Raw genomic sequence first — 111,917 nt, 5'->3', positions numbered from 1 at the left:
GCTGGCCGACAGCTTGCGCACCGCGTTGGACCTGGCCGACGGCATCGCCATTCTGGAAACCGCGCCCAAGGAGGGCGATCCGGAGCGGATCACCTTCAGCGAGAATTTCGCTTGCCCGGTCAGCGGCTTCACCATTCCCGAGATCGAGCCGCGGCTGTTCTCCTTCAACGCGCCCTTCGGGGCCTGCCCGCATTGCGACGGGCTGGGGGTGGAGCTGTTCTTTGACGAGCGGCTGGTGGTGCCGGATCAGAGCCTGAAGGTCTATGACGGCGCGCTGGCGCCCTGGCGCAAGGGCAAGTCGCCCTATTTCCTGCAGACCATCGAGGCGATCGCGCGGCACTACCAGTTCGACAAGAACACCGTCTGGAAGGACCTGCCGGAGAAGGTGCAGAAAGTGTTCCTCTATGGCTCCGGCGAGGAGGAGATCCAGTTCCGCTATGACGAGGGCGGGCGCGTCTACCAGGTGGAGCGCACGTTTGAGGGCGTCATCCCCAACATGGAGCGGCGCTACCGCGAGACCGACTCCAACTGGATCCGCGAGGAGTTCGAGCGCTACCAGAACAACCGGCACTGCCACCACTGCGAGGGCTACCGGCTGCGCGACGAGGCGCTGGCGGTAAAGATTGCCGGGGTGCATGTGGGGCAGGTGGTGCAGCTGTCGATCCGCGAGGCGCTGGCCTGGATCGAGGATGTGCCGAACCACCTGAGCCAGCAGAAGCAGGAAATCGCCCGCGCCATCGTCAAGGAGATCCGCGAGCGGCTGGGCTTCCTGAACAACGTCGGGCTGGAATACCTGACTTTGTCGCGCTCCTCCGGCACCCTGTCCGGCGGCGAGAGCCAGCGCATCCGTCTGGCGAGCCAGATCGGCTCCGGCCTGACCGGCGTTCTCTATGTGCTCGACGAGCCGTCCATCGGGCTGCACCAGCGCGACAACGACCGGCTGATCGGGACGCTGAAGAACCTGCGCGACCAGGGCAACACGGTGATTGTGGTGGAGCATGACGAGGACATGATCCGGCAGGCGGATTATGTGTTCGACATCGGCCCCGGCGCCGGGGTGCATGGCGGCGAGGTGGTCAGCCACGGCACGCCGCAGCAGATCGCCTCCGATGCGGGGTCTATCACCGGCCAGTATCTGGCGGGCACGCGGGAGATCGCGATCCCCGGGCAGCGGCGCAAGGGCAACAAGAAGAAGATCAAGGTGGTCAAGGCCACCGGCAACAACCTGAAAGAGGTGACGGCCGAGTTCCCACTGGGCAAATTCGTCTGCGTGACCGGTGTGTCGGGCGGCGGCAAGTCGACGCTGACCATCGAGACGCTTTTCAAGACCGCCTCCATGCGCCTGAACGGTGCGCGCCAGACCCCGGCCCCCTGCGAGAGCATCAAGGGGCTGGAGCATCTGGACAAGGTGATCGACATCGACCAGCGCCCGATCGGGCGCACGCCGCGCAGTAACCCTGCGACCTATACCGGCGCCTTCACCCCGATCCGGGACTGGTTTGCCGGCCTGCCGGAGGCGAAGGCGCGGGGGTACAAGCCCGGGCGCTTCTCCTTCAACGTCAAGGGCGGGCGCTGCGAGGCCTGCCAGGGCGACGGCGTGATCAAGATCGAGATGCACTTCCTGCCCGACGTCTATGTCACCTGCGAGACCTGCAAAGGCGCGCGTTACAACCGCGAGACGCTGGAGATCAAGTTCAAGGGCAAGAGCATTGCCGATGTGCTGGATATGACGGTGGAGGATGCGCAGGGCTTCTTCCAGGCGGTGCCGGCGATCCGCGACAAGATGGACGCGCTGATGCGGGTGGGCCTTGGGTATATCAAGGTGGGCCAGCAGGCGACAACGCTGTCGGGCGGCGAGGCGCAGCGGGTGAAGCTGTCGAGGGAGCTGTCGAAACGCTCCACCGGGCGGACGCTGTATATCCTGGACGAGCCGACCACGGGGCTGCATTTCGAGGATGTGAAGAAGCTCCTGGAGGTGCTGCACGAGCTGGTGGAGCAGGGCAATTCCGTGGTGGTGATCGAGCACAATCTGGATGTGATCAAGACTGCTGACTGGATCATCGACATTGGCCCCGAGGGCGGCGACGGCGGCGGCGAGATCGTGGCGGCCGGCACCCCGGAGGCGGTGGCCGATGAGCCGCGCAGCCATACCGGGCGCTATCTGAAGGACATTCTGGCGGCGCGGAAGGTGGCGGCGGAATAGCGGTCAGCGCCAGGCAGGAGGGGCGCTGCCCCTCTTGGCCTTCGGCCAATTCACCCCGGAGTATTTTTGCAAAGGTGAACAGGGGGCGGACGTGCCCCCTTTTCTTATGCGCTTTGCGCGGCGGCGGGGCGCGCCAGCAGCAGCGGCGCCAGGAACAGCAGCAGGAAGGGCGTGTTCAGCACCGCGTTGAACCAGGCGCCGGCGGCAAGGGAGCCGAGGCTGTCGGACACGTACCAGGCCAGCAGCGCCGGGATCAGCAGGCGGCGGCCGAGGGCAGGGCCGGTGCTGTAGATATGCTGTGTCACCAGATAGATCAGCACGCTGAAGCCGCACATCAGGCCGCCGCTGATCGCGGTCATCAGCGCGGCCGGGCCGGGCTGCAGCCGCTGCCCGCCGTCCAGCGGCAGAAAGGCCAGATCCAGAAAGAAGCCGAGGCCGTGTGCAAGCGGCGTTGCCAGCGCCAGCACCATGGCCAGCCCGAAGGCGGCGGAGAGCACCGCGGCGGTTTTGAGCCAGCGGACTGAAGCGGAGTGGGTCATCGGGGTCTCCTTGTTTTGTACCGGATTCAGACTGCAGCCCGATGGGGAGTGAAAACAATTACCTTGGAGGTAGGTGTTTTCGGCAGGGCCTGCGGTAGAGTGGGGCCAGGCGGGAGGCAGCGGTGATGGCAGGGTTTGGCGGGGCATTGAAGAAATGGCGGCAGATCCGGCGGCTGAGCCAGATGGAGCTGGCGCTGAGCGCCGGGGTGTCGCCGCGGCACCTGTCGTTTCTTGAGACCGGACGCGCCCAGCCCAGCCGCGGCATGGTGCTGCGGCTGAGCGAGGAATTGCAGGTGCCGCCGGCGGCCCGCAACCAGCTGCTGACCGCGGCGGGGCTGGCGCCCGCCTATGTGCGGCGGGATCTGAACGATGAGGAGCTGGCGCCATTGCGCCAGGCCGCAAAGCGGATGCTGGAGCGGCATGAGCCGTATCCCGCCATGCTGATTGACCGGCACTGGCATCTGCTGGACATGAACCGCGCCGCGGCGCTGATGCTGGGCAATACGGGCATCACCCCGGGCAGCAGCCTGATCGAGGCGCTGCTGGGCAATGCGGCGCTGAGGGCGGCGCTGGACAATCTGGAGGAGGTCGAGCGCCACAGCCTGGCGCGGCTGCGGACAGAGCTGGCCGGTTTCGGCGCCGACCCGGTTCTGGAACAGGCGATCGCGCGGCTGCAGCGCAGTGCGGCAGAGCCCGGGGGCGCGGACGGCGGCGTCCTGCCCGCGGTGATCCCGGCGCGGTACCGTATGGGCGGGCAGGTGCTGTCGTTCTTTTCCACCATCACCCAGTTCGGCGGCACCGGCGATCTGGCGATGTCGGACCTGCGTATCGAGATGCTGTTCCCCGCCGATGAGGCCACCCGCGGCTGGCTGGAGTCGATGGCCGGGCCCGGCGGTGCGGACAGCGCCGGCGGTTAGTTGTCCAGCACTGCCTCGGCGCCGATCAGGCGCAGCACCTTATGGGTTTCGCGGTTGACCTGATAGACATAGCCGCCAGCCTCGACATAGCTGCCGTAGGGGTCGGGCGCCCAGCCGCCCGGGTTTCCGATCCAGCTGTAATCATCCAGAATGTGATCGCCGCGGCGGTAGAACTTCTTGGCCTGGGACGGCGGCACGCAATGCGCGGCCTGTTTGGTCAGCCCGAGCGGGCAGCGGAAGGCGGCCTGCTCCGGCTTGTCGTGGCCATTGCCGGCCGCCAGCGGAATGGCCAGCGCGCAGGCAGCGGCAAGAACGGTGAAGGGAACAATGTGACGGCGTACCATTTAAAGCGGATCCTCATTTCGCTGCCCACCACATAACCGCCCCTGCGGCAATTCCAAGAGCGCACGGAAAGGGGTGGCGGCAGGCTGCCGGTTGCCGCTTACGCGGCGGCAATAACCCGCGCTTCGAAGCCGCGCAGCGACAGCCGCGCGGCGGTGCCGAAGCCGCGGCCGCTTTTTGCGCACAGTTCAGGGAACAACTCGCGGATTTCCGCCTGCGTTTCCGCGTCAAAGCCGGCCGCGGTTTCCGGACCGGGCTGATAGCTTTCGCTGAGGGCGCCGTTGGCCCAGAGAATCTGATGGCTGCCGAACAGCAGGTGGAAATAGTCCGCCTGTTCCAGCTCCAGCGCCGGGCGGATGGTGGTTCCGTTGACCAGGTCCTTGGCCTTGACCAGGACTTCGGGTTCGCCAAACAGCAGCTCGGCCAGCGGGCCGGAGACGACCATGCGGTGCTGGGGCGAGACATAGAGGTCGCAGCTGTTGCCAAAACTGCCTGCGGCGAAGCGGATCGGGGCGGTGCGGGCCGTGCAGGCGGTGCGGCGGCTGCCGGTCCATTGCAGCACCTGCGGGCCGTTGTCCAAGGTCAGGACCTCCATGCCGGGGCGCAGATCCTCGACCGGAACCTCGCCGCCGGGCACCCGGATCAGGGTGCCGCGCAGAAAGCAGGGGACGGTCTGTTTGATCTCCACCAGGCCAGTGTCGGAATTGCCCTCGCCGTTGTCCGCGGTGTAGTTGAAATGGACGGTTTCCAGGTCGCCGTCGGCGACCACGGTAAGGGTGCCATCGGCGTTCAGGGTGATCTGCTGGCCTGTGGCCAGTGTGACGGTATCGCCCGCAGAGACCGCGTGGTCGTTGATATGGGTGATGCTCAGCGTGCCGCCGGCGGCGGTGCTGTCGTTTTCCAGGACATCTATGACCCTGGTCTTGCCGATGGCGATGTCTTCCTGATCGTCTTCGGCAACAATCGCGGTCTGCACCGAACCGCCCGCAATCAGCAGGTTGGTATCATAGGCGACGTCGGAGGTGTCCGCGACACCGATTTTCAGGGTGTTGACCTCACCCGCGTTCACCGGCGCGACAAATGTCAGGGTGATGGTGAAGCCGTCCATCTCCGTATTGAAGCCGTCGCCGGTGTTGTCGACGTAGATGTTCTCGCTGCCGTCGTTGATATTGCCGATCGAGGCGGTGCCGTCGCCGATGGAGACCTTCGCCTCGACCCCGTTCACCCAGACGCCGATCACGTCGTTGTACTGTGAGTTCACGAACTCCGGGTACTCCTCGGAGGAGAGCACGAAGTCTATGGTCAGCGTGTCGCCGTCGGGGATGAATTCGACCTCGAGAATGGAAGCGTCAAAGGTCTGGGTGCCCGCCAGCGCGTTGAAATCTGCATCCCCGTCCACACCGGCGGTGTTGGTGGTGGTATCGGTCCGCTGGTTGGTGTTGGTGCTGCCGTCGCTGTTGGTGAAGTCGCGGGCGTAGCCGGTTGACAGGATCACGCCGGAATCCGCAGGCGCCACCCCCGGCGTGGTGGTATCCGCGCCGGAATAGATGCCCGAGGACAGCGCATCGCCGCTGTAGGCGGCGCTGGTCACCGTGACGCCGTCGCCGAAAATTTCCTCTGCCATCTGCAAAGCGCTGGCGGTAGTGTCGATGCTCAGTTCCGTTGCGGTTGCCATGACGTCCAGTCTGCCTCCGGCTGTGCTGGGTTTTTACGGTCGCTTACCGGAATGATGGAGAAGTTGGACAGAACTGTGGCGCGGCGGCGTCTAAATCCGGATGTTTTATAAACCTCTAGGCACCTGTGCGGAGCGCAGAAAAGCTGCAGGCCGGCCCTGTGCGGAGGGCCGGCCTGGAACCGTGATGGTTGTGCAAGGGGCGGGAGACGGCGCGCGGGCGTCAGCCTTCGCGGCCGCGCTTTTCGAACCGGGGCAGCATGGCGGAGAAGTCCATGCCCTTGCCGCCTTCTTCCTCGACGAACTTCTTGTAGAGCGCCATTGCCAGCTCGCCCATCGGGGTGTCTGCATCGGCGCTGGCGGCGGCCTGCTGGCTGAGGCCCAGATCCTTGAGCATCAGCTCCGCCGCGAAGCCGGGCCGGTAGTTGTTGTCGGCGGGCGACTGCGGGCCGACACCGGGGGCCGGGCAATAGGCGTTCATGCTCCAGCTGTAGCCGGAGGAGGTGGAAACCACATCGAACATCTTCTGCCGGTCCAGACCCAGCTTGTCGGCCAGGGCAAACGCCTCGCAGGTGGCGATCATGGTGACGCCGAGGATCATGTTGTTGCAGATTTTCGCAGCCTGGCCTGCGCCGGCCTCGCCGCAATGCACGGCCTTCTGGCCCATGATGTCGAACAGCGGCTCGGCCTTGGCGAAGGCTTCGGCGCTGCCGCCGGCCATGAAGGTGAGCGTGCCGCCCGCAGCGCCGCCGATGCCGCCGGAGACCGGCGCGTCCACGAACATCAGGCCCGCATCCGCAGCCTGAGCGGCAACCGCGCGGGCGGAGTCCACGTCGACGGTGGAGCAGTCGATCAGGGTCGCGCCCTTGGCCATCGCCGGGATCACCTCAGCCGCAACAAGGCGCAGGATGGCGCCGTTGGGCAGCATGGTGATCACCGCATCGGCACCCGCTGCGGCCTCGGGGCCGGAAGCCGCCATGGTCACGCCCTCGATGCTGACATCGGCCATGTCAAAGCCGGTCACCTGGTGGCCCGCCTTGGCCAGGTTTGCGGCCATCGGGCCGCCCATGTTGCCAAGTCCGATAAATCCGATCTTCATGCGAGTTCCTCCTCAAATGTCAGCGCATCCGCGCCGAGCGGCGCCAGCATGTCCTCAACCGCCGAGGCGGGAACCGGCTGGCCGGCGTATTGCCACTGCGGATTGCGGTCCTTGTCAATGATCTGGGCGCGGATGCCTTCCAGGAAATCGCCCTTTTCCATGGCGCGGAAGGTATAGCGGTATTCCAGGTCCAGCGCGCGGCGGATGGCGGGTCCATCGGCGCGCAGGCGGCGCAGCATCTCCAGCGTGCAGGCCATCGACAGCGGAGAATTGCGGTTCAGCGCTTTCAGCGCAGCGGCGGCAAAGCCGCTGCCGTCCGCCTCAAGGCTTTGCCGGATGTCTTCCAGGCTGTCCTTGCCAAAATGCTTCGCGGCATCCTCGCGGACCCCGCGCAGGGTGCCTTCCGGGGCGGGTTGGGCGGCGTCCTCGACCAGTTTGGCACTCCCGGTCTCTTCCAGCCCGGCAACCAGCGCGGGCCAGCCGTCCTGCGGAATGAAATAGTCGGCAAAGCCTGCGAGGATCGCGTCCTCCGCGCCCATCCGCGCTGCCGTCATGCCGAGGTATTCGCCCAAGTGATCCGGGGCCAGGGCCAGCATCAGCGAGCCGCCCACATCCGGCACCAGGCCGATGCCCACCTCCGGCATGGCGATCTGGCTGCTTTCGCCGACCACCCGGTGGGTGCCGTGGCAGCCGATCCCGACGCCGCCGCCCATGGTGAAGCCCTGCATGAAGCTGATCACCGGCTTCTTGTACTCAAAAATCCGCGCGTTCAGCCGGTACTCATCCCGCCAGAAGGTGCGGCCATAGGAGTAGTCGCCCTTGGTGCCGGTGTCATAAAGCTCGGCAATGTCGCCGCCGGCGCAGAAGGCCTTGTCGCCCTCGGCGTCGATCACCACCAGCTTGACGGCATCATCGTCAGCCCAGGCGCGCATAGCGGCGTCGATCGCCATGCACATCTCGTAGCTCATCGCGTTGAGCGCCTTGGGGCGGGTGAAGGTGATGCGGCCGGCCTGGCCGGATTTGCGGATATGGATATCACTCATCGGGCGTGCTCCGTCACTATGTCTTGCCGCGGGCAGTGTGCTGATTGCAGGTTACTCTGCAATCAGCTGGCGCGCGACGATCAGGCGCATGATCTCGTTGGTGCCTTCAAGGATCTGGTGGACCCGCAGGTCGCGCACGATCTTCTCGACGCCATAGTCTGCCAGATAGCCGTAACCGCCATGCAGCTGCAGGCAGCCGTTGGCCACGTCAAAGGCGGTGTCGGTGACCATCAGCTTGGCCATGGCGCAGAATTTGGTGGCGTCATGGGCGCCGGTGTCCAGCTTCCACGCCGCTTGGCGCAGGAAGGTGCGGGCGGCCTGCAGGCGGGTTTCATATTCCGCCAGCCGGAACTGCAGCGCCTGGAACTGGTTGATGGATTTGCCGAAGGCCTTGCGCTCGGACATGTACTGCACGGTCTGGTCCAGCGCCGCCTGGGCACCGCCCAAAGCACCCGCCGAAATGTTCAGACGCCCGCCGTCGAGGCCCGCCATCGCGTAGGAGAAGCCCTTGCCTTCCTCGCCGATCAGGTGGTCCGCGGGGATCGCGCAATCGTCGAACTGCACCTGCGAGGTGGGCTGCGCCTTCCAGCCCATCTTGTCCTCCAGCGCGCCGAAGGAGAGGCCGGGGTTGCCGTCTTCGACCACCACGGTGGAGATCCCCTTGGGTCCATCCTCACCGGTGCGGCACATCACGACGTAGGCGTCGGAATAGGAGCCGCCGGAGATGAACGCCTTGGTGCCGTTGAGCGAATAGCCGTCATTGGTGCGCTCGGCGCGGGTCTTCAGCGCCGCCGCGTCGGAGCCGGAGCCGGGTTCGGTCAGGCAGTAGGAGAAGATTTTCTCCATCGAGCAGAGGCTGGGCAGCCATTTCTGCTTGGTTTCTTCCGAGCCGAACTTGTCGATCATGCCGCCGCACATGTTGTGGATCGACAGGAAGGAGCCGACAGCAGGGTCGGCCATGGCCAGGGCTTCGAACACCAGGGTGGCGTCGAGGCGGGACAGGCCGGAGCCGCCGTATTCCTCGGAGACATAGAGCCCGCCAAAGCCCAGTTCGGCCAGCTGCGGCCACAGGGATTTGGGGATGGTGCCGTCTTTTTCCCACTGGCGGGAGTGCGGCGCGATGTTTTCCTGGCCGAAGGCTTGGGCCATGTCGAAGATGGCCTGCTGTTCCTCTGTGAGTGCGAAATCCATATTCAGCTCCTCCCGTGGCGCAATGAATTGAACAGTTGTTTATTTAATAGCGCCCGGCGGACGCTGAGGCAAGCTGCGCAAATGCAAAGCCGCCGTGCAGCAATGCCGCAGGGATGGGCGGGCGCAGTGATGGCCTGGTCAGGAGAAAATTAACAAACTTCGGCGAAACTCTGTCGCAAACAGATCAAGGCAGGTGAACCCTGCAAAGGCATTCCAAAAAGGAGTACACGCGTGTCGAATTCTCAGGCGCAGCATTTTCTGGCATCCTCGGGACGCGATACCCCGGACCGCGTAAAACAGGAATTTGCCGGCGCGCTCAGCACCAATGCCCGCGCCGATTTTGCGCTGTCTATGCGGCACGGAATGGTCAGGCAAGCCAGCGGCACACCGCAGGCCCAGGCTGTCGCCTTGTACGAAAAAGCCCGTAAACTGGCGCTGAAACGTCAGTTCAGCGACGCTGAATATCTACTGCGCGAGGCTCTGAAGCTGGATGATAAAAACCGGCTGATCTATGCCGCGCTCGGCGAAGTTCTGGAAATGATGAACCGGCCTGACAAGGCAATCCTGGCCCATGTGGATGCGCTGCGGCTGGACCCCTCCAACTCCAAATGCCTGTCTTACATCGGCAGTTACCTGATGCGGCTGAACCAGGACGAGGAGGCGATCAACTATTTTGACGCCGCGGTGAAATTCGATCCGAACAACGCGACCGCGCTTGCCCGGCTGATCTACCTGCGCCGGCGGATCTGCGACTGGACCGATCTGGGTAACCGGGAAAAAAGGCTTCAGGTGTTCCGCAAGACGGATGTCGGCATCGACCCGTTTGCCTTTCTGTCGATGGCGGATGATCCGGGCTTGCAGATGAAGTTCTCGGTCAAGGCTGCGGAACTGGGCATGGCTGAGACCAGCAAAACCAATTTTGATCGTCCGCGGGCGGACGGGCGGAAGATCAGGCTGGGGTATTTCTCAAACGACTTCTTCGACCACGCCACCATGTACCTGATCGGGCGGCAATTGGAATTGCATGACCGCGACCGGTTTGAAATCTACATCTACGACTATGGCGAGGTGAACGACCAGGAAGGCCGCCTGCGGGCCGAAAACGCCGCGGATGTTTACAAGCAGGTCTCGGGCCTGGAAAACGACGAAATCGCTGCGGTCGCGCGCGAGGACGGACTGGACATTGCTGTCGACCTGAAAGGCTACACCAAGGGCAACCGGGTGAATATCTTCAACAACCGGCTGGCGCCGGTGCATGTGACCTATCTGGGCTATCCGGGAACGACCGGGGTGGATCAAATGGACTACATGATCGCCGATCCGGTCACGATCCCCGAAAAGCTGCGCAAATACTACACTGAAAAAATCCTCTACATGCCGGACTGCTATCAGCCGAATGATGATCAGCGCGCGGCCGCGGATACTGTTCCCTCCAGGGCAGAGGCCGGGCTGCCGGAGGAGGCTTTTGTTTTCTGTTCCTTCAACAACCCCTACAAGGTGTCGCCGGATGAATTCGACATCTGGATGAAACTGCTGCAGCGGGTGCCGGACAGCGTTCTGTGGTTCTACGCGACAAATGATAAGGCCCGGCAAAACATTCTGGGGGAGGCCAAGAAACGCGGCATCGGGCCGGACCGCATCGTGTTCGCGGACTTTGCCGGGCAAAAAGAGCATCTGGCCCGCTTGCAGCTGGCAGACGTGTTTCTGGATGCCTTTGCCGTGAATGCCCATACCACGGCCAGCGACGCGCTGTGGGCAGGGGTGCCGGTTGTCACCAAGACCGGCAAGCAGTTTGCCGCGCGGGTGGCCACCAGCCTGGTGCATTGCGCCGGGGTCCCTGAACTCGCCGTCGCCACACCGCAGCAGTACCAGGCGCTGGCATTGAAACTGGCGCGGGATAAGAACTATCTGGCGGAAGTTAAGGCGCGGGTGAAAGAGGGGATCGAGACCGGCCCGCTCTATGACACAAAGAAGTTCACCCGCAATTTTGAGGCGCTTCTGGAAAAGACACTTGAGCGCTTCAATGCCGGGCTGAAGCCGGATCACATCAGCCTGAAATGAGGCTGCCAGCAGTTGCAAGAAGGGCGCGGGATTTCCCGCGCCCGTTTCATTTGCAGACCGCTGATCAGCGCTGAGGGATCACAGCAGCCGGACCTGGGTGCCGACCTGCACCATCTCGTACAGCTCTTCAACGTGCTGGTTATAAAGACCGATGCAGCCGGAGGAGCTTTGGCGGCCGATCTTGCGGGTGTCGTGGGTGCCGTGGACCAGATAGGCAGGCCAGTCCAGATACATCGCCCGGGTGCCCAGCGGATTGCCCGGGACGCCGCCTTCGATGCGGGCCGGCAGTGTCGGGTCGCGCTCGCGCATCGACTGGGTCGGAGTCCAGCTGGGGTTTTCCGCCTTGCGCACAATCTGGGAATAGCCGCGCCGTGTCAGCTCTTCGGTCATCGGCACGGACGAGGGGAACAGCCGGTAGGTTTCACCGTCCGGGCCCCAGTAATGCAGCGCCCGGGAGCTGATGTCGGCCAGCAGGCAGCCCTTGCCCAGCTGGTCGAAATGGTCCTGCCAGTTCTGCTGCGAGAAGGCGGAGACATTGCGCTGCACCGGGATCTCATCGCGGATGGCCGGCTCGTCCTGCGGGAAGGCGTCCGTCGACTGCGCGCGCAGGATGGCGGGGGTAGCCAGGGTCGCGCCCAGGCCCATCAGGGTGGCGCGGCGGGTAATACGGAGTTTTGTCATTGTTTCCTCTACCGTGCTGCTCAAAAACTCTGCGCAAGATAAGCACCGGCTCAGGAATTTCCAGAGGCGCCAAGGCGCTGCGGCAGCGCCTCACGGCTTTGTGTAGACCCGGGCGGCAATTTTCTGCCGCCCGGACCGGATCAGGGTATCAGGCGTAAAGCCGGCGCGCCTGGGCAAAGGACAGCAGCCGGCAGCTGTCTTCGTCCCACAGGTGCAGCCGCGCGTTGGCGAGGCTTTCGCGGATGGTCATGCGGTTGCCCTCGGCCAGCTCCGCGTGGTCGCGCAGCACCTCGGTCAGGCGGTAGAACGGGATGCGGCTGTAGAGATGGTGGACATGGTGAATGCCGATATTTGCGCTGAGCCATTGCAGCACCGGCGGCAGCACGTAGTGCGAGCTGCCGTGCAGGGCGGCGTCGTGCAGCTGCCAGTCCTCTTCCCGGGTCCACTGGGTGGTTTCGAACTGGTGCTGCACATAAAACAGCCACAGGCCGGCGGTGGCGGCGATCAGGGTGGCGGGCAGGAAGATCAGCAACAGCGGCATCAGGCCGCCGAAGTACCAGATCAGCCCGAGCGCGGCGAGGATTGCCGCGTTGGTGCCCATGGCGCTGATCCAGTAGCGGGCCTGGCCGGTCAGCCCGTAGGGGATGCGGTTTTGCAGGAAGAACAGGTATCCGGGGCCGATGCCGAACAGGGTCACCGGGTGGCGGTAAAGCCGGTAGACCAGCCGCTCCCAGCGGCTGGCGGCGCGGTATTCGGCCACCGTCATGGTGTGGATGTCGCCCATGCCGCGCTTGCCCAGGTTGCCGTGGGTGCTGTGGTGGATCGAATGGGTGCGGCGCCAGACGTCGTAGGGCGTCAGCGTCAGCACCCCGATGATCCGGCCGACCCAGTCGCTAACATGACGGTTGGTGAAGAAAGAGCCGTGGCCGCAGTCGTGCTGGATGGTGAACAGGCGCAGCAGGAAGGCGGCGATGCAGACGGACAGCGCGAGGGTCAGCCAGTAGCTGATCGAGAGCGACCACCAGGCCAGCGCCCAAAGCACCACGAAGGGCACGAGGGTGATGGCCAGTTCAAAGGCGCTGCGCGCCGGATTGGGTTCGCGGTATTGGGCCAGGATTTTGACCCAGTCGCGGGCGGTTCTTGCAGCCGCCTGCGGCTGGTTCGGGTCGGGTGTCTTGCTCATGCGCCTGCCGTCTGTTTGTCCGTTGGTGACCGGATAGACGAGTTACGCCGCGGAACAAGGAAAAAACGGCCCTGCGCCCCTCATTTCCGTCAGTTTATTGACGCCAGTGCCCGAACATCCCCAGTCAAAGGCCCCGCACGGCGGTCCTGAGCGGCGGGGCGGTGCTTTGGCCGCACCGCGGGACAGTTTGGACGCCGAGCCATAGGCCGTCAATGGGCCTGCTGGCAATCCTGCAGCGCGCAAAACGAAAGGCCCCGGAGTATCCGGGGCCTTTTTTGATTTTAAAGCAGTGGGTTAGTCCATCGCTTTGAAGTTGAACTCGCCGCCTTCCTTGATGCCCGAGGGCCAGCGGGAGGTCACGGTCTTGGTGCGGGTGTAGAATTTGAAGCTGTCCGGGCCGTGCTGGTTCAGGTCACCGAACATCGACTTCTTCCAGCCGCCGAAGGTGTGGTAGGCCAGCGGCACCGGGATCGGCACGTTGATGCCCACCATGCCGATGTTCACACGGGATGCGAAGTCGCGCGCGGTGTCGCCGTCGCGGGTGAAGATCGCGGTGCCGTTGCCGTACTCGTGGTCCATCGCCAGCTTCAATGCTTCCTCGTAAGTGCCTGCGCGCACAGTGGAAAGCACCGGTCCGAAGATTTCCTGCTTGTAAATGTCCATGTCGGGGGTGACGTGGTCGAACAGGTGGGCGCCGACAAAGAAGCCGTCCTCGTAGCCCTGCAGTTTGAAGTCGCGGTTGTCGACCACCAGCGTGGCGCCCTGGTCAACACCGGACTGGATCAGACCCAGGATGCGCTCCTTGGCGGCCGCGGTCACAACCGGGCCCAGATCGACGTCGTCGCCTGCGGTGTAGGGGCCGACTTTCAGCTTTTCGATCCGCGGGATCAGCTTTTCGATCAGCTTGTCGGCGGTTTCCTCACCAACCGGAACCGCAACCGAGATCGCCATGCAGCGTTCGCCTGCCGCGCCGAAGCCTGCGCCGACCAGCGCGTCAGCGGCCTGGTCCAGATCGGCGTCAGGCATCACGATCATGTGGTTCTTGGCGCCGCCGAAGCACTGGGCGCGCTTGCCGTTGGCGGTGGCGCGGGAATAGATGTACTGCGCGATGGGGGTGGAGCCCACGAAGGACACGCCCTGAATGATTTCGCTGTCCAGAATGGTGTCAACCGCCTCGCGGTCGCCGTTCACCACCTGGAACACGCCTTCGGGCAGGCCTGCCTCGACGAACAGCTCCGCCAGCATCAGCGGCACGGAGGGGTCGCGCTCGGACGGCTTCAGCACCACCGCGTTGCCGCAGGCCAGGGCCGGGCCGACGTGCCACAGCGGCATCATGGCGGGGAAGTTGAACGGCATGATCGAGCCGACAACGCCCAGCGGCTGGCGCATGGAGTACATGTCGATGCCGGGGCCTGCGCTGTCGGTGAATTCACCTTTCAGCATCTGCGGCGCGCCGACGCAGTATTCGATCACTTCCAGGCCGCGCTGCAGGTCGCCCTTGGCGTCCGGGATGGTCTTGCCGTGCTCGCGGGAGAGCGCCTCGGCCAGCTTGTCCATGTCGCGGTTCATCAGGCCAACCATCGCCATCATCACGCGGGCGCGCTTCTGCGGGTTGGTGGCGCCCCATGCGGGCTGTGCCGCGGCGGCTTTTTCGATGGCGTCGGTGGTCTCAGACGCGCTGGCCATCGGGCATTTGTACTGCACTTCGCCGGTTGCCGGGTTGAAAACATCGTCAAAGCGGCCCGAGGTGCCGGAGACGATCTTGCCGTTGATAAAGTGGCCGAGTTCTTTCATCGGATCCTCCTCTGTTCATGTTGCCTTCATTGTAGGCTTGCAAAAAACATCGGAAAAGGGGAAAGATTTCAAAGAGGCTTTGCAGTAACGCAAAAGGTTAACAGGGCGTTAGCAGGAACACGGAGGAACCGGGCCGATGGATCCCCAGTGGGATGATATGAAAGTATTTTTGGCAGTGGCACGGGAGGCGAGCCTGTCCGGTGCCGGCCGGGTCCTGAAGATGGACCCGGCGACAGTCGGCCGCAGGGTCGCCCGGTTCGAGGCGGCGCTGGAGACGCCGCTGTTCGTGAAATCGCCGCAGGGCTATGCGCTGAGCGCGGCCGGCGACCGGCTGCTGATCCATGCGGAAGCGGCGGAACAGGCGATGCGGGCGGGCACAGAGGCGCTGACCGGCCCCAATGATACCCTGTCCGGCCAGATCCGCATCGGCGCGCCGGATGGTGCTGCCAACTACATCCTGCCGCAGGTCTGCGCGCAGATTTCCGAAGACAATCCGGATCTGGACATTCAGATCGTGGCGCTGCCGCGGGTGATCAACCTCAGCCGCCGCGAGGCGGATATGGCGGTCACGGTCAGCGCGCCGACGGCGGGCAAGCTGCTGGTGCAGAAAATCTGCGACTACCAGCTGCACCTGGTGGCCTCGCGCCACTATCTGAAGGACCACCCGCCGGTCACCAGGCTGGAGGATCTGAGGGGCCACAAGATGATCGGCTATATCCCCGACATGATCTTCGACAAGGAGCTCGACTATCTGAACGATATCGGGGTTGAGCGGGTGGCGCTGGCCTCCAACTCGGTTTCGGTCCAGATCAAGATGGCGGCGCAGGGCACGGCGATCTGCGTGGCGCATGATTTCAGCCTGCCGGCCCACCGGATGCTGCGCAAAATCCTGACCGACAAGGTGAGCCTGACGCGCAGTTTCCACCTGGTGCGCCATCAGGGCGACCAGCGCAGCGAGCGGCTGAACCGCTTTGCCCAGGCGCTGTCCAAGGGCATCCGCGACGAGGTGGCCCGGCTGGAATCCTTGACTTAAAGCTGCGTTGCGGCACAGTTATTTATAACGCGCCATATTTTAGGAGGTCTGCAGCGTGCTCGTTCAGGTCATTTTGAAGTCCAAGGCCACCACTGGTGTGGTCACCGTCAAACCGGATGCCAGCGTATCGGATGCCGCCCGGCTGCTGGCAGAAAACAAGTTCGGCTCTGTGGTCGTGTCGGCGGACGGGGTGACGCCCGATGGCATCCTGTCGGAGCGCGATATCGTCCGCGAATTGTCGAAGGAAGGCGCCGCTTGCCTGGACAAGCCGGTCAGCGGCTATATGACGCGCGAGCTGGTGACTTGCACCACTCAGTCCAACGTGGGCGAGCTGCTGAAGCAGATGACTGAGGGGCGGTTCCGCCACATGCCGGTGGTCGAGGACGGGAAACTTGTGGGAATCGTGACCCTTGGCGATGCGGTCAAGGCGCAGCTGGCGCAGGTGGCGATGGAGAAGGACGCGCTGCAAGACATGATCATGGGGCACTGAGCCGCAGGCGGGTTTCCTGAGGCCGAGCCGCAAGCGGGGCATCCGTATTTCTGCCCCCTTGCATTGCCAGCCGCAAATGTGTTTGCGTGCGCAGAAATTCTGACAAGGCAGGAGGCCGCCCATGCGTGTGGGTCTGTATCCCGGCACCTTCGACCCGATCACCATCGGGCACACCGACATCATCCGCCGCGCCAGCGCGCTGGTCGACAAGCTGGTGATCGGCGTCGCCATCAACCGCGACAAGGGGCCGCTGTTCCCGCTGGAGGAGCGGGTGGCGATGATCGAGGCGGAATGCGCCAAGCTGAGCGAGGAGACCGGCACCGAGATTGTCGCGCATCCGTTCGAGAACCTGCTGATCAACTGCGCCCGCGACGTCGGCGCCCAGATCATCGTGCGCGGCCTGCGGGCGGTCGCCGATTTCGAGTATGAGTTCCAGATGGTCGGTATGAACCGGGTGCTCGACAGTTCGATCGAGACGGTGTTCCTGATGGCGGAGGCCCGGCATCAAGCGGTTGCTTCCAAGCTGGTCAAGGAAATCGCCCGGCTGGACGGGGACGTGTCGAAGTTCGTCAGCCCGCTGGTCAAGGAAAAGCTGCTGGAGCGTTTGGGCAAGACCGCCTGATCGCGTTCACAGTATCGGACACAGGCAAAGCCGGGCTGACGCCCGGCTTTGTGCTTTCGGCGGCGCGCTGCGCGCGCGGGCAGGGGCTGGCGCCCCTGCCAGGCTGAAAAAGAGGGGGGTAGCGCACGCCGAAGCGGCGGCAGCAGCGGGCGGATCAGCGCCAGAATGCGACCCAGTCGATCAGCGCAAACAGCTTCTTGCCGAGAAAGATCATGTGCCGGTCGCCGAAAAGGACAATGTCAATCACGGCGGCGGCAATCAGGAACAGGCCCAGGACAAGGGCAATCCGGTTGGTCATGACAGCTCCGCCGCAAAGGAAAACGCCCGCCCAGATAACCTGAGCGGGCGTGAAGTCTCAAGGGGTTAGGCTGGGATCAGCCCAGTTTGCCCATGGCAACGGCGACGTCGGCCATGCGCACCGAGAAACCCCATTCGTTGTCGTACCAGGCCAGCACGCGCACCATGCGGTCCTCGACCACGCGGGTCTGGTCGGGCGCGAAGATCGAGCTTTCCGGCGAGTGGTTGAAGTCGACGGAGACCAGCGGCGCGGGCTCATAACCCAGCACGCCCTTCATCGGGCCTTCAGCCGCTTCCTTGACGGCGGCGTTGACCTGCTCAGCGGTCACGTCGCGGCCGGCGCGGAAGGTCAGGTCCACGGCGGAGACGTTCGGGGTCGGCACGCGGATGGCGGAGCCGTCCAGGCGGCCTTTCAGGTTCGGCAGCACTTCACCCAGCGCTTTTGCAGCGCCGGTCGAGGTCGGGATCATCGACATGGCTGCGGCGCGGGCGCGGTACAGGTCCTTGTGGCGGCGGTCGAGCGTCGGCTGGTCGCCGGTATAGGCGTGGATGGTGGTCATGATGCCGTGCTCGATGCCGAACGCCTCGTCCAGCACCTTGGCCAGCGGCGCCAGGCAGTTGGTGGTGCAGGAGCCGTTGGAGATCATGGTGTCGCCGGCTTCCAGCTGGTCATGGTTAACGCCGTAGACGATGGTCTTGTCGACGTTCTTGCCCGGTGCGGACAGCAGCACTTTCTTCGCGCCGCGCTCCAGGTGCGCCTTGGCCTTCTCGCCGTCGTTGAACTTGCCGGTGCATTCCAGAACCACGTCGCAGCCCGACCAGTCCAGCTCGTTCATGTCGTAGGTGGAGAACATCTGCATGTCGCCGCGGCCCAGGTTCATGGTGCCGTCGCCGATGGTCACTTCGCCCGGGAAACGGCCATGCACGGAATCGTATTTGATCAGGTGTGCTGCGGTTTCCAGCGGCCCGGTGGCGTTCACCTTGATCACTTCGATGTCGTCGCGGCCCGAGGCGGCGATATGCGACAGGGTGCAGCGGCCGATGCGGCCAAAACCGTTGATCCCGACTTTGATGGTCATGAGTACGTCTCCAAGCGAGCAAAAACCTTTGGCCGCCATATAGACCGGCGGCCATGTGGTCTAAAGGGGTAAAAGCGTCATTAAATGAAACTGTTAGCGCAAAATCATGATGTTGGCGGTAACGATCTGCGGCGGTGGCGTTAACGGAAATCCGCGGCTCCGGCGCGGTGGCGCTAACGCTTGTGCTGCGCCGCGGAAGCGGGCAGATTGCCTGTTAAAGCGGATAGGTTTTGAGGATTTTGGCATGAGCGGATTGCTGGCGCTTCTGGATGACGTGGCGGGGATCGCCAAGGTGGCGGCAGCCTCCGTGGATGATGTGGCGGCGGCGGCGGGCAAGGCCGGCGCCAAAACGGCGGGGGTGATCATCGACGACGCGGCGGTGACACCGAAGTACCTGCAAGGGTTTGCGCCTGCGCGCGAGCTGCCGATCATCTGGCGCATCACCCGCGGCTCCCTGTTCAACAAGCTGATCCTGCTGCTGCCGGTGGCGATGCTGCTGGCCAACTTCGCACCCTGGGCAATCACGCCGCTGCTGATGCTCGGGGGCTCCTACTTGTGTTTCGAGGGAGCGGAGAAGATCTTTCACGTGCTGTTTCCCCATGCCAGCCACGCCATTGACGAGGACATGAGCATCAAGGACCCGGGCCATCTGGAGGAGCAGAAGATCAAGGGCGCGATCAAGACAGATTTCATCCTGTCGGCGGAGATCATGACCATCGCGCTGGCCGCCATCGAGGCGCCGACGGTCTGGATGCAGGCGGCGACGCTGGCGGTGGTGGCAATCGGCGTGACGCTGGCGGTCTACGGCTCTGTCGCGCTGATCGTGAAGATGGACGACGTGGGGCTGTTCCTGGCGCAGAACGCGCTGACGTCCCCGGGCCGCGGCCTGGGGCGCGGGCTGGTCAAGTTCATGCCGGTGCTGATGAAGATCCTGTCGGTGGTCGGCACCGCGGCGATGCTGTGGGTCGGCGGCTCCATCATCATCCACGGGCTGGAGGTGCTGGGCTTTGGCTGGCTCGGCCATCTGATCCACGACTGGGCCTATGCCGTCGGCCACGCGGTGCCGGAGGCCTGGACCGGCGCTGTGGAATGGGCGGCCAAAGCAGCGATGGACGGGGTGTTCGGCCTCGCGTGGGGGCTGGTGCTGATCCCGCTGGCGACCAAGGTGATCGGGCCGGTGATTGGCAAGTTTACCCAACCCTAAAGTGGTTTCGCAGCCCTAAACCGAGTAGAAACGAAAAGATAAGACCAAAGACGGTTTGTATCCCAGCGAACAATTTCAGCACGGGAGGAAGTTGCCCTACAACCCCTTCATCCACCAGCTTTCCCAAACCAAAGAAGCTGAAAGTGTTGCTAATGGAATACCCAACCCCAGTCCAAAAGGGGGAATCCGGAGCAGATACAAGGGACGACGAAGAGCTAATAAAATATCCAAAGTAAGCAGCGCTGCCGAGACCTAAGAGGAAGCCTAACGCAGCCAACGGACGGCCAATAGAATATCCATAGTTAGAGAACCAACCATAAAGCTTAACCAAGAACCCATACCATCCTTTAGGCTCTCCCTTAGCTCTAAACTCCATCCGCGTAAAGAAATGGGCGTCTTCTGGTCGTTGCAATTCTTCCATCCGGCGACGCAATGCTGTGAAGCTGTTGCTTTCGATTTTTAGCTGAAGTGGGGTGTAAGGTTTGAAAGTCCCAAAGCGGTCAATACTGGGTGTTGGAAAACCCCAGTTTTCAGGTTGCAACGGAAAGACTGTGTCTTCGGGAAGCGCGGCGTCGTAAAATTTTGGACAGCCACCGTAGAAAATGGTGTCGTCAAATCGAACGGCTTCTTCAAACTTGGCCTTTGTGAAATCAGCGTTCTTGAGCTGGGCTTTTGAAAAACTTGCTTGCCGACAGAATCTAGCATTTCTGAATTCCACAGCGTTCCCGACCCACCCGATGTTGCCCATCTTTGCCTCATTGAAGTAGGCAAAGCGTTGGAAGTGAGCGTCCGAAAAATGCGCAGCTGTCAAAATAGATTTTTGCATCGAAAAATTCATGCAAAATTTTGACCTGCTGAAGTCAATCACGAACGGGAAAATCCTGTTGGAAAGCAGTACTGACTTCTGAAAAACCAAGTCGCGAAAAGAAATTGAGGAAAATCCATGCATAGTTTCAGGTGCAGGCAGTTCGCTGAAAGAGATGTTTGCCATGTCGAAGCGATCTTCGACATGTTTCAGCTCTTGATCAGTAAGGGGGAGAAATTCAGCGGGGTCTTTCTCAAGTGCTTTCGCCAGTTTCTCCCTGAACTCCGGCTTCAGAGTGTGCGCCATAAATCCGTTCCAGATACGGCGGTTTTTCTCTTCGAAACTTCCATCAAAACCAGTTGAATGTTCACCGTATGTCGTTGCCAGCAAGTAAAACGGATTGCGTTCAGCCGAGGTCAAACCAGTATCGAGCATGTTAGGTAATCACAATAAGGAAGCTGTTGTCGGTAAGCTAAAGTCATAATGCCAATATGAAAAGGGGCGCCGTGCTTGGCGCCCCTTAGTGTATTCTCGGTCGTTGAAGAAGTTCAGCCCAGCAGCTCTTTCACCTTGGCGACAGTGCCCTCAGCGGCGATACCGAACTTCTCGAACAGCTCGCCTGCAGGCGCAGACGCGCCGAAACGGTCCATTCCGACGAAACCGGCTTTCTTCTCCTGGCCGCGCTCGCCCAGCAGCCAGCGGTCCCAGCCGCCGGCGCGCACGGCGGCCTCGATGCCGACGCGTACCGGGCCTGCGGGCAGAACCTTGCGGCGGTAGGCTTCGTCCTGCTGCGCAAACAGCTCCATGCAGGGCATGGAGACGACGCGGGTGCCGATGCCCTCGGCCTCCAGCTTGGCCTTGGCTTCCATCGCAACGGAGACTTCGGAGCCGGTGGCGATCAGGATCACCTGGCGCTTGTTCTCGGCCTCAGCCAGCACGTAGGCGCCTTTTTCCACCATGTTGCTGAGCTTGTGCTCGGTCCGCACGGTCGGAAGGTTCTGACGGGTCAGGGCCAGAACCGAGGGGGTTTCCTTGGCGGTCAGGGCAATCTCCCAGGCCTCGGCGGTTTCCACGGTGTCGGCCGGGCGGAACACATAGGTGTTCGGGGTCGCGCGGCAGATTGCCAGGTGTTCAACCGGCTGGTGGGTCGGGCCGTCTTCGCCGACGCCGATCGAGTCGTGGGTCATCACGAACACGGTCGGGATCTTCGACAGGGCGGCCAGGCGCATCGCCGGGCGGGCATAGTCGGTGAAGCAGAAGAAGGTGCCGCCATAGGGGCGCATACCGCCGTGCAGCGCCATGCCGTTCATCGCCGCGGCCATGCCGTGCTCGCGGATGCCCCAGTAGACATAGCGGCCCTTGCGGTTGTCGGTGTCAAAGACGCCCAGGTCGCCGGTCTTGGTGTTGTTGGAGCCGGTGAGGTCGGCGGAGCCGCCCACGGTTTCCGGCATGATCGGGTTGATCACTTCCAGCACCATTTCCGACGATTTGCGGGTGGCAACCGATGGCTGGGTCTCGGAGACCTGCTTTTTCAGCGCCTTGATGGTGGCCGACAGCTTCTTGGGGGCGTCCAGCGCATAGGCGCGGTTGAAGCGGTCCTGCTTCTGCTGCGACAGCTCCGCAAAACGGGCTTCCCAGGCTTCGCGCTCGGATTTGCCGCGGGCGCCGATTTCTTCCCACTGGGACTTGATCTCTGCCGGCACCTCGAACGCGCCGCCGGTCCAGCCATAGGCGTCCTTGGCCGCCTGCAGCTGCTCGGGATCGGTCAGCGCGCCATGGCCCTTGGAGGTGTCCTGCGCGGCGTGGCCCAGGGCGATGTGGGTCTTGCAGGCGATCATCGAAGGCTTCTTGGATTTCTTGGCCGCCTCGATGGCCTCGTCGATGGCCTTGGGGTCGTGGCCGTCGATTTCCAGAACCTGCCAGCCCGACGCCTTGAAGCGCTGCACCTGGTTGGTGCGGTCGCTGAGGTCAACGGTGCCGTCGATGGTGATGTTGTTGTTGTCCCAGAAGACAATCAGCTTGCCCAGCTGGTGGCGGCCTGCAAGGCCGATGGCCTCCTGGCTGATGCCTTCCATCAGGCAGCCGTCGCCGGCAATCACATAGGTGTAGTGATCGACGACTTTCTTGCCGTAATGGGCGCGCTGCATTTCCTCTGCCATGGCAAAGCCGACGGCGTTGGAGATACCCTGGCCCAGCGGGCCGGTGGTCACTTCGACAGCGTCGACCAGGAAGTTCTCAGGGTGGCCCGCGGTGATCGCGCCCATCTGGCGGAAGTTCTTGATCTGATCCAGAGTGACCTGGCTGTCGCCGACAAGATAGAGCAGCGAATAGATCAGCATCGAACCGTGGCCCGCCGACAGGATGAACCGGTCGCGGTCCGGCCAGGACGGGTTGGATGCATCAAATTTGAGATGTTTTTCAAACAGAACGGTCGCCACATCGGCCATGCCGATGGGCATACCGGTGTGGCCGGAGTTGGCGGCGGCGACGGCGTCCAGGGCCAGCGCGCGGATGGCGGCGGCCTTGTTCCAATGCTCGGGATTGGCGGTGCGCAGGGCTGTCAGGTCCACTGGGATTGTTCCTTTGGCGTTACAGGCAATTGGTGCGCTCAATAACAGCGATGAGCCAAAGATCAAGCACGGTTGCGCGCATGTCTGCTGCCCTGCGCGAAGTTGGCGCGGCAAGTGGTTGAAAGACAAGGGGGGGTGTTTTATCCCTGATAGGGAATAACTGGCCCATGTCAGAGGCGCGTGTGCGATTCGCGCGGGCGCCGCCAGAAGAAGAGTGAACTGATGTGGACGGGTGAGGGACAGGCATGAACCAGATCGAAGAATTGCAAGGCCGCATCCAGGCCGCGCTGGAGCGCATCAGCGCAGGCACGGCCGCTCTGCAGGAGGCCCGCGCGGCGGACCAGGTGAAGGCGGCGGAAGCTGCCGCAGCAGCCGCCAAGGCTGCCGAGGAGGCGGCTGCGAATGCCGCCAACGAGGCGCTGGAGCAGGCTCTGGATGAAGAGAAAACCGCCAACGCCCAGCTGGAAGAGCGGGTGAAGGTGCTGCACGCCCGCCTGCAGGAGGCCGAAAGCAGGGCGCCTGCCGGCGGTGATGACGTCGCGGCAATGCAGGCGGAACTGCAGCTGCTGCGCAACGAGGCGGGCGACCCGGCCGAAAAAGAAGCGCTGCGGGCCGAAGTCGCGCGCTTGAAAAGCCAGATCGAGGCCGCGGCCAACACTGCTGCCAGCGACAGGGAGCGGCTGGAAGACCAGCTTGCCGAAGCCCAGGCTGCCAACGACAGCCTGAAGGCCCGGCTGGAGGAGGCAGGCGCCTCCGCGGCAGAGCCGTCCGCGGCACCGGACATGAGCGCGGAGATCGCGCGCCAGAACGAGGCCCTGCTGCGGCTGGACAGCGAACTTCAGCAGCTGCGCCAGGCCAATGAAGAACTGCGCGCCTCCAACGCGGCGCTGCGCGAGGCCAATGCCCAAAGCCTGGGCGATGCCGGGCTGATCAATGCCTCGATGGAGGCTGAGATCGAAGGCCTGCGCGCGGCCCAGGCTAGCGATCAGGCGCAGGTGAACGCGGTGCTGGCCAAGCTGGAACCGCTGCTGGCCACCGCCCGCAATCTGCCCGAAGGAGAGGAAGTCTGATGCCCGAAGTGACCATTCATATCGGCGGCCGCGGCTTTGAAGTGTCCTGCCAGGAGGGCGAGGAAAGCTATCTGCATTCCGCCGCCAAGATGCTGGACGACGAGGCGCAGGTTCTGTCCGACCAGATCGGCCGGATGCCCGAGGCGCGGATGCTCTTGATGGCGGGGCTGATGCTGGCCGACAAGACCGCCGCGGTCGAAGACCGGATCAAGGAAGTTGAGGCCGAACTGGCCGAGCGCATGCAGGAGCTGGAAGCGCTGAAAAACGCTCCGCCGCCAGAGCCCGAACGGGTTGAGGTGGCGGTGGTGCCGCCGCAAGTGACCGAAAGCCTGGCCGAACTGGCCGCCCGCACCGAGGCGCTGGCCCAGCAGGTCGAGGAACAGGCGGCAAGCTGAGGGCATTGCCCCAAGCCATTGCCAGGAAAAGGAAAAGGCGCCGCTGGGGCGCCTTTTTTTCTTGCCAGGGCTGACGAAATCAGGCGTTGGCTTCGCGGATCTTGTCGGCTGCTTCCTTGTTGAAGGAAATGCCGTTGTCCTCAAACAGGGTATCGAGCTCCGACGACAGGGCCATCTCGGTGATGATGTCGCAGCCGCCGACGAATTCGCCCTTGACGTAAAGCTGCGGGATGGTCGGCCAGTCGGAATATTCCTTGATGCCCGAACGGATCTCTTCGTCCGCCAGCACGTTCACGTCGGTGTAGTCGACGCCGATATAGTTCAGCACCGCCGCCACGCGCGAGGAGAAGCCGCACTGCGGCATTTCCTTGGTGCCTTTCATGTAAAGCACAACATCATGGGCTTTGACGGTTTCGTCGATGCGGGTTTTTGCGTCGGTCATATGTCTATTTCCTTTCGGCTGCTGCGCCGTTTGCGTTGGCCGTCATATAGGTAATTTCGAGGGTTTTGCCAATCCGCCCCGTGGGGCATGCCGGGACCGGTGCAGCGCTATTTCCGTTTGCTCTTGGGCACGAAGAAGCGCGCGTATTCCTGCGGGTCTTTGGGAACCTTCCAAGTGCGAACGGATCCGCCGCCCATGCCCGACTGATAATCGGAGCGCAGGGTGTGGTAATCCGGGTCTGTCTCGTCCTCCTCCAGCGGGCGGCGGCGCTGGGAGACGACCGCGACAAAGGCGGTCATCACCACAATGCCAATCACCAGGAAAAAGGCGAACAGGGACATGGCGCTTACTCAGGCGCCTTGGTGGTCAGCGCCAGCGCGTGCAGGTCGCCGTCGGGGCCGTCCATCTTGCCTTTCAGCGCGGCATAGACAGCGCGCTGCTGCTGGACGCGGTTCTTGCCGCGGAAGCTTTCGTCGACGACCATCGCCGACATGTGAACGCCATCGGTGCCGCCGACCTGGATCTTGGCATCCGGGAAGGCAGCGCGCAGCAGTTCTTCGATTTCGTGGGCTTGCATGGGCATCCGGGGAAGTCCTTTGTCTTGTTTGCCAAAAATGTAGGGGGGCGCCGGGGGCTGTGCAAGCAGGATTAACAGCTGTCCCGGGCAAAGGGGGCCAGGCTTTCGACAAAGTCCGGCAGGCTGGCCAGGGCCTCCTGAACGCTGTCCTCCTCGAAGTCCCAGACCGACGCGGGGTTTTCCGGGCACAGCGCCCGGGTCAGCGCCGCGCAGCGGTCCTGCAGGTCCTTGGGCAGCGGCAGCGCAGCAGCTTCCTGCAGCACCAGCAGCGCCTCGTGGATCGGGCGCAGCACCCGCAAGGCATGGGTCATATGGGGCAGCAGATCCGGGTCATCGCGCCAGGTTTCGCCGTCAAACAGGTCTTGCGTCACCCGCTGGCCGGCGCCGGCGCAGGAATAGGCGGCGCAGCCGCCAAAACCGCATTTGACCAGATCGGCGTGGATGGTGCAGCGGAAATCCGCAGCAAGGTTGGGGCAGGGCGTGTCCGCCTCCTTCAGGAGGCCGAAATCCTCATGCGCCTCAAACGGATAGGCTACGCAGCAAAGACCCGCGCAGCGGCTGCAATCCTCTGTCAGCTCAGGAAGGGTCATGGGCCGGCCCCGGTTTGAAAGGACGTGTGAAAGGACGTGTCAAAGGAAAAGGCGGGACGGCTGTGCCATCCCGCCCTGGATCATGTCTCTGCCGCCTCAGGGGGCGGCGCCGCGCCTCAGGCCACGGCAGCGGCAAAGCTGGAGCGGAAGATCTCCTTCAGCTCGGCCAGAGATGCTTCGGAGCCGCCGATCTTCACCATGTCGCCGCCGAACTTGCCGACGGTGGTGACGGTGACACCGGCCTGGCCCGCGGCCAGCATCAGCGCCTCGGCCTGGTCGAAGTTGCAGGCGATCAGATAGCGCGCCTGGTCTTCGCCGAACACGGTCGGGGTGTCGCCTGCGTCGATCTGCACGCCGACGCCGGCCTCTTCCGCCATCTCGAACGCTGCCAGCGCCAAGCCGCCGTCGCCGAGGTCGGTGCAGGCCTTGATCAGATCGCGGTTGGCGCGAATGAACTCGCCGTTGCGCTTTTCTGCTTCCAGATCCACCGCCGGGGCGTCGCCGTCTTCACGGTTGAACACTTCAGCCAGCAGCGCCGACTGGCCCAGGTGGCCGGTCGTCTCGCCCACCAGCAATGCCACATGGCCGTCGCGGGCTTCGCCGATGATCGGCTCTTCGCCCGCGGCAATCAGGCCCACGGCGCCGATGGTCGGGGTCGGCAGGATGCCCTTGCCGTCGGTTTCATTGTAGAGCGACACGTTGCCGGAGACGATCGGCATGTCGAGCGCGGCAACCGCCTCGCCGATGCCTTTGATGGCGCCGACGAACTGGCCCATGATCTCCGGTTTTTCGGGGTTGCCGAAGTTCAGGTTGTCGGTGGTCGCCAGCGGCTTGGCGCCGACCGCGGTCAGGTTGCGGTAGGCTTCGGCCACCGCCTGCTTGCCGCCCTCAAACGGGTTTGCCTTGACGTAGCGCGGGGTCACGTCGGAGGTGAACGCCAGCTTCTTGCCGGTGCCATGCACGCGGACGATGCCGGAGCCCGCGCCCGGACGGCGCTGGGTGTCGCCCATCACGGTGGTGTCGTACTGTTCATAGACCCACTGCTTGCCCGCATAGTTCGGCGAGGACAGCAGCGCCTTCAGCCCGTCGATCGGGTCGATGGCCGGCACATCCGCGTCGGTCAGCGGCGCAGGCGCAGGGGTTTCCACCCACGGGCGGTCGTATTCCGGCGCGGTGGAGGACAGCTTGGACAGCACCAGATCGGCTTTCACCTCGCCGTTGTGCATGATCAAGAAGCGGTCTTCGGCAATGGTTTCGCCGACGATGGCAAAGTCCAGATCCCACTTCTCAAACACTGCGCGCGCCTCGGCTTCCAGCTCCGGCTTCAGCACCATCAGCATCCGCTCCTGGGATTCCGACAGCATCATCTCGTAGGCGGTCATGTTCTCTTCGCGCTGCGGCACCTTTTCCAGGTCCAGGCGCACGCCCAGCTTGCCCTTGTCGCCCATTTCCACGGCAGAGCAGGTGAGGCCTGCTGCCCCCATGTCCTGGATCGAGATCACCGCGCCGGTCTGCATCAGCTCCAGCGTGGCTTCCATCAGGCGTTTTTCGGTGAAGGGGTCGCCGACCTGAACGGTGGGGCGCTTTTCCTCGATGGTGTCGTCGAATTCCGCCGACGCCATGGTGGCGCCGCCAACGCCGTCACGGCCGGTTTTGGCGCCCAGGTACACAACCGGCATGCCAACGCCGGAGGCGGCGGAGTAGAAGATCGCGTCAGTGCGCGCGAGACCTGCGGCAAATGCGTTCACCAGGCAGTTGCCGTTGTAAGCGGGGTGGAAACGGACCTCGCCGCCGACGCAGGGCACGCCAAAGCAGTTGCCGTAGCCGCCGATGCCCTCAACCACGCCGTTGACCAGCCGGCGGGTCTTGGGGTGCGATGTTTCCCCGAACGACAGCGAGTTCATCGAGGCGATGGGCCGCGCGCCCATGGTGAAGACATCCCGCAGAATGCCGCCAACCCCGGTTGCCGCGCCCTGGTAGGGTTCGATGTAAGAGGGGTGGTTGTGGCTTTCCATCTTGAAAACAACGGCATCGCCGTCGCCGATGTCCACGATGCCCGCGTTCTCGCCGGGGCCGCAGATCACCTGCGGGCCTTCGGTCGGCAGGGTGCGCAGCCATTTCTTGGAGGATTTATAAGAGCAGTGCTCGTTCCACATCGCCGAGAAGATGCCCAGCTCGGTGAAGGTCGGCTCCCGCCCGATGATTTCGAGGATCAGATCGTATTCCTCGGGCTTCAGCCCGTGATTGGCAATCAATTCAGGCGTGATGGCGGGTTCCTGCATCCGTAAACGTCCCCAATGGCTGCGATTGCGCGCCTTTTAGGGCAAGGAGGAGCGCGGGGGAAGTGGAATTAGTCGAATCCCCGGCAGATGCCCCGGGCGGCGTCCAAGCGCCGCAGCAGGCCTGCCGCCATGCCCTGCGGGCCCCGATGCCAATGCAGGTTTTTGAAAGCGGCGGAAATTACGGCGGCGGGCGGGCAAACCGCTGAAAATACAAGCATTGCGAATGCAGGCGGCTGGAGGGGCAACAATTTGCGCGCTGCTGCGCCTGCACCGGTGCTAAGCAGCACAGGCAGCCGGCGGTCTGCGCCGGACCGGCGCTGCAAAGGCCGATGGCCGGGGGGCAGGTGTTTGCAGCGCCGAAAGAGTGCTTGCACGCCAGCCGGTTGCGCAAAAAAAAGGCCGAGCACTAAGCTCGGCCGAAGTCCAACAGGGAGGTATGAAGGGGGGCGTTGCCGCCGCCTTCATGTGGATCATTTAGGGCTCCGGGCCTGCCCCTTCAAGGGGATTAAGGATAATTGCGTGTCAATGCTGCTATGCGGTTTTTGCATGGCTGGAGCGGCGGTCCCGGGACAGGCCGGCCGCGCGCGGGCCGGCCGCTGCACTGCGGCTGGAACCGCTCGTGCCGGCGGCAGACGGGCTTACAGCTTGCCCAGCGCCTTCATATGCTTGCGGTGTTCCATGATCTCGGATTGCACGAAATCGCGGAACGCGCCGACCCGCTGCGAATGGCGCAGTTCTTCCGGATAGGCGAGGTAGACCGGAACCTCGTTCTGGTCCTCGTCCGGCAGCACCTCGACAAGCTGCGGGAATTCTTCTGTCACATAGTCGGGCAGAATGCCGATGCCCAGATTGTGCAGCACCCCCTGCAGCACGCCGAAATAGTTGTTGACGGTCAGCAGAGATGCCGGATCCTCCGCCATCAGCTTCTTGCCCAGAACCGCGGCAGAGCCCACCTGGGCCGAGCGCTGGTTCTGGCAGATCAGCCGGTGCTGTGAAATGTCGGCGGATGTTTCCAGATTGCCGTGCTTCTCCAGATAGGCCGGCGTCGCATAAAGCCCCATGCGCACGGTCATCAGCCGCTTGCGCACCAGATCGGCCTGGCTCGGCTCCTTCATGCGGATGGCCACATCGGCTTCGCGCATCGGCAGGTCCAGCACCCGTTCCTCCAGCATCAGGTCGATCTTGAGGTTGGGGTACTGCTCATACAGTTTGGTCAGCCGCGGCGCCAGCCACAGGGTGCCAAAGCCCACGGTGGTGGTCACCCGCAATTCGCCGAACACTTCTTCTTCGCTGTCGCGGATACGGGCAGAGGCCGCCTCCAGCCGCGCCGACATGGACTGGGTGGCGTCAAACAGCAGCTCACCCTGTTCGGTGAGAATCAGCCCGCGCGCGTGACGGTGAAACAGAGTGGCGTTCAAACTCTCTTCCAGCGCCCGGATCTGGCGGCTGACCGCCGATTGCGACAGGTTCAGCTTGTCGCCGGCATGGGTCAGGCTGCCCGCGTCCGCCACCGCGTGAAATATTCTGAGCTTGTCCCAATCCATATCCGTTACTTTCTGTGCGCCTGGGGCCGACTATATGAAATCTTAGTTATGTATCAGTTTTCGTGACGCAAGCGAGCGAAAACGAAAAAAAGCGACTATTCAGGTCAGCAATTATGACCTATTCTGCGCGCCAGAATGTGCAAGCTAGTCCCGGTTGAGGAGGCCACGATGAGCACGCAAAAGATCTCACTCAATGATAAATACGATCTGACCAAATCGCCGGTTCTGCTGAACGGCACTCAGGCGCTGGTGCGGCTGATGCTGATGCAGAAGCACCGCGACAAGGCGGCAGGCCTCAACACGGCCGGTCTGGTCACCGGCTACCGCGGCTCGCCGCTGGGCGCGGTGGACCTGCAGATGAGCCGTGCGGAAAAGCACCTGAAGGCGGCGGATGTCACCTTTCAGTACGGTCTGAACGAGGATCTGGCGGTCACCGCGCTCTGGGGTGCGCAGCAGGCCGAGGTGCGCGGCGAGGGCAAATACGACGGCGTCTTCGGCCTGTGGTACGGCAAGGGTCCGGGCGTCGACCGCTCCGGCGACGCGCTGCGCCATGCCAACATGGCCGGCACCTCCAAGCACGGCGGCGTCCTGCTGGCGATGGGCGACGACCACACCGGCGAAAGCTCCACCGTGCTGCACCAGTCGGAATGGTCGCTCCTGGACTGCTACCTGCCGATCGTCAGCCCCGCGGGCGTGCAGGAGATCCTGGACTACGGCATCTACGGCTATGCGCTCAGCCGCTTCTCCGGCCTTTGGGTCGGCCTCAAGACCATGAAGGACACCATCGAGGTGACCTCGGTCGTTGACGCCCGCCCGGACCGGATGCAGCTGGTCGCGCCCGACTTCGAGATGCCCGCCGACGGGCTGAACATCCGCCTGGACGACGACCGCTTCCGCCAGGAAAACCGCATCATCGACTACAAGCGCTTTGCGGCAGAGGCGTTCAGCCACGCCAACAAGATGGACAAGCGCATGTGGGGCAAGCCCGGCGCCAAGATCGGCTTTGTCGCCGCCGGCAAGAACTGGCTCGACCTGGTGCACGCGCTGAAGCTGTTGAACATCGACGAAAACATGGCAGAGCGCCTCGGCATCACCACCTACAAGGTGGGTCAGACCTGGCCAATGGACATGAAGGGCTTCAACGATTGGGCCGAAGGGCTGGACCTGATTGTCGTGGTCGAGGAAAAGCGCAAGCTGATCGAGATCCAGATCAAGGAAGCGATCTTTGACAACCGCAAGGGCCGCCGCGTCTATGGCTGGTACAAGGGCGGCGCCGGCAGCATGCACCGCGACGAGCTGTTCCCGACCCGCTACGCGCTCGACCCGATCATGATTGCAGAGAAACTGGGCAGCATCCTGATCGAGGAGGGCCGCGAGACCGAGGCGATCCGCGCCGGCATGGCCGCGCTGGATGACGCCCGCCGCGCCGACAACGCCGAGGAAATCGCGACCCGTCTGCCCTATTTCTGCTCCGGCTGCCCGCACAACTCCTCCACCAAGCTGCCGGAAGGCTCCCGCGCCTATGCCGGTATCGGCTGCCACTTCATGGTGCAGTGGATGGACCGCGAAACCACCGGCTTCACCCATATGGGCGGCGAGGGCGTCAACTGGGTCGGCGAGGCGCCGTTCTCCAAGCGAAAGCACGTGTTCCAGAACCTGGGCGACGGCACCTACAACCACTCCGGCGTGCAGGCGATCCGGGCGGCATTGGCCGAAGGCACCACCATCACCTACAAGATCCTGTATAACGACGCGGTGGCGATGACCGGCGGCCAGCAGGCCGAGGGCGGGCTGACGGCGCAGCAGATCGCGCATGAGTTGAAGGCGATGGGCGTCAAGACCATTGCGGTGGTCTATGACGAGAAGGAGGACGTGGACGCCGCCCTGTTCCCGGCCGGCATGCGGATGCACGAGCGCGCCGAGATGATGAAGATCCAGCGCGAGTTCGAACAGATCGAGGGCGTGTCCGCGATCATCTACATCCAGACCTGCGCCGCCGAGAAACGCCGCCGCCGCAAGCGCGGCCAGTTCCCGGATCCGGACCAGCGTGTGTTCATCAACTCCGACGTCTGCGAAGGCTGCGGCGATTGCGGGGTGCAGTCCAACTGCGTCTCCATCGTGCCCAAGGACACCGAGCTGGGGCGCAAACGCGCCATTGATCAGTCGTCCTGCAACAAGGACTTCTCCTGCCTCAACGGCTTCTGCCCGTCCTTCGTGACGGTGGAAGGTGCCAAGATCCGCAAGGAAGCCACCGCCGCCATCGACCTGCCGCATCTGCCGAAACCGGAGCTGCCGGCAATCGACGGCACTCATAACGTGGTGATCACCGGCGTCGGCGGCACCGGCGTTGTCACCATCGGCGCAGTGCTGGCGCAGGCGGCGCAGATCGACGGCAAGGGCGCCGGCCTGATGGAAATGGCCGGCCTCGCCCAGAAGGGCGGCGCGGTGCATATCCATTGCCGGATTGCCGAGAAGCCCGAGGATATCTCAGCCATCCGCGTTGCCACCGGCGAAGCCCATGCGCTGATCGGCGGCGACCTGGTGGTAAGTGCGGGCGCCAAGACCCTGGGCCTGACCACAACCGGCCAGACCGGCGCGGTGGTGAACAGCCACGAGATCATCACCGGCGAATTCACCCGCAATACCGAGTTCGCGATCCCCACCGACCGGCTGGAGGTCGCGTTGCAGGCCCGCCTGCGCGAGCGGCTGGACCTGTTTGACGCCTCCGAACTGGCGCGCGTGACCATGGGCGACTCGATCTTCTCCAACATGATGGTGTTCGGCGGCGCCTGGCAGAAGGGGCTGGTGCCCGTCAGCCATGAAGCCATCGAACAGGCGATCGAGATGAACGGCGCCGCAGTGGAGCGCAACAAGCGCGCCTTTGACATCGGCCGCTGGGCGGTGCTGCACCCGGAAGAGGCCGCACGGCTGATCCAGCCCAAGGTGGTGCAAAAGCCCAAGACGCTGGACGAGAAAATCGCCTTCCGCGCCGATCATCTGGTCGCCTATCAGGGCAAGGGCCTGGCCAAGCGCTATGCCAGGCTCCTGGACGGCATCAGCGACCCCGCGCTGAAGGAAGCGGTGGCAAAGGGCTATCACAAGCTGTTGTCCTACAAGGACGAATACGAGGTCGCCCGCCTGCTGCTGGACAGCCGCGCCAAGGCGGAAGAGGCGTTTGAAGGCGATCTCAAGCTCTCCTACCACCTGGCCCCGCCGATGCTGGGCGGCACCGATCCGAACGGCCGCCCGCAAAAGCGCAAGTTCGGCGCCGGCATGGAGCGCGGCTTCCGCGTGCTGGCCAAGCTGAAACGCCTGCGCGGCACGCCGCTCGACATCTTCGGCTACACCGAAGAGCGCAAGATGGAGCGGGCGCTGATCAAGCAGTATGAGGCCGACATGCAGGAATGGCTGCCGAAAGCCGCGCCTGAGATCATGGAGCCGCTGCTGGCGCTGGCCGAACTGCCGCTGCAGATCCGCGGCTTCGGTCCGGTGAAGATGGCGAACGAGCAAAAGGCCGCCAAACGCCGCGAGGAGCTGCTGGCAGCCCTGCGTCAGGGCGGAACAGCGGTGAAACAGGCCGCTGAATAAGACCTGTTGAGACGGGGCAGGGCGGGGCACTCCCGCCCGCTCCGGACCATTCCCTGGATGGTCCTTCCCGGTTGGGCCCTGCGCCGCGCTGACGCGCGGCGTTTGCCGTTGTGCCCCCCGCGGGGCGGCCCGCCTGCAGAATCCTGCGGCACCGGTCGTTTTTGGCCCATTTTTCAGCATTTGCAGCGCGCGTTTCGGCGCGCTGCCGCTAGGCTCTGCCCGGATTGCATTCCCTTGCCGCAGCGGAAAGGAGCCGCCCGATGTCCCTCTCGCAGGCCTTGCAGGCCGCCCGCGATCTGCACGCAAAGCTGCCCGCCCTGCGGGAATTCGCCCCCTGGCCCGGCGATCTGGAACCGGCCGCGCTGGCCCCTGCCGCGATGGCAGCGCAGGACCAGGTGGCGGGGTTCGGCCTGCCGGGCACGGCTGACACCCAGCCCCTGATCGACGCGCTGCGCACGGCGGCGGGGCACGCGCATTGGACACAGACCTATACCGAGGCCGAGGTCGGTGCGCATTTCCTGCAGAACTACGGCTATTTCGAGCTGTTCGGCCCGACCGGCCATTTCCGCAGCACCCGGCTGCGCGGCTATATCGCCTATTGGGGCGCCGGGCTGAAATACGACTGGCACAGCCACGAGGCGGAGGAGCTGTATGTGGTGCTGGGCGGCGGCGCGCAGTTCCTGACCGAGGAGAACGAAAGCTGGCTGCAGGCGGGCGATACGCGCCTGCACGGCGGCTGGCAGCCGCACGCGATGAACACCGGCGCGGAGCCGGTCCTGACCTATGTCCTGTGGCGCGGCCAAGGGCTGGCGGGCCTGCCCCTGATGGGCGGCAAACGGACTGCCGCGGCCTGACCGGCCTGCGCAACACGGGCAGCAGGCCGCCCATGCGGCGGTCTGTCCGGGCCGCGCCTGTCATACGGCTGTTACAGCCATCTTGCACGCTGCGCTGCCGGCCTTATACCGCCGGTGACATCCAGACGGAGCCTTCCCCCAGATGCACGCGCAAAACCGCCTCGCCCGTGATATTTCCTATGCCCATTCCGCCTCCACCCGCGCAGGCCGCGCGGTGATCCGGCTGATGGAGAATACCACCGGGCGGCTGAGCCTGATCCGCCGCGCCGCAGGATATGAGCAGGAGGTGGCGGCGGGGCGCAGCTTCTGGTCGGTGATGGCAGAGCGCTACGGGCTGACGCTGGAGGTGGCGGGCGGCGCGCTCGGCAACATTCCGCAGGACAGGCCGGTGATCCTCATCGCCAACCACCCTTACGGCATTCTCGACGGGCTGATGATGGGGCATATCCTGGCGGAAACCCGCGGCGATTTCCGCATTCTGGCCAACCACGTGTTCCGCAGGGCCGAAGACCTGAACAAGGTGATCCTGCCGGTGGATTTCGCCGGAACCCGCGAGGCCGTGCAGACCAACCTGCAGACCCGCAAGGACGCGCTGGACTATCTGGGGCAGGGCGGTGCCATCGGGATCTTCCCGGGCGGCACCGTGTCCACCGCGGCGCATCCGCTGGGCCATCCGATGGACCCCGGCTGGCGCGGCTTCACCGCCCGGATGATCGCCAAATCCGACGCGGTGGTGGTGCCGCTGTTCTTCGACGGCCACACCTCCCGCCTGTTCCAGATTGCCAGCCACCTGCACGCCACCCTGCGCATGGGATTGCTGATCCAGGAGTTCCGCAAGCGGGTCGATACCCCGGTCCGGGTGGTGATCGGCGCACCCATTGGCCGCGGCACGTTGGCGCCACTGGCCAATGATACAAAAGCCCTTATGGATTTCTTGCGCAAAGCGACGTATGAGCTTTCTCCAGTACCGCTCAAATCCTATGGTTACGGGTTTGAGTTCGAAGAGAAACACCGCGCGTGAGAAAGCGAAATGGCTGTAGGCATCTTTGATTCAGGCCTGGGCGGGCTGACCGTCCTGGACGCGGCGCAAAAGCGCCTGCCGGATGTGGATTTCCTCTACTACGGCGACAACGCCCATGCGCCCTATGGCGTGCGCGATGCCGAAAACATCTATCAGCTGACCAAGGCCGCGATGGAGGACATGTGGGACAAGGGCTGCGATCTGGTGATCCTCGCCTGCAACACCGCCTCCGCCGCCGCGCTGCGCCGGATGCAGGAGGGCGGCTTGCCCCAGGGCAAGCGGGTGCTGGGTGTCTTCGTGCCGCTGATCGAGGCGCTCACCGAACGGCAGTGGGGCGACAACTCCCCCCCGCGCGAGGTGGAGGTGAAGCACGTGGCGCTGTTTGCCACCCCGGCCACCGTCGCCAGCCGCGCGTTCCAGCGGGAACTGGCGTTCCGCGCCATCGGCGTAGATGTCGAGGCGCAGGCCTGCGGCGGCGTGGTCGACGCCATTGAGGACGGCGACATGATCCTGGCCGAGGCGCTGGTGCGCTCGCATGTCGATGCGCTGAAGCGCAAGATGCCGCATCCTGAGGCCGCGATCCTCGGCTGCACCCATTACCCGCTGATGGAGCAGACCTTTCAGGCCGCACTTGGCCCTGAGGTCAAGGTGTTCAGCCAGGGCAGCCTGGTGGCAGACAGCCTTGCGGACTACCTGAAGCGCCATCCCGGAATGCTGGGCAACGGTGCGGGCGGGTTCTATACCACCGGAAACCCGGGCCGTGTCAGCGACCGCGCGACCCAGTTTCTCCGACGGGAAATCACCTTTCAGGCCGCCTGAGCCCCGACCGTCCGGAACCTTGTTCCAGGTCAAAGTGCTGAGGCGCAGTTTTTCCTATTTCTCTCCGCAGATGGCTGCGGAACCGGCATATCACATCGAAAGACGAGGTCTGACATGACCCATAAAGTGGCTATCCTTGGCGCCTCCGGTTATACCGGCGCCGAACTGGTGCGGCTGATCGCCCAGCACCCCAATATCGAGATCGCGGCGCTGTCCGCTGACCGCAAGGCCGGCATGACCATGGCCGAGGTGTTCCCGCACCTGCGCCATATGGAGCTTCCGGTGCTGTGCAAGATCGGCGAAATCGACTTTGCAAATATCGACCTGTGCTTCTGCGCGCTGCCGCATAAGACCAGCCAGGACGTGATCGCGGCCCTGCCCAAGACTCTGAAGATCGTCGACCTGTCAGCCGACTTCCGGCTGCGCGACCCTGCGGAATACGAGAAGTGGTACGGCAACCCGCACGCCGCACTGGAGCAGCAGGAAGAGGCGGTTTACGGCCTGACCGAGTTCTACCGGGAAGAAATCAGGTCCGCGCGCCTGGTGGCCGGCACAGGCTGCAACGCCGCCACCGGCCAGTTTGCCCTGCGGCCGCTGATCGAGGCGGGCGTCATCGACCTGGACGAGATCATCCTGGACCTGAAATGCGCGGTCTCCGGCGCCGGCCGGTCGCTCAAGGAAAACCTGCTGCACGCGGAGCTGAGCGAGGGCTACAATGCCTATGCCATCGGCGGCACCCACCGCCACCTGGGCGAGTTCGACCAGGAGTTCAGCAAGATCGCAGGCCGCCCGGTAAAGGTGCAGTTCACCCCGCATCTGCTGCCGGTGAACCGGGGTATCCTGGCGACCGTCTATGTGAAGGGCGACGCGCAGGCGATCCATGATACCTTTGCCAAGGCTTACGCCGATGAGCCGTTCATTGAGCTGCTGCCGTTCGGCGAGGCGCCGAGCACGCATCACGTGCGCGGCTCCAACTTCTGCCATATCGGCGTGGCGCAGGACCGGATCGGCGGCCGCGCCATCGTCTTTGCGGCACTGGATAACCTGACAAAAGGAAGCAGCGGCCAGGCCTTGCAGAACGCGAACCTGATGTTAGGTGAGAACGAGACCGAAGGCCTGATGATGGCGCCGCTGTTCCCCTGATCCGGGGCGGCGCTGGCTTGGGCCTGATATGAGGACACCATGAAGAACCTGAAGAAACAGCGCCGTATCCAGGTCATCGCGGTTGCCGCGGTGGCCCTGATCGTGGCAACCGCCCTGATCGGCTATGCCATGCGGGACGGGATCAACTACTTCCGCTCGCCCAGCCAGGTGATGGAGGAACCGCCGAAGCCGTCGGAAGTGTTCCGCATCGGCGGGCTGGTGGCGGAAGGCTCGCTGCAGCGCGGCCAGGGCGAAACCGTGCGCTTTGCGGTGACGGATGGCGGCGCGACCGTGAACGTCGCCTATACCGGCGTGCTGCCTGACCTGTTCGAGGAAAACCAGGGTATGGTCGGCACCGGGCGCTACGTGAACGGTGTCTTTGAAGCCTCTGAAATCCTGGCGAAACATGATGAAACCTATATGCCCAAGGAAGTCATGGACGCACTGAAGGAACAGGGCGTCTACCAAGAGCCCGAGAGCTGAACCCGGCGCCGCAGCCGGACCGCTCCCGCCCCAAAGACGCCTCCCTCTGGGGAGGCGTTTTGCGTTGGGCCAAGCGCCGCGCTGCGCGCGGCGCGGCAGCGCTTCGAGGGGGGTGTTGCGCTGCCTGCGCACGGTCGTGTCATCAGGTTTTAGGCCCTCTGCGGCATCCTGTTGCGGTTGCAAGTGGTGAGGTGACATGCAGAGCGTTCAGGAAATTGCAGAACAGATCGTGGCGCGCGAAGGCGGGTTTGCAAATGACCCGGATGATCCCGGCGGGGCCACCAAACACGGCGTGACCCTCGGCACCCTGCGGCGGCTGGGGCTGGACCTGACCGGCGACGGTGCCGTCGGGCTGGAGGATGTGCAGGCGCTCAGCCGGGCCCAGGCGGCGGACATCTTCATCCGCCATTATTTCGAGGCGCCGCGGATCGCCAGCCTGCCGCCCTGCCTGCAGGCGGCGGTGTTCGACATGTATGTGAACGCGGGCAGCAACGCGGTGCGCATTCTGCAGCGGCTGCTGCGCGACATGGGCTATGCGGTGGCGGTTGACGGCGCCATCGGCCCGCAGACCGCCGGCGCGGCGGCGCAGGCGGCAGAGGTCGGCGCGGAGGCCTTGCGCGATGCCTACGGCGTGGCGCGGCGCAATTATTACTTCCGCCTGGCGGACCGGCGTCCGGCCAGCCGCAAATACGCGCGCACCCGCGCGGGCGGCAAGGGGGGCTGGATCACACGGGCTGAGGAGTTCATCTCTGCCCAATACCATCTGAGCCAGCAGGCGTTTCAGCGGAGGACAGCGGCATGGGGGTGATCGCGGATGTGTTCAGTCTTATTTTTGGAAGCCGCCGCAATGCCTTGCGGGAAACTCTTGAAGTGTTTCGCGAAAACGCGGAGGCCGGCGCCACCCGCGCGCACGAGATGCAAAGCGCTGCGCTGAGCCAGCTGGCGGCGGAGTTTCAGTATGGCGGCAAAAGCCGCTTTGACCGGTTCATGGACGGGGTGAACCGTCTGCCGCGCCCCTTGCTGGCGCTGGGAACCCTTGCACTGATGGGGGCGTCTCTCAGCGATCCGGTCTGGTTTGCTGCAAGAATGCAAGGGCTGGCGCTGGTGCCGGAACCCCTATGGTGGCTGTTTGGGGTCATTGTCTCCTTTTACTTCGGCGCCCGCCATCAGGTGAAGAGCCAGGAATTTCAGCAGGCGCTGGCCGCCAGCATGGCGCGGGTGCCGCAGGTGGCGCAAAACATCGCAGCGCTGGAGCGGCTCAGGGCGGATGCGCCTGCCGCCGCCGCCACCCGCACGGATGCCGCGGCCCGGCTGGACGCCATCGCGGCGGAGGACAATCCCGCGCTGGAAGCCTGGAAAGCACGCCGCGGCTGATCACATTTTGCCCTCTGCGGCGGCATGGCGCGGCAATTGCCATTGGCGCTCCCGGCAGACAGGCGTATAGGAAATCCCATGATTACAGAGCTTGGCCACTTTGCCCTTATCCTCGCCTTCATGATCGCTATCGTGCAGGCCGTGATCCCCTTGATCGGCGCCCACAAACGCTGGCCCGGCTGGATGGCCGTGGCAGAGCCTGCGGCGCAGGCGCAGTTCCTGTTCACCGCGTTCTCCTTTGGCGCGCTGATGTGGGCCTTCATCACCTCCGACTTCTCGCTGAAGCTGGTGACGCTGAACAGCCATTCGGCCAAGCCGATGCTGTACAAGATCTCCGGCACCTGGGGGAACCACGAGGGCTCGATGCTCCTGTGGGTGCTGATCGTCAGCCTGTTCGGGGCGCTGGCCTCGGTCTTTGGCGGCGGGCTGCCGCCGACCTTGAAGGCCCGTGTGCTGTCCGTGCAGGCGGCGATCGGGGTGGCGTTTTTCGCCTTCATCCTGTTCACCTCCAACCCGTTCCTGCGCCTGTCGGTGCCGCCGTTTGACGGGCAGGACCTGAACCCGCTGCTGCAGGACCCGGGCCTGGCCTTCCATCCGCCGTTCCTCTACCTCGGCTACGTGGGTCTCAGCATGGCGTTCTCCTTTGCCGTTGCGGCCCTGATCGAAGGCCGCATCGACGCCGCCTGGGGCCGCTGGGTGCGGCCCTGGACGCTGGCGGCCTGGGTGTTCCTGACCATCGGCATCGCGCTGGGGTCCTGGTGGGCCTATTACGAGCTGGGCTGGGGCGGTTTCTGGTTCTGGGACCCGGTCGAAAACGCCTCCTTCATGCCCTGGCTGCTGGCCGCTGCGCTGCTGCATTCCGCCATCGTGGTGGAAAAGCGCGAGGCGCTGAAAAGCTGGACGATCCTGCTGGCGATCCTTGCCTTCGGCTTCTCGCTGATCGGCACCTTCATCGTGCGCTCGGGCGTGATCACCAGCGTCCATGCCTTTGCCAACGACCCGGAGCGGGGCGTGTTCATCCTGTTCATCCTCGCCTTCTTCACCGGCGGCGCGCTGACGCTGTTTGCCGCGCGCGCGCAGGCGATGGAGGCCAAGGGCGTCTTTGGCATGATCAGCCGCGAAAGCGCGCTGGTGGCCAACAATATCCTGCTGGCGGTCAGCTGCTTTGTGGTGTTCTTCGGCACCATCTGGCCGATCCTGGCGGAGATGCTGCTGGACCGGAAACTGAGCGTCGGCCCGCCGTTCTTCAATTCGGCCTTCACCCCCTTCATGGTGGTGCTGGGCCTGCTGCTGCCCGTCGGCGCGATGCTGCCGTGGAAACGCGGCCGGATCGGGCGCACCGCCTGGCAGCTGCGGTACGTGTTTGTGCTGGCGGTGTCGCTGGGCGTGCTGGCCTGGTCGATGCAGACCGGGCGCTCGGCGCTGGGACCTGTCGGGCTGTTCCTGGGCTCCTGGGTTGTGTTCGGCGCGCTGGCGGATCTGTGGATGCGCAGCGGCAAGTCCGGGCGGTTGCAGCGGATGCTGCGGCTGCCGCGGGCGGATTGGGGCAAGGCCACGGCCCATGCGGGCCTCGGCGTCACCATCTTTGCGATCGCGGGCCTGACGGCCTGGGAGCAGGAGGATATCCGCGTGGCCCGTATTGGCGAGCCGTTTGAGGTCGGCGCCTTCACGCTGGTGCTGCAGGAGGTGACCCGCGAGCAGGGGCCGAACTACTTCACCACCAAGGGCCGCGTCGAAGTGACCCGCAACGGGCGGCCCGAGGCGGTGATGTTCCCGGAGAAACGCGACTACCCGGTGGCCAAGATGCCGACCACGGAAGCCGCGATTGACTACCGGGTGGCGCGGGATCTGTATGTCGTGCTGGGCGATCAGCAGGCCGACGGCAGCTGGACCATGCGCACCTATATCAAGCCCTTTGCCAACTGGATCTGGGCGGGTTCCATCCTGATGGCGCTTGGCGGTCTTCTGAGCCTGAGCGACAGACGGTTCCGCGTGGCCGCGGGCGCGCGCAAGACACCGGCAGCGGGAGTGCCTGCGGAATGAAACCGATGCGTGTTCTGATCCTGGCCCTGGCCGCCCTGATGGCCGCGGCGCTGTTCACCCCGGCGCCTGCGCTGGCGGTGGAGCCGGACGAGATCCTGGCGGACCCGGCGCTGGAAGCGCGCGCGCGGGAGCTGTCCAAGGACCTGCGCTGCCTGGTCTGCCGCAATGAAAGCATCGACGAATCCAACGCGGAACTGGCGCGCGACCTGCGCGTGCTGCTGCGCGAGCGGCTGGTGGCGGGCGACAGCGACCGGGAGGCGATGGATTTCATCGTTGCCCGCTACGGCGAATACGTGCTGCTGCGCCCCACCGCCAGCGGGGCCAACTGGCTGCTGTGGGCTGCGGGGCCGCTGATGCTGCTGGCGGCGCTGGTGATGGCGCTGTTCTACATCCGCGGCCGCTCCCGGGCGCCAAAAACGGCAGAGGCGGGGCTGAGCGCGGAAGAGCAGGACCGGCTGCGGAAAATCCTGGAGGATTGACGCCGGGTCCGGCTTTCCGGCGGCAGGGCTTTGCGTCACCATGGCGCCAAACAGGCCCGCTGGCACAGCGCCGGCGGGACGCAAGCTGCATGAGGCAACCCTATGGACTACAAGGAAATCCTGTTCACGCTGGAGGACGGGCTGGCCGTCATCACCCTGAACCGGGCCAACAGGAAAAACGCGCTGACCAGCCGGATGCGCTCGGAAATCACCCATGCCATGCAGGCCGCGCAGGCCGAGGCGCGGGCGGTGGTCCTGACCGGCGCGGGCGATGCCTTCTGTTCCGGACAGGACCTGAGCGACGCCTCCGGCTCTGGCGATCTGGATCTGGAGCGCACGCTGCGCGACGAATACCTGCCGATGGTCGAGGCGATCTATAACTGCCCGGTGCCGGTGGTGGCCGCGGTGAACGGCGCCGCAGCCGGTGCCGGCGCCAGCCTGGCGCTGGCCGCGGATGTGGTGATCGCCAGCGAAAGCGCGTTTTTCATGCAGGCCTTCAGCAAGATCGGCCTGATGCCCGATGCCGGCGGCACCTGGTTCCTGCCGCGCCAGGTTGGCATGGCCAAGGCGATGGGCGCGGCGCTGTTTGCCGACCGCATCAGCGCGCAGCAGGCCAGCGACTGGGGCATGATCTGGGAAGCGGTGCCGGACGCGGAGTTCGACGCCCATTGGCGCGCGCGGGCCGCCTATCTGGCCCAAGGCCCCAGCAAGGCCTTTGCCGCCACCAAATCCGCCCTGCGCGAAAGCACCGGCCGCAGCCTGATGGAGCAGTTGTCGGAAGAGGCGCATCTGCAGGGCCAGTGCGGCAAGACCCGGGACTTCCTGGAAGGCGTCACCGCCTTCATGGAAAAACGCCCCGCGAAGTTCGAGGGGCGCTGAGGCGCGGCAAACACACGCGGATGCCGGAGCCTGTCTCCGGCCGCCGCTACTCGCGCTCGAGAACCCGGATGTTGTGCGGCGAAATCAGGCCGCCAGCGCCCTCGATCCGAGCAAAGACGTTTCCGTCAGCCATAAGAAGAGCATCGTCTTCATCGCCCAGTTCGTCCAGCGTGTTTTCGACTGTAATTTCAGGGGTAGGACCGGAACCGTCATAGTAATAAACGATCATGTCTTCGAGCGGGCTGTAGTCGGTCAAGACCACCGGCTCATCGCCGGGTTCGATCCAATCGCCGAGGAAGAGGGCATCCTCTCCCGCACCCAAGCTCACTGTGTCACCGTTGCCAGCATAGACATCGTCATCGCCATAGCCGGCCTGGATCACGTCCGCATCATCGTCGGTGTCCGGCGCGCTCAGGTCGCGTTCCAGCTGTATATTTTCATCGGGGTCATCATTGTCGATCCAGTCTCTGACGATTTGCAATGTGACGTCCGGATCAACTGCATTGGTTGCGACAATCAGATCGTGCCCCAAGTCGCCAATCAAGGTGTCACTGCCTTCTGCATCAATGATTATGTCGGAATCTGAACCGCCACGGAGGAAATCATTGCCCGCACCTCCCAGCAGAAGATCCTCCCCATCCTGGCCGAACAGCCTGTCGTCGCCGCCATTCCCGTCAATAATATCGAGGCCATCCTTGGCAAAAATGGTGTCGTCGCCAGATGCCCCAGCCAGGTCATCGTTGCCTTCAGTCGCGTCAGCGGTGGTGTCGCCCTTGATTTGATCATCATCATCGTCCATCGCCAAGGCCACACCGCCAATGGTCAGGCCAATCCCAAGCAAGATCAAAAGTTCCATGTCATCAATCCCGTTGCCGCCTGGCAGTGGCGTTCTGCAATTCCGCGCGCGTGGGGGCGCTCTGCCAGAACCAAGTAAACTAATGAGTTCAGTACCGGGTTGTGCAGGTTTAGTCAAATACCCGTAAATATTGAACTTTCCTGAGAAACAGTGTGCGGCCCACGGTGGAATTGTTGCCCGGCGGGACCGGAGCAGAGCCGGCCGCACACCGCCGGACACACTGCCGCCAAACGAAAAACGCCCCGCGCGATGCGGGGCGTTTGTCTTGACGTCTGAGCAGCGCTTAGCGCTTTTCGATGTCGACGTAGTCGCGCAGGGTCTCGCCCAGGTACAGCTGACGCGGGCGGCCGATCTTGTTCTGCGGATCTGCAATCATCTCTTTCCACTGCGAGATCCAGCCGACGGTGCGCGACAGCGCGAAGATCGGGGTGAACATCGAGGTCGGGAAGCCCATCGCCTCCAGAATGATACCGGAGTAGAAGTCGACGTTCGGGAACAGCTTCTTCTCGATGAAGTAGGGGTCGTTGAGCGCGGTGCGCTCAAGTTCCTTGGCGACCTGCAGCAGCGGGTTGTCCTCGACGCCCAGCAGCTCCAGAACCTCATCCGCGGATTGCTTCAGCACTTTGGCGCGCGGGTCGGTGTTCTTGTACACGCGGTGGCCAAAGCCCATCAGGCGGAACGGATCGTTCTTGTCCTTGGCGCGTTCGATGAACTCCGGGATGCGGTCAACCGAGCCGATTTCCTTGAGCATCTCCAGGCAGGCCTGGTTGGCGCCGCCGTGGGCCGGGCCCCAGAGGCAGGCGATGCCGGCCGCGATACAGGCAAACGGGTTGGCGCCGGAAGAGGACGCCAGACGCACGGTCGAGGTGGAGGCGTTCTGCTCGTGGTCGGCGTGCAGGATGAAGATCCGGTCCATCGCGCGGCTCAGGATCGGGTTCACGTGGTATTCCTCGGCCGGAACCGAGAAGCACATGTGCAGGAAGTTGGCCGCGTAATCCAGATCGTTGCGCGGGTAAACGAAGGGCTGGCCGATCGAGTACTTGTAGGCCATCGCGGCAATGGTCGGCAGCTTGGCGATCAGACGGATGGCGGCAACTTCGCGCTGCCAGGGGTCGGTCACGTCCAGCGAGTCGTGGTAGAAGGCCGACATCGCGCCGACCACGCCCACCAGGGTCGCCATCGGGTGCGCGTCGCGGCGGAAGCCGCGGAAGAAGTTGTGCATCTGCTCGTGCACCATGGTGTGACGGGTCACACGGGTCTCGAAATCCTCGAGCTGCGCGGCGGTCGGCAGCTCGCCGTAGAGCAGCAGGTAGCAGACTTCCAGGTAATGCGATTTCGACGCCAGCTGGTCGATCGGGTAGCCGCGGTGCAGCAGCTCGCCCTTGCCGCCATCAATATAGGTGATGGTGCTGTCGCAGCTGGCGGTGGAGGTGAAACCCGGGTCATAGGTGAACACACCTGCCTGCGCGTAGAGCTTGCGGATGTCGAGGACATCTGGCCCGGCCGTTGGCGAGAAAATGGGCAGCTCGTATGTTTCGCCATTCAGGCTGAGCGTGGCAGATTTCTGTGTCTCGGTCATGGATGTCCCTTCCTGTTACAGGCACGAAAGCGACCGGTCAGGCGTTTTCATGCGGGGCAGCGCCTGCGCTGAGTCGCGCAGGGTTTGTCTTATCTAAACGGGCTTACCCGGGCGTAAAGGCCAGGATCAGCCCGTCGCGTCTTTGAGCCGGGCGATGGTTTCATCGCGGCCCAGAATCAGCATCATATCGAACACCGAAGGCGTTACCGCCCGGCCCGCAAGCGCAGCCCGCAACGGGCCTGCCAGTTTGCCGAACTTGGTATCATGTGCTTCTGCAAATGCGTTCAGAAGCGCCTCCAGATCGTCACGGACCCAGCTAGCATTTTGCAGCTGCGGCGTCAATTCTTCCAGTATACCATCGGATACAGACGACAGTGCTTTTTCTGCCTTCTCGTCCCGTTCAAGAGGCCGTGTGGCGAGGATAAAATGTGCTTTTTCAAGCAGTTCCGGGAATGTGCGGGCCCGGTCCTTGAGGCAATACATCGCAGCTTCCAGCCCTTGTGACTGCGCGTCAGTCAGGGCGGGTTTCCCGGCAGCCGCCAGGTACTCGCTGATTTCCTGCCGCAGTGCAGCATCATCGCTAACGGCAATATGCTGGCCGCAGAGGTTTTCCAGCTTCTTGGTGTCAAACCGGGCGGGGCTTTTGCCGATACCGTCGAAATTAAACCACTCTTTGGCCTGGCTGTCCGTAAAAAATTCGTCATCGCCATGCGACCAGCCGAGGCGTGCCAGGTAATTGCGCATGCCGGCCGCCGGATAGCCCATCGCCTGGTATTCCTGCGCGCCCAGGGCGCCGTGGCGCTTGGAGAGTTTCTTGCCGTCCGGGCCGTGGATCAGCGGGATATGGGCCCAGACCGGCACGTCCCAGCCCATCGCCTCATAGATCATCATCTGGCGGGCGGCATTGTTCAGGTGGTCGTCGCCGCGGATCACATGGGTCACGCCCATGTCGTGGTCATCGACCACCACCGCCAGCATGTAAACCGGGGTGCCGTCGGAGCGCAGCAGGATCATGTCATCGAGCTGATCGTTGCGGATGGTCACGTCGCCCTGCACCTGATCCTTGATCACAGTGACGCCGTCCTGCGGCGCCTTGATGCGGATCACATAAGGCGCGTCCGGGTGGCTGGCCGCACCGGCGTCGCGCCAGGGCGAGCGGTAGAGGGTGGATTTGCCCTCGGCCTTCGCCTGCTCGCGGAAGGCGGCGATTTCCTCCTGGGTGGCAAAGCATTTGTAGGCCTTGCCTTCGGCCAGCAGCTGATTGGCGACCTCGGCGTGGCGGTCGGCGCGTTCGAACTGGCTGATCACCTCGCCGTCATGATCCAGGCCCAGCCACGCCATGCCCTGCAGGATGGCGGCGGTGGCTTCGGGGGTGGAGCGTTCGCGGTCGGTATCCTCGATCCGCAGCAGGAATTTGCCGCCGCGGCCGCGGGCATACAGCCAGTTGAACAGCGCGGTGCGGGCGCCGCCGATGTGCAGAAAGCCGGTGGGAGACGGCGCGAAACGGGTGACAACCGGTTGGGTCATGTGCAGGATTTACCTTTTGGAAACCATGTGAGGCGTAGTGTTTCCGCCTGTCTACCGGGCCAGAAGGCGGGGGGCAAGCATGCGGCTGAGCACAGCCATCGCAGACCTGCTGCAGGCGCAGCGGGGGCATCTGTTCCCCTGGATTCCAGTGTTTCTGGGCGCCGGGATCGGGGCCTATTTCAGTTTGAAAAGCGAACCGGGCTGGACGGTCTATGCCGGCCTTGCGGCGGCTGGGCTGCTGCTGGCCTGGGCGGCGGTGCAACTGCGGCCCTTGGCGTTCCTGTGCTGGGCACCGGCCTTTGCGGCCGCGGGCCTGTGCCTGGCGGGTGCTCGTGCCCATTGGGTTGCGGCGCCGGTTCTGGATTTTCGCTATTACGGGCCGGTGGAGGGGCGGGTGGTCTCGGTGGACCGCTCCCCGACCGATGCCTTGCGGCTGACCCTTGATCAGGTGCGGCTGGACGTTCCCGCCGCGAAAACGCCCGAACGGGTGCGGATTTCCCTGACAGGGCAGGACGCGGTGCCGCCGCCCGGCGCGCTGGTGATGACAACCGCGCATCTGCTGCCGCCACAGGGCCCGGCGGAGCCGGGCGGCTTCGACTTCCGCCGCCATGCCTGGTTCATGCAGCTGGGCGGCCTGGGGTATACCAGAGTGCCGGTGCTGCTGGCCGGCGCGCCGGGGGACAGCGTGCCGGTGGAGCGGCTGCGCCGGGAAATGGCGCAGCACCTGCAGCAGCGGATCCCGGGAGAGACCGGCGGCTTTGCCGCGGCCCTCACCGCAGGCGACCGCAGCGGTGTCGGGGAGCAGACGCTGGCGGCGCTGCGCAAGAGCAACCTGGCGCATCTGCTGGCCATCTCGGGCCTGCACATGGGGCTGCTGACCGGGTTTGTCTTTGCCGCAGTGCGGGTGCTGTTCTGCCTGGTGCCGCCGCTGGCCTTGCGCTGGCCGGTGCGGAAGCTGGCGGCGCTGGCCGCCTTGATCGCGGGGGCCGGTTATCTGTTGCTGTCAGGCGGCAATGTGGCGACGGAGCGGGCCTTTGTCATGGTTGCGGTGATGCTGGGCGCGGTGCTGCTGAACCGGCGCGCGATCACCCTGCGGGCGGTGGCGCTGGCGGCGCTGATCGTGCTGCTGCGGCGGCCCGAAAGCCTGCTGAGCCCCGGCTTCCAGATGAGCTTTGCCGCGACGGCTGCGCTGGTGGCGGTGTTTGCCGCGGTGCGGGACGGCGGGGTGCCGCTGGGGCCGCGCTGGCTGCGGCCGGTGGCTGCACTGGTGATCTCCTCCGCTGTGGCCGGCGCTGCCACGGCACCCTTTGCAGCGGCGCATTTCAACACGCTGCCGCACTACGGTCTTCTTGCAAATCTGCTGGCAGTGCCGGTTATGGGCACCGTCGTGATACCCGCCGCCGTGCTGGCGCTGTGTCTGCTGCCCGCCGGCCTGGAGGGCATCGGCCTGACGGTGATGCGGTGGGGGATGGACTGGATCCTGGCGGTGGCGCGGACGGTGTCCGGGTTTGAGGGCGCGGTGTCCCAGGTGACAGCGCCGGACAGCGCCGTGCTGCCGCTGTTTGCCTCCGGCATGGTGTTTGCGGTGATCTGGCAGGGGCGCTTGCGGCTCGCAGGGCTGCTGCCCGCGGCTGCTGCGCTGTGGATCTGGAGCGGGGCGGAGCGCCCGCCGGTGATCATCGCCAGCTCCGGCGGGCTGATCGGGGTGATGGAGGCAGAGGGGCGCGCCTTGTCCCGCGCCAAGGGGCAGGGGTTCACCGCCGGGATCTGGCTGGAGAATGACGGCGACGCAGCCACCCAGCCGGAAGCGGCGGCCCGCTGGAAGGTCCGGGACGGCGCGCTGCCGGTCTGGCACGGTGCGGGCGTGCGGCTGGTCCACGCCCCGGGGAAACGTGAGCTGCTGCAGGCAAGCAATTGTAAAGAGGGCGATATTGTCGTGTCCGCTGCGGCCGGCGCGGCGTCGGCCGGCTGTTTGGTGCTGACGCCGGGCATCCTGCGGCAGACCGGCAGCATCGCGGTGCGGCCCGATGGCCGGCTGCTGACGGCCCGCGCAGCAACCGGTATGCGCCTGTGGAGCGGATGGCAGCCGGAAGGGCCGGAGGTGCTGCGCCTGCGCCGCCTGCTGGGCGCGGCGGCGGCGTCTCAGTAAGTGCGGATCAGTCCGACCAAGCGGCCCTGGACCTGCACTTGGTCTTCGCGGTAGCGCCGGGTTTCATAGACCGGGTTTGCGGCCTCCAGCGCGATCATGCCGCCCTGACGCTGGAAATACTTCAGCGTGGCTTCCTGGCCTTCGACCAGCGCCACCACGATGTCGCCGTTGTCCGCGGTTTCGGCTTCGCGGATCACCACGATATCGCCGTCATTGATGCCGGCCTCGATCATCGAGTCGCCCTTGACCTCCAGCGCATAGTGCTGGCCGTTGGGGGAAATCATGCCGCCCGGCACCGCCACCTGGTGCGAGACCTGGCTGATCGCCTCAATCGGCACACCGGCCGCGATGCGGCCCATCACCGGCAGTTCAATCGCGGCCAGGCGCATCGGATCCGCCGCTGCGGCGGCGGCAGCGCGGGGGCTGGCCTGGCCGCCGTCGATCACCTTAGGGGCAAACCCCTGCGGTTCGGCGGTGCCGCCCAGGCTGTCGGGCAGGCGCAGGATCTCAATGGCGCGGGCGCGGTGGGCCAGGCGCCGGATGAAGCCGCGCTCCTCCAGCGCGGTGATCAGCCGGTGGATGCCGGATTTGGAGCGCAGGTCCAGCGCTTCCTTCATCTCATCGAAACTGGGCGGAACCCCGTCCCGCTGCAGGCGTTTGTGAATGAATTCCAGCAAATCCAGCTGTTTTTTCGTGAGCATCGCCGCTCCCTCCGCGCCTCGTGTAGATGTTTTCTTTTGTTCTACGCATGTTCACGTTTTGTGTCAACATGGCCGCTTGCGGTTGTGCCAGATAATGGGCGTGCCACAGGCGCGGGCCTGCCGTGAGGGTATTTTTGCAAAGAGAAGGCGGCTTCAGATCGGCAGGTATTGCACAGGCTCACCTGCGACACGGGCGCTGTCCCCGGGCGGGCGGATCAGAAGGGCGTTGGCCTCGGCCAGTACCGTCAGCAGCGAGCTGTCCTGGTCGGGATAGGCGCGGATGACCCCGTCGGCGGCGCGGGCCCGCATATAGTGCGCCCGCGGGCCGTTTGCGGCGAGCGGCTCCGCCAGCCGGGCGTTCAGCAGCTGCTGGCCCGCGTCCGGCAGGCCAAGCATCGCCCGGACCATCGGCGCCAGGAAGACGTGGCCGCAGACCATGGCGGACACCGGATTGCCGGGCAGGCCCACCATGGCCGCAGATCCCATCCGGCCCGCCATCAGCGGTTTGCCGGGGCGCATGGCAACCTTGTAGAAACTGCGCTCCATGCCCAGATCCTGGGCCACCTTGCCGACCAGATCGTGATCGCCGACAGAGGCGCCGCCGATGGTCACCACCAGATCGGCGCCCTCTGCCAGTCCAAAAGCGGTGCGCAGCGCGCTTTCGGTGTCCTGCGCGATGGGCAGGATGCGGGCGCGGGCGCCAAAGCCCTCCAGCATCGCTTTGAGCCCGAAGGTGTTGGAGGCGATGATCTGGTCCGGGCCGGGGTCCGCGCCCGGCATTACCAGCTCATCCCCGGTGGAGATCAGCGCCACCTCGGGGCGGCGCGTGACCGGAACGCTGGGAATGTTCATCGCGGCCAGCAGGGCGACATCCGCAGCACTCAGCAGCCGGGGCGCAGTGACGGTTTCGCCATCGGTAAAATCGCCGCCGCGCGGCCGGATGTTGGGGTTTGCGCCAGGGTCATCCGTGATGGTGATAAGATCGCCGGTGCGGCTTACATCTTCTTGAATTACAACGAAACTTGCGCCCTCGGGTACCGGGGCGCCGGTAAAGATGCGCACCGCCTGGCCCGCGCCGACGCGGCCGTCAAAAGCATGTCCCGCGGCGGCCTCTCCGATCACCTTGAACATCGCGTGCCTCTCGACCTCCGCCGCGTTGACGGCATAACCGTCCATGGCGGAGGCGGAAAACGGCGGCTGGTCGCGGCGGGCGTGCATGTCCCGGGCCAGAACCCGGCCCGCGGCCTCCGCCACGGGGACATCTTCGGATTCCAGATTGGAGACCAGTGTCAGAAGATGCGCGAGGGCTTGGCTGACGGGGATCATTTATGCCTCGTACCTGCCTGATTTTCCGCCATCTTTCAGCGTGACGCGAATGCCGCCGATTTGCATCGCCTTGTCCGCCGCCTTGGCCATGTCATAAACGGTCAGTGCAGCGGTGGAAACGGCGGTCAGCGCCTCCATCTCGACGCCGGTCTGGCCGGTGGTCTTGACGGTGGCCTCGATCCGGACGCCGGGCAGATCCGGGTCCAGCGTCAGCTCCACCGCGACCTTGGTCACCGGCAGCGGGTGGCAGAGCGGGATCAGGTCCGGCGTTTTCTTGGCGCCCATGATGCCGGCCAGGCGGGCCACGGCCAGAACATCTCCCTTTTTCGCGCGGCCTTCGGAAATGATTTCAAAGGTTTCCGGCGCCATGGTGATGTGGCCTTCGGCGGTGGCGATGCGCGCGGTGACCGCCTTGTCCGTGACATCGACCATATGGGCGTCGCCCTTGGTGTCGAAATGGGTGAGGCTCATGGGCTGCCTCCTTTACATCATGCCGGGCGTCAGCGGGTTGGCGAGCAGCGCGCGGGTGGCCGCGGCGACGTCGTCCTGCCGCATCAGGCTTTCGCCGATCAGGAAGGTGCGGGCGCCGTAGCGGGCCATTTCGGCCAGATCCTCAGGCGTCGACAGGCCGCTTTCGCAGACAATGGTGCGGTCGGCCGGCACCATGCGCGACAGCTGCCGGGTGGTGTCCAGCGTCGTGTCGAAGGTCTTGAGATTGCGGTTGTTGATGCCCATCAGCGGCGATTTCAGGTTGCAGGCGCGCTCCAGCTCTTCGGCGTCATGCACCTCCAAGAGCACATCCATGCCCCAGCCGAAGGCAGCGTCCTCCAGCTCCTGTGCCTGATCGTCGGAGACCGAGGCCAGGATGATCAGGATGCAGTCGGCCCCCAGCGCGCGGGCTTCGGCCACCTGGTAGGTATCATACATGAAATCCTTGCGCAGCGCGGGCAGCGCGCAGGCCGCGCGGGCCTGGGTGAGGAACGCCTTGGCGCCCTGAAAGCTGGGGGTATCGGTCAGCACCGACAAGCAGGTTGCACCGCCGGCCTCATAAGCCTTTGCCAGCTCTGCCGGTTCGAAATCCGGGCGGATCAAGCCCTTGGAGGGGCTGGCTTTCTTGATCTCCGCAATCAGCCCGTACCCTTGGCGGCTGGCCTTCATCAGGCTGTCGGCAAAGCCGCGCACCGGGGAGGCTTCGCGCGCCTCGGCCTCGACCGCCTCCAGCGGTTTGGCGGCCTTGTCCGCGGCAACTTCCTCAAGCTTGTAGGCCTTGATCCTGTCCAGCACGTTTTGGGTCATACCGCTGCCTCCGTTCCTGCGTTCCAGTCTATGCCGGCTTCACCGCGGGCGGCGAGCCAATTGTTCACTTTTGAGAAGGGCCTGGACCCAAAAAAGCCGCGCCGCGCCGACAAGGGCGAGGGATGCGCGGTTTTCAAGATCAGGTGATCGCCCGTTTTGATATGTTTTTCAAGCTTCTGGGCTGCATTACCCCAGAGAATGTACGCAGTGGGGCGCTCTGACGTCAGCGCCAGCACCTGATGCACCAGATGGTGCCAGCCGAGGTGCTTGTGGCCATTGGCGCTGCCGGCAGGGACCGACAGCGCGGTGTTTAGCAAAAGCACGCCCTGGCGGGCCCAGCCGCGCAGGTCGCCATTCGGGCGGGACACGCCAAGATCGGCTTCCAGCTCCTTGTAAATATTGGATAAGGACCGGGGCAGCGGGCGCACGCCGGGTTCCGCCGAGAAGGCCAGCCCGTGGGCATGGCCGGGCGTCGGATAGGGGTCCTGGCCGAGGATCACCACGCGGGTGTTCTCCGGCTGTGTCAGCTCCAGCGCGGCGAACCGCTGAGGCGCGGGCGGCAGGACGTCGCGCGGGTCCGCCTGCAGGGCGGCTGCGATACCGGGCCAGTGCTCCGTGAAAAAGGGCAGGCCGGCCCAGCGGCCCAGCCCGGACGGGACGCCGGTCATGCGGCTGAGGTGATGCGGGCCAGCGCCTCGACCTTGGCCTTGGCGGCGCCGCTGTCGATGGACTCGGCGGCAAGGGCCACGCCGTCCTTGAGGTCAGCGGCCTTGCCGGCCACCACCAGCGCTGCGGCCGCGTTCAGCAGCACCGCGTCGCGGTATGCCGAGGGCGTGCCTTGCAGCAGCACCCGGAACGCCATGGCGTTTTCCGCAGGCGTGCCGCCGACGATCATGTCAAAGCCGTGCACCGGCAGGCCCGCGTCCTCCGGGTGCAGCTCCACCTCGCGGATGCTGCCGTCTTCCTCCAGCGCGGAGACCCAGCTGATGCCGGTGATGGTCAGCTCGTCCGTGCCGTCAGAACCGTGCACCAGCCAGGCTCGCTCTGACCCAAGGGCCTTGAGCGTTTCGGCCATCGGGCGGATCAACTCGCGGCGGAAGGCGCCGGTCAGCTGCCGTTTGACGCCGGCCGGGTTGGTGAGCGGGCCGAGGATGTTGAAGATGGTGCGGGTGCCCAGCTCCTGCCGGGTGGGCATAACATGTGCCACCGCGGGATGGTGCATCGGCGCCATCATGAAACCGATCCCGGCCTCATTGATCGCTTTTTCAACGACTTGCGGGCCGACCATCACGTTGATGCCCATCTGGGACTGGAGGTCTGCGGTGCCGGATTTGGAGCTGAGGTTGCGGTTGCCGTGCTTGGCCACCACCACGCCCGCGCCTGCAACCACAAAGGCGGTCGCGGTGGAGATGTTCAGGGTGTTCTTGCCGTCGCCGCCGGTGCCGACGATGTCCATCGCGCCGGCGGGCGCTTTCACCGGGTTGCATTTGGCGCGCATCACGGCGGCGGCGGCGGCGTATTCGTCAACGCTTTCGCCGCGGGTGCGCATCGCCATCAGCAGGCCGCCGGTCTGGCTGGGCGTGGCCTCGCCCTCAAACAGCAGGGTAAAGGCGGTTTCCGCCTCCTCGCGCGTCAGGGCGCGTTCGGCAGCGGCCCCGATCAGCGGCTTCAGGCGGTCACTCATGCGGGCACCTTCATAACGTCCAGGAAGTTTTTCAGCAGCGCGTGGCCGTGTTCGGACGCGATGGATTCGGGGTGGAACTGGACACCGTGAATCGGCAATTCCTTGTGCTGCAGGCCCATGATGGTGCCGTCGTCCAGCTCTGCAGTGATCTCCAGGCAATCCGGCAGGCTGTCGCGCTCCACCACGAGGGAGTGATAGCGCGTCGCTTCAAAAGGTGAGGGCAAGCCTTTGAAAACGCCAGTGTTGTTGTGGTGCATCTTGCCCATCTTGCCGTGCACGATCTCATGGCAGCGCACCACCTTGCCGCCGAACGCCTGGCCGATGGTCTGATGGCCCAGGCAGACGCCCAGCAGCGGGGTGCCGGTCTCAGCCGCCGCCTCGGTCAGCGCCAGGCAGATGCCGGCCTGATCCGGATCGCACGGGCCGGGCGACAGCAGGATGCCTGCGGGCTTCATCGCCATGGCTTCCTGCACGTTGATGGCATCGTTGCGGTGCACTTCCATTTCCGCGCCAAGCTCGCCCAGATAATGCACGAGGTTGTAGGTAAAGGAATCGTAGTTGTCGATCAGCAGCAGCATCGTAGCGGGCTCTTTTAAGGGTGGCGGGCCGGGGGCGCGCCGCAGTATAGTGGTCGGAACATACATGTTCAGGGATACGGGGCAGCGTCAAGGGCAGGATAGGCGATTGCGGGAGAGGGCCGGTAACGGGCTCCCATCCCTGCAGGCCGGAACGGCGCAGCACGATCATACGGATTGAGAGGCAAAACAGGCATGCGTGGATTTCTGGGCGGCGTGAGTGTCGGGGCTTTGCTGGCCGCAGGCGGGCTGGCGATGCTGTCTTTGTCGGTGCCGCTGCCGGTCAGCGGACCGGACGGCCAGCCGGGCGAAGACCAGGCGGCCGCGGCGCCGCAGCCCGCAGAGGCGCAGCCCGCAGAGGCGCAGCCCGCAGAGGACCGTGCAGCGGTCCAGCCGGACCCGGCGGTGCATGAGCCGGGCGATGCGCCGCAGTTGCCGGATGGCGGCAGTGAAACCGCAGAGATTCCCGGCAACGGCCAGGGGCGGGATGCCGATCTGGTGGAGGCGCAGCCCGCAGGGCCGGCCGCAACCGGCAGCGGCGACGATCTGAGCGCGCTGGCCGGGGCGGATACCGCGCCAGCGGGCAAGCCTGAGGTCGGCCTTGCCGCCACATCGCTGGAGGGCAGCAGCCCGGCGCCGGCAGCCGCTCCGGGGCTGGACCAGGGCGGCCGAGAGGACCAGCCGCAGGCCGCCAAACCCTCGGCGCCGCAGGCGCCCGGCAGCGAGGCCGCCGTGATAGCGGCAACTGATCCGGCACCGGAACCGGAACCGGAACAGCCCGCGCAGGAGCCGGATGCCGCCGCCGCGCAGCCGCAGGATGCAGCGCCGCTGCCCGCGGTGCGGCACGCGCCGGATACCCAGGCCGCGGCGGCGGTGCTGGCGCCCGATATCGGCGCGGCGCCGCAGGCGACCACGCTGCCGGTGATCGGCGCGGCGCCGTCCGTTCCGGACGCCAGCGCCGGTGATGAGGCCCTGCCGTCAGAAGCCGTGCCGGCAGCCGAAGCGCCGCAGCAGGAGGCGCTGGCGCCCCGCATCGGCACGCCGGTGGTTCCGCTGACCGACCGGGACGACGCGCAGGAGATCGCGCTGGCCGCGGCGCAGCCTCTGGACAACCCGCCGTTCCAGGCCTTCTCCGAGCCGTTTCACAACCCGGAGGACCGGCCGCTGATGTCGATCGTGCTGATTGATGATGCGGGCGCTGTCGGCGCCGAGGCGCTGGCGGCGTTTCCCTATCCCTTGAGCTTTGCCATCGACCCCGGCGATCCGGATGCGGAGGCCAAGATGGCGGCGCGCCGGGCGGCCGGGTTCGAGGTGCTGATGCTGGCGGATCTGCCGCGCGCGGCCACGCCGCAGGATGCCGAGATGGCGCTGGAGGTCTGGCGCAGCAGGGTGCCCGAAGCGGTTGCGATCCTCGAGGGGGTGGAGACCGGCGTGCAGGGCAACCGGCCGCTGGCGGACCAGGTGGCGGCGATGGCGGCCTCGGCCGGCTATGGGCTGGTGACGCAGAACAGCGGCCTCAATACGGTGCAGCGGCTGGCGCTGCGCGATGGCGTGCCTGCCGGTGTGGTGTTCCGAGATTTCGACGGGGCGGGCCAGACCCCCAGGGCGATCCGCCGGTTTCTGGATCAGGCCGCGTTCCGGGCCGGCCAGGAGGGGTCGGTGATCATGCTGGGCCGGCTGCGCCCAGATACGATCTCGGCGCTGCTGATCTGGGGTCTGGAGGACCGGGCTGCCCGGGTGGCGCTGGCGCCTGTCTCGGCCAGTCTGGAAGCGCAGCTGCCGCCCAAGTGAAACGGCGCCCTGAGCGGGCGCCGTTGCCTCCGGCGGGAGTGCTTCGGGAAAGATGAAGCAGCGGCGGCGGCAGCGCTGATGTGTCAGCGGTTGCCGTTGCCGGTGAAGCGGGCCGCATCTGCCGCGGCGCGGCGGATGGCGTTCGATTTGTGGACCGTTTCCATATATTCCGCTTCCGGATCGCTGTCATACACCACGCCGCCGCCGGCCTGGATATAGAGAGTCTGATCCTTGACGATGGCGGTGCGCAGCGCGATGCACATATCCATGTCGCCGCCTGCCGAGAAATAGCCGACGCCGCCGCCGTAGATGCCGCGCTTTTCCGGCTCCAGCTCGTCGATGATCTCCATCGCGCGCACCTTGGGGGCGCCGGAGACGGTGCCTGCGGGCATCCCGGCAAAGAAGGCGTCCAGCGCGTCCTTGTCCTCTGCCAGCTCGCCCACGACGTTGGAGACGATGTGCATCACGTGGCTGTAGCGTTCGATGATGAATTTCTCAGTCGGGCGCACGGTGCCGATCCTGGATACCCGGCCGGTGTCGTTGCGCCCGAGGTCCAGCAGCATCAGGTGCTCTGCCAGCTCCTTCTTGTCGGCGAGCAGATCGGCCTCCAGCGCCTTGTCTTCCTCCGGGGTGGCGCCGCGGGGGCGGGTGCCGGCGATCGGGCGGATGGTCACCTCCTGCCCGAACACGCGGACCAGGATTTCAGGGCTAGCGCCCACCACCTGGAAGCCGCCGAAGTTGAAGTAGAACATGAAGGGCGACGGGTTGGTGCGCCTGAGCGAGCGGTAGAGCGCGAAGGGCGGCTGGCGGAACGCTTGCGTCCAGCGCTGCGCCGGCACCACCTGGAAGATGTCGCCTGCGCGGATGTAGTCCTTGGCCTTCTCCACCGCGGCCATGTAGCCCTCCTTGGTGAAGTTCGACACTGGCGGCGCAACTTCATCGGCGTCGCCGAGGTCGCGGCTTTCGGCGGGCATGGCGCGTTCCAGGTCGCGCACCGCGTCCATCACCCGTTCCGCGGCCTGGGCATAGGCTGCCTTGGCGGTCTGGCCGTCGCTGGCCCAGGCGGGCGAGACCACGGTGACCTCTCCCTTGACCCCGTCGAGCACGGCAATGACCGAGGGGCGCAGCATCAGCGCGTCGGGCAGGCCGAGCGGGTCGGGGTTCACGTCCGGCAGATGCTCCACCAGCCGGATCATGTCATAGCCGAGGTAGCCGAAGAGGCCGGCCGCGGCCTGCGGCAGATCGTCGGGCAGGTCGATTTTGCTTTCGGCAATCAGCGCCCGCAGATTGTCCAGCGGGTTGCCATCCTGGGCTGTGAAGTCATCCGCATCGAACCGGGCCGAGCGGTTCAGCGACGACTGCTCCCCGTGGCAGCGCCAAACCAGGTCCGGTTTCATGCCGATGATCGAATAGCGCCCGCGCACCTCGCCGCCGGTCACCGACTCCAGCATGAAGGCGTCCTTCTGGGCGCCGGTGAGCTTGAGCATCAGCGATACCGGCGTGTCGAGGTCGGCGGCAAGGCGGGTGTAGACGACCTGGTTTTCACCGGCCCCATAGGCCTTGGCAAAACTGTCGAAATCGGGGGTCAGGGCCATGGGTGCTTGCCTTGATTACTGGAAGTTTGCCTGCGCCGCATTCAGCGCCTGCTGGTCGACACGGGGTTCGGCGCGGGCTTGAACGTCCTGCACATAGGCCTCGAACAGCTCCTCGGCCAGGGACTGGTCGAGCTGTGCCTGCAGCGCCTGGGTGAGCAGGGTCATGTCATCGCTCTGCTCCGGCGGCAGGATGGCGTCGAGACGCACCACCACAGCAGAGTCCGCGTCCTGCACCAAGCGGAAATCGCCGGTTTCCATGGTGAAGACCTGGGCGACCAGCGGCTCCGGCACGGTGTCGATATAGGCGGTGCGGGTCAGGCCGGGTTCGGTTTTGACATCAGCGCCTTCGGCAAAGCCGCCGGCCTGTTCGGCCTGGGCCAGCACGGCCTCGCCCTGATCCTTCAGCGCCTTGGCCAGACGGTCCGCCTGCCAGGCAGCGAGAACCTTGTCCTTGGCATCGGCAAAGGGTTCCGGGCGTTCCGGCAGGACGTCATCGAGGCGCAGCGCAAACAGGCTGCCGTCCTCCAGGAAGCCGGCCTCCGGGAAGTCTTCGGCGGTAACGGCGGCAGCGGCCGTGCGGAAGGCCTCATAGGCGGCGATGCCGTCGCTGGTGTCTTCGGTCCAGTTGATCTGGGCCAGCTCCAAGCCGCTTTCGGTGGCCAGCTCCTCCAGCGTGGCGCCGCCGGCGAGCATGTCGTCGATATCCTCGGCCTGCGACTCCACCAGACGGCGGGCGCGGTCGGAGGCAAGCTCCTCGATCAGCTCCGGCTTGGCGTCCTCGAAGGTGGTGATCTGCGCCTCCAGACGGCCGTTCACGCGGTAGAGCGCCGGGCCGAGGTCGGAGGGCAGGGGGCCTGCCACATCGCCGACTTGGGTTGCAAACACCTCAGTGCCTGCGGCGCCGAGATCGCCCATGGCGACGTCACCCATGTCGGTGTCCTGCAGCGTCAGGCCGCGGGCCTCGACCAGGCTTTCAAAGGTGGCGCCGCCGGTTTCGAGCTGCGCCTTGGCGCTGGCTGCGGCGTCCTCACTGCCAAAGACCAGGCGTTCGACCAGGCGGCGTTCGGGCACCTGGTACTGATCGGCACGGTCCTCGAACAGGCGCTGGAGCTGGGCCTCGTCCACCTCGATCTCATCCAGCAGCGTGGAGGGGCGCAGGGCCGCGTAGGTGATGACCTTGGTTTCCGGCAGCATGAACTGGTCCTGATTGGCCTCGTAGAAGGCTTGCAGGTCCGCATCGGACGGCGCCTCGGCGGTCAGGGCAATATCGGCCGCATTGAGCTGCACGTAAGAGAAGCTGCGGCGCGCTCCGATGAAGCTGGTCAGTGTCTCGGTCAGGGTTGCGGGCATCTTGGTGCCGGACAGCATCGCTTTCTGCACCATGGTGCGGGCCGCCTCGCGGCGCAGGTCGTCTTCGAATTCTTTCTCGGTCAGGCCGGCATTGCGCAGGGCGAACCGGTAGGCCTCGCGGTCAAAGCCGCCGCTGACGTTCTTAAAGGCGTCAATGGCCGACAGTTCCTCGATCAGGTTGTCATCGCCGATCGACAGACCCAGCTGCCTGGATTCGTGATCCAGCGCCGCCAGGGAGATCAGCCGCCCCAGAACCATCCGGTCCATGCCAAAGGCGCTCATCTGCGCCATGGTCACCGCCTGGCCGGTTTGGGCCTGCAAGGCGCGCTGTTCACGCTGCAGTTCCCGCACATAGCTGCCGATGCTGACTTCCTCATCGCCGACCTGGGCAACGGAGGAGGAGGAGCTGGTGAAATTCACCGCGCCAAATCCGGCAAGGCCGACGATCAGCATCCCCATCAGGATCCAGACAAAGGTTTTGGATAGCTTTTTCATGCCTGCGGCCATGATGCCCTCTTTAGTGTTCTGCCGCGCAAGCGTTTGCCTGGCAGCGGGAAATGCCGCTGACTGAATACGCGGCTGCCCGCAGAGGGGCAAGACGGTTGCGGATCAAACTGCCGGATGATCAGGGGTTAAAGGCCGCAAGGCGGTCAAACAGAGTGCGGATGCCCGTCCGGTCCACATTGGCGAAGGCGATGCGGAACTGGCGGGCGCCGTCCGGGTCGCCTGCCGGCATGAACATCGAGCCGGGCAGCATCAGGACCGAGGCCTGTGCCACCAGCAGCTTGGCGATCTCCTCGGACGGCTTGTCGAAGGGATGCTCCACATAGGCAAAGTAGGCGCCGCATCCGAGCAGTTTCCAGCCTTTGGCGGCCAGCACCGGGAAGCCCTCTTCGATCGCGGCGCGGCGGTTCAGGATCTCCTGGCGTTCGCCCGCGAGCCACTCCTGCAGGTGTTCAATCCCCCAAAGCGCGCCGGCCTGGCCGAGCTGCGAGGGGCAGATTGTGACGGTGTCGAGAAACTTCTCCATTTCGAACATTCGCGCGGCAGAGGCTGCGATGGCGCCAACCCGGTGGCCGGTCAGCCGGTAGGCCTTGGAAAAGGAGTAGAGATGGATCAGCGTTTGGTCCCAGTGCGGCAGCTGAAACAGCCCGTGCGGCGCGCCCGAGCGGCTGTCGAAATCGCGGTAGGTCTCATCCACGATCAGCGCAAGGCCGCGGTCGCGGGCAAGGCGGAAGAAGGCCTGCACCAGGCCATCGGGGTATTCGGCACCGCAGGGATTGTTGGGCGTTACCAGCACGATGGCGCGGGTGCGGTCCGTGATCAGCGCCTCGGCCGCCGCGAGGTCCGGCAGCATTCCTTGGCCAACGTGCAGCGGCACCGCAGTGACGCCCGCCATATCCAGCCACATTTTATGATTGAAGTACCATGGCACCGGAAGGATCACCTCATCCCCTTCACCGCAGAGGGCGGCGATGGCGGCGGCAAAGGCCTGGTTGCAGCCGGAGGTGATGGCGACCTGCTCTGTCTGCACCTGCGCCTGGTAATGGCTGGAGATCTGCTGTGCCAGCGCCCGGCGCAGCGGCTCATTGCCCAGCACCGGGCCATAGAGGTGGGCAGAGACGTCGTTCAGCGCCGCATCGGCCAGCGCCTGCCGCAGCCCTTCGGGCGGGGCCTCGGCCGGGGCGGCCTGACTCACGTTCAGCAGCGGGCGGTCCGGCGGAAACACGGCCCCGGCCACCCAGCGGCGCGATTCGACGATGGGCGAGACAAAGGTGGCTTGGGTGCGGGGCAGGGGCATGAGCGGCTCCGGGCTGCGGCTGAGGTGACAGGCGCGCCGGACCGGGCGCCGGCCTATGTCTGGCACGGCCGCCTAGACAGCTCAAGCGCTAACGGGCAGCGCGGGCAGGGCCAAAGAAAAAGGCGCGCTGTGACGCGCGCCTTTGCAGGTTTTTCTGCCGGGGCCGGATCAGTCCTTGCCGCGGTAAGGCTCCACATACTGCAGCGCCATGTCCCACGGAAAGAAGATCCAGGTGTCCTGGCTCACCTCGGTGATGAAGGTGTCCACCATCGGGCGGCCCTTGGGCTTGGCATAGACGGTTGCGAAATGCGCCTTGGGGTACATCTCGCGGACCAGTTCCAGGGTTTTGCCGCTGTCGACCAGGTCGTCGATGATCAGCACGCCCTCGCCGTCGCCCATCAGGCTCACATCCGGGGCTTTCAGCACCTCGGCCTCACCCTGGGCCTGATGGTGATAGGAGCGCACCGAGATGGTGTCGACGGTGCGGATGTCCAGCTCGCGGCTGACGATCATGGCCGGCGCCATGCCGCCGCGGGTGATCGCCACCACGGCACGCCATGCGCCGCCGTCGGGGCCTTGCCCGTCCAGGCGCCAGGCCAGCGCGCGGCTGTCGCGGTGGATTTGATCCCAGCTGATGTGAAAGCCTTTTTCGTGCGGCAAACGGTCAGTCATATTTCTTGCTCCCCGCGAGATCGCGTCAGCTTGCCGGCGCCCGGTGTGCTGTCCGGGCCCGGTATGTGTTTTTACTTCGAAATGTCCGGTGCATCCACCGCCTTCATGCCCACCACATGATAGCCGGCATCGACGTGCAGGTTCTCGCCGGTCACGCCGGAGCTGAGGTCGGACAGCAGGTAAAGCGCCGAGTTGCCGACATCGCCGATGGTCACATTGCGGCGCAGCGGCGAGTTGTACTCGTTCCACTTCATGATGTAGCGGAAATCGCCGATGCCAGACGCAGCCAGGGTCTTGATCGGGCCGGCAGAGATCGCGTTGACGCGGATGCCGTCCTTGCCCAGATCCTCGGCCAGGTATTTCACCGAAGCCTCCAGCGCGGCCTTGGCCACACCCATCACATTATAGTGAGGCATAACCTGCTCAGCACCGTAGTAGGTCAGGGTCAGCAGCGAGCCGCCTTCGCTCATCAGCTTCTCGGCGCGTTTCGCAACCGCGGTGAAGGAAAAGACCGAGATGTCCATGGTCATCTGGAAATTGCCGCGGCTGGTGTCGACATAGCGGCCGCGCAGCTCGTTCTTGTCGGAAAAGCCGATGGCGTGAACGACGAAGTCCAGCTTGCCCCATTTGGCTTCCAGCTCGGCGAACAGGCCGTCGATCGAGGCCTCGTCCGACACATCGCACGGCAGGACGATATCGCTGCCCAGCTGTTCGGCCAGCGGGCCGACACGCTTCTTCAGCGCTTCGCCCTGATAGGAAAAGGCAAGCTCGGCGCCGGCATCGGCGCAGGCCTTGGCGATCCCCCAAGCAATGGATTTGTCGTTGGCCAGGCCCATGATGAGGCCGCGCTTACCGGCCATCAGTTGACTAGACATGCAGGTTCTCCGCCTGTGATCTCTTGAATTAGACGGTGTTTAGTATGCCGGGCGGGCCGCTTCAAGGGTTCACGCCCTTGCCGCCGGGCAGGAAGCTGCATAGGTTGCAGCTAAACCCCATGAAGAGGTGCAGAAATGTCTGACCGATCTGGAATTTTTGCAGGCGAGGATCCGTTTGCCATTGCCCGCGCCTGGCTGGCAGAGGCGGAGCAGACCGAAGCCAATGATCCCAATGCCATTGCGCTGGCCACGGTCGACAGCGCGGGGATGCCGAATACCCGGATGGTTCTGCTGAAGGACATCGAGGACGGCGCTTTTGTGTTTTACACCAACTACGAAAGCGCCAAGGCGCAGGAACTGGAACAGGCCGGCAAGGCGGCCTTTGTGATGCACTGGAAATCGCTGCGCCGCCAGATCCGCGTGCGCGGCACGATCAGCCGCGAGGACGGCCCGCAGGCAGATGAATACTACAAGTCCCGCTCGCTCAAGAGCCGACTGGGCGCCTGGGCCTCGAAGCAGTCGCAGCCGCTGGACAGCCGCGGCGCCCTGATGGCGGAAGTGGCAAAGGTGACGGCCGCCAAGGGCCCGAACCCGCCGCGGCCGCCGTTCTGGGGCGGTTACCGGCTGACGCCGGTGGAAATCGAATTCTGGGCAGATGGCGCATTCCGGCTGCATGACCGCTTCCGGTGGCGCCGTAAGGAAAGCGCCGGAGAGTGGGAAATTCTCCGACTTAACCCTTGATTGAAATGGTTATGGTTTCCCTAGGGTCAATAGCAGTTTCACGACAATTTCAAGACTTTTTAGCTTGAAATCCGAGGCCAGAATCGCGCATCAGGGCTTCATCAAAAATAATAAAACGCGGTGGGTGATTTAAGTGGCAGAAGATCTCAGCAGCTTGCAGCAGGTTCAGGGGCTGGTGAAGTGGTTCGACCCGGCTAAAGGTTACGGGTTTGTCGTATCTGACGAGGGCGGCCCGGACATTCTTCTCCACGTTAATGTGCTGCGTAATTTCGGGCAAAGCTCTGTTGCGGACGGGGCCCGGATTGAGATTGTCACGCATCAGACCGGCCGCGGCGTGCAGGCGGTTGAGGTGCTGTCCATCATGCCGCCCGAACGCGACGACACCCCGGTGCTGAGCGATTTTGCCGAGCTGGACATGGACAGCCTGCAAAGCGAGCCGCTGGAGCCGGCGCGGGTCAAGTGGTTCGACAAGGGCAAGGGCTTCGGTTTTGCCAATGTGTTCGGCCGCGGCGAGGATGTGTTCCTGCACGTAGAGGTTTTGCGCCAGTCGGGCCTTGCCGACCTGCAGCCCGGCGAAGCGCTGGCGATGCGGGTGATCGACGGCAAGCGCGGCCGCATGGCGGTTGAAGTGCTGGCCTGGGAGGCCGCGCTGATGCCCGGCAGCGCGGACTGAGATCATGGGGCGGCGTCTGGTTCCTTTGAGCTGGTGTGCCGCTGCAGCCTTGTGGGCCGCCCCCGCGCTTGCGGCGGAGTGCGCACCGGAGCGGGTTGAGCTTCGCGGCGCCTGGGGACAGACAGCCTTTCAGGTCGAGATTGCCGACAGCGAAGCCGAACGGGCGCAGGGCCTGATGTTCCGCGAGTCATTGCCGCGCGGGGCAGGGATGCTGTTTGTGTACGGTCAGCCGCAGCCGGCCGCGTTCTGGATGAAGAACACCCTGATCCCGCTCGACATCATTTTCCTGGATCAGCAGGGCCGGGTCACCTCGGTTCACAGCAACGCCGTGCCTGGCGACCTGACCCCGATCCCGGGCGGCGATGAGGTATTTGCGGTGCTGGAAATCAACGGCGGGCTGGCGCGCCGCTATGGCATTTCTGCTGGCAGTCAGATGCGGCACGAAATTTTTTCCGGCAGCGGCGCAGTTTGGCCCTGTTAGGGGTTTTCAAATCCATCCGGCGGAGATAGGAAGGCGCACGGTCCGGGGCGTGGCGCAGTCTGGTAGCGCACCTGTTTTGGGTACAGGGGGTCGTGAGTTCGAATCTCGCCGCCCCGACCATTCCACACCAAATATAGTGGCGAATCTTCGCGGGGCAGCAGCCCTGCGGGAATCGTTTCGCGTTTTTGGAGAGCAATAGAATGCCTTTGCAATCAGGAGCATTAATACCTTCTTAACCTCCTGTTAAGGCTTCTTTAATCAATTGCTGCGGAGGCGCGTCAAAATCTTAATAGTTGCGCAGACGGCTTGCCGCCGGTTGCGTGACGCCACGGTAAGGCCACCGTTAACGCTTTTTCCCGCTACCGCCTTGGGAGGTGTTGAAAAAATCCTGTCACGGCCCGGTATTCAAAGCCGGCGTGTTTCGCCCGGAAGCCGGCAAGTCACTTGCCTGACACTAGAAAATCCGGGTCTTGGCCAGCAGGCCGGAAGGTGCGGAAATGAAGCTGGCCTGTGGATGAATCGAAGCGGTTTGAGCGACCCGGCAAACCGCGGAAAGCGTCAACAGCAAAGATCCTTTCCAAGACGTAAATTTAGCGTTGACCCCTTGTGTCAGAATACGCCAAATTGTGTTCACCGGTTGCGGTGGCACTAAATCTGGTGGGTTCTAGAGCCGCAGCAACAACGCTGAAAAACAGCACTCAGTCCTGGGAAGAATGGCCGGCGAGGGCCTCAAGTGCGCCAGATGCGGCGGGCGCAGGAATGTTTGTGCGGTCTGCGGCCGGGGCTGGATGGTGCGGGGGCACCGCGACACATGAACGACGAGTGCTTGAGAAGGGGCAAAGCATGAAGATCGAACGGAAATTCACCAAACCCGGACAGGATGCCTATGCCGATCTGGCCTTTGTCTCGGCCACTTCGGAAATCCGCAACCCGGACGGGACGATTGTTTTCCGTCTCGACAACATTGAAATCCCCGCGTCCTGGAGCCAGGTGGCGAGCGATGTCATCGCCCAGAAGTATTTCCGCAAGGCCGGCGTGCCCTCCCGCCTGAAGAAGGTGCGCGAAAAGGGCGTGCCGGAATTCCTGTGGCGCTCTGTCCCCGAAGAGGGCGCGGAACTGGGCGGTGAAACCTCCTCCAAGCAGGTGTTCGACCGTCTGGCGGGCGCCTGGGCCTATTGGGGCTGGAAGGGCGGCTATTTCTCCTCCGAGGAGGATGCGCGCGCCTATTACGACGAGATGCGCTACATGCTGGCGACCCAGCGGTCTGCGCCGAACTCGCCCCAGTGGTTCAACACCGGCCTGCATTGGGCCTATGGCATCGACGGCCCTGCGCAGGGGCATCACTATGTCGATTACAAGACCGGCAAGCTGACCAAGTCGGACAGCGCCTATGAGCACCCCCAGCCGCACGCCTGCTTCATCCAGTCGGTCTCCGATGATCTGGTCAAGGACGGCGGCATCATGGACCTGTGGGTGCGTGAGGCGCGGCTGTTCAAATACGGCTCCGGCACCGGCACCAATTTCTCCCACCTGCGCGCCGAGGGCGAGCCGCTGTCAGGCGGCGGCAAATCCTCGGGCCTGATGGGCTTCCTCAAAATCGGCGACCGCGCGGCGGGCGCCATCAAATCAGGCGGCACAACCCGTCGGGCAGCAAAAATGGTGATCGTCGACGCCGATCACCCGGATATCGAAGACTTCATCCAGTGGAAGGTCATCGAGGAGCAAAAGGTCGCGTCCATCGTCGCGGGCTCCAAAATGCACGAGAAGATGCTGAACGGCCTTTTCGAGGCGATCCGCAGCTGGGACGGCGGGGAGGCGGATGCCTATGACCCTGCGGTCAACAGCGCGCTGAAGAAGGCGATCCGCGAAGCCAAGAAGGTGGCGATCCCGGAAACCTATATCAAGCGGGTGCTGGACTACGCCAAGCAGGGCCACACCGCGATCGAGTTTCCGACCTATGACACCGACTGGGATTCGGAAGCTTACAGCTCCGTTTCCGGGCAGAACTCCAACAACTCGATCCGGGTGACCAACGCCTTCCTGCACGCGGTCGAAAAGAACGCCGACTGGGAGCTGATCAACCGCACCGACGGCAAAGTTGCCAAGGTGGTGAAGGCCCGGGATCTGTGGGAAAAGGTCGGCCATGCGGCCTGGGCCTGCGCCGATCCGGGCATCCAGTTCCACGACACCGTGAACGAATGGCACACCTGCCCGGAAGACGGTGAAATCCGCGGTTCAAACCCTTGTTCGGAATACATGTTCCTGGACGACACCGCCTGTAACCTGGCATCGCTGAACCTGCTGAGCTTCCTGAAGGAAGGCCTGTTCCAGGCGGATGAATTCATGCATTCCTGCCGTCTGTGGACGCTGACGCTGGAAATCTCGGTGATGATGGCGCAGTTCCCGTCCAAGGAAATCGCGCAGCGGTCCTATGACTTCCGCACCCTTGGCCTGGGCTATGCCAACATCGGCGGGCTGCTGATGAACATGGGCTACAGCTATGACTCGGACGAGGGCAGGGCGCTGTGCGGTGCGCTGACCGCGCTGATGACAGGCGTCGCCTATGCCACCTCGGCCGAGATTGCGGCGGAACTGGGCGCCTTCCCGGGTTATGCGAAAAACGCAGATCACATGCTGCGGGTGATCCGCAATCACCGCAACGCTGCAAAGGGCAACGCCGACGGCTATGAGGCGCTGTCCGTGAAGCCAGTGCCGCTGGACATCGCGAGCTGCCCCGATGCGCTGCTGACCGATCTGGCCGCCAGTGCCTGGGATGAAGCGCTGGAGCTGGGCGAGAAGCACGGCTACCGCAACGCCCAGACCACGGTGATTGCGCCCACCGGCACCATCGGCCTGGTGATGGATTGCGATACCACCGGGATCGAGCCGGACTTTGCCCTGGTGAAGTTCAAGAAACTTGCGGGCGGCGGTTACTTCAAGATCATCAACCGCTCGGTGCCGTCCGCGCTGGAGGGGCTGGGCTACAGCTCTGCCCAGATCGAGGAGATCGTTTCCTACGCGGTGGGCCATGGTTCCATCGGCAATGCGCCTGCGATCAACCACACGTCGCTGGCCGGTCACGGCTTTGGCCCCAATGAGCTGGCCAAGGTGGACGCAGCACTGGAGGCGGCCTTTGACATCCGTTTCGTGTTCAACCAGTGGACCCTGGGCGAGGATTTCTGCACTGGCGTTCTGGGCATTCCGGGACCTAAGCTGAACGATCCGACCTTCGACCTGCTGCGCCACTTGGGCTTCACCAAGAAGGACATCGACGCGGCCAATGACCACGTCTGCGGCACCATGACCCTGGAGGGCGCGCCGCACCTGAAGGAAGAGCATTACGCGATCTTTGACTGCGCCAACCCGTGCGGCAAAAAAGGCAAGCGTTTCCTGAGTGTTGACAGCCATATCTACATGATGGCCGCGGCCCAGAGCTTTATCTCCGGTGCGATTTCCAAGACTATCAACATGCCGAACTCGGCCACCATCGAAGACTGCCAGAAAGCCTATGAGCTGAGCTGGAGCCTTGGCATCAAGGCGAACGCGCTGTACCGCGACGGCTCCAAACTGAGCCAGCCGCTGGCGGCGGCGCTGGTCGAGGATGACGACGACGCGGCCGAAGTGCTGGAGAGCGGGTCGAACCACGAAAAGGCCGCGGTGCTGGCTGAAAAGATCGTCGAGAAAGTGGTCATCAAGGAGGTGCTGAAGTCACACCGCACCAAGATGCCGCAGCGGCGCAAGGGCTATACCCAGAAGGCGGTTGTCGGCGGCCACAAGGTGTATTTGCGCACCGGCGAATACGAGGACGGCAACCTCGGCGAAATCTTCATCGACATGCACAAGGAAGGCGCAGGCTTCCGGGCGATGATGAACAACTTCGCCATCGCCGTGTCGGTCGGCCTGCAGTACGGCGTGCCGCTGGAGGAGTTCGTCGACGCCTTCACCTTCACCAAGTTCGAGCCCGCGGGCATGGTCCAGGGCAACGACTCGATCAAGAACGCGACCTCGATCCTCGACTACGTGTTCCGCGAACTGGCGGTTTCCTATCTCGACCGCACCGATCTGGCGCATGTGAAGCCCGAAGGCGCGACCTTCGACGATCTGGGCCGCGGCGAGGAAGAAGGCGTGTCGAACCTCTCGGAGCTGAGCGAAAGCGCGGCGTCCCGGTCGCTGGAAGTGCTGAAGCAGATCTCCTCGACCGGCTATCTGCGCAAGCGTCTGCCGCAGGAACTGGTTGTGCTGCAGGGCGGCCAGCTGGACGCGGGTTTGCTGGGCACCGGAACAGATCCCGTGGCAGCGCTGCAAGCGCTGATCCCGGAAACGACAGAAGCACCGGCGCAAACCACTGGCGGGATGGACGCGCGCACAAAGGCAAAAATGCAAGGCTACGAGGGCGAAGCCTGTGGCGAATGCGGCAACTACACGCTGGTGCGCAACGGCACCTGCATGAAATGCAACACCTGCGGGGGAACCTCCGGCTGCAGCTGAGGACCTCTGCCTGCGGCGCCGGCATACCCCCGGCGGCGCCGCAAAAATAACCGGAAGCAGGCCAAGCCTGTTTTACATGAAATCCGGAACGGGTGCGCCCGTTCTGAACACCGGGATGGCCCAGGTAAGAAAATACTTTCGGGCAGTCAATGAAGGAGCCTGACCGGTGATAACTGGCTTCCTCTGATCCAGGGGAAGCCATTTTCTTTGCCTGACGCAGAAGGCGGATTGACGCCGTACAGAACACTTATAATCAGAATTATGTTAATTACAGGTGTCCGACGGCTTTAGGGTGGTGAAATTCACCACCCTAAAGCCGTGTAATTTCAAGGATTTAACGGCCTGAGCAAGCCTTCCTGCGCGACGCTGGCCACCAGTTGGCCGTCCTCGGTATAAATGGCACCCCGGTTGAAACCGCGGCCATTGCCGGTGAATGGCGCGTCCATGGTGTAAAGATGCCAGTTCTCGAAATGCACCGGCGCGTGGAACCACATGGCATGGTCCAGGCTGGCGGTCATGGCGCCGGGTTTGTGAAACGTCAGCCCGTGCGGCCGCATCGAGGACCCCAGCAGACCGAAATCCGACGCATAGGCCATCAGGATGTGCTGCAGTTCCGGCCCGGCGCCTTTGGCGGCCTCCATCCTGATCCACATATGATTGACGTCACTGGTTTTTTCGGGCGCCAGCGGATCGCGCGGCGCAACCTCGCGGATTTCAAACGGCCGCGGGCGTGTGAATTCGGCCTGTTTGCCGGGATCGATCCGGAACGCATTGCGCAGCAGGATTTCATGGCGCGGCTCCAAACTCTCGGGCCCGGCAACTTCCGGCATCGGATGCTGGTGCTGCCAGCCGTCTTCCTGAGCATGGAATGACGCCGCCAGGTTCAGGATCTGCTTGCCGTTTTGCATCGCGACAACCCGGCGCGTGGTGAAGCTGCGGCCGTCGCGGGACGGATCGACCTCGTAAATGACGGGCCTGGATGGATCGCCCGGACGGATGAAATACGCATGAAGCGAGTGGCATAACCGTCCGGAAACAGAGGCATACGCCGCGGCAAGCGCCTGTGCGATCACCTGGCCGCCGTAGATGCGCGTCGGGGTTTCACCGCCGGATCCTGAGCCGCGGTAAAGGTTGGTGTCCAATGTCTCCAGATCCAGCAGATCGAGAAGCACCTTGGCGGTATCGGTCATAAGCAGCGGCTTTCTATGGTCAGGTCTTTTACGCGCTCGTCATCATACCCGGAAACGCAGTGCGTGGAAGTCACGCTGTCAGCGCGCCGTGCACAAGGGCTTTGAGCTCCGGGCGCGACGGGTACGAGCTGGACGGCGCCAGCTGGGTCAGGAAGACAACGGACAGGTCCAGTTTCCGGTCGATCCAGAAGAACGTCGAGGCAATGCCGCCCCAGCTGAAATCGCCCACCGATCCCGGGCAGCGCGCGCGGGCCGGATTCAGCACCACCGCACCGCCAAGCCCAAAGCCCATGCCCTCCATCGGCTGTTCTGCAAAGCTTTGCGGGCCCATCGAGGCAATCTCACCCGGAAGATGGTTTTGCATCATGAAATCAGTGGTTTGCGGAGAGATGATAAAGCCGTCGCCGCAGCGCCCGCGGTGCCGCAGCATCTCGGCGAATGCCATGTAGTCGTCCAGCGTTCCGACCAGGCCGCCGCCGCCGGAGTGCATGTCCGCCTGCTGAAACGGCGAGGTCTGCCAGCTGTCGGTCAGCCGCAGGGGTTCTGCGCCGGTTTCGGCAGAATTCAGCGCCATGGCATCGCCGGCCAGCGGCGTATAAAGCGAGGCGAAGCGGTTCCCTGCCCCGGCCGGCACCTGAAAACCGGTTTCGCGCATCCCGAGCGGTTCGAAAATTTCCTCAGCAAAAAACTTTCCCAGAGGCATTCCGGACACGACCTCGACAACACGGCCCAGCACATCGGTGGCCACTGAATACTCCCACCGGGTCCCGGGCTGGAAGGCCAGCGGCAGCTCCGCCAGGCGGGAAACCATCGGGGCCAATCCGCCTTGGTCTGGCTTGAACTGCAATTCCGCCGCTTCCATCGCCTCAGGCACCAGGCCGGGGTTGAAGGCGTAGCTCAGCCCGCTGGTATGGGTCAGCAGCTGGTGCAGGGTTGGCACCGGGCACGGCTCCGTCTCGCTGATCGCGGAGGCGCCCGGAACCAGGGCCTGCATGTTGCTGAATTCCGGGAGAAAATCACTGACCGGCGCATCCAGGTGGAACAGCCCGCGTTCCAGCAGGATCATCATCGCCAGCGAGGTCACCGGCTTGGTCATCGAATAAAGCCGCACCAGCGTGTCGCGGCTGAACGGCAGCTCCTCTTCGATGTTGCGCAAGCCTGCGGCGTGAAAGAAAATCTCCTCGCCGCCGCGCTTTACCAGCAGCGCACTTCCGGGATATTTCCGTTCATTCACATAGCGTTGCTGCCAGGACCTAATCCTGCTGAACCGGTCAGCCTGCATCTCTGCTCTCCCGTCTTGTGACAGTTTCCTTCAGATTCTGCGCAGCCGGTTGTGCCGCCGGGGCCGCCCGGGCACAGGCCGCGCAAGCCGGTATGCATTGGCAAGCGGAGGAATGAAACCCAATTGCCAGTCTTCCGCGCAATCCAAACCGGGATCCGGGCATTTACGCCTTCAGGTGTTTTTTCATATTCGCATCCTTTTGTGTATTCGCATTACCAAGGGAATTGTCTTAGAACTTCAAGAAGAAGGACAGCAAGGAATTACATCTGATGGCGAGTATTCTGGTGTTGAACGGACCCAATCTGAACCTGCTCGGCACCCGGCAGCCGAAGGTCTACGGTTCTGTCACGTTGGCGATGGTAGAGCAGGAATGCAAAGCGCATGGCGCGACGCTGGGCTTTGACGTTGAATGCCTGCAATCCAATCACGAGGGCGCGCTTATCGACGCTATCCACGCCGCCAAAGGCGTGCATCAGGGGATTATCCTGAATGCCGGGGCCTATACCCATACTTCCATCGCGCTGATGGACGCCTTGATTTCCGTGGAAATCCCGGCGGTTGAAGTGCATCTTTCAAACATCCACGCGCGCGAGCCGTTCCGCCACACCTCCTATATCGCGAAGGCGGCGCTGGGTCAGATCTGCGGCTTTGGCGCAAAGGGCTACCTGCTGGCGCTGGATGCCCTGGCAGCGCATCTGGATGAGGCTGCACCGTCATGAAGTTAAAGGATTATCTGAACTTCCTGTGCGGCGCCCAGAGCACCGAGGAGCTGTGGTGCGAGCATGTGAAGCAAATGGCCGCCTTCGGATTTGACCGGCTGATTTACGGGCACACCCGTTTCAGGACGGAGACCTCGCTGGGCGACCCGGAAGATTTCGTCATCCTGTCCAACCATCCGAACGAGTACCTGAACGGGTTTCTGAAAGAGGGGCTGTATTTGTCGGCGCCGATGCTCCGCTGGGCGCTGGAAAACGAAGGCGCCGGCAGCTGGCGCATTGTCGAGGACATGGCCGCCACCGGCACGCTGACGCCAGAGGCCAGAAAGGTGCATGAATTCAATCAGAAGCTGGACATGACGGCCGGCTATACGATCAGCTTTCATTCCGTGTCGAACCGGTACAAGGGCGCGATCTCGCTGGCCGCCGAACCTGGCATGAGCCAGGACGACGTCGACATGCTGTGGGCGGAGCGCGGCGAGGATATCGTGCTGATGAACAACGTGGCGCACCTGAAGATCCTCACCCTGCCCTATGCTTCGCCCAAACGCAGCCTGACCAAGCGGCAGCGCGAGGTTCTGCAATGGGTCGGCGACGGCAAGACCACGCAGGATATCGCGCTCTTGATGGGGCTTACTCCCGCCACGATTGAAAAACACCTGCGTCTTGCCCGGGAGTCGCTGGCTGTGGAGACCACGGCACAGGCTGTTCTGAAGGCCGCGCTGCACAATCAGATGTACGTCGTTGACGCCTGAGCGGGCCGCTGGACGGATCTGAGGCGCCGCAGCCAGAGTTCTGAAATCTCATGTTTTTCCGAAAGATTCCGGTCCGTTGCGCGGGCCGGTCTATTGTCTGCCGTGCCGGGGTCAGACGCCAGTTGGCAGCGAAAAGTATGGAATTCAGTACTACCGTTATAGGGTAATTCACTGCATGTTGCACGTGTTCCGTGAGTGGTGGCTTTGGCCTAGGAACTTTGGGTAACGACCCTTGCGATTTCAAGGCTCTCCTACCTGGTCGGGTATAGGCGCGTATTCTTCCGCGTCTATCCCGGATACCGGAGGGGCTCCATCCATCCCCATCAGTGGGGCCCCTCAACCTTCCCTCGCAGTACTCCCAGACGTTCAAGACCGCCTGCCCGGTCCTCGGCCCGCCTGCCCGGCCGCGTTCTGCCTGTGCCGCAGGCCGCGGCCCTGTGACGGCACAAAAAAAACCGGCGGGTGAAAGTTTCCACCCGCCGGCCGATTCACAAGTTGTCAGCGGTGCTGATCAGCCCTGAGCGGCCTTGGCCACTTCTGCTGCGAAGTCTTCTTTCTCGACCACGATGCCTTCGCCGACTTCCACACGGACAAAGCCGGTGATGGTGGCGCCGGCCTCTTTGGCAGCGGCTTCCACGGTCAGGTCCGGGTTCACCACGAATTGCTGGTTCAGCAGGGTGGATTCAGCCACGAATTTCTTCATGCGGCCTTCGATCATCTTCTCGATCACCTGCTCCGGCTTGCCGGATTCGCGGGCGATGTCGATCTGGACCTGCTTTTCCTTCTCGACGATGGAGGCGTCCAGCTCAGCTTCGGACAGTGCGGCCGGGTTCACAGCTGCGATGTGCATCGCAACCTGCTTGCCGATCGCTTCGTCGCCGCCGTTCATCGCAACCAGCACGCCGATCTTGCCCATGCCTTCGGCCGCGGCGTTGTGGACGTAGGAGACCACGGTCTCGCCTTCCAGCTTTTCCATGCGGCGCAGCGACATGTTTTCGCCGATGGTGGCGATCTTGTCGGTCAGGGTCGCCTCGACGGTCTTGCCGCCCAGGTCTGCGGCCTTCAGCGCTTCGACGTCATCCGCGTTCAGGGCTGCTTTGGCGATGCCGGCAACCATGGTCTGGAATTCGCTGTTCTTGGCAACGAAGTCGGTTTCGGAGTTCACTTCAACCGCAACGCCCTTGCCGCCTTCGACGACCACGGCCACCAGGCCTTCTGCTGCGGTGCGGCCGGATTTCTTGGCGGCTTTCGCGAGACCTTTGGTGCGCAGCCAGTCGACAGCGGCTTCCATGTCGCCGTTGTTTTCGACCAGTGCTTTCTTCGCGTCCATCATGCCTGCGCCGGTGGATTCGCGCAGTTCTTTCACCATTGCTGCAGTGATTGCCATGTTAGGCTCCCTCAATTCTAAAACGGATTTGGGGCAGGAAATACCCTGCCCCGCATGTCAATTCCGTGACAGGACGGATCAGGCTTCTGCGGCGGCTTCTTCAGCCACGGCTTCTTCTGCCGGTGCTTCTTCCAGCGCGCCCAGGTCAACGCCTGCTGCGCCCAGCTGAGCCGACATGCCGTCCAGAGCCGCACGGGCCACCAGGTCGCAGTACAGCGAGATGGCGCGCGATGCGTCGTCGTTGCCCGGGATGATGTAGTCCACGCCGTCGGGCGAGCAGTTGGTGTCGACAACAGCCACAACCGGGATGCCCAGTTTCTTGGCTTCGGCGATGGCCAGTGCTTCTTTTTTCACGTCGATGACGAACAGCAGGTCCGGCACGCCGCCCATTTCGCGGATGCCGCCCAGGGAGGCCTGCAGCTTCTCCTGGTCGCGTTCCATGCCCAGACGCTCTTTCTTGGTCAGGCCTTCGGCGCCGCCCGCCATTTTCTCGTCGATTTCCTTCAGGCGGTTGATCGACTGGGAAACGGTTTTCCAGTTGGTCAGGGTGCCGCCCAGCCAGCGGTGGTTCATGTAGTACTGAGCGGATTTCTCAGCGGCTTCGGCAACCGGGCCGGCTGCCTGGCGCTTGGTGCCGACGAACAGCACGCGGCCGCCTTTGGCGACGGTGTCACGGACAACCTGCAGCGCCTGGTCCAGCATCGGAACAGTCTGGGTGAGGTCCATGATGTGGATGCCGTTGCGCGCACCGTAGATGAACGGCGACATGCGCGGGTTCCAGCGCTGAGTCTGGTGACCGAAGTGAACGCCAGCTTCCAGCAGCTGACGCATGGTGAACTCGGGAAGAGCCATGCTATTCTTTCCTTTCCGGTTTCTATCCTCGGCGGGGGTTCAGAGCAGAAGCTCCAACCGGGGGTCCGTCAGGGATGTCTCCCCTGATCAGGCCAAACCCCGCCTGCGGGTTCGTAGCCGCGCCTATAGATCAGAAATTGTCAGCTGACAAGTGTCCGGCGGCAGAAATCGGCACCCGTCGCGATTTTTCAGCTTTGCAAAGCGTGCTGATGGCCGCTGCGCACCAAATCCTCGGCCCGGGCGGCCAGCGCCTTGCGGTCCTGGAAGTCCGCCACCTTCAGCGGCGGATGATAGATCAGCTCCACCGCGCCCTGGCGCGGGGCCGCCAGAACCTTGAGCAAGTGCGGGCCGAAATCCATATCCCCCCACCAGCCGTAAAACCGGGCGGGCGCGCCCTTGGGCGCATGATACACCACGGACACCGGCTGAACGTGCAGGCCGTCGCGCAGATGGTCATTGAAGAAAGCGGCGAAGAGCGTTGTTTTGAAAGGTAAAACGCGCAACCCGTCTGTTGACGTTCCTTCCGGGAAAAACAGCAGCTTATGCCCGGCGCGCAGGCGCTGCTCGAACAGGTCTGCCTGCTCTCTGGCTTTCTTGGGATTGCGCTCGATGAACACGGTGCCGGTGGCCCGCGCCAGCCAGCCGATGCCGGGCCATCCGGCGACCTCCGCCTTGGAGACGAAATAGATCCGCTTGCGCGCGTTCAGAGCAAAGATGTCCAGCCAGGAAGAATGGTTGGCGACAACCGGGCCGCGCTGCCGCATCAGCGAGCCGCGGGTTGTATAACGGATCCCCATCAGGCGGAACGCGTTGCGGCAGACAAACTGGGTGATGAACGGTGTGACCGGCCGCTGGAGCCCGAACAGCGGCCGCTCGATCAGCCGCACGGTTAGCAGCAGCAGCAGCCCGCCGAACACCAGCAGCGCCAGCGGCACCCCGCGCAGCAGCACCAGGCACCAGCCCAGGGCGGTGATGCGGACCGGGTCCGGGGCTTCCTCGCTCTGCCAGCTGATGCTCATGCGCGGCCCCGGCCCCCGGCATAGATCTTGCGCTGGCGCTCGTTCATCCGGGCGGTGTCCAGGATCAGGCAGACATCGGTGGTGTTGAACGCATGGTCGATACAGGCGCCCTCGCCGACAAATCCGCCGAGCCGCAGGTAGGCTTTGATCAGAGCGGGCGTCTCCAGCATCGCGCGTTTGCGGTCAAGATCATCTTTTTCCACCAAGTCCATGGGTTGAAAGGATTTCGAGCGCACGCGCAGCTCCGGCGGGGCGAGGTGGCCGTGGTGCAGCATGGACAGCGGATTTGCCAGCTGCTGCGGATCGGTTCCGTGAAAACTGGCAACCCCGAACAGAACTTCTATCCCGTGCGCCTCTACATAATCCGCCAGCCCGGACCAGAGGTGAAACATCGCCATTCCGCCCCGGTAATCAGGGTGCAGGCAGGACCGCCCCAGCTCCAGCAGGCGGCGGCCGGAGGATTTCAGAACGCTCAGATCATATTCATCTTCGGAATAGAACTGCCCGGCCTTTGCCGCCTGATCGTCCCGCAGCAGCCGGTAGACGCCGGCGACCGTGCCCGTGGTGGTATCGGTGACCAGCATATGGTCAAAGAACGGGTCGAACCGGTCCTGTTCCAGCCCGGCTGCGTGATCCACCATCGCACCGCCGCCGCCCAGTTCGCGCACGAACACCTCATACCGCAGGGCCTGGGCGGCGCGCAGCTCTGCCTCTGTGCCGGCGATTTTGACGGAAAACTCCGGGGCGCGGTGTTGCATTCGCTTTCCTTGCATGTTTCAGGCTTGAGCGCAGCCTGCCCTTGGGGCAAAGAGTGCGCGGCATTTAAGGCTAATTCGAGGGAGTTCGTTAACCCTTCATCAACCGTTATGGCTCAAAGACGGGGATAAGGGAGACGCGCGCTCCGTCAATCACGAGCTTTCCTTGATCGGGAAAATTCACGGTGATCTTGCCGCCCGCGTTCGACTGCACCTGACCGACGCCCCATTCAGGGTGATCCGGGTGCCGGACGAACATTCCGGGGGCTAAAATTGCGTTGAGGTCATTCATTTGCGGGTGGCCCAGTTCGGAGGAAGTATAAGTTATGGGTGTAGATAACGCCAATCTGGCGGCATTGGTAGGGTCCCGGATCTGCCATGATCTGATCAGCCCGGTCGGCGCCATCAATAACGGTCTGGAACTGCTGGGCATGGCCGGCAGCATGTCGGGCCCGGAGCTGGAGCTGATCTCCGACAGCGTTGCGAACGCCAATGCGCGCATCCGCTTCTTCCGCGTCGCCTTTGGCGCGGCCGGCGATCAGCAGATGGCGCGGGCCGAAATCGTTTCGCTGCTGGAGGACATCAGCAAGGGCGGGCGCATCAAGTACCAGTGGTCGCCGCTGGAGGGCTGCACCCGCAGCGAGGCCCGCCTTTCCCTGCTGGCGGCGCTGTGCCTTGAAACGGCGCTGCCCTATGGCGGCACGGTCAAGGTCTTCTGCGCCGACGGCAAATGGACGGTGATGGGCGAAGGCAGCAAGCTGAATGTGGATGATGAGCTGTGGGCGCGGGTCAGCGGCGGCACTTCCAACGCCGAAATCACGCCGGCACTGGTGCAGTTCGCGCTGCTGCCCGAAGCGGCCAAAGAGGCGAACCGCACTGTCCGGCTGGAGCAGAACCTGGAAAAGATCACGCTGCAGTTCTGACTGAGCGGCACCTGCACAAAGAAACGCCGGGCACTGCGCCCGGCGTTTTGCGTTTTCAGCGGTGTCAGGCGCGGGTGGTGCCGTTGCCGCGCACCAGGTATTTGAAACTGGTAAGCTGCGCCGCACCCACCGGACCGCGGGCGTGCATCTTGCCGGTGGCAATGCCGATCTCTGCCCCCATGCCAAACTCGCCGCCGTCGGCAAACTGGGTCGAGGCATTGTGCATCAGGATGGCGCTGTCCAGCTCGGCAAAGAACTTCTGAACTGCGGCCTCATCCTCGGTGATGATGCAATCTGTGTGCTGGGAGTGATGGGTGCGGATGTGCTGGATTGCGTCATCAATGCCCGCGACCTGCTTGGCCGCGATGATGGAATCCAGATACTCCTTGCCCCAGTCCTCGGCCGTTGCGGCGGTCATCCCGTCCGGTCCGGGCAGCCCTTTTTCGGCGCGGATTTCAACGCCTGCAGCGGCCAACGCTTCCAAAACCGCCTTGCCCAGCGTCGGCGCAATGTCCTGATGGATCAGCAGGCACTCGGCAGCGCCACAGATGCCGGTGCGGCGGGTCTTGGCGTTCAGCACCACGTCCAGCGCTTTCTGCGGGTCGGCGGCTTTGTCGAGGTAAATGTGCACGATGCCTTCGAGGTGGGCAAAGACCGGCACCCGGGCCTCGCGCTGGACCAGCCCGACCAGCCCCTTGCCGCCGCGGGGCACGATGACATCGACGTAGTCTGTCATGGTGAGCAGCTCCTGCACCGCCGCGCGGTCGCGGGTCGGCACCAGCTGCACGGCGTCCTCGGGCAGGCCTGCGGATTTCAGGCCCTCTGCCAGGCAGGCATGGATGGCCTGAGACGAGTGGAAGCTTTCGGAGCCGCCGCGCAGGATGACCGCATTGCCAGATTTCAGGCAGAGCGCGCCGGCATCGGCCGTCACATTGGGGCGGCTTTCATAGATCACGCCGATCACCCCCAGCGGGGTGCGCACACGCTGGATTTTCAGACCGGTGGGCTGCTCCCACTCTTCCATCACCTCGCCCACCGGGTCGCGCTGGCCGGCCACCGCACGCAGGCCGTCGACGATGCCCTGGATCCGCGCCTCGTCCAGCATCAGCCGGTCCATCATCGCGTCCGTCAGGCCCTTGGCGCGGCCGAATTCCAGATCCTTGGCATTTGCCGCGATGATCTCCGCCCGGCGGCTCCAGACCGCGTCTGCAGCGGCGGTCAGGGCCGCCTCTTTGCGATCAGCGCTGGTTGTCGCCAGTATTTGCGCCGCTTGCTTTGCACGTTTGCCAAGCTCCGCCATCACGGCGGGAATATTCTCGTTATCTTTCATGTGTCTCGCGCCTTTTGCCGGTCCCTGTCTGGCACTTCCGTGCTTTCCGGCTGGAATACCCTATCAGGTTGTCTGATCAAAGCGCCATATCATCGCGGTGTATCAGCGCAGCGCGGGCGGGATAGCCCAGCGTGGCCTCGATATCATGCGAGCGGCGCCCCTGGATGGCACGGGCCTCTTCGGCGGTGTAGCGCGACAGCCCCTGCCCCAGTTTGCGCCCGTCTGGGCCGAGGATGGCCAGCGGATCGCCGCGGCCAAAGTCGCCCTCCACATGACGGACGCCTGCGGGCAGCAGGCTGTTGCCGGACATCAGCGCGCGGGCGGCGCCCTCGTCGATGGTCAGAACGCCGCGCGTCTTCATCGCGCTGATCCAGCGTTTGCGCGCAGTTTGCGGATCGCCCTGCCCGGTGAACCAGGTGCAAGCTGCGCCATCTTCAAGGTTTTTCAAGGGGTTCAGAGGTGAACCTTCGGTGATCGCCATTTCACATCCCGCCGCTGTCGCCATTTTCGCAGCCAGCAGTTTTGTGATCATCCCGCCCTTGGACAGGCCAGAGACACCATCGCCCGCCATCGCCTCGATCTCGGGCGTTATCTGGTCGATCCGGTCATAGCGCCGGGCATCCGGATCCAGCGCCGGGTTGGCGCTGTAAAAGCCGTCAACATCGGACAGCAGGATCAGGCAGTCGGCCCCGACCGTCACCGCCACCTGCGCGGCCAGGCGATCATTGTCGCCATAGCGGATTTCGTCGGTTGCGATGGTGTCGTTTTCGTTGACGATCGGCACCGCGCCCATGCTCAGCAGAGTTTCCAGCGTCGCGCGGGAGTTCAGGTAGCGGCGGCGGTTCTCGCTGTCTTCGAGCGTTACCAGCACCTGCGCCGTGGTGATCCGGTGCGGCGCCAGCGCCTCCTCATAGGCGCGGGCCAGGCGGATCTGCCCGACGGCGGCGGCGGCCTGGGACTGTTCCAGCGGCAGATCGGCGCGGGGCAGCCCCAGCACGCCCCGGCCCAGGGCGATGGAGCCGGAGGACACCAGCACCACATCGGTGCCGCGGGATTTCAGCCAGGCGACATCATTGGCCAGCGAATGCAGCCAGCCGGCCCGCAGCTCGCCGGTGCCCCGGTCGACCAGCAGCGCCGAGCCGATCTTGACGACGATCCGTTTTGCCGAGGTCAGGGCTGCCAAGGCTGTTCCTCCTCAGCCGGTTTCATCCGCACGCGGTCATCGTCGATTTCGGCCCGCACGGCGCGCAGCACCTCGTTCAGGCCTTCGCGGCTGACGCCGGACATCATCATCACCGGCCCGCCCACAGCTGCCTCCAGCGCGGCACGTTTCTCCTCCCGCTCCTCGGGGTCGAGCGCGTCGACCTTGTTCAGCGCGGTGATGCGGGGTTTGGTGGCAAGCTCGCCGCCATAGGCCTCAAGCTCGCCGATGATGGTTTCGTAGTCTTCGACCACCGTTTCCGACGTGCCATCGACCAAATGCAGCAGCACCGCACAGCGTTCGACATGGCCCAGGAAGCGGTCGCCAATGCCGCGGCCCTCATGCGCGCCTTCGATAAGGCCGGGGATGTCCGCCACCACGAATTCGGTGTTGTCGATGCCAACCACACCCAGGTTCGGGTGCAGGGTGGTAAAGGGGTAGTCGGCGATCTTGGGGCGCGCGTTCGAGGTTGCCGCCAGGAAGGTGGATTTGCCCGCGTTCGGCAGGCCCAGAAGACCCGCATCGGCAATCAGCTTGAGCCGCAGCCAGATGGTGCGGTCTACGCCCTCCTGCCCCGGGTTGGCGCGGCGCGGCGCCTGGTTGGTGGAAGATTTGAAATGCAGGTTGCCAAAGCCGCCGTTGCCGCCCTTGGCCAGCAGCACCCGCTGGCCCGGTTCGGTCAGGTCGGCCAGCACGGTTTCCTGATCCTCGTCAAGGATTTCGGTCCCCACTGGAACCCGCAGGATGATGTCGTCGCCGTCCTTGCCGGTGCGCTGGCGGCCCATGCCGGACTGGCCGTTCTTGGCAAAGAAATGCTGCTGATAGCGGAAGTCGATCAGGGTGTTCAGCCCCTCGGTGACCTCGGCCCAGACCGAGCCGCCCTTGCCGCCGTCGCCGCCGTCGGGGCCGCCGAATTCGATGTACTTCTCACGCCGGAAGCTGACGCAGCCGTTCCCGCCGGCGCCCGAGCGGATGTAGACTTTTGCCAGATCGAGGAATTTCATGACAGCTCCTTAATGCGGCAGGATCTTGCGGCCTGCCCGCGCAGTACAAGTGTCCCGCCAAGGCGCGGAGCTTTGACGGGAATGTTTCGTTTGCCTTACCGCAAAGCGCGCGCCGCGCCAATCACAGTTTTCGGCTGTAGGTCCAGGTTGGAACAGTGGCGTCACGCGCGACCGAGAAGCTTTCGGCGTCGCCCAGATAGTCAAAACCGCAATGGATCAGCACCCGCGCAGAGGCCGGGTTGTCCTGGAACACGCAGGCAAACATCGCGGCGTTGTTTTGCGGATTTGCATCCACCAGCGCCTTGAGCGCCGCAGAGGCCAGCCCGGTATTCCAAAACGGCGGTGCGGTCCAGTACGACACTTCAGACTGGTTGCGGTCCATCCGTTTCAGGCCGATCACGCCCTTCAGCTCGGCATCGCCATCGGCGGTGCCGTCAATCACCCAGACATCCTCGTCGCGCTCGTCCGACATGGCGCGCGCCACGAACGCCTCTGCCGCGCCGGGCGGCAGCGGGTGCGGGATCGACCGGGTCATGCGGGCAACGCGCTCGTCGCTGACGTAATGCTCAATCAGCCCGGCATCAGATTTCCGCACCGGGCGCAGAATGAAGCGTTCGGTTTCAATGACCTGCTGGCACACGATTTGATCCAGATTCATGGATGTGCTCCTCCTCTGCCGTGTTTTTCCGGGCGGACAAGGCCCTCATTATTGTGGCGGCCAAAATCAGATGTGCACGCCCTGCCCTTGCGGCAAGGCACGCGCTGTTCAAATTGCGCAAAACTTCCCGTTGGCCGGGCGTGAACACCCGGGAGCGGCGGCGCTGCGCTGGTCGGCTTGGCCTGTGCTGGGAAAATCATCATACACTCGCATACTCAAAAACAGAAAGAGGGACCGGCTTTATAGCCGATCCCCCTAAAGATTTCTTTACCCTTCGGGTCGGCTTACTCAGCGGCCTCCGCCACTGGGAGAACCGATACAAAGGTACGGCCTTTCAGGCCTTTGCGGAAGCTTACAGCACCGTCAGCAGTGGCAAACAGAGTGTGGTCTTTGCCCATGCCCACGCCTTCGCCGGCCCAGAATTTGGTGCCGCGCTGACGCACGATGATGTTGCCTGCGATGGCCGCCTGGCCACCGAAGAGTTTCACGCCAAGGCGGCGACCAGCAGAGTCGCGGCCGTTACGGGAGGAACCGCCAGCTTTTTTATGTGCCATTCTCTCTCTCCTTAGCCTTTGGCCAGCTCTTTGGCCTGCTCAACCCACTCGGGCTTCACTTTGACCGCTTCGATACCAGCAATGTCGTCTTCGGACAAGGCTGCGATCTGGGCAAAGCTGGTGAAGCCTGCTTCTGCCAGTTTCTTGGCAGCTGCGGGGCCGACGCCGGTCAGCTGGGTGAGGTCGTCCGAGGCAGAAGCGTCAGCAGCCGGGGCAGCTTTGGCAGCCGCTTTCGGAGCGGATTTGGTTGCACCCGATGCCAGGATCTCGGTGATCCGGACCAGGGTCAGTTTCTGACGGTGGCCTTTGGTGCGCTTGGAGGAGTGCTTCCGGCGGCGCTTCACAAAGTTGATCAGCTTTTCGCCTTTGATCTGGTCGATCACTTCTGCCTTCACGGCAGCACCGTCCACCAGCGGAGCGCCCACAACGGGTGCGTCGCCGCCAAGCATCAGAATTTCGTCGAACTGGATGGTATCGCCAGCATCTGCAGCAAGCTTTTCAACACGGAGCACGTCGCCCGCCTGAACCTTGTACTGCTTGCCGCCAGTCTTGAGGACCGCAAACATGTGCGTCTTTCCTTTTCTTACCGCGTCCTACGGCCCCCTTGCGGGCGTTCCGGCTGATGCCGCCTCGAACAGCGCGCCCCTGTGCAGGGCGGATTACAAGTAAATCCCGGCACACGGATTCCGGGCCGGGATGCGGGCTTATGGTTCGGAATGCCGGGGCTGTCAACCGTTTTTCCACAGGCGCCATCAACGGTTGGCCGGGTCAGATATCCTGCCCCGGTGTCAGCTCGGCCATGCGGTGCGCCAGCTCCTCAAAGCGGTTGGCGGTGATTTCATACTGCACCGCATTCAACAGCTCGTAAACCCGCTGCATCGGCGCCTCCTCCAGCGCCTCGACATAGGCCTCGACCTCGGCGTCGGTGAATTCCTGATAGGTATAGGCAGAGGCCGCCAGGCTGGAGGCCTGCAGGCTGAGGCGCAGGTCGCCTTCCTGCTCCTTCATCAGCGCCCGCAGGCCGTCGGCGTCCAGCTCCAGCTCAATCACGCCCGCGGCGGCAGCGGCCATCAGAAAGCGGAACTGGATCTGCTGCAGCGCCCGCACGCCGGTGCCCGCCGCATCGATGGCCGATCCCATCCGCTGGTACATTGCGACGCGCTCGCTGCCTTCCTGGACCAAACCGGAAATAATCCGGTTGCCGGCTTGCTGCTTCACCTCGTCATCTTCCACCAGGTGAGAGGCGTTTTCCGCCCGCACCAGCCGCTTGCCCAGATCGCTGGCATAAAAGGCTGAGGCGTGATCCAGCGCCTCGTCATCCAGCGTGTTCTCGAGAATCTCCACGGCAAGCCCGCGCATTTCGCGGGTGTCGAACACGTCCTGCGACAACTCTGTCCACTGGCTGCCGAAGGCGCCGGTATCGAAGCCCAGCATTTCCGGCGCGCTGGAGGCGGACAGCGCAATGCTGTCGAGCGCCACATCAAATCCGGTCACTTCCAGAAATGCCTCCACCCGTTCGCGGTCGGCGGCCCGGGCCGCAAGCGGCAGGGCGGCGATGGCGAAACACAGCGCGGCAAGGAAACGCACAAGCACAGCGGGGGTTGGGGCGATCATCTGCATAGGGCAAATCTAGGCAAAAACCTTTGGCTGGCAACGGACTTCCGGCTTTTTTTCACAAAGGCGCATTTCGCCCCTTGCGCCAGTGCGGAATCAACATTAAACCGCGCCTCACCCCCCGCGGAGAGGTGCCGGAGTGGTCGAACGGGGCGGTCTCGAAAACCGTTGTGGGTGCAAGCCCACCCAGGGTTCGAATCCCTGTCTCTCCGCCATTTTCCCTTACAGACCGCTTCCCAGATAAGACGAACGGCGCACGTCAAGATGACGAGACGCCTTTGGGTTTGGCCGGTTGGCTGTGCTTTTCTCTGTCCGAACGGCCTGCAGCCATCCATCCAAAGAGCGTTCTGCAAAGCTCTGATGCAAAACAGAAAAAGGCCGGACAACTCTGCCCGGCCTCTTGCGTTTCAAGCTGCGCGGATCAGGCGCGGCGGCGGCGTCCGCCGGCGCGGCCGCCACGGCCGCGGCCTTCTTCGCCTTCGGCGGCCGGCGGCTTGTTGAACTTGATCCACTCACCGCCGTGCGGGTCGTTGTTGGTCAGGAAGTTGGCCGCGCGGATGGCTTCCATTTCCTTACCGGCGCGCGGCTTGGTGGAGCCCAGGCCGAACATGGTGACAAAGGTCTCATCGTCCATGCCTTCCGGCAGGATGATGCCGGCGGCTTCGACCATGGCCTTCTTCTCGGCGATGGCCTTTTGGGTCACCGGCAGCGCCACCGGGTTCATGATTGCGGAGGTCATGCCCGCGCCCATTGCCATCGGCAGGAAGGCGTTGTTGATGCCGTGGCGGTTCGGCAGGCCAAAGGAGATGTTGGAGGCGCCGCAGGTGGTGTTCACGCCCAGCTCCTCGCGCAGGCGGCGGACCAAGGCAAACACTTGCAGGCCGGCAGTCGCCATTGCGCCGACCGGCATCACCAGCGGGTCCACCACGATGTCATGCGCCGGGATGCCGAAATCGGCGGCGCGCTGAACAATCTTCTTGGCGACGGCAAAGCGCACATCGGGGTCTTCCGAAATGCCGGTGTCGTCGTTGGAGATCGCCACAACCGGAACATTGTACTTTTTGACCAGCGGCAGGATCTGCTCCAGACGCTCTTCTTCGCCAGTGACGGAGTTCAGCAGCGGACGGCCTTCACAGACTTCCAGGCCGGCTTCCAGCGCGCCCGGAACCGAAGAGTCGATGCAAAGCGGCACATCAACCAGGCCCTGAACCAGCTCGATGATTTTCTTCATCAGCGGCGGTTCGGTCTCGTTCGGGTTCGGGTTGGAGTTGTAGACCACACCCGCATTGATATCGAGAACGGTTGCGCCGGCCAGAACCTGTGCCACGGCGTCCTTCTCGACGGTGGAGAAATCGCCGGCTTCCAGCTCGGCCGCCAGTTTCTTGCGGCCGGTCGGGTTGATGCGCTCCCCGATCACGCAGAACGGCTCATCAAAGCCCAGGATCGCGGTTTTGGTTTTTGATTCTACGACTGTACGGGTCATTGTTGATCCTTAGGAGTTGACCGGCTTCGCCGAGGCGCCGCCGTTGTTGATGGCCCAGGTGGCATTGGTCTTGATGCCGCCCAGCGGGAAGAAATGGACGTTGGTGATGTTGAAGTCCGGGTTCTCGGCCTTGTAGGCGGCCAGTTCGGCCACAACATCGGTCGGCTCGTAGGGCAGCAGCAGCTTGGACACGTCCATCGCGCGTTTCTGCAGCACCTTCAGCGACGGGCCCACGCCGCACGCGATGGCGAATTTGATCAGCGTCTGCAGCTTGGCCGGGCCGGCGATACCGATGTGGATCGGCAGGTCGATGCCCGCAGCCTTGAGGCCGTTTGCCCATTGGATGATCGGCTTTGCTTCAAACGCGAACTGGGTGGCCAGCGCCATCTTGGCGTCGGTGCGCTCAGAGAATTTCTGTTTCCACTGAAGCGCTTCAAAGACGTTCTTGGTCGAGCCATCCGGGTCGATGTCCTTGTTGCCTTCCGGGTGGCCGGCAACGTGCAGGCTGGTGAAGCCCGCCTTGTCGAACAGGCCGGTTTCCAGCAGCTGCATGGAGCTGTGGAAGTCGCCGTGCGGCTTGGCCACGCCGCCCGCCAGCATCAGCGCCTGCTTGACGTCTGCCTCGCCCCGGTAACGGGCGATCCAGTCGGCCAGAGTGGCCTCGTCCTTGATGATCCGCGCCGGGAAGTGCGGCATCACCGGGAAGCCTTCGGCGTTCAGGCGCTTGGCGGTGGCGACCATATCCTCAATCGGGGTGCCTTCGATGTGCGCGATGTAGACACGGGTGCCGGCCGGCAGCAGGTCGCGGAAGTTCTCGACCTTCTCCGCGGTGCGCGGCATGACTTCGATCGAGTAGTCCTGCAGGAAGGCTTCGACCTGCGGGTTGACGGTCTGGGCGGCGCCAGTGTCACGTTTCTTAAAGTTCAGCAAAGCCATCACGGCCTCCCAAGAGTGGTCTGCGGGTCAAGCCCATCCGTCATTTGCAATCAGCGCCTTCAGGCGGTCCTGATCATACTCAGCTTCCAGGCGTTGGGCCTCGGCTTCGGCAACATCGGCTGCCTCACCCTCGACAGAAAACGGGGCTGCCTTGCGCCACTCGGCAAGATAGGCGTCCGCGTCCTTGGCGTTCACCTTCATGGCCGCGCGGTCGATGGCCTGCTCGAACCGTTCTTCGAGCTGGCGCTTGGCGCCGCGGCGGCCTTTGCCAACGATGACCTGCGCAGGAATATCGCGCCAGTAAACGATCGTAACGTCGGGCATGCCCTGATTTCCTCCTAGCCTGGATAGACCACGTTCTAGAGCGGCGGCGCTCGGCAAGTTGGTCGAATTTCGACAACACGATGGGATTGAGCGACGTTTTGCTGTTGCGACCCTAGCTTTGTGAACCGTCGAATGCCACAGCGGCTTACCGCCAAAATATTCATATGGATTATGAGGCACCCGCTAGGCAGCGGAAATTGCTCCGCTTCTGGCGGCTGGAGCTTGCGCCGCCGCAGCTGCGCACCTATTGTCACAGTTAACACGATAATCGGAGGGCGTGAATCATGGCGCCCAGGCGCTCGAAAGGTGCGGGCGCGTTTCCCCAAGCGGTTGAAACCCCTGCACCGGCCCGTCCCGATCCAGATGCGCTTTATGCTGCGCTGGATTTGGGTACAAATAGCTGCCGTATGCTGATTGCCCAGCCCAAGGGCAGCGGAATACATGTGGTGGACAGTTTCTCCAAGTCGGTGCAACTGGGCGCCGGGCTGGAGCGGACCGGACGGCTGTCGCGGTCCTCGATGGCGCGCACTATCCAGGCGCTGCGGATCTGTCAGCAAAAGCTCAAGCGCAACAGGGTCCGGCGGATGCGGCTGGTTGCGACCGAGGCCTGCCGCCGGGCCAAGAACGCCCGCGACTTCATCCGCCAGGTCAAGCGCGAGACCGGGCTGACGCTGGAAATCATCCAGCCGGAGGAAGAGGCACGTCTGGCGGTCATCTCCTGCGCACCGCTCGTTTCCACCAAGACCGAACAGCTGCTGGTGGTCGATATCGGCGGCGGCTCGACTGAACTGGTGTGGATCGACATCTCCTCCGTCCCGCGGCGCGACCGGCCGTCGGCGATCATGCGGCTGCACAACGGTTTTCAGCTGAGCGAAAGCCCCTTCCCCGCCGCCAAGGTGGTGGATTGGATTTCCGTCCCGCTGGGCGTCGCCACTTTGCGCGATCAGTTCAACGATGTGGAAGATGACGCAGCCCGCTTTGCACTGATGAGCTGGTTCTTTGAGGAGAACCTGGCAGATTTCGCCCCCTACAAGAATGAGCAGGTGCGCGAGGGGTTTCAGATCGTCGGCACCTCCGGCACCGTGACCACGGTGGCCGCGTCGCACTTGGGGCTTAAGCGCTACGACCGCACCAAGGTGGACGGGCTGCGGATGACCAGCGATCAGATTGACAAGGTGATCCGGGGTTATCTGGACCTTGGGCCCCAGGGCCGCCGCCGCGACCCCCGCATCGGCGAGGACCGGCAGGCGCTGATCATGTCCGGATCCGCAATCCTGCAGGCGCTGCTGCGCTGCTGGCCGACGGACCGGCTGTCGGTTGCGGACCGCGGTCTGCGCGAAGGCCTGCTCTACGCGCAGATGAGCGCGGATGGCGTTCTGGAGGACGGGCCCTACTGACAGATCAGCAGCATCCGGAAGGTTCCATGCATGTATACGGTCATTGCCATAGCCTACCGGCTAAGCACCGTCTCAGTAACGGTTTCTGCATTGGAGGCTGCGGGGTTCAAGGTATTTTGCCCCTGGATCAACACCATGGCGCTGCTGCCCCATTACAGCCTGGCATTCGGCGGGGTTCCGGTCAGTGTTCCGGCCGAAGATTCAGCGGAGGCCTCTGAGTTTCTCAGCGCAATTCAGAGCGGGCATCTAAGCCCCTTGGCAGCCGGTGACTGCGAAGCTGATCCTCCGCCCGCCCCGGCAGAGAAGAACAGCCTTTGGAACAAGGCTGCCAACCTTTTAGGATATGTGCTGTTCGGCATATCCGCTCCTTGGCCGGACCTTGCGCTATCCGGGGAAAAAGCATCGCCTTGATCCGGCGGGTGCAAGAGGTTATCTGCAGCGCTTACTTCGGAGAAAACGCTCATGGCAAAGACCCCCACTGGTAAAAACACATCCGGCCGCGGCCAGCGGGATCTGAAGGTCAAGGTGAAGACCGCCCGCGGCCGCAAGCTCAGCTCGACCCGCTGGCTGCAGCGCCAGTTGAACGATCCCTATGTGAAACGCGCCCAGGCCGAAGGCTACCGCGGCCGCGCAGCCTATAAGATCATGGAGCTGGACGACAAATTCCGGTTCCTGGTAAATGGCGCCCGTGTTGTCGACCTGGGCTGCGCGCCGGGCGGCTGGGCGCAGGTTGCGGTGAAGCGCATCAATGCGCTGGGGGAAAAACCGGGCAAGGCCGTGGGCCGCATCATCGGTGTGGATCTGCAGGAGGTGGAGCCGCTGGCCGGGGCCGAGTTCCATCAGCTTGATTTCATGGATGAGGGCGCCGACGACCAGGTTAAGGAATGGCTGGGCGGCAAGGCGGATGTGGTGATGTCGGACATGGCGGCGGCCAGTTCAGGACACAAGCAGACCGACCATTTGCGGATTATCTCGCTGTGTGAAACGGCGGCCTATTTCGCCTTTGACGTTCTGGAAGAGGGCGGCACCTTTGTGGCCAAGGTTCTGGCAGGCGGCGCCGAGGGAGAGCTTCAGAAGCTGCTGAAGCAGAAGTTCACCAAGGTGATGAACATGAAGCCGCCCTCCTCGCGGTCGGACAGCTCCGAGAAATTCGTTGTCGCCATGGGGTTCCGCGGCTAAGCAGCCTCAGACCGGGCGGTTGTGCGGGGTCGTCAGCGACCGGCTGGCCAGAGTGCGCAGCAGGATTGCCTCATCGCCGTCGTCATCGGTCAGCCGGGACACCCGCAGCTTGCGGCTGACATGGCTGGCCATTTCACGCTGGCGCATCAGTTCGAACAGACGCATGTGGCGCAGTTTGTTTTGCAGTTTTGTCATGATGCCCCCTTCTGGTTCTGCTGCTTTCCTGCAGGTTTAGACAGGGATTAGGCCGCAACCGGGGCTCAATTGTGGCAAAGCCTGCCTTATTGTTGCAAATGCGGAAACAGTTGCGCGAAAGCCGCAGCCGTCATGTCCGGCCCATGCTGTCGGCCATGTCGCTTAAGGCGCCGTTGAATTCCGCGCCAAGGATCAGGATTGCGGAATTCAGATAGAGGAAGATCATCGCCGCCATCGCCCCCGCAAGCCCGGCATATGTGGCGGAATACCGGGCGAATGAGCCGACGTAGACAGCAAACCCGCTGGCGCAGGCCAGCCACAGGAGCAGGGTCAGCACCGCCCCCGGCAAAATCCGCCGGAACCGGTGGATCCGGCCCGGCAGCAGGATGTGAAAGGCCAGAACCGCGCCAATGGGGAGCGCCAGCGCCAGCAGGCCGCTCAGCCCCTGCTCCCAGCCCTGCGGGACGCTGGCGAACGGCAGCAGCTTGGTGATGTGGCGCACGTAAAGCGGCAGAAACACCTCGAAAAAGGCGACAGCCAGAATGCCCGCCCCGCCCATGATGACCAGCCCGATGCACAGGGCGCGGGCGCGCCAGAACGGCCGGGTGTCGGTATCGTGGTAGGCCTGCACCATCGCCACCCGCACCGCATCGACCCCGTTGGAGGCAAAATACAGCGCGAACAGGCCGCCCAGGGTCACGAGCTGGGTGTTCGACGTCTGCAGCACCGACTTCAGCTCAGTCAGAATCGGCCGCGCCACGGCGTCGGGCCAGACGCTGAACACCTGCTCGGTCATCAGGTCCATTTCCACCTCTTGCGACAGCAGGCTGGCCACGGTGCCGGCCAGCGCAACCGTGAACAGAACAAACGGGAACAGCGCCAGCATCATCGACATCGCGATGTGGCTGCTCATGACCCAGCCGTTCTTCCGGTTGAACCGGCGGGCGGCGGTCAGAAGCGCTGCGGGCCAGCGGCTCAGAGGGGGCAGGATCGGCATGCAGGCAAGGTTCCACAGCCGCCCGCAAATATCCAGTATCAATGGCCCTTTATGCGGTTTTAGCGTTGCGTGTAGCATAACCGCCTATGGTGTGCGGGCGATGCGCATATTAGGTAAGTGCAAAGGTGTAAATTCGAGGCCGCGGAATGTTCTGGTTTATTGTCAGCACGGGCGCGATCGCCGCAACCTGGACGGCGGCCGGACTGGCTGCGCTCAGCGCGGCCCGCACGGCCCGCACGCCCCAGGGGGCAATCGGGTGGGTTGTGTTCCTGCTGTCCGCCCCGGTCATCGCCCTGCCCGCTTACGTGATCTTCGGGCATCACAGGTTCAGAGGCTACTGGAAGGCCCGCCGCCGAGCGGAACAGGCGGTGATTGCCACCCGCAATTATACCAGTGCCCACTCCGAGGACGCGCAGGAACTGCCGGTCAACACCAGCCCGTTTGAAGCGATTGCCGGCACGAACGTGTGCCGCGGCAATGGCATGACGCTGCTGATTGACGGCGAAGAAACCTTCAATGCCATCTTTGAGGCAATTGAAAACGCACGGGAATACATCCTTGTGCAATACTACATCCTGCATGCCGACGATCTGGGCCTGGCGCTGCAAAAGCGTCTGATCGCTGCGGCGCAGCGCGGCGTGACCATCTGGCTGATGACCGACAGCATCGGCAGCCGCAAGCTGCCGCGCGCCTACACCAGCGCGCTGGAGGATGCCGGTGTGAACCTCATCGACCCGGCGGTTCAGCGCGGCCCCTGGCACCGGCTCAGGATCAACTTCCGCAACCACCGGAAAACCGTCGTCGTGGATGGCCGCATCGGGTTTACCGGCGGCCTGAACGTCGGGGATGAGTATATGGGGCTGGACCCCGCCGCCGGCCCGTGGCGCGACACCCATGTGCGGCTGACCGGCCCGGTGGTTCAGCAGCTTCAGCTCTCGTTTGCCGAGGACTGGCACTGGCGCACCCAGGAACCGGTTCTGGACCTGCTGAACTGGGAAGCCGAAGCTTCGCCGCAGGACCGCCCGGCGCTGATTGCCGCCACCGGGCCTGGCGACACCACCGGCAACGGCTCGATGCTGTACTTCTCAGCCATTTCCGCCGCGCAGGAAAGGGTGTGGCTGGCCTCGCCCTATTTTGTGCCGGATCAGGATGTGTTTGCCGTTCTGAAACACGCGGCGCTGCGCGGGCTTGATGTGCGGATCCTGCTGCCGGACTACGCCGACCACGTGCTGCCCTGGCTGGCGGCCTTTGCCTATTTCGATGAGCTGCGGGAGGCTGGCGTCCGCATCCTGCGCTATCAGGGCGGCTTTATGCATCAGAAATGTTTCGTCATTGATGACACGATCTCCGCCGTCGGCACCGCCAACCTCGACAACCGCTCGTTCCGGCTGAACTTTGAGACGATGGCGCTGTTTTTCGACCGCGCCTCTGCCGGGGAAATTGCAGAGATGCTGCGGCAGGATTTTCAGCGTTCGACGGAGCTCAGCCTGCCGCTGGACCAGCAAAAGCTGAGTATCCGGCTGCTGGCCCCGGTGGCCCGGCTGCTGGCGCCGGTGCTTTAATCCTTGCCGTCATATGACTGACCGTTCAGGGAAAACAGGCGTCCCATGGCGCTGACCAGGAAGGCGGTGCTGATGCCGAACCCGAACAGGCCGGTCACGGCCGCGAAAGCGGCAAAGATCCGCAGCGGCGGCCCCAGCACCACATCGCCGTAACCTAGCGTGGTATAGGTCGCGAGCGAGAAGTAGACGGAGGTGTTCCAGTCCCCGATCGCACCAACCAGAACAAAGGCCGAGGACCAGATCCAGACCTGCGCGGTATGGCCGCCGAGAATGATGAAAATGGCGGCCACCAGCATCAGGCCGATCTGCCAGCGCCGGTAGGGTTTGGAAAACCGGGCCGAAAGCTTGTTCAGCACCGACGCGCACCAGACAAGAACCAGAATTTCCAAAATCAGGCAAAAGCTCAGATAGATCGAGCCCCACAGCAACTGGTTCCACAGTGTCATTCCGGCCCTCGTGTTCGCCGCCGCTCTGGCCATTGCTGGCCGCTCAATTGGTTTTAGTTCTTAAACACTTCGTGCAAGGACCGCCAGCCGCGGGATCCCGTCCCTGTCTTTGTGCCGCACTGGACTTCCTCCGGCCAGCGGTATTGAGTGCAGTTGCAGGAAAAGACGGCCTAACGCCGGAGGTGCCGCAGGATGGTTCTGAAAGTCCGCAACGTGACCAAGGCTTATCCCGGCCAGACCGCGGAAGACGCGGTGCTGCGCGGCGTCTCGCTCGATCTGGCCGCGGGCACCAGCCTGGCGCTGACCGGGGACAGCGGCTCCGGCAAAAGCACCCTTTTGCATCTGGCGGGGGCGCTGGACCATTTCGACAGCGGTGAAATTGAAATCGGAACCACCCGGCTTTCCCGGCTGGGCGACGGCCAGCGCGCGGCGCTGCGCAGGCACGAGGTTTCCCTGGTTTTTCAGCAGTTCAATTTGATTCCTTCCCTGACGGTCCGGCAAAACATCTCGCTGCACGCGCGGCTTGGCGGCCGCTGGGACGCGGTGTGGGGCCAGCAGCTGGCAGACCGGCTTGGGCTGTCCGGGATGCTTGAGCGCTATCCGGAGCAGCTTTCAGGCGGCCAGCAGCAGCGGGTTGCGATCGGGCGCGCCCTTGCGTTGCGTCCAAAGCTGCTGCTGGCCGATGAGCCGACCGGAAATCTGGATGAAACCGCCAGCGCGGCTGTGATGGAACTGATGCTGGAACTGGTGCGGGAAAGCGGTGCTGCGCTGTTTCTGGTGACCCATTCTGCGGCGATTGCGCAGATGCTGGACCGCCAGCTGCACTTGAAGCACGGCAAGGCCGCATGACCCGCGCCGCGCTGGCAGCTATCCTGTCCCACTGGCGGCGCCACCCGCTGCAACTTGCAACACTGATTATCGGGCTGGCGCTGGCAACCGGCTTGTGGTCGGCGGTTCAGGCGATCAACGGCGAGGCGCGGGCCAGCTATGCCCGCGCGGCAGAGCAGCTCGGCACCTCCGGGGCGGACCGGCTGGTGCCCGGCAGCGGAAGCATTGAGCTGGCCCGCTATGCCGCCCTGCGGCGGGCGGGCTGGGCGCTGGCGCCGGTTCTGGAAGGTTCTGTCAGGTTCGGGCGGCAAAGCTTTGATATCATGGGGATCGACCTGCTTGGTCATCCGCTGGTGGCCGATCTGGCAAACACCGCGGAACAAGACGGCGCGGCACCGCTGGACGCGCTGCTGCCGCCGGGCCGGATTTTCGCGCATCCGGACACCGCGGCGGAGCTAGCTGCCGCGCAGAAGCAGCACCCGGTAACCCGGACCAGCGCCTTGCCCCGCGGTGTGCTGGTGGCAGACCTGAGCCTCGCCAGCCGCCTGCTGAGGCAGCCCGGCACGCTGAGTTACCTGCTTGTCCTGCCCGGCCAGGCCCCGGGCCTGACACCGCTGGCGGAGCTGGCCCCGGAGCTGACGCGTGTGGCGGCCAAAAGCGCAGCAGCAGATACGGCGCGGCTGACGGACAGTTTCCACCTGAACCTCACAGCCTTTGGCCTGCTGTCCTTTGCCGTCGGGCTGTTCATCGTTCAGGGCGCCATCACGCTCAGCCTGGAGCAGCGCCGGGGATTGATCCGAACCCTGCGCGGTCTGGGCGTGCCGATGCAGGTGCTGGCCGGCCTGTTTGCCGCGGAACTGGCGTCGGTGGCTGTGATCGCCGGCGCAGCGGGGCTGGCAGGCGGCTATATCGTTGCCGCGGCGCTTTTGCCGGATGTCAGCGCCACGCTTGCCGGGCTGTACGGGGCGCCGGTCGATGGCAGCCTTTCGCTGCGTCCGGGCTGGGTTCTGTCCGGACTGGCAATGGCGCTTGGCGGCACCTTTCTGGCTGGTGCAAAAGCGCTTTTTGCGCTGTGGCGGATGCCGCTGCTGGCGGCCCCTGCGACGCGCGCCCGCGGGCAGCAGGCCGGCCGGTCGCATCTGCTGTCTGCTGCGGCCGGCACCGCCTGCATCCTGGCGGGAGCTGCTGTTATTTCTATTTTCCAAGGACTTGTCGCCGGTTTTGTCTTCCTTGGCGGGCTGATGCTGGGCGCGGCGTTGCTGCTGCCGCTGCTGATTGCCACGGGCCTGCGGCTGGGGGCGCGGCTGGCCCGGCGTCCCTATGCGGAATGGCTGTGGGCCGACACCCGCGCTCAGTTGCCGGGCATGTCGCTCGCCCTGATGGCGCTGCTGCTCGCGCTCGCCACGAATATCGGCGTTGGAACAATGGTTTCCAGCTTCAGGCTCACCTTCGTGGGCTGGCTGGATCAGCGCCTGGCGGCGGAGGTTTATGTCACCGCCCGCACCGACGCCCAAGGTGCAGAGCTTGCCCAATGGCTGGACAGTAAGGGGGTTACGGTGCTGCCCATCCGCAGCAGCGATGTGCGGTTCAAGGGTGCGCCGCTGCGGATTTATGGCGTGGCGGACGATGCGACCTACCGCCAGCACTGGCCGCTGCTGGACGCCCTGCCTCAGGTCTGGGACCAAGTGGCTGCCGGAGAAGCGGTGCTGATCAACGAACAGCTTGCCCGCCGCTATGATCTGTCGCCCGGCGGCAACTTCCAGCTGGAACCGGGCTGGGTTCTGGCCATTGGCGGGATCTATTCCGACTACGGCAACCCCAACGGTCAGGCGATTGTTGCGCTTGACCAGCTGCTGGCCCGCGCGCCCGATGTGCCGAACCGGCAATTTGGCCTGCGCTTACCGCCGCAGGAGGTTCCCGGACTCATCAAATCCATACGGCAGAGTTTTGAAATTCCAAGGGAAAACATCATTGACCAGACCAGTCTCAAGGCGCGTTCCCTGGCGGTGTTCGACCGGACGTTTGTCATCACCGCGGCGCTGAACCTGCTGACGCTTGGGGTGGCTGCCTTTGCCATGCTGACCAGCCTGCTGACCCTGTGGAGCCAGCGCCTGCCGCAGCTGGCGCCGGTCTGGGCGATGGGGCTCAGCCGCCGCCAGCTTGCCGCAACCGAGATGCTGCGCAGCCTGCTGCTGGCCGCGATCACCGCGATGCTGGCGCTGCCGCTAGGGCTGATTCTGGCCTGGGCGCTGCTGGCGGTGATCAATGTCGAAGCTTTTGGCTGGAAGCTTCCGATGCATGTCTTTCCGGGTGACTGGCTGCGGCTGTTCCTGCTGGCGCTGCTGGCCGCCGTGGTGGCCGCCGCCCTGCCCGCGCGCCGACTCAGCCGCCTGGATCCGGCCGAATTGCTCAAGGTGTTTGCCAATGAACGCTAGAACTGTCCTCGCCATTGTATTTGCTGCATCGGCTTCGCCCGCGCTGGCGCAGGGGTTTGCCGGGCTGGGCAGCGACGCCGAAGGGTTCGCCACGCCACAGCGCGGCCAGCAGCTGTCGTTCCCGCAGGACCACGGTCCGCACCCGGATTTCCGCATTGAATGGTGGTACTTGACCGCCAATCTTGAAGATGCGGACGGGCGGGACTACGGCATCCAATGGACTCTGTTCCGTTCGGCCCTTGCCCCGGGCGAAGGAGTCGGCTGGCAGAGCCCGCAGGTCTGGCTGGCCCATGCGGCGGTGACCGCCTCCGATCAGCATCTGGTTGCCGAACGTATCGCCCGCGGCGGCATCGGCCAGGCGGGCGTGACAACGCAGCCCTTCACGGCCTGGATCGACAACTGGCAGATGGCGTCGGCCCAAGATGACCTGGAAAATCTGACACTCACCGCTGCGGGCGAAAGTTTTTCCTATGACCTGCAGCTCACCGCGGACGGCCCTTTGGTATTGCATGGCGAGGATGGGTACTCCGTCAAATCCGCCGGCGGCCAGGCCAGCTATTACTACTCCCAGCCGCATTACCAGGTCAGCGGCACAGTCACGCTGCCCGGCGGCGCAGTGGAGGTCACGGGCCACGGCTGGCTTGACCGGGAGTGGTCCAGCCAGCCGCTGGCTGAGGACCAAAGCGGCTGGGACTGGTTCTCGCTCAGCTTTGAAAGCGGCGCCAAGCTGATGGGGTTTGTCCTGCGGGCAGAAAGCGGCGATTTCACCTCTGGCACCTGGATTTCCGCGGACGGTACGGCGGAGCCGCTGGAGCCTGGGACTTTTCAGGCCGACCCCTTGGATTACACAATGGTGGAGGGCCGCAGTATCCCGACACGCTGGCGCGCCGCCCTTCCCGGCAAAGGGGTATCTGTAGAGGTTCAGGCGCTGAACCCGCAAAGCTGGATGGGCACCTCGTTTCCCTATTGGGAGGGGCCTGTCACTGTCACCGGCAGCCACAGCGGCACGGGCTATCTTGAGATGACCGGCTACGAATAAGGGCGCCCGAAGGCGCCCCTAAAGGTTTCAGCGGACCACAAAGACCGAGCAATCCGAGTGCCGGATCACCCGGGCCGCATTCGGCCCGAGCAGGTAGTCCTTCAAGTCGGGCTTGTGCGCGCCGATCACGATCAGCCCGCTGCCCGCTGCTTCGGCCACTTTCAGGATCTCCTGATAGGCGGTGCCGGTGGCGACCAGGTGGCGCACCTTGGCATTGCGCTCTTCGCCCAGCACCTTCCTGCACAGGTCCTGAAGCCGTTTGGCGGTGTCCTCTACCGCTTTTTCGTGGTGGTGTTCCTCGAAAAAGCCGGACACCCAGGTCTCGCCGAAGTTGGGCAGAACGTTGACGACGTCCAGCTGGGCGCCGTCAAGCTCCGCCAGCCGGGCGGCCTCGGTCAGGACTTTTTCGTCCAAGGCGCGGTCGCTCAGTTCCAGGGCGCAAAGAACAGGTTTGCTCATGCCGTTACTCCTTCCTCTTCACGTGCGCGTCCGCGCTGCAGAAACGCCACCAGCGCCACCAGCAGCAGGGCCGGGATGAAGATCAGCTCCTTGGGCAGCTGGCTTGCCGGAGCCTTGATGGAAGTGATCTGCACCGGTTCGTCGGCGTAGAAATCAAAGCTCTCCAGATTGGGCGCCGCCGGGGTGCCGAACATCGGCTCTTCCAGCTTTACCACGCCGTCTTCCTCCAGCAGCAGCAGGCCATAGGCATCCACTGCCGCCTGGCCGCCGGTGCCGTCAGCCGTCAGGATCATAGTGGTGCTCTTGGTTCCGGAGGTGTCGAAATCAGGACCTTCCACGGTGATCCGCAGTTCCGCGCCTGGCTCTGCCTCGTCCAGCGCCTGCACAAGCTGCGCCGGCGGCACCTGGGCAAAGGGCGGCATGATGCGGTCCATGAAGAAGTCCGGCCGGAACAGCGCAAAGGCGGCAAAGATCAGCAGGATGCTTTCATAGATGCGGTTGCGGCTGAGGAAATAGCCCATGGTGCCCGCAGTAAAGACAAGGATCGCAATGGTGGCCGATATGGCAACCAGGATCCCTTGTATCCAGTTCACGTCGATCAGCAGGAGATCGGTGTTGAAGATGAACACAAACGGCAGCGCCACGGTCCGCAGGCTGTAGAAGAAAGCGGTGAATCCGGTGCGGATGGCATCGCCGCCTGACACAGCCGCCGCCGCAAAGCTGGCAAGCCCCACAGGCGGCGTCACGTCGGCCATGATGCCGAAGTAGAACACAAACAGATGCACGGCGATCAGCGGCACGATCAGGCCGGACTGGGCGCCCAGTTCCACCACCACACCGGCCATCAGCGAACTGACAACGATATAGTTTGCGGTGGTCGGCAGGCCCATGCCCAGAACCAGCGACAGAAGGCCCACCATCACCAGCATCAGGATCAGGTTGCCGCCCGAGATGAACTCGACCAGCTCAGACATCACCTGCCCCACACCGGTCAGGGTCACTGTGCCCACGATCACGCCCGCGGTGGCCGTGGCCAGCGCGATGCCGATCATGTTGCGGGCGCCGTCGATCAGCCCGTGCCACAGGTCGCTGACACCCTGCATGAAGGCATTGGCCATGTCGCTCTGGCCGCGGAAAATGGCCTTGAGCGGTTTCTGGGTCAGCAGGATCACAAACAGCAGCGCCGTTGCCCAGAAGGCGGACAGGCCGGGCGACTTCTGTTCGATCATCAGGAAGTAGACCAGCACAATGATCGGCAGCAGGTAATGCAGACCCGCCTTGTAGATCTCGCCCACCACCGGCAGCTCGACCTCTTCGGCGTTGGGATCATCCGGCACCAGGTCGTCCACGCCGGAGGCCAGCCACAGCAGGGCAACATAGGCAGCCACCACCAGTGCTGACAGCGTCAAACCGGAGGCACCCGGCATCGCGGCAACAATCCATTTCACCGGATACTGCACGCCGTAGCAAAGCGCTGCGAAACCTGCGAAGAACAGCGCCATGCCGCCAATGGTGCGGCCCATGGACACCACGCGGTTGCCCAGCGTCGGCATATTCCGTTTCACAGCTTCCAGATGCACGATGTAGACCAGCGCAATGTAGGAAATCGCGGCCGGCAGGAAGGCATGGGTGATCACCTCGACGTAAGAGATGCCCACGTATTCCACCATCAGGAAGGCCGCAGCCCCCATCACCGGCGGCATGATCTGCCCGTTCACCGAGGAGGCGACCTCAACCGAGCCGGCTTGCTCTGACGTGAAGCCCACCCGCTTCATCAGCGGAATGGTGAAGGTGCCGGTGGTGACCACGTTGGCGATCGAAGAGCCGGAGATCAGGCCGGTTGCGGCAGAACCCACAACGGCCGCCTTGGCCGGGCCGCCGCGCAGGTGGCCAAGTGCGCCAAACGCCATCTTGATGAAGTAGTTGCCGGCGCCCGCCTTATCCAGAAGCGCACCGAACAGAACGAACAGGAACACGAACTTGGTCGACACCCCCAGGGCGATGCCGAACACGCCCTCGGACGTGATCCACATGTGGCTCATCGCCTTCTTCAGGCTTGCGCCCTTCCAGCGGATCACCTCGGGCACGTAGTCCGAAGACCCGAAGAACACGTAAAGCAGGAAGATCGTCGCGATGATCGCCATTGCCGGCCCCAGCGCGCGGCGCGCGGCCTCGAACAGCAGCAGCAGGCCTGCCAGCGCGAACAATTTGTCCACGTCATCTGCAAGGCCGCCGGAATCGACGATTTTCTGATAGAAGATATAGCCGTAAAGCGCGATGCCGGCGCCCGCGATGGCAAAGATCCAGTCCTGGACCGGGACATAGCCGCGGGGGCTGGATTTCAATGCAGGATAGGCGGCGTAGGCCAGAAAAATGGCAAACGCCAAATGGATTTGCCGCGAATTGTTGATCACGCTGCCGGGCAGCAGCAGGTTGGCCAGCGGCGAGGCCAGCGCGACTTGGAAAACCGACCAGATGACCGCGACGATGGCCAGGAACAGCCCTACACTCCCCACCGGGTTGCGGGCGCCGGCGTCGGAGGACGCGACCAGTTCCTGAAGCTCTTCTTCGCTGAGCGGTCGATTTCCCTGAGCATCGGATGTCATGGATAATCTCCCCTTGGGCCGGCGTGGAGCGGCACGGCCTCAAATTTCCTCCCCCGCCACGGGGGCAGAAACGGGGCGCTGATGCGCCCCGCCCCATTGTTCCGGCGGATTACTGGATCCAGCCTTTTTCTTTGTAGTACTTTTCTGCGCCAGGATGCAGCGGAGCCGACAGGCCGTCCTTGATCATCTCTTCCGGCTTCAGGTTGGTGAAGGCCGGGTGCAGCTTCTGGAAGGCTTCGAAGTTCTCGAACACCGAGCTGACGACTGCGTAAACCGCATCTTCGGAAACGTCTGCCGAGGTCACGAAGGTCGCGCCGACACCAAAGGTGTTCACGTCCCCGTCGGTGCCGCGGTACATGCCGCCGGGAATGGTGGCGGTGCGGTAGAAGGAGTTGTCGGCAACCAGTTTCTCAACGGCTTCACCGTCGACAGGAACCAGTACCGAGTCACAGGCGGTGGTCGCTTCCTGGATAGAGCCGGAGGGGTGGCCAACGGTGTAGATCATCGCGTCAATCTGGTTGTCGCACAGGGCTGCGGACTGTTCCGCCGCCTTCAGCTCGGTCGCCAGCGCGAACTCTTCCATGCCCCAGCCCTTGGCTTCCATGAGAACTTCCATGGTGGCACGCTGGCCGGACCCCGGGTTGCCGATATTGACGCGCTTGCCCTTGAGATCGTCAAAGGTGGCGATGCCAGCGTCCGCACGCGCGACCACGGTGAACGGTTCGGGATGCACCGAGAACACAGCGCGCAGCCCTTCAAAGGCCTGGCCATCAAACTGTTCGACACCGTTGTACGCATTGTACTGGATATCGGACTGCGCCACGCCGAACTGCAGTTCACCCTCTTGGATCGTGTTGACGTTATAGACCGAGCCGCCGGTGGATTCGACGGCGCACTTGAAGCCATGCTCCTTGCGGCCCTTGTTCACCAGACGGCAAATGGCGCCCCCGGTCGGGTAATACACGCCGGTAACGCCGCCGGTGCCGATGGTGATGAATTCCTGCGCAGATGCTGCCGGAGCCATAAAGGCCGCGGTCACCAAAGCACCGATCGCCAGCTTGGTGTGTTTCATGATCAAGTCTCTCCCACTTGTCTTATGATTTGCAGCCCGGCCCGGAAATTTGCGAAAGCGGTATGATGCTCCACGCACGGCCAGAGAATTTGGCCCCCAAGCAAGGCGTGTGCGGATATTTTTTGCACGCCCGCAAGGGTTTCACCGGGGGCCTCCCAAGTCAAGAGTGCTATCTATTGACGCACCCCCTAAAACCGATTTTTTTTCTGTATTGACAACAGTTAAGTAATTTTCCCCGTCAGCCTGCGCTGGTTCTCGGGTGCCGGCATACAAAGAATTTAATTGCAAGGGGAAATCTGCGGTCACGCGATTCTTGCACCGCGCAACCGGCACTTTGGCGGTTGCCGGCGGCAGCGCTGGAGACGCCGCTTTTTGCGCTGATTTGCGGCCGGCCGGGGATTGTTCTGGTGACAAATCCGGCAGATGGCGCTAATACGCGTCCCATAAAAATTGATCCGCTGTTCAAGAACCGGACCTGCGGGCACCAAGTCAGGGAGCTTGCGGCAATGCTGCTGAGCCAAGTCATTCACGACAACCCGTCGCTGACGGATTTCTGGGCTTTGGAGCGCTGCGTCTCCGCCGAAGCCCGCAAGATACCGCAGGAGGCCAGTGCGCCGCTGACCTGCGATGTGGAGCCGGAATTCCGCTGCACGCCGCGGAAATGGGATCTGATCCTGTCGGCAGCCCATGACCGCGGGCTGCGGGCCCGCCAGGGCTGACTTCCCGAAGCCCAAGCTTGCGAAGATGCGGACGGCCCCCGCAGGCTCGCGGGGGCCGCATTGACGTTATTCTGCCGGGCTGGCCGCCGGCGTGCCCTTGATGCGCTCGCGCACACCCTGCATCATCGCATAAAGCACCGGCACCACGATCACGCCGACCACCGTCGCTGCCAGCATGCCGCCAAAGACCGCGATGCCGATGGCACGCTGGCTGGCGGCGCCCGCGCCGGAGGCTGCCATCAGCGGCACCACCCCCAGCAGGAAGGACAGCGCCGTCATCATCACGGCGCGGAACCGCTGCTTGGCCGCCTCTTGCGCGGCGTCGCGGATGCTGAGCCCTGCGGCGCGCTGCTCCATTGCGAATTCCACGATGAGGATGGCGTTCTTTGACGCCAGGCCGATCAGCATGATCATCCCGATTTGGGTGTAGAGGTTGATGTCGTTGCCTGCGATAGCCACTGCGGCCACGGCCCCGAACAAGGCGACGATGACGGACAGCAGGATCGCCACGGGCATGCTCCAGCTTTCGTATTGCGCCACCAGGAACAGGTAGCCGAACAGCACCGCCATCGCCAGGATCACCGTCACCAGCCCGGCGGAGTCCAGCTGCTGCTGCGCGGTGCCGGTCCATTCAAAAGCATAGCCCGGCGGCAGCGCCGTCGCGGCCTCCTCCTGCATCACCCGGATGGCATCGCCGGTTGACAGCCCGGGCGCGGGCACTGCCGTCACGGTGGCCGAGCGGAAGATGTTGTGCCGCTTGAGCAGAACCGGCCCCAGAACGTTCTCCACATCTATCAGGGTCGACAACGGCACCATCTCGCCGGACTGCGCCCGCACATACAGGCCGCCAATGTCCTCGATCTTGTCGCGATAGGAGCCTTCGGCCTGCAGCATAACCTTGTAGACGCGCCCGAACAGGTTGAAATCGTTGACATAGTAAGACCCCAGATGCGTCTGCATGGTCTGGAAGACCTCGGCAATCGGCACGTTCAGCGTCTTGGCCTTCTCCCGGTCCAGATCGACAAAAACCTGCGGCACGTTGGCCCGGAAGGTGGTGTAGGACTGGGCAATCTCGGGCCGCTGATTGGCGGAATAGACCAGCGAGCCGACGGATTGCGCCAGATCCTGCGGTGTGCCGCCTGCAGTCTGCTGCACCGCCATCTCGACACCGGCCGACATGCCCAGGCCGGAGATCGGCGGCGGATTGAAGGCAACGATACTGGCCGCCGCCTCGGTGTTGGCGATGCCGTAGATCTGGCCAAGGATGGCGTTTGGCTGCAGGGGCTCACTCTGCCGCTCACCCCACGGCGCCAGGTTGGCGATGATCATCGCACCATTGGCGCCGGCCCCGTTCAGCAGGCTGAAGCCATTGACCAGGACAGTGCCCTGAACGCCGGGGATCTGGCGGATCTGCTCGTCGATCCGGCTGGTCACCGTCTCCGTCCGCCCCAAAGCGGCCGCATCGGGCAGCTGCACATCGACAAACAGGTACCCGTTGTCCTCGGACGGCAGGAAGCCCTTGGAGGTCGCGGTAAACACCGCTCCGGTGCCGAAGGCGAAAGCTGCGATAATCGCCAGCCCGATCACCGGCAGGCGCAGCAGGCGCGTGACAACGCTCAGGTAGCCGCTGCGCACACCGCCGATCATGTTCTCAAACACCGCCAGAAGCCCCTTGGGCGGGCCGGAGCGGGGTTTCAGCACGATGGCGCAAAGCGCCGGCGACAGCGTCAGCGCGTTGATGGAGGAGATCACCACCGCAACCGAAATGGTGACGGCAAACTGGGAATACAGCTTGCCGGTGATCCCGGGCATGAAGGTGACCGGCACAAACACCGCCAGAAGAACCAGCGTGGTCGCAATCACCGGTCCGGTGATCTGGCCCATTGCCTTGCGGGTAGCCTCCGCCGGGGGCAGCCCCTCCTCGGCGATGATCCGTTCGACGTTCTCTACCACCACGATGGCATCATCGACCACGATGCCGATCGCCAGCACCAGCGCAAACAGCGAGATGGTGTTGAGCGACATGCCAAGCGCCAGCAGAAACGCAAAAGTCCCGATCAGCGACACCGGGATAGCCACCGCCGGAATAACGGTGGCCCGGAAGGACCCCAGGAAGATGAACACCACCGAGATCACCAGCACAAAGGTCATCATCAGGGTGGAGACCACATCGTTCAGCGATTGCTCGACAAAATCAGTGGTGTTGAAAGGCACGGAATAGGCGACGTCTGCGGGGAAGTCCTGCGCCAGCCTGTCCATCTCGGCCAGCACCGCTTCGGAAACGGCAAGCGCATTGGCGCCAGGGGCCTGGTAGACCGCCAGGATGGTGGCCGGCACGCCGTCGTAAAAGCCGGAGGCGCTGTAGTTGGAGGCGCCCAGTTCCACCCGCGCGATGTCGCTCAGCCGCACGGTGCTGCCGCCATCACCGGTGCGGATCACAATGTCCTCGAACTCGCTGACTTCGGTCAGGCGGCCCTTGGATTTGATGGTGTACTGGAACACCTGGTCGCCGGGCACCGGCGGTGCGCCCACCTGCCCCGCCGAGACCTCGATATTCTGCTCGCGCACCGCGTTGATCACGTCGCCGGGCGAAATGCCGAGGCCTGCCATCTTGTTGGGATCGAGCCAGACGCGCATGGCGTATTCAAAGTTTGTCAGGATGTCCGCCTTGCCGACGCCGGCCACCCGCGCCAGCGCATCCTTGATGTTGATGGCGGCATAGTTCGACAGGAACACGCTGTCATAGGTCCCGTCGGGTGAGGTGAGCGCTGTCACCAGCAGCATGTTGGAAGAGCTTTTCTGCGTCACCACACCATTCGCGGTGACCTCGGCAGGCAGTGCTGCCACCGCCTGCGCCACCCTGTTCTGCACATTGACGGAGGCAATGTCCGGATCCGTGCCAACCTCGAAGGTCACCGACAGCGAATAGCTGCCGTTGTCGGCGGAGTTGGAGGACATATAAAGCATCCCGTCCACCCCGTTCACCTGTGCCTCAATCGGCGCGGCGACGCTTTTTTCAACGGTTTCCGCGTTGGCGCCCGGATAGCTGGCGGTGACGTTCACTACCGGCGGGGTGATTTCCGGGAACTGGGCGACTGGAAGCACGAAATACCCGATCACCCCCATGACTGTCAGCACCAGGGAAATGACAATCGCGAATTTCGGGCGTGAGATGAAGAGAGAGGAAAACATCGCTTACTCTCCAGCCTGTGCCGCCGGGACGGGATCCACCTCGACGCCGGGGCGGATCTTTTGCAGGCCCTGGACCACCACGGTTTCGCCCTGCGTCAGCCCGTCCAGCACGACAATGCCGGTGCCCTGCACATCCCCGGTCGCGATATAGCGCTGCTGAACCTGGTTCTGGGCGTCAACAACCAGCACAAACGGGCCCTGCTGATCGCGCTGGATTGCGGCCTGGCTGATGATGATGCGGTCGACGGCCTCCTGCGACTGCAAGCCTACGGTCAGGAAGGCGCCGTCCAGGATCAGCCGGTTGTCATTTTCGAATTTCGCCCGCACAGTGACGGCGCCGGTGGCCGGGTCGACCCGGTTGCCGGCAAAGGCAATCCGGCCCTTTTCCTCCAGCTCTTCGCCATTGGGCAGCACGACGAACACCTCCGGTGCGGTGCCGGTGTCGGACCGGTCGCGGCCATTGGTCTCAAGCTCCTGCAGGATCTCGACGAACTGTTTTTCGTTCAGCGAGAAGGAGACATAGACCGGCGCCTCCCGCACGATGTTGACCAGGGGCGAGCCGCCGGGACTCACGACATCGCCGATGCTGACCTGCACCCGGCCGAGGCGGCCTGAGAACGGCGCGCTGACTTCCGTGTAGCTCAGATCCAGTTCTGCCTGCCGGATCGCGGCCTTGGCGGCCCGCACCTGGGCCTCGGCCACCAGCTCATTGGCGCGCGCGGTGTCGCGGTCCGCCTCCGGCACGGAGCCGCGCTCGAACAGTTCCTGTTTGCGGGCCAGATCCAGCGAAGCCAGTTCCAGATTGGCCTCCGCCTGCGCCAGTTCCGCGCTGCGGCTTTCCAGCACCGCCTCATAGGCGCTGCGCTCAATGCGGAACAGCACATCGCCCCGCTCCACCTCGGCGCCGTCCTCCACCAGCACCTCTTCCAGGTAGCCGCTGACACGCGCCATGATGTCCGCCTTGTCAATCGCCTCGCCCCGGCCGATGAACGTGGCCGTGTCCTTGATCGGCTTCACGACAGCCTGCGCAACCGACACCTTCGGCGCCGCGCCCTGCTGGGCGGCTGCAGGCCCTGCAAACGTCAGCCCTGCTGCTGCAACCATCGCAAGACTGGTTCCACCAGACAGGCCTGCAGTCCAAAATCGTGCCATGCTGTGCCCTTTCGAATATGGGAAGTATATTAGGAATGATTGCAGCAACGGCTGTGACGGCCGCTCTTGCGGTAACGAAATTTCCTCCATTCAATAATTTGCTAACCTTAACCGCAAGAGCCGTTGTGCCAGCTCGGGCGTTTCTCTTGCTGTTAGGCCCGGGCAACCGCCCTGAATATTCCCCTTTCGAGCGGCTCAGCCACCGCAGGGCGGGAACCGCAGGCGGCGGCCAGGGGTTATCAACACGGGAACCCGGCGGACAGGCCGGCCGGGCGGGCTCCCGTTGATAGCTGCCCCCGCGCCGCTATCTGATCCCGCAGATGCCGGCAGGCCAGGATGCCAGGAGGATACCATGCGTTGGAGAGGTCGCCGCGGAAGCAGCAACATTGAGGACCGGCGGGGCCGGGGTTTCACCGGCAGAACCGCCGGGATCGGCGGCGCGGGGGCACTTCTGATTATTGTGGTCGGGGCCTTCCTGGGGGTGGATCTGACGCCGCTGCTGCAAGGCACGGCACCGCAAAGCAGCCAATCCGCGCCGGTCACCGAGGCCGACCAGGCTGCGGCCGAATTCGTCAGCGTCGCCCTGGCCGATACAGAAGACGTGTGGGCCACGATTTTCGACCAGCAGCTAGGGCGGGCTTACGACCCTGCGGTTCTGGTGCTCTACAAGGGCGTGACGCAATCGCCCTGCGGCGGGGGCCTCCGGCGCGACCGGGCCGTTCTATTGCCCGCTGGATGAGAAGGTCTATCTCGACACCGCCTTTTTCACCACGCTCAGCCAGCGGCTGGGCGCCAGCGGCGATTTTGCAGCCGCCTATGTGGTGGCGCATGAGGTTGCCCATCATGTCCAGAATGAACTTGGCATCCTTGGCCAGACCCAGCGCATCCGCGCCCAGGTCAGCGAAGTCGAATCCAACGCGATCTCCGTCCGCACCGAACTGCAGGCCGATTGTTTCTCCGGCATCTGGGCCCGCTATGCCCGGGATCAGCTCGGCACGCTGGAGCCGGGCGACATCAGCGAAGCGATGAATGCTGCCAAACAGATCGGCGATGACACGCTGCAGCGCAATGCGGGCCAGGTGCCGCAGCCGCATACATTCTCGCACGGCACCAGCGCCCAGCGGCAGGCCTGGTTCGCGCGCGGGTATGAGACCGGGGATATCAGCACCTGCGACACCTTCTCGGCGAACTCGCTCTGATCCGGCGGCTGCGGGTTCATTGAATTCTGCTGGTGTTGGTGGTTGTCTAACCTCACAGGCGGCGCTAGGCCAGCGCCCGACACCGGAGCGATTCCGGCGGCCCGCCGATGGCCGCCGGACTAGGGAGACAGCCAGATGAAAGTTGACGGTACGCATTACCGGTCCCTTTGGTGGGATCAAGACAAGGACGCGCTGCAAATCATTGACCAGCGCTGGCTGCCGCATGATTTTCGCATCCAGCAGGTCAGCACGCTGCAGGAGTTTGCCGACGCAATTGTCGAGATGCGGGTGCGCGGCGCGCCGCTGATCGGGGCCACCGCGGCGTATGGCATGGCGCTGGCGATGCGGCTGGATCCGTCCGATGCCGCGATGGATCAGGCCTGGAGCTTTCTGAACGCCACCCGCCCCACAGCCATCAACCTGCGCTGGGCGCTGGACCGCTGCCGCAACCATCTGCGCCCGCTGGCCGAAGGCGAGCGCGCCGCGGCGGCCCTGGCGCTGGCCCATGAAATCGCGGATGAAGATGTCGAGATCAACCGCAGCATCGGCGCGCATGGCCTTGAGCTCATCAAACAAATCGCCGCCGGCAAACCGGAGGGCGAGCCGGTGCGGCTGCTGACCCATTGCAATGCTGGCTGGATCGCCACCGTCGACTGGGGCACCGCTACCAGCCCGATGTACCAGGCGCATGACGCGGGTATCCCGATCCACGTGTGGGTGGATGAAACCCGTCCGCGCAACCAGGGCGCTTTGACCTCTTGGGAACTGGGCAGCCACGGGATCAGCCACAGCTATATCACCGACAACGCCGGCGGCCATCTGATGCAGCACGGCCAGGTCGATCTTGTGATCACCGGCACCGACCGCACCACCCGCCGCGGCGATGTCTGCAACAAGATCGGCACCTACCTCAAGGCGCTGGCGGCCAAGGACAACGGCGTGCCTTTCTATGTCGCCCTGCCCTCGCCGACGATTGACTGGACCGTTGCCGACGGCGTCGCGGAAATCCCGATCGAGGAACGCAGCGCGCGCGAGATTACCCATGTGCAAGGTAAGACAGAGAGCGGTGAGATCGGCGTTGTGCAGGTCACACCCGATGGCACGCCTGGCGGCAACCCCGCCTTTGACGTGACGCCCAACAGGCTGGTCACGGGCCTGATCACCGAACGCGGCATCTGCGACGCCAGCGAAGACGGCCTGGCCGGGCTGTTCCCGGAAATGGCCGCCGCAAAATCCGCATGACAGGGGCGTCTCAGGTGAAACCTCCCTACCAGGACAGCACCTCTTTGCGGCAGGCGGTGATCAGTGCCTGTCTGGAGATGAATTCTGCAGGCATCAACCAGGGCACATCCGGCAATATCTCCGTGCGTGCGGGGGATCACATGCTGATCACCCCCTCCGGCGTGCCGTATGACCAGATGGCGCCAGAGATGCTGGTGAAGATGCCGCTCGACGGCAGCGAAGCTCCGGCGGGCCAGCTGAAACCTTCTACGGAATGGCCCTTTCACCTGGCCATCCTGCAGGCCAAACCTGCCGTCAACGCCGTCGTCCATGCTCACCCCGTCTATTGCAGCGCGCTGGCGATGAACCGCCAGGCGATCCCAGCCTGCCACTACATGGTGGCGGCCTTTGGCGGCAGCGACGTGCCGGTGGCGGACTACGCCCTGTTCGGCAGCCGCCAGCTGTCGGAGAATATCACCCGTGCTTTGCAGGCCCGCAGTGCCTGCCTGATGGCCAACCATGGCGCCGTCACCACCGGAGAAAGCCTTTCCCGTGCCCTCTGGCGGATGGTGGAGCTTGAAACGCTGGCAAAGGGTTATGCGGCCAGTCTCACCTTGGGAAAACCGCATATCCTGAGCGAGGATGAGATGGCAGAAGTGATCGCGGCCTTCGCGGATTACGGCTTGAAGGACAGCCGCTGATTTTGGCGGGTTGAAAGTGCAGCCCGGGGGAAATGTCCGCGGCGGGGCGGTCTTGCCCGCCTCACTTAGCCAGGCTTAAGAACCTTGCGCATCCGTTTGATATATCGCGGAAATCTGTGGTGCCCAAGGAGAGACTCGAACTCTCACGATGTTGCCATCGGGGGATTTTGAATCCCCTGCGTCTACCATTCCGCCACTTGGGCCACGCCCTTTTCCTAGCCAAGGCTGCCGCCAAGGTCTAGAGGCAAATCGGCCTCTCTGCGCCGAAATCGCACCCCGTTGCAAAATCATCCGCAGCAAAGGTTGACGGAGGCCGGCGCACGTGCCACCTCCCTTGGCAAACGCCGTTGAGGACGCAGGGCGCAGCATGCTGAAACCGCTATATGACCGGACAATGGCCTTGGCCGATCACCCCAAGGCGCTCTGGTGTCTGGCCGTCGTGGCTTTTGTCGAAAGCTCGGTGTTTCCGATTCCTCCGGACGTGCTGATGATCCCGATGATCCTGGCCCGCCCGTCGCGCGCTTGGCTGGTTGCTCTGGTGGCTTTGGTGGCCTCTGTCGCGGGCGGCATGCTTGGTTACGCCATCGGCGCCTTCTTTTACGACAGCATCGGCCAGCCAGTGCTGGAGGCGATGGGCAAAGGCGATTCCATGGCGGAGTTCAACGCGCGCTTTAACGACTTCGGCTTCTGGGCGGTTCTGGGCGCCGGGATCACGCCGTTCCCCTACAAGGTGATCACCATCATGTCGGGCTGGACGGGCATGCCGCTGGGCACATTCATTGCCACCTCTATCCTTGCACGCGCATTGCGCTTTTTCATTGTCGCGGGTCTGCTGTGGCAGTTCGGGGCACCGGTCCGCAACTTCATTGAACGCCGCCTGGGACTGGTCTTCTCGGCTTTTATGGTGGTCCTGTTCGGTGGCTTCCTGATGGTGAGGTTCATCTGATCATGCACCGTTTATTGATCGTTATCGCCGCCCTAGGCTCCGCCGCGCTGCTGCTCGGGGCGCTGGGGTTTCAGTACATTGGCGACATGCCGCCTTGCAAACTGTGCTACTGGCAGCGCTACCCGCATGCGGCGGCGGTCGGGATTGGCGTTCTGGCGCTGATCATTCCGGGTGCGGTGCTGCCGTATCTGGGCGCGCTTGCGGCGCTGTCCACTGCCGGGGTTGGGGCGTATCATACCGGTGTTGAGCGCGGCTGGTGGGAAGGCCCCTCAACCTGCACCTCCGGCCCTGTAGGCGGTCTGTCGCCCGATCAGCTGATGGAGCAGATCATGGCCGCGCCGCTGGTGCGCTGCGACGACGTGCCGTGGGAGCTGTTTTCCCTCTCCATGGCCAGCTGGAATGCAATCGCTTCGCTTGGCCTGGCGCTGGTCTGGATTGCTGCCGCCAACCACGCCCGCAAGCAGGGTTAACCTGCTGGCAAGCTGAGATGCGGCCGCTAACCCGCTCACATATTTGACGTTCTCCTGGGGTCAGGTGTCCTTTTTGGTGGCGAGCAGGAGATTGGTTTCACTGCTGACCACCCCTTCGAAGGTGCGGATCTTGGCCAGCGCTGCATCCAGCGTTTCCAGGGTTTCAGTGCCGAGTTCCACAATCAAATCCCAGCGGCCATTGGTGGTGTGAATCGCCCGCACCTCCGGCAGCCCCTGCAGCTGCCGGGTGATCCGGCTGGTGCCGCGGCCCTCGATCCCGATCATCATCAGGCCGCGCACCGGATCGCGCAGCACATCCTCCTTCAGCACCACAGTGAACCCCAGAATGTCGCCGCGGGCCTGCAACCGCTCGATCCTGGCCCGCACCGTCGTCCGCGACAGGTTCAAGTCCAGCGCCAGATCTGACAGCGATGCCCGCGCATTGTGGCGCAGTGCAGAGATCAGGCGCTCATCCGTTTTGTCCATATACCACCTCGATTCGAACAATCAGCAACCATTATGGGCAAAATGCTGACTGGCTTCCAACACATTTCGGAAGCTAATTGGAAGAAAGCTGACTTTTTGAGAGACCAATACCGTGACCTCGCAACATTGCATTCTGATTGGCGCCCCGGTGGATAGCGGCAAGCGCCGCGCTGGCTGCCTGATGGGGCCGGACGCCTACCGGACCGCCGGAATTGCCGCTGCCCTGGAGAGCCTTGGGCACACGGTCGAAGACCTTGGCAACCTGGCGCCGGAGGCCTATACCGCCGACACCAATGACGGCCTGGTCTATGCCCGCAACGAAACCATCGGCTGGACCGCGCGTCTGGCGCAGGCTGCCGAGGACGCGCTGGAGTGCGGCCTTCCGGTGTTCCTGGGCGGCGATCACTCGCTGTCGCTGGGATCCGTGGCCGGTGCAGCAAACTTTGCCGCCAAGGCAGGCCGCCCGCTGTTTGTGCTGTGGCTGGACGCGCATACCGATTTCCACACGCCGGAAACCTCTGACAGCGGCAATCTGCACGGCACTCCGGTCGGATATTTCACTGGGCGCAGGGGGTTCGACGGCTTTCCTGAAGTCCTGAACCCGGTGCCGGAGGAGAATGTCTGCATGATCGGGCTGCGGTCTGTGGACACCCAGGAGCGGCTTGCACTGGAAGACAGCGCCATCCGCACCCATGACATGCGCCAAATTGATGAAAACGGCATCGCCGGACCGCTCAACCGGTTCCTGGATCATGTCGCTGAGGCCAATGGCATGCTGCACGTCTCGCTGGACGTGGATTTTCTGGATCCGTCCGTCGCCCCGGCTGTCGGCACCACCGTTCCCGGCGGCGCCACCGTGCGCGAGGCGCATCTGGTCTGCGAGATTCTGCATGATTCCGGCCTGATGACCTCGCTGGATCTGGTCGAGCTGAACCCGTTCCTGGATGAGCGCGGCCGCACGGCGCACCTGATGGTGGACCTCTGCGCTTCTGCCCTGGGCCGCCGCGTGTTCGACCGCCCGACACGGAGCTATCAGTGAGCAGCCTGCAAGCCCCCGCTGCGGTG

Annotated in this window: 103 protein-coding genes, 3 tRNA genes and 1 pseudogene (2 of these 107 cut by a window edge); 46 read left to right on the top strand and 61 right to left on the bottom strand. The window is 63.9% G+C overall.

Annotated elements, in window-relative coordinates; all coding sequences use genetic code 11:
- Window positions 1-2,203: the 3' portion of an excinuclease ABC subunit UvrA gene (uvrA, locus tag DAEP_RS0105810; protein WP_027243990.1), read on the top strand. The gene continues 656 nt to the left of window position 1, outside the view; only the last 2,203 of its 2,859 coding nucleotides appear in the window; the start codon falls outside the window, past its left edge; its stop codon occupies window positions 2,201-2,203.
- Between the two features lie 104 nt (window positions 2,204-2,307).
- On the opposite strand, the gene DAEP_RS0105805 is transcribed toward uvrA, so the two are convergent.
- Window positions 2,308-2,742, bottom strand: coding sequence for a hypothetical protein (locus tag DAEP_RS0105805; RefSeq protein ID WP_027243989.1), 435 nt, complete (start codon window positions 2,740-2,742; stop codon window positions 2,308-2,310).
- 125 nt (window positions 2,743-2,867) lie between these two features.
- Here DAEP_RS0105805 and DAEP_RS0105800 point away from each other — a divergent pair, with 125 nt between their 5' ends.
- Window positions 2,868-3,659 (top strand): helix-turn-helix domain-containing protein, encoded by a 792-nt coding sequence (locus DAEP_RS0105800; protein WP_027243988.1) that lies wholly within the window; start codon window positions 2,868-2,870, stop codon window positions 3,657-3,659.
- Here DAEP_RS0105800 and DAEP_RS0105795 read toward each other — a convergent pair.
- The 5 genes from DAEP_RS0105795 to DAEP_RS0105775 form a co-directional block, all read right to left on the bottom strand.
- On the bottom strand, window positions 3,656-4,003 hold the full coding sequence (locus tag DAEP_RS0105795) for a hypothetical protein (RefSeq protein ID WP_027243987.1): 348 nt from the start codon (window positions 4,001-4,003) through the stop codon (window positions 3,656-3,658). The genes DAEP_RS0105800 and DAEP_RS0105795 overlap by 4 nt on opposite strands.
- Window positions 4,004-4,101: 98 nt before the next feature.
- The gene (locus DAEP_RS0105790; RefSeq protein WP_027243986.1) at window positions 4,102-5,676 is read right to left on the bottom strand and encodes a choice-of-anchor L domain-containing protein; all 1,575 of its coding nucleotides are present in this window, start codon (window positions 5,674-5,676) and stop codon (window positions 4,102-4,104) included.
- A gap of 220 nt (window positions 5,677-5,896) precedes the next feature.
- Window positions 5,897-6,772 (bottom strand): 3-hydroxyisobutyrate dehydrogenase, encoded by an 876-nt coding sequence (mmsB, locus tag DAEP_RS0105785; protein WP_027243985.1) that lies wholly within the window; start codon window positions 6,770-6,772, stop codon window positions 5,897-5,899.
- On the bottom strand, window positions 6,769-7,815 hold the full coding sequence (locus DAEP_RS0105780; protein ID WP_027243984.1) for an enoyl-CoA hydratase/isomerase family protein: 1,047 nt from the start codon (window positions 7,813-7,815) through the stop codon (window positions 6,769-6,771). Before DAEP_RS0105780 ends, mmsB begins: the two co-directional genes overlap by 4 nt.
- A 51-nt stretch (window positions 7,816-7,866) precedes the next feature.
- Window positions 7,867-9,006: an acyl-CoA dehydrogenase family protein gene (locus DAEP_RS0105775; protein WP_027243983.1), complete on the bottom strand. Its 1,140-nt coding sequence runs from the start codon at window positions 9,004-9,006 to the stop codon at window positions 7,867-7,869.
- A gap of 231 nt (window positions 9,007-9,237) precedes the next feature.
- Here DAEP_RS0105775 and DAEP_RS0105770 point away from each other — a divergent pair, with 231 nt between their 5' ends.
- A complete protein-coding gene (locus DAEP_RS0105770) occupies window positions 9,238-11,067 on the top strand; it encodes an O-linked N-acetylglucosamine transferase, SPINDLY family protein (RefSeq protein WP_051337320.1) in 1,830 nt (609 codons plus the stop codon).
- Window positions 11,068-11,145: 78 nt separating this feature from the next.
- Here the strand turns inward: DAEP_RS0105770 and DAEP_RS0105765 are convergent, their stop codons facing one another.
- The 3 genes from DAEP_RS0105765 to DAEP_RS0105755 form a co-directional block, all read right to left on the bottom strand.
- The gene (locus DAEP_RS0105765) at window positions 11,146-11,748 is read right to left on the bottom strand and encodes a L,D-transpeptidase (RefSeq protein ID WP_008553669.1); all 603 of its coding nucleotides are present in this window, start codon (window positions 11,746-11,748) and stop codon (window positions 11,146-11,148) included.
- A 148-nt stretch (window positions 11,749-11,896) separates the two neighbouring features.
- Window positions 11,897-12,931, bottom strand: coding sequence for a fatty acid desaturase (locus tag DAEP_RS0105760; RefSeq protein WP_027243981.1), 1,035 nt, complete (start codon window positions 12,929-12,931; stop codon window positions 11,897-11,899).
- A 294-nt stretch (window positions 12,932-13,225) separates the two neighbouring features.
- Window positions 13,226-14,725, bottom strand: coding sequence for a CoA-acylating methylmalonate-semialdehyde dehydrogenase (locus DAEP_RS0105755; protein ID WP_027243980.1), 1,500 nt, complete (start codon window positions 14,723-14,725; stop codon window positions 13,226-13,228).
- A gap of 136 nt (window positions 14,726-14,861) precedes the next feature.
- Between DAEP_RS0105755 and DAEP_RS0105750 the strand changes: the two genes are divergently transcribed.
- The 3 genes from DAEP_RS0105750 (at window position 14,862) to coaD (ending at window position 16,870) form a co-directional block, all read left to right on the top strand.
- Window positions 14,862-15,758, top strand: a complete 897-nt coding sequence (locus tag DAEP_RS0105750; RefSeq protein WP_027243979.1) for a LysR family transcriptional regulator — start codon at window positions 14,862-14,864, stop codon at window positions 15,756-15,758.
- Between the two features lie 55 nt (window positions 15,759-15,813).
- On the top strand, window positions 15,814-16,248 hold the full coding sequence (locus DAEP_RS0105745; protein WP_008557833.1) for a CBS domain-containing protein: 435 nt from the start codon (window positions 15,814-15,816) through the stop codon (window positions 16,246-16,248).
- A gap of 121 nt (window positions 16,249-16,369) precedes the next feature.
- Window positions 16,370-16,870: a pantetheine-phosphate adenylyltransferase gene (gene coaD / locus DAEP_RS0105740; RefSeq protein ID WP_008557684.1), complete on the top strand. Its 501-nt coding sequence runs from the start codon at window positions 16,370-16,372 to the stop codon at window positions 16,868-16,870.
- A gap of 154 nt (window positions 16,871-17,024) precedes the next feature.
- On the opposite strand, the gene DAEP_RS24195 is transcribed toward coaD, so the two are convergent.
- On the bottom strand, window positions 17,025-17,168 hold the full coding sequence (locus DAEP_RS24195; RefSeq protein ID WP_008555685.1) for a hypothetical protein: 144 nt from the start codon (window positions 17,166-17,168) through the stop codon (window positions 17,025-17,027).
- Window positions 17,169-17,244: 76 nt separating this feature from the next.
- Window positions 17,245-18,246, bottom strand: coding sequence for a type I glyceraldehyde-3-phosphate dehydrogenase (gene gap / locus DAEP_RS0105730; protein ID WP_008556130.1), 1,002 nt, complete (start codon window positions 18,244-18,246; stop codon window positions 17,245-17,247).
- A gap of 244 nt (window positions 18,247-18,490) precedes the next feature.
- Here gap and DAEP_RS0105725 point away from each other — a divergent pair, with 244 nt between their 5' ends.
- A complete protein-coding gene (locus DAEP_RS0105725; protein WP_027243978.1) occupies window positions 18,491-19,450 on the top strand; it encodes a DUF808 domain-containing protein in 960 nt (319 codons plus the stop codon).
- Here DAEP_RS0105725 and DAEP_RS23270 read toward each other — a convergent pair.
- Window positions 19,437-20,690, bottom strand: coding sequence for a pentapeptide repeat-containing protein (locus tag DAEP_RS23270; protein WP_084204400.1), 1,254 nt, complete (start codon window positions 20,688-20,690; stop codon window positions 19,437-19,439). The two genes, DAEP_RS0105725 and DAEP_RS23270, sit on opposite strands and share 14 nt — an antisense overlap.
- Window positions 20,691-20,803: 113 nt before the next feature.
- Window positions 20,804-22,825, bottom strand: coding sequence for a transketolase (gene tkt, locus DAEP_RS0105710; protein ID WP_027243976.1), 2,022 nt, complete (start codon window positions 22,823-22,825; stop codon window positions 20,804-20,806).
- Between the two features lie 245 nt (window positions 22,826-23,070).
- Here tkt and DAEP_RS0105705 point away from each other — a divergent pair, with 245 nt between their 5' ends.
- Both DAEP_RS0105705 and DAEP_RS0105700 read left to right on the top strand, forming a co-directional pair.
- Window positions 23,071-23,895 (top strand): coiled-coil domain-containing protein, encoded by an 825-nt coding sequence (locus DAEP_RS0105705; protein WP_027243975.1) that lies wholly within the window; start codon window positions 23,071-23,073, stop codon window positions 23,893-23,895.
- Complete coding sequence (locus tag DAEP_RS0105700) at window positions 23,895-24,290, top strand: cell division protein ZapA (RefSeq protein ID WP_008555284.1); 396 nt, start codon at window positions 23,895-23,897, stop codon at window positions 24,288-24,290. The genes DAEP_RS0105705 and DAEP_RS0105700 overlap by 1 nt, the downstream gene beginning before the upstream one ends.
- 79 nt (window positions 24,291-24,369) lie before the next feature.
- Here DAEP_RS0105700 and grxD read toward each other — a convergent pair whose 3' ends face one another.
- The 6 genes from grxD to DAEP_RS0105665 all read right to left on the bottom strand — a co-directional run bounded on the left by grxD (window position 24,370) and on the right by DAEP_RS0105665 (window position 29,725).
- Window positions 24,370-24,732, bottom strand: coding sequence for a Grx4 family monothiol glutaredoxin (grxD, locus tag DAEP_RS0105695; RefSeq protein WP_008556434.1), 363 nt, complete (start codon window positions 24,730-24,732; stop codon window positions 24,370-24,372).
- 107 nt (window positions 24,733-24,839) lie between these two features.
- On the bottom strand, window positions 24,840-25,073 hold the full coding sequence (locus DAEP_RS0105690; RefSeq protein ID WP_008553750.1) for a hypothetical protein: 234 nt from the start codon (window positions 25,071-25,073) through the stop codon (window positions 24,840-24,842).
- Between the two features lie 5 nt (window positions 25,074-25,078).
- Window positions 25,079-25,315, bottom strand: coding sequence for a BolA/IbaG family iron-sulfur metabolism protein (locus tag DAEP_RS0105685; RefSeq protein ID WP_008555371.1), 237 nt, complete (start codon window positions 25,313-25,315; stop codon window positions 25,079-25,081).
- Between the two features lie 65 nt (window positions 25,316-25,380).
- On the bottom strand, window positions 25,381-25,899 hold the full coding sequence (locus DAEP_RS0105680; protein ID WP_027243974.1) for a hypothetical protein: 519 nt from the start codon (window positions 25,897-25,899) through the stop codon (window positions 25,381-25,383).
- Between the two features lie 116 nt (window positions 25,900-26,015).
- Complete coding sequence (gene purL / locus DAEP_RS0105675) at window positions 26,016-28,181, bottom strand: phosphoribosylformylglycinamidine synthase subunit PurL (RefSeq protein ID WP_027243973.1); 2,166 nt, start codon at window positions 28,179-28,181, stop codon at window positions 26,016-26,018.
- A 638-nt stretch (window positions 28,182-28,819) separates the two neighbouring features.
- Complete coding sequence (locus tag DAEP_RS0105665; RefSeq protein WP_008556496.1) at window positions 28,820-29,725, bottom strand: LysR family transcriptional regulator; 906 nt, start codon at window positions 29,723-29,725, stop codon at window positions 28,820-28,822.
- Between the two features lie 168 nt (window positions 29,726-29,893).
- On the opposite strand from DAEP_RS0105665, the gene DAEP_RS0105660 reads away from it, so the two are divergent.
- The 11 genes from DAEP_RS0105660 (at window position 29,894) to DAEP_RS0105610 (ending at window position 42,408) form a co-directional block, all read left to right on the top strand.
- Entirely contained in the window at window positions 29,894-33,313 is a 3,420-nt protein-coding gene (locus DAEP_RS0105660) for an indolepyruvate ferredoxin oxidoreductase family protein (RefSeq protein ID WP_008553248.1), read from the top strand.
- A 260-nt stretch (window positions 33,314-33,573) separates the two neighbouring features.
- Complete coding sequence (locus DAEP_RS0105655) at window positions 33,574-34,167, top strand: dimethylsulfonioproprionate lyase family protein (protein ID WP_027243972.1); 594 nt, start codon at window positions 33,574-33,576, stop codon at window positions 34,165-34,167.
- Between the two features lie 142 nt (window positions 34,168-34,309).
- Window positions 34,310-35,188 carry a lysophospholipid acyltransferase family protein gene (locus DAEP_RS0105650; RefSeq protein ID WP_008557737.1) on the top strand — a complete coding sequence of 293 codons (879 nt, stop codon included), beginning with the start codon at window positions 34,310-34,312 and terminating at the stop codon, window positions 35,186-35,188.
- A 9-nt stretch (window positions 35,189-35,197) separates the two neighbouring features.
- Window positions 35,198-36,007, top strand: a complete 810-nt coding sequence (gene murI / locus DAEP_RS0105645; RefSeq protein ID WP_027243971.1) for a glutamate racemase — start codon at window positions 35,198-35,200, stop codon at window positions 36,005-36,007.
- Window positions 36,008-36,121: 114 nt separating this feature from the next.
- Window positions 36,122-37,150, top strand: a complete 1,029-nt coding sequence (gene argC, locus DAEP_RS0105640; RefSeq protein ID WP_008553379.1) for an N-acetyl-gamma-glutamyl-phosphate reductase — start codon at window positions 36,122-36,124, stop codon at window positions 37,148-37,150.
- A gap of 39 nt (window positions 37,151-37,189) precedes the next feature.
- The gene (gene ccmE, locus DAEP_RS0105635; protein ID WP_027243970.1) at window positions 37,190-37,633 is read left to right on the top strand and encodes a cytochrome c maturation protein CcmE; all 444 of its coding nucleotides are present in this window, start codon (window positions 37,190-37,192) and stop codon (window positions 37,631-37,633) included.
- A gap of 196 nt (window positions 37,634-37,829) precedes the next feature.
- A complete protein-coding gene (locus tag DAEP_RS0105630) occupies window positions 37,830-38,441 on the top strand; it encodes a holin-associated N-acetylmuramidase (RefSeq protein WP_027243969.1) in 612 nt (203 codons plus the stop codon).
- Window positions 38,432-39,007 (top strand): holin family protein, encoded by a 576-nt coding sequence (locus tag DAEP_RS0105625; protein ID WP_027243968.1) that lies wholly within the window; start codon window positions 38,432-38,434, stop codon window positions 39,005-39,007. Before DAEP_RS0105630 ends, DAEP_RS0105625 begins: the two co-directional genes overlap by 10 nt.
- 78 nt (window positions 39,008-39,085) lie before the next feature.
- Window positions 39,086-41,050: a heme lyase CcmF/NrfE family subunit gene (locus DAEP_RS0105620; protein WP_008553717.1), complete on the top strand. Its 1,965-nt coding sequence runs from the start codon at window positions 39,086-39,088 to the stop codon at window positions 41,048-41,050.
- 5 nt (window positions 41,051-41,055) lie between these two features.
- Window positions 41,056-41,529, top strand: coding sequence for a cytochrome c-type biogenesis protein (locus DAEP_RS0105615; RefSeq protein ID WP_027243967.1), 474 nt, complete (start codon window positions 41,056-41,058; stop codon window positions 41,527-41,529).
- Window positions 41,530-41,631: 102 nt separating this feature from the next.
- On the top strand, window positions 41,632-42,408 hold the full coding sequence (locus DAEP_RS0105610; RefSeq protein ID WP_008555783.1) for an enoyl-CoA hydratase-related protein: 777 nt from the start codon (window positions 41,632-41,634) through the stop codon (window positions 42,406-42,408).
- Between the two features lie 46 nt (window positions 42,409-42,454).
- Here DAEP_RS0105610 and DAEP_RS0105605 read toward each other — a convergent pair whose 3' ends face one another.
- The 3 genes from DAEP_RS0105605 to gltX form a co-directional block, all read right to left on the bottom strand.
- Window positions 42,455-43,264 carry a calcium-binding protein gene (locus DAEP_RS0105605; RefSeq protein WP_027243966.1) on the bottom strand — a complete coding sequence of 270 codons (810 nt, stop codon included), beginning with the start codon at window positions 43,262-43,264 and terminating at the stop codon, window positions 42,455-42,457.
- A 283-nt stretch (window positions 43,265-43,547) separates the two neighbouring features.
- Window positions 43,548-44,843: a citrate synthase gene (locus DAEP_RS0105600; protein WP_008556539.1), complete on the bottom strand. Its 1,296-nt coding sequence runs from the start codon at window positions 44,841-44,843 to the stop codon at window positions 43,548-43,550.
- A 126-nt stretch (window positions 44,844-44,969) separates the two neighbouring features.
- Window positions 44,970-46,370, bottom strand: a complete 1,401-nt coding sequence (gene gltX, locus DAEP_RS0105595) for a glutamate--tRNA ligase (protein WP_027243965.1) — start codon at window positions 46,368-46,370, stop codon at window positions 44,970-44,972.
- A 79-nt stretch (window positions 46,371-46,449) separates the two neighbouring features.
- Between gltX and DAEP_RS0105590 the strand changes: the two genes are divergently transcribed.
- Window positions 46,450-48,519 (top strand): ComEC/Rec2 family competence protein, encoded by a 2,070-nt coding sequence (locus DAEP_RS0105590; protein WP_027243964.1) that lies wholly within the window; start codon window positions 46,450-46,452, stop codon window positions 48,517-48,519.
- On the opposite strand, the gene lexA is transcribed toward DAEP_RS0105590, so the two are convergent.
- The 7 genes from lexA to DAEP_RS0105555 all read right to left on the bottom strand — a co-directional run bounded on the left by lexA (window position 48,513) and on the right by DAEP_RS0105555 (window position 54,104).
- Window positions 48,513-49,220: a transcriptional repressor LexA gene (gene lexA, locus DAEP_RS0105585; protein WP_027243963.1), complete on the bottom strand. Its 708-nt coding sequence runs from the start codon at window positions 49,218-49,220 to the stop codon at window positions 48,513-48,515. The two genes, DAEP_RS0105590 and lexA, sit on opposite strands and share 7 nt — an antisense overlap.
- 153 nt (window positions 49,221-49,373) lie before the next feature.
- Window positions 49,374-50,546, bottom strand: a complete 1,173-nt coding sequence (locus tag DAEP_RS0105580; RefSeq protein WP_027243962.1) for a molybdopterin molybdotransferase MoeA — start codon at window positions 50,544-50,546, stop codon at window positions 49,374-49,376.
- A complete protein-coding gene (gene moaC, locus DAEP_RS0105575; protein WP_027243961.1) occupies window positions 50,547-51,017 on the bottom strand; it encodes a cyclic pyranopterin monophosphate synthase MoaC in 471 nt (156 codons plus the stop codon). It lies immediately after the preceding gene.
- 12 nt (window positions 51,018-51,029) lie between these two features.
- Window positions 51,030-51,842, bottom strand: a complete 813-nt coding sequence (gene trpC / locus DAEP_RS0105570) for an indole-3-glycerol phosphate synthase TrpC (RefSeq protein ID WP_008556883.1) — start codon at window positions 51,840-51,842, stop codon at window positions 51,030-51,032.
- Window positions 51,839-52,510, bottom strand: a complete 672-nt coding sequence (locus tag DAEP_RS0105565; RefSeq protein WP_027243960.1) for a uracil-DNA glycosylase — start codon at window positions 52,508-52,510, stop codon at window positions 51,839-51,841. The genes trpC and DAEP_RS0105565 overlap by 4 nt, the downstream gene beginning before the upstream one ends.
- On the bottom strand, window positions 52,507-53,526 hold the full coding sequence (gene trpD, locus DAEP_RS0105560; RefSeq protein WP_008554551.1) for an anthranilate phosphoribosyltransferase: 1,020 nt from the start codon (window positions 53,524-53,526) through the stop codon (window positions 52,507-52,509). Before trpD ends, DAEP_RS0105565 begins: the two co-directional genes overlap by 4 nt.
- Window positions 53,523-54,104 carry an anthranilate synthase component II gene (locus DAEP_RS0105555; protein WP_027243959.1) on the bottom strand — a complete coding sequence of 194 codons (582 nt, stop codon included), beginning with the start codon at window positions 54,102-54,104 and terminating at the stop codon, window positions 53,523-53,525. The genes trpD and DAEP_RS0105555 overlap by 4 nt, the downstream gene beginning before the upstream one ends.
- Before the next feature lie 192 nt (window positions 54,105-54,296).
- Here DAEP_RS0105555 and DAEP_RS0105550 point away from each other — a divergent pair, with 192 nt between their 5' ends.
- The gene (locus DAEP_RS0105550; protein ID WP_027243958.1) at window positions 54,297-55,892 is read left to right on the top strand and encodes a divergent polysaccharide deacteylase family protein; all 1,596 of its coding nucleotides are present in this window, start codon (window positions 54,297-54,299) and stop codon (window positions 55,890-55,892) included.
- 83 nt (window positions 55,893-55,975) lie between these two features.
- On the opposite strand, the gene trpE is transcribed toward DAEP_RS0105550, so the two are convergent.
- The 5 genes from trpE to fabI form a co-directional block, all read right to left on the bottom strand.
- Entirely contained in the window at window positions 55,976-57,487 is a 1,512-nt protein-coding gene (gene trpE / locus DAEP_RS0105545; RefSeq protein WP_027243957.1) for an anthranilate synthase component I, read from the bottom strand.
- A 15-nt stretch (window positions 57,488-57,502) separates the two neighbouring features.
- The gene (locus DAEP_RS0105540; protein WP_027243956.1) at window positions 57,503-59,344 is read right to left on the bottom strand and encodes a peptidyl-prolyl cis-trans isomerase; all 1,842 of its coding nucleotides are present in this window, start codon (window positions 59,342-59,344) and stop codon (window positions 57,503-57,505) included.
- Between the two features lie 118 nt (window positions 59,345-59,462).
- On the bottom strand, window positions 59,463-60,638 hold the full coding sequence (locus DAEP_RS0105535) for an aminotransferase (RefSeq protein WP_027243955.1): 1,176 nt from the start codon (window positions 60,636-60,638) through the stop codon (window positions 59,463-59,465).
- A gap of 168 nt (window positions 60,639-60,806) precedes the next feature.
- Window positions 60,807-61,310 carry a xanthine phosphoribosyltransferase gene (gene gpt, locus DAEP_RS0105530; protein WP_027243954.1) on the bottom strand — a complete coding sequence of 168 codons (504 nt, stop codon included), beginning with the start codon at window positions 61,308-61,310 and terminating at the stop codon, window positions 60,807-60,809.
- Between the two features lie 71 nt (window positions 61,311-61,381).
- Complete coding sequence (fabI, locus tag DAEP_RS0105525) at window positions 61,382-62,185, bottom strand: enoyl-ACP reductase FabI (protein ID WP_008555022.1); 804 nt, start codon at window positions 62,183-62,185, stop codon at window positions 61,382-61,384.
- A 135-nt stretch (window positions 62,186-62,320) separates the two neighbouring features.
- On the opposite strand from fabI, the gene pdxH reads away from it, so the two are divergent.
- The 5 genes from pdxH (at window position 62,321) to DAEP_RS0105500 (ending at window position 68,568) form a co-directional block, all read left to right on the top strand.
- Window positions 62,321-62,926: a pyridoxamine 5'-phosphate oxidase gene (gene pdxH / locus DAEP_RS0105520; RefSeq protein WP_027243953.1), complete on the top strand. Its 606-nt coding sequence runs from the start codon at window positions 62,321-62,323 to the stop codon at window positions 62,924-62,926.
- Window positions 62,927-63,059: 133 nt separating this feature from the next.
- The gene (locus DAEP_RS0105515; protein WP_008553943.1) at window positions 63,060-63,599 is read left to right on the top strand and encodes a cold-shock protein; all 540 of its coding nucleotides are present in this window, start codon (window positions 63,060-63,062) and stop codon (window positions 63,597-63,599) included.
- Window positions 63,600-63,603: 4 nt separating this feature from the next.
- Window positions 63,604-64,080 (top strand): DUF192 domain-containing protein, encoded by a 477-nt coding sequence (locus DAEP_RS0105510; protein WP_083792698.1) that lies wholly within the window; start codon window positions 63,604-63,606, stop codon window positions 64,078-64,080.
- Between the two features lie 43 nt (window positions 64,081-64,123).
- A tRNA-Pro gene (locus tag DAEP_RS0105505) sits at window positions 64,124-64,200 on the top strand.
- A gap of 723 nt (window positions 64,201-64,923) precedes the next feature.
- Window positions 64,924-68,568, top strand: a complete 3,645-nt coding sequence (locus tag DAEP_RS0105500; protein ID WP_027243952.1) for a vitamin B12-dependent ribonucleotide reductase — start codon at window positions 64,924-64,926, stop codon at window positions 68,566-68,568.
- A gap of 326 nt (window positions 68,569-68,894) precedes the next feature.
- Here the strand turns inward: DAEP_RS0105500 and DAEP_RS0105495 are convergent, their stop codons facing one another.
- Window positions 68,895-69,758 carry an acyl-CoA thioesterase gene (locus tag DAEP_RS0105495; protein WP_008555085.1) on the bottom strand — a complete coding sequence of 288 codons (864 nt, stop codon included), beginning with the start codon at window positions 69,756-69,758 and terminating at the stop codon, window positions 68,895-68,897.
- A 70-nt stretch (window positions 69,759-69,828) separates the two neighbouring features.
- On the bottom strand, window positions 69,829-71,040 hold the full coding sequence (locus DAEP_RS0105490) for a serine hydrolase domain-containing protein (protein WP_027243951.1): 1,212 nt from the start codon (window positions 71,038-71,040) through the stop codon (window positions 69,829-69,831).
- Window positions 71,041-71,309: 269 nt separating this feature from the next.
- On the opposite strand from DAEP_RS0105490, the gene aroQ reads away from it, so the two are divergent.
- Both aroQ and DAEP_RS0105480 read left to right on the top strand, forming a co-directional pair.
- Window positions 71,310-71,759, top strand: coding sequence for a type II 3-dehydroquinate dehydratase (gene aroQ, locus DAEP_RS0105485; protein ID WP_027243950.1), 450 nt, complete (start codon window positions 71,310-71,312; stop codon window positions 71,757-71,759).
- Entirely contained in the window at window positions 71,756-72,511 is a 756-nt protein-coding gene (locus DAEP_RS0105480; RefSeq protein WP_027243949.1) for a LuxR family transcriptional regulator, read from the top strand. The genes aroQ and DAEP_RS0105480 overlap by 4 nt, the downstream gene beginning before the upstream one ends.
- Before the next feature lie 511 nt (window positions 72,512-73,022).
- Here the strand turns inward: DAEP_RS0105480 and tsf are convergent.
- The 5 genes from tsf to DAEP_RS0105455 all read right to left on the bottom strand — a co-directional run bounded on the left by tsf (window position 73,023) and on the right by DAEP_RS0105455 (window position 76,816).
- Entirely contained in the window at window positions 73,023-73,898 is an 876-nt protein-coding gene (gene tsf, locus DAEP_RS0105475; RefSeq protein WP_027243948.1) for a translation elongation factor Ts, read from the bottom strand.
- Window positions 73,899-73,976: 78 nt separating this feature from the next.
- Window positions 73,977-74,750: a 30S ribosomal protein S2 gene (gene rpsB, locus DAEP_RS0105470; RefSeq protein ID WP_008556439.1), complete on the bottom strand. Its 774-nt coding sequence runs from the start codon at window positions 74,748-74,750 to the stop codon at window positions 73,977-73,979.
- Window positions 74,751-74,938: 188 nt separating this feature from the next.
- Window positions 74,939-75,769, bottom strand: coding sequence for a lyso-ornithine lipid O-acyltransferase (gene olsA, locus DAEP_RS0105465; RefSeq protein WP_027243947.1), 831 nt, complete (start codon window positions 75,767-75,769; stop codon window positions 74,939-74,941).
- Window positions 75,766-76,527, bottom strand: a complete 762-nt coding sequence (gene olsB / locus DAEP_RS0105460) for an L-ornithine N(alpha)-acyltransferase (protein WP_008555196.1) — start codon at window positions 76,525-76,527, stop codon at window positions 75,766-75,768. Before olsB ends, olsA begins: the two co-directional genes overlap by 4 nt.
- 106 nt (window positions 76,528-76,633) lie before the next feature.
- On the bottom strand, window positions 76,634-76,816 hold the full coding sequence (locus DAEP_RS0105455; RefSeq protein ID WP_027237671.1) for a DUF3553 domain-containing protein: 183 nt from the start codon (window positions 76,814-76,816) through the stop codon (window positions 76,634-76,636).
- A gap of 34 nt (window positions 76,817-76,850) precedes the next feature.
- Here DAEP_RS0105455 and DAEP_RS0105450 point away from each other — a divergent pair, with 34 nt between their 5' ends.
- A complete protein-coding gene (locus tag DAEP_RS0105450) occupies window positions 76,851-77,447 on the top strand; it encodes a histidine phosphotransferase family protein (RefSeq protein ID WP_008554346.1) in 597 nt (198 codons plus the stop codon).
- A 64-nt stretch (window positions 77,448-77,511) separates the two neighbouring features.
- On the opposite strand, the gene DAEP_RS0105445 is transcribed toward DAEP_RS0105450, so the two are convergent.
- The 7 genes from DAEP_RS0105445 to DAEP_RS0105415 all read right to left on the bottom strand — a co-directional run bounded on the left by DAEP_RS0105445 (window position 77,512) and on the right by DAEP_RS0105415 (window position 83,814).
- Window positions 77,512-78,777 (bottom strand): glutamate-5-semialdehyde dehydrogenase, encoded by a 1,266-nt coding sequence (locus DAEP_RS0105445; RefSeq protein ID WP_027243946.1) that lies wholly within the window; start codon window positions 78,775-78,777, stop codon window positions 77,512-77,514.
- Window positions 78,778-78,853: 76 nt separating this feature from the next.
- Window positions 78,854-79,960: a glutamate 5-kinase gene (gene proB / locus DAEP_RS0105440; protein WP_008556920.1), complete on the bottom strand. Its 1,107-nt coding sequence runs from the start codon at window positions 79,958-79,960 to the stop codon at window positions 78,854-78,856.
- Complete coding sequence (gene obgE, locus DAEP_RS0105435) at window positions 79,948-80,982, bottom strand: GTPase ObgE (protein ID WP_027243945.1); 1,035 nt, start codon at window positions 80,980-80,982, stop codon at window positions 79,948-79,950. The genes proB and obgE overlap by 13 nt, the downstream gene beginning before the upstream one ends.
- Window positions 80,983-81,103: 121 nt before the next feature.
- Window positions 81,104-81,640 carry a GNAT family N-acetyltransferase gene (locus DAEP_RS0105430; RefSeq protein ID WP_008557265.1) on the bottom strand — a complete coding sequence of 179 codons (537 nt, stop codon included), beginning with the start codon at window positions 81,638-81,640 and terminating at the stop codon, window positions 81,104-81,106.
- 284 nt (window positions 81,641-81,924) lie between these two features.
- Entirely contained in the window at window positions 81,925-82,194 is a 270-nt protein-coding gene (rpmA, locus tag DAEP_RS0105425; RefSeq protein ID WP_008553710.1) for a 50S ribosomal protein L27, read from the bottom strand.
- 11 nt (window positions 82,195-82,205) lie between these two features.
- Complete coding sequence (gene rplU / locus DAEP_RS0105420; protein WP_008557542.1) at window positions 82,206-82,760, bottom strand: 50S ribosomal protein L21; 555 nt, start codon at window positions 82,758-82,760, stop codon at window positions 82,206-82,208.
- A gap of 202 nt (window positions 82,761-82,962) precedes the next feature.
- Window positions 82,963-83,814 (bottom strand): DUF2059 domain-containing protein, encoded by an 852-nt coding sequence (locus DAEP_RS0105415; protein ID WP_036760457.1) that lies wholly within the window; start codon window positions 83,812-83,814, stop codon window positions 82,963-82,965.
- A 119-nt stretch (window positions 83,815-83,933) separates the two neighbouring features.
- On the opposite strand from DAEP_RS0105415, the gene DAEP_RS0105410 reads away from it, so the two are divergent.
- Window positions 83,934-84,023 (top strand) — tRNA-Ser (locus DAEP_RS0105410).
- 206 nt (window positions 84,024-84,229) lie between these two features.
- On the opposite strand, the gene DAEP_RS0105405 is transcribed toward DAEP_RS0105410, so the two are convergent.
- Genes DAEP_RS0105405 through DAEP_RS0105395 form a run of 3 tightly spaced genes read right to left on the bottom strand, consistent with a single transcriptional unit; the run spans window position 84,230 to window position 86,551 of the window.
- Entirely contained in the window at window positions 84,230-85,291 is a 1,062-nt protein-coding gene (locus DAEP_RS0105405; protein WP_027243943.1) for a methyltetrahydrofolate cobalamin methyltransferase, read from the bottom strand.
- Window positions 85,292-85,300: 9 nt separating this feature from the next.
- Entirely contained in the window at window positions 85,301-86,227 is a 927-nt protein-coding gene (locus DAEP_RS0105400; protein WP_027243942.1) for a methylenetetrahydrofolate reductase, read from the bottom strand.
- A gap of 27 nt (window positions 86,228-86,254) precedes the next feature.
- Window positions 86,255-86,551, bottom strand: coding sequence for a virulence factor (locus DAEP_RS0105395; protein ID WP_008556214.1), 297 nt, complete (start codon window positions 86,549-86,551; stop codon window positions 86,255-86,257).
- Window positions 86,552-86,835: 284 nt separating this feature from the next.
- Between DAEP_RS0105395 and DAEP_RS0105390 the strand changes: the two genes are divergently transcribed.
- The 3 genes from DAEP_RS0105390 to DAEP_RS0105380 are packed head-to-tail and all read left to right on the top strand — an operon-like array spanning window position 86,836 to window position 89,127.
- Window positions 86,836-87,948 (top strand): Ppx/GppA phosphatase family protein, encoded by a 1,113-nt coding sequence (locus DAEP_RS0105390; protein ID WP_008553621.1) that lies wholly within the window; start codon window positions 86,836-86,838, stop codon window positions 87,946-87,948.
- Between the two features lie 30 nt (window positions 87,949-87,978).
- A complete protein-coding gene (locus DAEP_RS0105385; protein ID WP_027243941.1) occupies window positions 87,979-88,359 on the top strand; it encodes a hypothetical protein in 381 nt (126 codons plus the stop codon).
- A 51-nt stretch (window positions 88,360-88,410) separates the two neighbouring features.
- Window positions 88,411-89,127, top strand: a complete 717-nt coding sequence (locus tag DAEP_RS0105380) for an RlmE family RNA methyltransferase (RefSeq protein ID WP_008553735.1) — start codon at window positions 88,411-88,413, stop codon at window positions 89,125-89,127.
- 6 nt (window positions 89,128-89,133) lie between these two features.
- On the opposite strand, the gene DAEP_RS0105375 is transcribed toward DAEP_RS0105380, so the two are convergent.
- Complete coding sequence (locus DAEP_RS0105375) at window positions 89,134-89,322, bottom strand: hypothetical protein (protein ID WP_027243940.1); 189 nt, start codon at window positions 89,320-89,322, stop codon at window positions 89,134-89,136.
- A 130-nt stretch (window positions 89,323-89,452) separates the two neighbouring features.
- Complete coding sequence (locus tag DAEP_RS0105370) at window positions 89,453-90,319, bottom strand: YihY/virulence factor BrkB family protein (protein ID WP_008553667.1); 867 nt, start codon at window positions 90,317-90,319, stop codon at window positions 89,453-89,455.
- A gap of 146 nt (window positions 90,320-90,465) precedes the next feature.
- On the opposite strand from DAEP_RS0105370, the gene cls reads away from it, so the two are divergent.
- Window positions 90,466-91,881: a cardiolipin synthase gene (gene cls, locus DAEP_RS0105365; protein WP_027243939.1), complete on the top strand. Its 1,416-nt coding sequence runs from the start codon at window positions 90,466-90,468 to the stop codon at window positions 91,879-91,881.
- Here the strand turns inward: cls and DAEP_RS0105360 are convergent.
- Window positions 91,878-92,327, bottom strand: a complete 450-nt coding sequence (locus DAEP_RS0105360; protein WP_027243938.1) for a potassium channel family protein — start codon at window positions 92,325-92,327, stop codon at window positions 91,878-91,880. The genes cls and DAEP_RS0105360 overlap by 4 nt on opposite strands.
- Before the next feature lie 192 nt (window positions 92,328-92,519).
- Between DAEP_RS0105360 and DAEP_RS0105355 the strand changes: the two genes are divergently transcribed.
- Genes DAEP_RS0105355 through DAEP_RS0105345 form a run of 3 tightly spaced genes read left to right on the top strand, consistent with a single transcriptional unit; the run spans window position 92,520 to window position 96,629 of the window.
- A complete protein-coding gene (locus DAEP_RS0105355; RefSeq protein WP_027243937.1) occupies window positions 92,520-93,176 on the top strand; it encodes an ABC transporter ATP-binding protein in 657 nt (218 codons plus the stop codon).
- Complete coding sequence (locus DAEP_RS0105350; RefSeq protein WP_027243936.1) at window positions 93,173-95,590, top strand: ABC transporter permease; 2,418 nt, start codon at window positions 93,173-93,175, stop codon at window positions 95,588-95,590. The genes DAEP_RS0105355 and DAEP_RS0105350 overlap by 4 nt, the downstream gene beginning before the upstream one ends.
- Complete coding sequence (locus DAEP_RS0105345; RefSeq protein ID WP_027243935.1) at window positions 95,580-96,629, top strand: lipocalin-like domain-containing protein; 1,050 nt, start codon at window positions 95,580-95,582, stop codon at window positions 96,627-96,629. The genes DAEP_RS0105350 and DAEP_RS0105345 overlap by 11 nt, the downstream gene beginning before the upstream one ends.
- Before the next feature lie 27 nt (window positions 96,630-96,656).
- On the opposite strand, the gene DAEP_RS0105340 is transcribed toward DAEP_RS0105345, so the two are convergent.
- The 3 genes from DAEP_RS0105340 to DAEP_RS0105330 form a co-directional block, all read right to left on the bottom strand.
- Window positions 96,657-97,088 carry a universal stress protein gene (locus DAEP_RS0105340; protein ID WP_027243934.1) on the bottom strand — a complete coding sequence of 144 codons (432 nt, stop codon included), beginning with the start codon at window positions 97,086-97,088 and terminating at the stop codon, window positions 96,657-96,659.
- Window positions 97,085-99,694, bottom strand: coding sequence for a TRAP transporter permease (locus DAEP_RS0105335; RefSeq protein ID WP_027243933.1), 2,610 nt, complete (start codon window positions 99,692-99,694; stop codon window positions 97,085-97,087). Before DAEP_RS0105335 ends, DAEP_RS0105340 begins: the two co-directional genes overlap by 4 nt.
- A gap of 109 nt (window positions 99,695-99,803) precedes the next feature.
- The gene (locus tag DAEP_RS0105330; RefSeq protein ID WP_027243932.1) at window positions 99,804-100,766 is read right to left on the bottom strand and encodes a TAXI family TRAP transporter solute-binding subunit; all 963 of its coding nucleotides are present in this window, start codon (window positions 100,764-100,766) and stop codon (window positions 99,804-99,806) included.
- A gap of 506 nt (window positions 100,767-101,272) precedes the next feature.
- Here DAEP_RS0105330 and DAEP_RS0105325 point away from each other — a divergent pair.
- On the top strand, window positions 101,273-101,485 hold the full coding sequence (locus DAEP_RS0105325; protein WP_027243931.1) for a hypothetical protein: 213 nt from the start codon (window positions 101,273-101,275) through the stop codon (window positions 101,483-101,485).
- A 66-nt stretch (window positions 101,486-101,551) separates the two neighbouring features.
- Here the strand turns inward: DAEP_RS0105325 and DAEP_RS0105320 are convergent, their stop codons facing one another.
- Both DAEP_RS0105320 and DAEP_RS0105315 read right to left on the bottom strand, forming a co-directional pair.
- Window positions 101,552-104,677, bottom strand: a complete 3,126-nt coding sequence (locus DAEP_RS0105320) for an efflux RND transporter permease subunit (protein ID WP_027243930.1) — start codon at window positions 104,675-104,677, stop codon at window positions 101,552-101,554.
- Between the two features lie 3 nt (window positions 104,678-104,680).
- Window positions 104,681-105,781 (bottom strand): efflux RND transporter periplasmic adaptor subunit, encoded by a 1,101-nt coding sequence (locus tag DAEP_RS0105315; protein ID WP_084204399.1) that lies wholly within the window; start codon window positions 105,779-105,781, stop codon window positions 104,681-104,683.
- Window positions 105,782-106,181: 400 nt separating this feature from the next.
- Here DAEP_RS0105315 and ypfJ point away from each other — a divergent pair.
- From ypfJ to DAEP_RS0105300, 3 genes and pseudogenes are all read left to right on the top strand, one after another.
- Window positions 106,182-107,028, top strand: a pseudogene (gene ypfJ, locus DAEP_RS22435) (KPN_02809 family neutral zinc metallopeptidase).
- Window positions 107,029-107,163: 135 nt separating this feature from the next.
- Window positions 107,164-108,270, top strand: a complete 1,107-nt coding sequence (mtnA, locus tag DAEP_RS0105305; RefSeq protein ID WP_027243928.1) for an S-methyl-5-thioribose-1-phosphate isomerase — start codon at window positions 107,164-107,166, stop codon at window positions 108,268-108,270.
- 14 nt (window positions 108,271-108,284) lie between these two features.
- Window positions 108,285-108,950, top strand: a complete 666-nt coding sequence (locus tag DAEP_RS0105300; RefSeq protein ID WP_027243927.1) for a class II aldolase/adducin family protein — start codon at window positions 108,285-108,287, stop codon at window positions 108,948-108,950.
- A 117-nt stretch (window positions 108,951-109,067) separates the two neighbouring features.
- On the opposite strand, the gene DAEP_RS0105295 is transcribed toward DAEP_RS0105300, so the two are convergent.
- Window positions 109,068-109,153 (bottom strand) — tRNA-Leu (locus DAEP_RS0105295).
- Between the two features lie 164 nt (window positions 109,154-109,317).
- On the opposite strand from DAEP_RS0105295, the gene DAEP_RS0105290 reads away from it, so the two are divergent.
- Both DAEP_RS0105290 and DAEP_RS0105285 read left to right on the top strand, forming a co-directional pair.
- Complete coding sequence (locus DAEP_RS0105290; protein ID WP_027243926.1) at window positions 109,318-109,896, top strand: YqaA family protein; 579 nt, start codon at window positions 109,318-109,320, stop codon at window positions 109,894-109,896.
- 2 nt (window positions 109,897-109,898) lie between these two features.
- Window positions 109,899-110,366 carry a disulfide bond formation protein B gene (locus DAEP_RS0105285; RefSeq protein ID WP_027243925.1) on the top strand — a complete coding sequence of 156 codons (468 nt, stop codon included), beginning with the start codon at window positions 109,899-109,901 and terminating at the stop codon, window positions 110,364-110,366.
- Window positions 110,367-110,426: 60 nt separating this feature from the next.
- Here DAEP_RS0105285 and DAEP_RS0105280 read toward each other — a convergent pair whose 3' ends face one another.
- Window positions 110,427-110,852 carry an Lrp/AsnC family transcriptional regulator gene (locus DAEP_RS0105280; RefSeq protein WP_008555396.1) on the bottom strand — a complete coding sequence of 142 codons (426 nt, stop codon included), beginning with the start codon at window positions 110,850-110,852 and terminating at the stop codon, window positions 110,427-110,429.
- 112 nt (window positions 110,853-110,964) lie between these two features.
- Between DAEP_RS0105280 and rocF the strand changes: the two genes are divergently transcribed.
- Together rocF and ctlX are read left to right on the top strand one after the other, a co-directional pair.
- Entirely contained in the window at window positions 110,965-111,891 is a 927-nt protein-coding gene (gene rocF, locus DAEP_RS0105275) for an arginase (RefSeq protein ID WP_027243924.1), read from the top strand.
- On the top strand, window positions 111,888-111,917 hold the 5' end (the start) of the coding sequence (ctlX, locus tag DAEP_RS0105270) for a citrulline utilization hydrolase CtlX (protein WP_027243923.1). It continues 900 nt past the right edge of the window; 30 of the gene's 930 nt are visible here — the first part of the coding sequence; its start codon is at window positions 111,888-111,890; the stop codon falls past the right edge of the window. Before rocF ends, ctlX begins: the two co-directional genes overlap by 4 nt.

The sequence above is a fragment of the Leisingera daeponensis DSM 23529 genome (assembly GCF_000473145.1).
Taxonomy (GTDB): domain Bacteria; phylum Pseudomonadota; class Alphaproteobacteria; order Rhodobacterales; family Rhodobacteraceae; genus Leisingera; species Leisingera daeponensis.
This window is presented reverse-complemented; position numbering and strand designations above follow the sequence as displayed.

Bases quoted from the DNA above. Each gene is read 5' to 3' on its own strand.
- mtnA (WP_027243928.1), top strand. From the start codon at position 107,164: ATGAAAGTTGACGGTACGCATTACCGGTCCCTTTGGTGGGATCAAGAC.
- rpmA (WP_008553710.1), bottom strand. From the start codon at position 82,194: ATGGCACATAAAAAAGCTGGCGGTTCCTCCCGTAACGGCCGCGACTCT.
- DAEP_RS0105615 (WP_027243967.1), top strand. From the start codon at position 41,056: ATGCGTGTTCTGATCCTGGCCCTGGCCGCCCTGATGGCCGCGGCGCTG.
- DAEP_RS0105590 (WP_027243964.1), top strand. From the start codon at position 46,450: ATGCGGCTGAGCACAGCCATCGCAGACCTGCTGCAGGCGCAGCGGGGG.
- DAEP_RS0105680 (WP_027243974.1), bottom strand. From the start codon at position 25,899: ATGACCCTTCCTGAGCTGACAGAGGATTGCAGCCGCTGCGCGGGTCTT.
- DAEP_RS0105685 (WP_008555371.1), bottom strand. From the start codon at position 25,315: ATGCCCATGCAAGCCCACGAAATCGAAGAACTGCTGCGCGCTGCCTTC.
- ccmE (WP_027243970.1), top strand. From the start codon at position 37,190: ATGAAGAACCTGAAGAAACAGCGCCGTATCCAGGTCATCGCGGTTGCC.
- DAEP_RS0105370 (WP_008553667.1), bottom strand. From the start codon at position 90,319: ATGCCGATCCTGCCCCCTCTGAGCCGCTGGCCCGCAGCGCTTCTGACC.
- moaC (WP_027243961.1), bottom strand. From the start codon at position 51,017: ATGAGCCTCACCCATTTCGACACCAAGGGCGACGCCCATATGGTCGAT.
- DAEP_RS0105330 (WP_027243932.1), bottom strand. From the start codon at position 100,766: ATGAAACACACCAAGCTGGCGATCGGTGCTTTGGTGACCGCGGCCTTT.
- rpsB (WP_008556439.1), bottom strand. From the start codon at position 74,750: ATGGCTCTTCCCGAGTTCACCATGCGTCAGCTGCTGGAAGCTGGCGTT.
- DAEP_RS0105480 (WP_027243949.1), top strand. From the start codon at position 71,756: ATGAAGTTAAAGGATTATCTGAACTTCCTGTGCGGCGCCCAGAGCACC.
- DAEP_RS0105395 (WP_008556214.1), bottom strand. From the start codon at position 86,551: ATGCCCGACGTTACGATCGTTTACTGGCGCGATATTCCTGCGCAGGTC.
- DAEP_RS0105750 (WP_027243979.1), top strand. From the start codon at position 14,862: ATGGATCCCCAGTGGGATGATATGAAAGTATTTTTGGCAGTGGCACGG.
- DAEP_RS0105415 (WP_036760457.1), bottom strand. From the start codon at position 83,814: ATGCAGATGATCGCCCCAACCCCCGCTGTGCTTGTGCGTTTCCTTGCC.
- DAEP_RS0105335 (WP_027243933.1), bottom strand. From the start codon at position 99,694: ATGACATCCGATGCTCAGGGAAATCGACCGCTCAGCGAAGAAGAGCTT.
- DAEP_RS0105510 (WP_083792698.1), top strand. From the start codon at position 63,604: ATGGGGCGGCGTCTGGTTCCTTTGAGCTGGTGTGCCGCTGCAGCCTTG.
- DAEP_RS0105320 (WP_027243930.1), bottom strand. From the start codon at position 104,677: ATGTTTTCCTCTCTCTTCATCTCACGCCCGAAATTCGCGATTGTCATT.
- DAEP_RS0105375 (WP_027243940.1), bottom strand. From the start codon at position 89,322: ATGACAAAACTGCAAAACAAACTGCGCCACATGCGTCTGTTCGAACTG.
- DAEP_RS0105555 (WP_027243959.1), bottom strand. From the start codon at position 54,104: ATGCTGCTGCTGATCGACAACTACGATTCCTTTACCTACAACCTCGTG.
- cls (WP_027243939.1), top strand. From the start codon at position 90,466: ATGTTCTGGTTTATTGTCAGCACGGGCGCGATCGCCGCAACCTGGACG.
- grxD (WP_008556434.1), bottom strand. From the start codon at position 24,732: ATGACCGACGCAAAAACCCGCATCGACGAAACCGTCAAAGCCCATGAT.
- DAEP_RS0105450 (WP_008554346.1), top strand. From the start codon at position 76,851: ATGGGTGTAGATAACGCCAATCTGGCGGCATTGGTAGGGTCCCGGATC.
- DAEP_RS23270 (WP_084204400.1), bottom strand. From the start codon at position 20,690: ATGCTCGATACTGGTTTGACCTCGGCTGAACGCAATCCGTTTTACTTG.
- DAEP_RS0105390 (WP_008553621.1), top strand. From the start codon at position 86,836: ATGGCGCCCAGGCGCTCGAAAGGTGCGGGCGCGTTTCCCCAAGCGGTT.
- gap (WP_008556130.1), bottom strand. From the start codon at position 18,246: ATGACCATCAAAGTCGGGATCAACGGTTTTGGCCGCATCGGCCGCTGC.
- argC (WP_008553379.1), top strand. From the start codon at position 36,122: ATGACCCATAAAGTGGCTATCCTTGGCGCCTCCGGTTATACCGGCGCC.
- DAEP_RS0105550 (WP_027243958.1), top strand. From the start codon at position 54,297: ATGCGTGGATTTCTGGGCGGCGTGAGTGTCGGGGCTTTGCTGGCCGCA.
- DAEP_RS0105385 (WP_027243941.1), top strand. From the start codon at position 87,979: ATGTATACGGTCATTGCCATAGCCTACCGGCTAAGCACCGTCTCAGTA.
- DAEP_RS0105580 (WP_027243962.1), bottom strand. From the start codon at position 50,546: ATGATCCCCGTCAGCCAAGCCCTCGCGCATCTTCTGACACTGGTCTCC.
- DAEP_RS0105565 (WP_027243960.1), bottom strand. From the start codon at position 52,510: ATGACCGGCGTCCCGTCCGGGCTGGGCCGCTGGGCCGGCCTGCCCTTT.
- DAEP_RS0105380 (WP_008553735.1), top strand. From the start codon at position 88,411: ATGGCAAAGACCCCCACTGGTAAAAACACATCCGGCCGCGGCCAGCGG.
- DAEP_RS0105540 (WP_027243956.1), bottom strand. From the start codon at position 59,344: ATGGCCGCAGGCATGAAAAAGCTATCCAAAACCTTTGTCTGGATCCTG.
- gltX (WP_027243965.1), bottom strand. From the start codon at position 46,370: ATGACCCAACCGGTTGTCACCCGTTTCGCGCCGTCTCCCACCGGCTTT.
- DAEP_RS0105490 (WP_027243951.1), bottom strand. From the start codon at position 71,040: ATGCAGGCTGACCGGTTCAGCAGGATTAGGTCCTGGCAGCAACGCTAT.
- DAEP_RS0105400 (WP_027243942.1), bottom strand. From the start codon at position 86,227: ATGGCTTTGCTGAACTTTAAGAAACGTGACACTGGCGCCGCCCAGACC.
- obgE (WP_027243945.1), bottom strand. From the start codon at position 80,982: ATGAAATTCCTCGATCTGGCAAAAGTCTACATCCGCTCGGGCGCCGGC.
- fabI (WP_008555022.1), bottom strand. From the start codon at position 62,185: ATGTCTAGTCAACTGATGGCCGGTAAGCGCGGCCTCATCATGGGCCTG.
- aroQ (WP_027243950.1), top strand. From the start codon at position 71,310: ATGGCGAGTATTCTGGTGTTGAACGGACCCAATCTGAACCTGCTCGGC.
- DAEP_RS0105650 (WP_008557737.1), top strand. From the start codon at position 34,310: ATGCACGCGCAAAACCGCCTCGCCCGTGATATTTCCTATGCCCATTCC.
- DAEP_RS0105755 (WP_027243980.1), bottom strand. From the start codon at position 14,725: ATGAAAGAACTCGGCCACTTTATCAACGGCAAGATCGTCTCCGGCACC.
- gpt (WP_027243954.1), bottom strand. From the start codon at position 61,310: ATGACTGACCGTTTGCCGCACGAAAAAGGCTTTCACATCAGCTGGGAT.
- mmsB (WP_027243985.1), bottom strand. From the start codon at position 6,772: ATGAAGATCGGATTTATCGGACTTGGCAACATGGGCGGCCCGATGGCC.
- DAEP_RS0105610 (WP_008555783.1), top strand. From the start codon at position 41,632: ATGGACTACAAGGAAATCCTGTTCACGCTGGAGGACGGGCTGGCCGTC.
- DAEP_RS0105285 (WP_027243925.1), top strand. From the start codon at position 109,899: ATGCACCGTTTATTGATCGTTATCGCCGCCCTAGGCTCCGCCGCGCTG.
- DAEP_RS0105350 (WP_027243936.1), top strand. From the start codon at position 93,173: ATGACCCGCGCCGCGCTGGCAGCTATCCTGTCCCACTGGCGGCGCCAC.
- DAEP_RS0105455 (WP_027237671.1), bottom strand. From the start codon at position 76,816: ATGAATGACCTCAACGCAATTTTAGCCCCCGGAATGTTCGTCCGGCAC.
- DAEP_RS0105325 (WP_027243931.1), top strand. From the start codon at position 101,273: ATGCTGCTGAGCCAAGTCATTCACGACAACCCGTCGCTGACGGATTTC.
- DAEP_RS0105280 (WP_008555396.1), bottom strand. From the start codon at position 110,852: ATGGACAAAACGGATGAGCGCCTGATCTCTGCACTGCGCCACAATGCG.
- rplU (WP_008557542.1), bottom strand. From the start codon at position 82,760: ATGTTTGCGGTCCTCAAGACTGGCGGCAAGCAGTACAAGGTTCAGGCG.
- DAEP_RS0105725 (WP_027243978.1), top strand. From the start codon at position 18,491: ATGAGCGGATTGCTGGCGCTTCTGGATGACGTGGCGGGGATCGCCAAG.
- trpC (WP_008556883.1), bottom strand. From the start codon at position 51,842: ATGACCCAAAACGTGCTGGACAGGATCAAGGCCTACAAGCTTGAGGAA.
- DAEP_RS0105795 (WP_027243987.1), bottom strand. From the start codon at position 4,003: ATGGTACGCCGTCACATTGTTCCCTTCACCGTTCTTGCCGCTGCCTGC.
- olsA (WP_027243947.1), bottom strand. From the start codon at position 75,769: ATGAGCATCAGCTGGCAGAGCGAGGAAGCCCCGGACCCGGTCCGCATC.
- DAEP_RS0105775 (WP_027243983.1), bottom strand. From the start codon at position 9,006: ATGGATTTCGCACTCACAGAGGAACAGCAGGCCATCTTCGACATGGCC.
- DAEP_RS0105430 (WP_008557265.1), bottom strand. From the start codon at position 81,640: ATGAATCTGGATCAAATCGTGTGCCAGCAGGTCATTGAAACCGAACGC.
- DAEP_RS0105445 (WP_027243946.1), bottom strand. From the start codon at position 78,777: ATGAAAGATAACGAGAATATTCCCGCCGTGATGGCGGAGCTTGGCAAA.
- DAEP_RS0105780 (WP_027243984.1), bottom strand. From the start codon at position 7,815: ATGAGTGATATCCATATCCGCAAATCCGGCCAGGCCGGCCGCATCACC.
- DAEP_RS0105620 (WP_008553717.1), top strand. From the start codon at position 39,086: ATGATTACAGAGCTTGGCCACTTTGCCCTTATCCTCGCCTTCATGATC.
- tsf (WP_027243948.1), bottom strand. From the start codon at position 73,898: ATGGCAATCACTGCAGCAATGGTGAAAGAACTGCGCGAATCCACCGGC.
- DAEP_RS0105345 (WP_027243935.1), top strand. From the start codon at position 95,580: ATGAACGCTAGAACTGTCCTCGCCATTGTATTTGCTGCATCGGCTTCG.
- DAEP_RS0105705 (WP_027243975.1), top strand. From the start codon at position 23,071: ATGAACCAGATCGAAGAATTGCAAGGCCGCATCCAGGCCGCGCTGGAG.
- coaD (WP_008557684.1), top strand. From the start codon at position 16,370: ATGCGTGTGGGTCTGTATCCCGGCACCTTCGACCCGATCACCATCGGG.
- DAEP_RS0105535 (WP_027243955.1), bottom strand. From the start codon at position 60,638: ATGCCCCTGCCCCGCACCCAAGCCACCTTTGTCTCGCCCATCGTCGAA.
- DAEP_RS0105360 (WP_027243938.1), bottom strand. From the start codon at position 92,327: ATGACACTGTGGAACCAGTTGCTGTGGGGCTCGATCTATCTGAGCTTT.
- DAEP_RS0105805 (WP_027243989.1), bottom strand. From the start codon at position 2,742: ATGACCCACTCCGCTTCAGTCCGCTGGCTCAAAACCGCCGCGGTGCTC.
- murI (WP_027243971.1), top strand. From the start codon at position 35,198: ATGGCTGTAGGCATCTTTGATTCAGGCCTGGGCGGGCTGACCGTCCTG.
- DAEP_RS0105660 (WP_008553248.1), top strand. From the start codon at position 29,894: ATGAGCACGCAAAAGATCTCACTCAATGATAAATACGATCTGACCAAA.
- DAEP_RS0105355 (WP_027243937.1), top strand. From the start codon at position 92,520: ATGGTTCTGAAAGTCCGCAACGTGACCAAGGCTTATCCCGGCCAGACC.
- DAEP_RS0105290 (WP_027243926.1), top strand. From the start codon at position 109,318: ATGCTGAAACCGCTATATGACCGGACAATGGCCTTGGCCGATCACCCC.
- trpE (WP_027243957.1), bottom strand. From the start codon at position 57,487: ATGGCCCTGACCCCCGATTTCGACAGTTTTGCCAAGGCCTATGGGGCC.
- DAEP_RS0105655 (WP_027243972.1), top strand. From the start codon at position 33,574: ATGTCCCTCTCGCAGGCCTTGCAGGCCGCCCGCGATCTGCACGCAAAG.
- DAEP_RS0105765 (WP_008553669.1), bottom strand. From the start codon at position 11,748: ATGACAAAACTCCGTATTACCCGCCGCGCCACCCTGATGGGCCTGGGC.
- DAEP_RS0105340 (WP_027243934.1), bottom strand. From the start codon at position 97,088: ATGAGCAAACCTGTTCTTTGCGCCCTGGAACTGAGCGACCGCGCCTTG.
- DAEP_RS0105495 (WP_008555085.1), bottom strand. From the start codon at position 69,758: ATGACCGATACCGCCAAGGTGCTTCTCGATCTGCTGGATCTGGAGACA.
- DAEP_RS0105315 (WP_084204399.1), bottom strand. From the start codon at position 105,781: ATGGTTGCAGCAGCAGGGCTGACGTTTGCAGGGCCTGCAGCCGCCCAG.
- DAEP_RS0105790 (WP_027243986.1), bottom strand. From the start codon at position 5,676: ATGGCAACCGCAACGGAACTGAGCATCGACACTACCGCCAGCGCTTTG.
- purL (WP_027243973.1), bottom strand. From the start codon at position 28,181: ATGCAGGAACCCGCCATCACGCCTGAATTGATTGCCAATCACGGGCTG.
- DAEP_RS0105760 (WP_027243981.1), bottom strand. From the start codon at position 12,931: ATGAGCAAGACACCCGACCCGAACCAGCCGCAGGCGGCTGCAAGAACC.
- trpD (WP_008554551.1), bottom strand. From the start codon at position 53,526: ATGAGTGACCGCCTGAAGCCGCTGATCGGGGCCGCTGCCGAACGCGCC.
- pdxH (WP_027243953.1), top strand. From the start codon at position 62,321: ATGTCTGACCGATCTGGAATTTTTGCAGGCGAGGATCCGTTTGCCATT.
- DAEP_RS0105690 (WP_008553750.1), bottom strand. From the start codon at position 25,073: ATGTCCCTGTTCGCCTTTTTCCTGGTGATTGGCATTGTGGTGATGACC.
- DAEP_RS0105630 (WP_027243969.1), top strand. From the start codon at position 37,830: ATGCAGAGCGTTCAGGAAATTGCAGAACAGATCGTGGCGCGCGAAGGC.
- DAEP_RS0105600 (WP_008556539.1), bottom strand. From the start codon at position 44,843: ATGACCGAGACACAGAAATCTGCCACGCTCAGCCTGAATGGCGAAACA.
- DAEP_RS0105405 (WP_027243943.1), bottom strand. From the start codon at position 85,291: ATGACCCGTACAGTCGTAGAATCAAAAACCAAAACCGCGATCCTGGGC.
- olsB (WP_008555196.1), bottom strand. From the start codon at position 76,527: ATGCAACACCGCGCCCCGGAGTTTTCCGTCAAAATCGCCGGCACAGAG.
- DAEP_RS24195 (WP_008555685.1), bottom strand. From the start codon at position 17,168: ATGACCAACCGGATTGCCCTTGTCCTGGGCCTGTTCCTGATTGCCGCC.
- DAEP_RS0105800 (WP_027243988.1), top strand. From the start codon at position 2,868: ATGGCAGGGTTTGGCGGGGCATTGAAGAAATGGCGGCAGATCCGGCGG.
- DAEP_RS0105605 (WP_027243966.1), bottom strand. From the start codon at position 43,264: ATGGAACTTTTGATCTTGCTTGGGATTGGCCTGACCATTGGCGGTGTG.
- DAEP_RS0105625 (WP_027243968.1), top strand. From the start codon at position 38,432: ATGGGGGTGATCGCGGATGTGTTCAGTCTTATTTTTGGAAGCCGCCGC.
- DAEP_RS0105665 (WP_008556496.1), bottom strand. From the start codon at position 29,725: ATGGATTGGGACAAGCTCAGAATATTTCACGCGGTGGCGGACGCGGGC.
- DAEP_RS0105500 (WP_027243952.1), top strand. From the start codon at position 64,924: ATGAAGATCGAACGGAAATTCACCAAACCCGGACAGGATGCCTATGCC.
- lexA (WP_027243963.1), bottom strand. From the start codon at position 49,220: ATGCTCACGAAAAAACAGCTGGATTTGCTGGAATTCATTCACAAACGC.
- DAEP_RS0105700 (WP_008555284.1), top strand. From the start codon at position 23,895: ATGCCCGAAGTGACCATTCATATCGGCGGCCGCGGCTTTGAAGTGTCC.